Source organism: Ruminococcus sp. OA3 (genome assembly GCF_022440845.1).
In the GTDB taxonomy this organism is placed as follows: Bacteria; Bacillota; Clostridia; order Lachnospirales; family Lachnospiraceae; genus Ruminococcus_G.
Genome location: NZ_JAKNTO010000001.1, coordinates 2,304,981 through 2,420,323, shown reverse-complemented (window position 1 = coordinate 2,420,323; position 115,343 = coordinate 2,304,981). Strand labels below are relative to the sequence as shown.

76 protein-coding genes (2 of these 76 cut by a window edge) are annotated in these 115,343 nt (G+C 47.4%); 7 read left to right on the top strand and 69 right to left on the bottom strand.

Translation table 11 applies throughout. The features are described from left to right. From MCG98_RS10825 to MCG98_RS10755, 15 genes are all read right to left on the bottom strand, one after another. Nucleotides 1-30: the 5' portion of a hypothetical protein gene (locus tag MCG98_RS10825; protein WP_240301994.1), read on the bottom strand. 630 nt of this gene lie to the left of the window's left edge; the window shows 30 of its 660 coding nt (coding positions 1-30); its start codon is at nucleotides 28-30; its stop codon lies off the left edge, out of view. A gap of 40 nt (nucleotides 31-70) precedes the next feature. After that, nucleotides 71-11,053 (bottom strand): type II secretion system protein, encoded by a 10,983-nt coding sequence (locus MCG98_RS10820; protein WP_240301993.1) that lies wholly within the window; start codon nucleotides 11,051-11,053, stop codon nucleotides 71-73. Nucleotides 11,054-11,069: 16 nt separating this feature from the next. Further along, nucleotides 11,070-12,119, bottom strand: a complete 1,050-nt coding sequence (locus MCG98_RS10815; protein WP_240301992.1) for a PilT/PilU family type 4a pilus ATPase — start codon at nucleotides 12,117-12,119, stop codon at nucleotides 11,070-11,072. A 40-nt stretch (nucleotides 12,120-12,159) separates the two neighbouring features. Then, complete coding sequence (locus MCG98_RS10810) at nucleotides 12,160-13,842, bottom strand: GspE/PulE family protein (RefSeq protein WP_240301991.1); 1,683 nt, start codon at nucleotides 13,840-13,842, stop codon at nucleotides 12,160-12,162. 9 nt (nucleotides 13,843-13,851) lie between these two features. After that, nucleotides 13,852-14,583, bottom strand: a complete 732-nt coding sequence (locus tag MCG98_RS10805; RefSeq protein WP_240301990.1) for a hypothetical protein — start codon at nucleotides 14,581-14,583, stop codon at nucleotides 13,852-13,854. 4 nt (nucleotides 14,584-14,587) lie between these two features. After that, complete coding sequence (locus MCG98_RS10800) at nucleotides 14,588-16,060, bottom strand: hypothetical protein (RefSeq protein ID WP_240301989.1); 1,473 nt, start codon at nucleotides 16,058-16,060, stop codon at nucleotides 14,588-14,590. Between the two features lie 16 nt (nucleotides 16,061-16,076). Then, the gene (locus MCG98_RS10795; RefSeq protein ID WP_240301988.1) at nucleotides 16,077-17,273 is read right to left on the bottom strand and encodes a type II secretion system F family protein; all 1,197 of its coding nucleotides are present in this window, start codon (nucleotides 17,271-17,273) and stop codon (nucleotides 16,077-16,079) included. Between the two features lie 40 nt (nucleotides 17,274-17,313). Then, on the bottom strand, nucleotides 17,314-18,087 hold the full coding sequence (locus MCG98_RS10790) for an A24 family peptidase (RefSeq protein ID WP_240301987.1): 774 nt from the start codon (nucleotides 18,085-18,087) through the stop codon (nucleotides 17,314-17,316). Nucleotides 18,088-18,171: 84 nt separating this feature from the next. Continuing rightward, entirely contained in the window at nucleotides 18,172-18,624 is a 453-nt protein-coding gene (locus MCG98_RS10785) for a hypothetical protein (protein WP_240301986.1), read from the bottom strand. Nucleotides 18,625-18,662: 38 nt separating this feature from the next. Then, nucleotides 18,663-19,094, bottom strand: a complete 432-nt coding sequence (locus MCG98_RS10780) for a prepilin-type N-terminal cleavage/methylation domain-containing protein (RefSeq protein WP_240301985.1) — start codon at nucleotides 19,092-19,094, stop codon at nucleotides 18,663-18,665. A 259-nt stretch (nucleotides 19,095-19,353) separates the two neighbouring features. After that, entirely contained in the window at nucleotides 19,354-20,502 is a 1,149-nt protein-coding gene (locus MCG98_RS10775) for a glycerate kinase (protein ID WP_345891647.1), read from the bottom strand. Between the two features lie 137 nt (nucleotides 20,503-20,639). Next, nucleotides 20,640-21,794, bottom strand: coding sequence for a sugar diacid recognition domain-containing protein (locus MCG98_RS10770; RefSeq protein ID WP_240303419.1), 1,155 nt, complete (start codon nucleotides 21,792-21,794; stop codon nucleotides 20,640-20,642). Between the two features lie 24 nt (nucleotides 21,795-21,818). Next, nucleotides 21,819-22,778 carry a D-2-hydroxyacid dehydrogenase gene (locus MCG98_RS10765; RefSeq protein ID WP_240301984.1) on the bottom strand — a complete coding sequence of 320 codons (960 nt, stop codon included), beginning with the start codon at nucleotides 22,776-22,778 and terminating at the stop codon, nucleotides 21,819-21,821. 13 nt (nucleotides 22,779-22,791) lie between these two features. After that, nucleotides 22,792-23,613, bottom strand: coding sequence for an ABC transporter ATP-binding protein (locus MCG98_RS10760; RefSeq protein WP_240301983.1), 822 nt, complete (start codon nucleotides 23,611-23,613; stop codon nucleotides 22,792-22,794). Next, on the bottom strand, nucleotides 23,614-24,339 hold the full coding sequence (locus MCG98_RS10755; RefSeq protein ID WP_240301982.1) for a hypothetical protein: 726 nt from the start codon (nucleotides 24,337-24,339) through the stop codon (nucleotides 23,614-23,616). It abuts the gene before it with no gap. Nucleotides 24,340-24,525: 186 nt separating this feature from the next. Here MCG98_RS10755 and MCG98_RS10750 point away from each other — a divergent pair, with 186 nt between their 5' ends. After that, nucleotides 24,526-25,896, top strand: a complete 1,371-nt coding sequence (locus MCG98_RS10750) for an MATE family efflux transporter (protein WP_240301981.1) — start codon at nucleotides 24,526-24,528, stop codon at nucleotides 25,894-25,896. 79 nt (nucleotides 25,897-25,975) lie between these two features. Here MCG98_RS10750 and MCG98_RS10745 read toward each other — a convergent pair whose 3' ends face one another. The 4 genes from MCG98_RS10745 to MCG98_RS10730 all read right to left on the bottom strand — a co-directional run bounded on the left by MCG98_RS10745 (nucleotide 25,976) and on the right by MCG98_RS10730 (nucleotide 33,212). Next, the gene (locus MCG98_RS10745; RefSeq protein ID WP_240301980.1) at nucleotides 25,976-26,530 is read right to left on the bottom strand and encodes an inorganic diphosphatase; all 555 of its coding nucleotides are present in this window, start codon (nucleotides 26,528-26,530) and stop codon (nucleotides 25,976-25,978) included. A gap of 242 nt (nucleotides 26,531-26,772) precedes the next feature. Next, nucleotides 26,773-27,762 carry a GGDEF domain-containing protein gene (locus MCG98_RS10740; protein ID WP_240301979.1) on the bottom strand — a complete coding sequence of 330 codons (990 nt, stop codon included), beginning with the start codon at nucleotides 27,760-27,762 and terminating at the stop codon, nucleotides 26,773-26,775. A gap of 125 nt (nucleotides 27,763-27,887) precedes the next feature. Then, entirely contained in the window at nucleotides 27,888-29,111 is a 1,224-nt protein-coding gene (gene sstT / locus MCG98_RS10735; RefSeq protein ID WP_240301978.1) for a serine/threonine transporter SstT, read from the bottom strand. A gap of 327 nt (nucleotides 29,112-29,438) precedes the next feature. Continuing rightward, nucleotides 29,439-33,212 carry a diguanylate cyclase gene (locus tag MCG98_RS10730; RefSeq protein WP_240301977.1) on the bottom strand — a complete coding sequence of 1,258 codons (3,774 nt, stop codon included), beginning with the start codon at nucleotides 33,210-33,212 and terminating at the stop codon, nucleotides 29,439-29,441. A gap of 289 nt (nucleotides 33,213-33,501) precedes the next feature. Between MCG98_RS10730 and MCG98_RS10725 the strand changes: the two genes are divergently transcribed. Further along, complete coding sequence (locus MCG98_RS10725; RefSeq protein WP_240301976.1) at nucleotides 33,502-36,387, top strand: EAL domain-containing protein; 2,886 nt, start codon at nucleotides 33,502-33,504, stop codon at nucleotides 36,385-36,387. A 72-nt stretch (nucleotides 36,388-36,459) separates the two neighbouring features. On the opposite strand, the gene MCG98_RS10720 is transcribed toward MCG98_RS10725, so the two are convergent. From MCG98_RS10720 to MCG98_RS10705, 4 genes are all read right to left on the bottom strand, one after another. Further along, a complete protein-coding gene (locus MCG98_RS10720; RefSeq protein ID WP_240301975.1) occupies nucleotides 36,460-37,449 on the bottom strand; it encodes a helix-turn-helix transcriptional regulator in 990 nt (329 codons plus the stop codon). 122 nt (nucleotides 37,450-37,571) lie between these two features. Then, nucleotides 37,572-38,759: a MalY/PatB family protein gene (locus tag MCG98_RS10715; RefSeq protein ID WP_240301974.1), complete on the bottom strand. Its 1,188-nt coding sequence runs from the start codon at nucleotides 38,757-38,759 to the stop codon at nucleotides 37,572-37,574. Next, complete coding sequence (locus MCG98_RS10710) at nucleotides 38,740-39,918, bottom strand: PLP-dependent aspartate aminotransferase family protein (RefSeq protein WP_240301973.1); 1,179 nt, start codon at nucleotides 39,916-39,918, stop codon at nucleotides 38,740-38,742. Before MCG98_RS10710 ends, MCG98_RS10715 begins: the two co-directional genes overlap by 20 nt. Nucleotides 39,919-39,934: 16 nt before the next feature. After that, a complete protein-coding gene (locus MCG98_RS10705) occupies nucleotides 39,935-40,846 on the bottom strand; it encodes a LysR family transcriptional regulator (protein WP_240301972.1) in 912 nt (303 codons plus the stop codon). A 235-nt stretch (nucleotides 40,847-41,081) separates the two neighbouring features. Here MCG98_RS10705 and MCG98_RS10700 point away from each other — a divergent pair, with 235 nt between their 5' ends. Next, nucleotides 41,082-41,933: an RNA polymerase sigma factor gene (locus tag MCG98_RS10700; protein WP_240301971.1), complete on the top strand. Its 852-nt coding sequence runs from the start codon at nucleotides 41,082-41,084 to the stop codon at nucleotides 41,931-41,933. 11 nt (nucleotides 41,934-41,944) lie between these two features. Beyond that, the gene (locus MCG98_RS10695; RefSeq protein WP_240301970.1) at nucleotides 41,945-42,628 is read left to right on the top strand and encodes a DUF2461 domain-containing protein; all 684 of its coding nucleotides are present in this window, start codon (nucleotides 41,945-41,947) and stop codon (nucleotides 42,626-42,628) included. A 104-nt stretch (nucleotides 42,629-42,732) separates the two neighbouring features. On the opposite strand, the gene MCG98_RS10690 is transcribed toward MCG98_RS10695, so the two are convergent. The 3 genes from MCG98_RS10690 to MCG98_RS10680 are packed head-to-tail and all read right to left on the bottom strand — an operon-like array spanning nucleotide 42,733 to nucleotide 44,975. Continuing rightward, nucleotides 42,733-43,257, bottom strand: coding sequence for a TetR/AcrR family transcriptional regulator (locus MCG98_RS10690; RefSeq protein WP_240301969.1), 525 nt, complete (start codon nucleotides 43,255-43,257; stop codon nucleotides 42,733-42,735). A 1-nt stretch (nucleotide 43,258) separates the two neighbouring features. Next, entirely contained in the window at nucleotides 43,259-43,435 is a 177-nt protein-coding gene (locus tag MCG98_RS10685) for a carbon starvation CstA 5TM domain-containing protein (RefSeq protein ID WP_345891646.1), read from the bottom strand. A gap of 49 nt (nucleotides 43,436-43,484) precedes the next feature. Further along, nucleotides 43,485-44,975: a GntR family transcriptional regulator gene (locus MCG98_RS10680; protein WP_240301968.1), complete on the bottom strand. Its 1,491-nt coding sequence runs from the start codon at nucleotides 44,973-44,975 to the stop codon at nucleotides 43,485-43,487. Nucleotides 44,976-45,156: 181 nt separating this feature from the next. On the opposite strand from MCG98_RS10680, the gene MCG98_RS10675 reads away from it, so the two are divergent. Next, nucleotides 45,157-47,559 carry a response regulator gene (locus MCG98_RS10675; RefSeq protein ID WP_240301967.1) on the top strand — a complete coding sequence of 801 codons (2,403 nt, stop codon included), beginning with the start codon at nucleotides 45,157-45,159 and terminating at the stop codon, nucleotides 47,557-47,559. 97 nt (nucleotides 47,560-47,656) lie between these two features. On the opposite strand, the gene MCG98_RS10670 is transcribed toward MCG98_RS10675, so the two are convergent. The 40 genes from MCG98_RS10670 to MCG98_RS10470 all read right to left on the bottom strand — a co-directional run bounded on the left by MCG98_RS10670 (nucleotide 47,657) and on the right by MCG98_RS10470 (nucleotide 109,443). After that, nucleotides 47,657-48,712, bottom strand: a complete 1,056-nt coding sequence (locus tag MCG98_RS10670) for a serine hydrolase (protein ID WP_240301966.1) — start codon at nucleotides 48,710-48,712, stop codon at nucleotides 47,657-47,659. Further along, nucleotides 48,705-49,148, bottom strand: a complete 444-nt coding sequence (locus MCG98_RS10665; protein WP_240301965.1) for a DUF126 domain-containing protein — start codon at nucleotides 49,146-49,148, stop codon at nucleotides 48,705-48,707. Before MCG98_RS10665 ends, MCG98_RS10670 begins: the two co-directional genes overlap by 8 nt. Further along, the gene (locus MCG98_RS10660) at nucleotides 49,148-50,437 is read right to left on the bottom strand and encodes an aconitase X (RefSeq protein WP_240301964.1); all 1,290 of its coding nucleotides are present in this window, start codon (nucleotides 50,435-50,437) and stop codon (nucleotides 49,148-49,150) included. The genes MCG98_RS10665 and MCG98_RS10660 overlap by 1 nt, the downstream gene beginning before the upstream one ends. 16 nt (nucleotides 50,438-50,453) lie before the next feature. Continuing rightward, nucleotides 50,454-52,505 (bottom strand): FAD-dependent oxidoreductase, encoded by a 2,052-nt coding sequence (locus MCG98_RS10655; RefSeq protein WP_240301963.1) that lies wholly within the window; start codon nucleotides 52,503-52,505, stop codon nucleotides 50,454-50,456. Nucleotides 52,506-52,696: 191 nt separating this feature from the next. Beyond that, the gene (locus MCG98_RS10650) at nucleotides 52,697-53,140 is read right to left on the bottom strand and encodes a chemotaxis protein CheW (RefSeq protein WP_240301962.1); all 444 of its coding nucleotides are present in this window, start codon (nucleotides 53,138-53,140) and stop codon (nucleotides 52,697-52,699) included. Next, nucleotides 53,130-55,163 (bottom strand): ATP-binding protein, encoded by a 2,034-nt coding sequence (locus MCG98_RS10645; protein WP_240301961.1) that lies wholly within the window; start codon nucleotides 55,161-55,163, stop codon nucleotides 53,130-53,132. The genes MCG98_RS10650 and MCG98_RS10645 overlap by 11 nt, the downstream gene beginning before the upstream one ends. Nucleotides 55,164-55,175: 12 nt before the next feature. Continuing rightward, complete coding sequence (locus MCG98_RS10640; RefSeq protein ID WP_240301960.1) at nucleotides 55,176-56,114, bottom strand: diguanylate cyclase; 939 nt, start codon at nucleotides 56,112-56,114, stop codon at nucleotides 55,176-55,178. A gap of 24 nt (nucleotides 56,115-56,138) precedes the next feature. Then, nucleotides 56,139-56,615, bottom strand: coding sequence for a chemotaxis protein CheD (locus MCG98_RS10635; protein ID WP_240301959.1), 477 nt, complete (start codon nucleotides 56,613-56,615; stop codon nucleotides 56,139-56,141). 4 nt (nucleotides 56,616-56,619) lie between these two features. After that, entirely contained in the window at nucleotides 56,620-57,234 is a 615-nt protein-coding gene (locus MCG98_RS10630) for a chemotaxis protein CheC (RefSeq protein WP_240301958.1), read from the bottom strand. A 16-nt stretch (nucleotides 57,235-57,250) separates the two neighbouring features. After that, nucleotides 57,251-58,930, bottom strand: coding sequence for a methyl-accepting chemotaxis protein (locus MCG98_RS10625; RefSeq protein ID WP_240301957.1), 1,680 nt, complete (start codon nucleotides 58,928-58,930; stop codon nucleotides 57,251-57,253). Beyond that, a complete protein-coding gene (locus MCG98_RS10620; protein WP_240301956.1) occupies nucleotides 58,927-59,304 on the bottom strand; it encodes a response regulator in 378 nt (125 codons plus the stop codon). Before MCG98_RS10620 ends, MCG98_RS10625 begins: the two co-directional genes overlap by 4 nt. After that, entirely contained in the window at nucleotides 59,286-60,143 is an 858-nt protein-coding gene (locus tag MCG98_RS10615; RefSeq protein ID WP_345891645.1) for a protein-glutamate O-methyltransferase CheR, read from the bottom strand. The genes MCG98_RS10620 and MCG98_RS10615 overlap by 19 nt, the downstream gene beginning before the upstream one ends. A gap of 12 nt (nucleotides 60,144-60,155) precedes the next feature. Beyond that, a complete protein-coding gene (locus MCG98_RS10610) occupies nucleotides 60,156-60,563 on the bottom strand; it encodes a chemotaxis protein CheW (protein WP_240301955.1) in 408 nt (135 codons plus the stop codon). Nucleotides 60,564-60,753: 190 nt separating this feature from the next. Then, nucleotides 60,754-61,452 (bottom strand): 3'-5' exonuclease, encoded by a 699-nt coding sequence (locus MCG98_RS10605; RefSeq protein WP_240301954.1) that lies wholly within the window; start codon nucleotides 61,450-61,452, stop codon nucleotides 60,754-60,756. Between the two features lie 93 nt (nucleotides 61,453-61,545). Further along, nucleotides 61,546-63,288, bottom strand: coding sequence for an ABC transporter ATP-binding protein (locus MCG98_RS10600; protein WP_240301953.1), 1,743 nt, complete (start codon nucleotides 63,286-63,288; stop codon nucleotides 61,546-61,548). Continuing rightward, nucleotides 63,285-65,027 carry an ABC transporter ATP-binding protein gene (locus MCG98_RS10595; protein ID WP_240301952.1) on the bottom strand — a complete coding sequence of 581 codons (1,743 nt, stop codon included), beginning with the start codon at nucleotides 65,025-65,027 and terminating at the stop codon, nucleotides 63,285-63,287. The genes MCG98_RS10600 and MCG98_RS10595 overlap by 4 nt, the downstream gene beginning before the upstream one ends. 96 nt (nucleotides 65,028-65,123) lie before the next feature. Further along, entirely contained in the window at nucleotides 65,124-65,750 is a 627-nt protein-coding gene (locus MCG98_RS10590) for a TetR/AcrR family transcriptional regulator (RefSeq protein WP_240301951.1), read from the bottom strand. A 183-nt stretch (nucleotides 65,751-65,933) separates the two neighbouring features. Then, nucleotides 65,934-67,505 (bottom strand): ABC transporter substrate-binding protein, encoded by a 1,572-nt coding sequence (locus MCG98_RS10585; RefSeq protein ID WP_240301950.1) that lies wholly within the window; start codon nucleotides 67,503-67,505, stop codon nucleotides 65,934-65,936. Next, entirely contained in the window at nucleotides 67,502-70,060 is a 2,559-nt protein-coding gene (locus MCG98_RS10580) for a response regulator (RefSeq protein ID WP_240301949.1), read from the bottom strand. Before MCG98_RS10580 ends, MCG98_RS10585 begins: the two co-directional genes overlap by 4 nt. 51 nt (nucleotides 70,061-70,111) lie before the next feature. Then, on the bottom strand, nucleotides 70,112-74,938 hold the full coding sequence (locus tag MCG98_RS10575) for a CheR family methyltransferase (protein WP_240301948.1): 4,827 nt from the start codon (nucleotides 74,936-74,938) through the stop codon (nucleotides 70,112-70,114). A gap of 92 nt (nucleotides 74,939-75,030) precedes the next feature. Continuing rightward, nucleotides 75,031-77,607 carry a response regulator gene (locus MCG98_RS10570; protein WP_240301947.1) on the bottom strand — a complete coding sequence of 859 codons (2,577 nt, stop codon included), beginning with the start codon at nucleotides 77,605-77,607 and terminating at the stop codon, nucleotides 75,031-75,033. Between the two features lie 22 nt (nucleotides 77,608-77,629). Beyond that, nucleotides 77,630-79,003 (bottom strand): GGDEF domain-containing protein, encoded by a 1,374-nt coding sequence (locus tag MCG98_RS10565; protein WP_240301946.1) that lies wholly within the window; start codon nucleotides 79,001-79,003, stop codon nucleotides 77,630-77,632. Between the two features lie 52 nt (nucleotides 79,004-79,055). Beyond that, entirely contained in the window at nucleotides 79,056-80,504 is a 1,449-nt protein-coding gene (locus MCG98_RS10560) for a GntR family transcriptional regulator (protein WP_275891408.1), read from the bottom strand. Nucleotides 80,505-80,591: 87 nt separating this feature from the next. Continuing rightward, entirely contained in the window at nucleotides 80,592-82,649 is a 2,058-nt protein-coding gene (locus tag MCG98_RS10555) for a diguanylate cyclase (protein WP_240301945.1), read from the bottom strand. Beyond that, entirely contained in the window at nucleotides 82,646-83,017 is a 372-nt protein-coding gene (locus tag MCG98_RS10550) for an Hpt domain-containing protein (protein WP_240301944.1), read from the bottom strand. Before MCG98_RS10550 ends, MCG98_RS10555 begins: the two co-directional genes overlap by 4 nt. A 165-nt stretch (nucleotides 83,018-83,182) precedes the next feature. Next, nucleotides 83,183-86,086 (bottom strand): ATP-binding protein, encoded by a 2,904-nt coding sequence (locus MCG98_RS10545; protein WP_240301943.1) that lies wholly within the window; start codon nucleotides 86,084-86,086, stop codon nucleotides 83,183-83,185. A gap of 19 nt (nucleotides 86,087-86,105) precedes the next feature. Next, complete coding sequence (locus MCG98_RS10540) at nucleotides 86,106-87,413, bottom strand: extracellular solute-binding protein (protein ID WP_240301942.1); 1,308 nt, start codon at nucleotides 87,411-87,413, stop codon at nucleotides 86,106-86,108. A 498-nt stretch (nucleotides 87,414-87,911) separates the two neighbouring features. Further along, nucleotides 87,912-88,856, bottom strand: a complete 945-nt coding sequence (gene tsf / locus MCG98_RS10535) for a translation elongation factor Ts (RefSeq protein WP_345891719.1) — start codon at nucleotides 88,854-88,856, stop codon at nucleotides 87,912-87,914. A gap of 31 nt (nucleotides 88,857-88,887) precedes the next feature. Continuing rightward, complete coding sequence (rpsB, locus tag MCG98_RS10530; RefSeq protein ID WP_240301940.1) at nucleotides 88,888-89,619, bottom strand: 30S ribosomal protein S2; 732 nt, start codon at nucleotides 89,617-89,619, stop codon at nucleotides 88,888-88,890. Nucleotides 89,620-89,799: 180 nt separating this feature from the next. Further along, nucleotides 89,800-91,704, bottom strand: coding sequence for a tetratricopeptide repeat protein (locus tag MCG98_RS10525; protein WP_240301939.1), 1,905 nt, complete (start codon nucleotides 91,702-91,704; stop codon nucleotides 89,800-89,802). A 22-nt stretch (nucleotides 91,705-91,726) separates the two neighbouring features. After that, a complete protein-coding gene (locus MCG98_RS10520; protein ID WP_240301938.1) occupies nucleotides 91,727-92,458 on the bottom strand; it encodes a YARHG domain-containing protein in 732 nt (243 codons plus the stop codon). A gap of 20 nt (nucleotides 92,459-92,478) precedes the next feature. Beyond that, complete coding sequence (gene add, locus MCG98_RS10515; protein WP_240301937.1) at nucleotides 92,479-93,471, bottom strand: adenosine deaminase; 993 nt, start codon at nucleotides 93,469-93,471, stop codon at nucleotides 92,479-92,481. A gap of 110 nt (nucleotides 93,472-93,581) precedes the next feature. Then, complete coding sequence (locus MCG98_RS10510; protein WP_240301936.1) at nucleotides 93,582-95,075, bottom strand: glutamate synthase subunit beta; 1,494 nt, start codon at nucleotides 95,073-95,075, stop codon at nucleotides 93,582-93,584. A gap of 11 nt (nucleotides 95,076-95,086) precedes the next feature. Continuing rightward, entirely contained in the window at nucleotides 95,087-99,637 is a 4,551-nt protein-coding gene (gene gltB / locus MCG98_RS10505) for a glutamate synthase large subunit (protein WP_240301935.1), read from the bottom strand. A gap of 260 nt (nucleotides 99,638-99,897) precedes the next feature. After that, nucleotides 99,898-101,472 (bottom strand): HAD hydrolase-like protein, encoded by a 1,575-nt coding sequence (locus tag MCG98_RS18950; RefSeq protein WP_345891644.1) that lies wholly within the window; start codon nucleotides 101,470-101,472, stop codon nucleotides 99,898-99,900. A 20-nt stretch (nucleotides 101,473-101,492) separates the two neighbouring features. Further along, nucleotides 101,493-103,604, bottom strand: coding sequence for an N-acetylmuramoyl-L-alanine amidase (locus tag MCG98_RS10490; RefSeq protein WP_240301934.1), 2,112 nt, complete (start codon nucleotides 103,602-103,604; stop codon nucleotides 101,493-101,495). 136 nt (nucleotides 103,605-103,740) lie between these two features. Continuing rightward, on the bottom strand, nucleotides 103,741-105,045 hold the full coding sequence (locus MCG98_RS10485) for a hypothetical protein (protein WP_240301933.1): 1,305 nt from the start codon (nucleotides 105,043-105,045) through the stop codon (nucleotides 103,741-103,743). Then, entirely contained in the window at nucleotides 105,042-106,826 is a 1,785-nt protein-coding gene (locus MCG98_RS10480) for a serine/threonine-protein kinase (protein ID WP_240301932.1), read from the bottom strand. Before MCG98_RS10480 ends, MCG98_RS10485 begins: the two co-directional genes overlap by 4 nt. Before the next feature lie 196 nt (nucleotides 106,827-107,022). Then, entirely contained in the window at nucleotides 107,023-108,789 is a 1,767-nt protein-coding gene (gene argS, locus MCG98_RS10475) for an arginine--tRNA ligase (protein ID WP_240301931.1), read from the bottom strand. Between the two features lie 18 nt (nucleotides 108,790-108,807). After that, complete coding sequence (locus MCG98_RS10470) at nucleotides 108,808-109,443, bottom strand: lactate utilization protein (protein ID WP_240301930.1); 636 nt, start codon at nucleotides 109,441-109,443, stop codon at nucleotides 108,808-108,810. Nucleotides 109,444-109,887: 444 nt separating this feature from the next. Between MCG98_RS10470 and MCG98_RS10465 the strand changes: the two genes are divergently transcribed. Both MCG98_RS10465 and MCG98_RS10460 read left to right on the top strand, forming a co-directional pair. Next, nucleotides 109,888-110,346, top strand: a complete 459-nt coding sequence (locus tag MCG98_RS10465; RefSeq protein ID WP_240301929.1) for a CBS domain-containing protein — start codon at nucleotides 109,888-109,890, stop codon at nucleotides 110,344-110,346. Beyond that, nucleotides 110,343-111,503, top strand: coding sequence for a hypothetical protein (locus MCG98_RS10460; RefSeq protein WP_240301928.1), 1,161 nt, complete (start codon nucleotides 110,343-110,345; stop codon nucleotides 111,501-111,503). Before MCG98_RS10465 ends, MCG98_RS10460 begins: the two co-directional genes overlap by 4 nt. 79 nt (nucleotides 111,504-111,582) lie before the next feature. Here the strand turns inward: MCG98_RS10460 and aspS are convergent, their stop codons facing one another. The 3 genes from aspS to MCG98_RS10445 all read right to left on the bottom strand — a co-directional run. Then, nucleotides 111,583-113,388, bottom strand: a complete 1,806-nt coding sequence (gene aspS, locus MCG98_RS10455; RefSeq protein ID WP_240301927.1) for an aspartate--tRNA ligase — start codon at nucleotides 113,386-113,388, stop codon at nucleotides 111,583-111,585. Nucleotides 113,389-113,408: 20 nt separating this feature from the next. Next, the gene (hisS, locus tag MCG98_RS10450; protein WP_240301926.1) at nucleotides 113,409-114,665 is read right to left on the bottom strand and encodes a histidine--tRNA ligase; all 1,257 of its coding nucleotides are present in this window, start codon (nucleotides 114,663-114,665) and stop codon (nucleotides 113,409-113,411) included. A 198-nt stretch (nucleotides 114,666-114,863) separates the two neighbouring features. Further along, nucleotides 114,864-115,343 carry the 3' portion of an HD domain-containing phosphohydrolase gene (locus tag MCG98_RS10445; RefSeq protein WP_240301925.1) on the bottom strand. Its footprint extends 114 nt past the window's final position, so only the last 480 of its 594 coding nucleotides appear in the window; its start codon lies off the right edge, out of view — the gene reads right to left on this strand; its stop codon occupies nucleotides 114,864-114,866.

Genomic DNA, 115,343 nt, shown 5'->3' with positions numbered 1-115,343 from the left:
ATCTTTTTTTCCCTGAGTTTTTCTCTTCACTGCCCGCATCCTCCTTTCCGTACTAATCAGTGAGTGCATCTTATTCTGCAATGACAGGTTCGATTACATCCGTTTCTGTTGCCGGATCAGTTTCAGCCGATTTGTCATCCGCTTCGGCCTCCTCCGCCTGCACCTGCTTCTCGGCTGCAGGCGGAATGATAAAGTCCAGCCAATCCGTCCACTCACTGAGATTCCCCCCGGCACCATCGACAGATGCAATGCGGACCCTCAGTTTCATGCCTGCAAACTGTGCATATTCTTCCGGCAGCAGCAGTCGGGTGGTAATGTCACTCGTCCCCTCACCGTATGCGCTCAGATATCTCTTTCTGTACAGATTTTCTTCACCATCTTCCACTGCAAGCTGATAGACGAGCCAGCTTCTGGTTCGCGATGTGATCTCATATGCCGTATCCGGCAGTGCTGATGCTGTCATTTCAGCTGACAGCGAAGGTGCCTCACCATACGACTGCAGCTCTGTCACATCGGTAAACATCGCATTCTCCGTCGTCCTGCCGCGATACCAGTTTGAGATCGCCGAAGACTCTCTGTACTCCAGATTCTCTTCACAGAGATACGCCTGCACCGAAGTCTGACCAGTGAACAGAAAATCTTCGTCCGAATATGCATCATTTCCGGCATTAACCACCTCTGCATCCGGCAGCACCAGTTCAAATCCTGATTCTTTCATCATGATATAGGATGCTGTCTTCACAGCCGGTGCCGTATCCTCCGGGGATTCCTGTGCCTTCCCCGTATAGGGAATGACCACATACGGTTCATCCTGCGTAATCGTACCAAGATATGCCGCCGTCGGGTCTGCACTGCAGACGGGATTGTCTTTGTGCAGATATTCATCCGCATCGAATTCCGGTTCCGTTGACTGATAGAACACATGATATTCCTGTTCTCCGTATTTTTCGAGCCAGAGCCAATTCGTATCATAGATACTGTACAGCTTATCCGGGTCCAGTTTATCCCCGTCCTTTGCAGACTGTATCATCTGAATACGGTAACCATCGGCATAATCCTGCCTGTTAAATGTCAAACTGGTCTGTGTGACGGGGAGATCATCCGTCTCCCCTTCCGCCTGAGATGGATCTTTCTTCCATTCTCCGTCCAGGTAAAACAATGTTGTCTGGCTCTCCATCAGTTCAGGCAAGGTGATCCGTACTCTTGGTATCCGCAGCCACTGATAATTTACTGTAGCTTCCGTCACGTCATCTTCATCCGACCACAGAGAACTGACATTGCTGTCGGAGATGCTCCTCATTGCAATCTTCAGCCATTTCCCCGCATACTCTGCAGATATATTTTTCAACACGTAATTGGAGCTGTCAAAATTTCCGTTCATAGACGTCTCAGAGCTCTTGGACACCAGGGTCACAAGTGCACCGCTGTTCCAGTAACCTTCCTCATCTGCTCCTCCATCGCCGGCTTTCACCATCTGTGTATCCTGTTCATCTCCTTTTTCTCCGTAGACTGCTGCGGCAAATTCATATTTCCCCTGCAGTACCTGGCTTACATCAGTTGCATTCAGGATCAGGCTGATTCCGTTGCTGTTCAGTTCTTCCTGTGTGACGAAAGAGTTTTCTCCCTCCGGAAGATCTGGATCATTCTGTGTATAATAGCTCGGACTGCTCGTGAGTTCCGTGATATCCGGCACATCCAGACGGCTTGGCAATGTCATTTCCCGAACTACGCCTCTGATACCGCTGCGGTACTTCCGGGCATCCTCCGCTGCGATCGCTTTGACTGAGATATCGACTACTTCACCTCGCTCGTAATCGTTCAGATCAATCGTCCGTGTCACTCTGTCCCCCGCTTCTGCTGGAGCGGCAAATATCCATACGCCTGTCAGCTCTTTTGTGATCTCATAACGGGAGTTTTCCTCGTCCTCCTTCCAGCTGAGAACCATTGTTTTTGTGACATTTCCTGTTCCGTCCGCCTCCTTCCACGTATAGCGGATGCTGTTGTCCCCCTGCATTTCCTGCTCAGAAGCTTTTCCTGCATACAATGCTTTTGCGTCATCCAGTGCCTTCAAAAACGCTTCTTTTTCCGCATACCTGAAGGCAGCTGCCGTATCGCCCGCAGAACGCTCTGCCGTAATTTCATAACCGGCAAGTTCACTGAGTTCTTCCTGCGGTACACTGTCCCAGGTCACATCATAGATGAGTGTATTTTTTTCTACCTTACCGTCTTCCCTGCGGTGCAGAGAAGCCACCGGTTTCGAAATCTGTGTCATACGCAGTTTCAGGTTATACTCTTCTGTATTCACTGATGGAAATACGGTCGTCATGCCCTTTGCGTTCTCTTCACCGCGCCGGCTGATACTGACTGTCACGTTCTGATAATTCCAGGACGTCGTGTCATATGTCAGGCTGTTTTCTTCGTCCTTCTTCGTCGTATGCGATCCAGCTTCAATCTGTACAGCCGTACCATCCGGGGTATATCCGGTGATGACATAGTCATACACGGCACCCTCTTTATATTGAATCCTGTTGTCCTCACCCGCATATCCCTGATGATCCAGATCCCAGGTGATCACCATGGTGTCTTCATTCGGGTCTCCGTCCGTACCGTCTCTGCCGGCGTCATTCACACGGATCACCGGCTTCTCCGCCATCGTTTGCTCTTCTGTCAGACGATAGTAGAAGACCTGGGTCGCCTTGCTCTGACTGCCCGCCACAGAATAATCGTTACCTTTATAGACATTGTATTCCAGCAGCGCATTGTAGTATATCGTGTATGTCCCGTCTGCCGCCAGTTCAATCACGTATCCCCCGGCAAGCGTCTTCTCTCCCGCCGCATTTTCGCTGATCAGTTTCGTGTCTGTTACATCCGTTGTAACTCCGTGATCCTCTGTCACATACAACTCCTTAAGTTTTGTCTTTTCAACACCGAGCAAACCTTCCCCTTTTATCGCAGACAAATCCACGGCGTGTCCCGTGTAGACGACGTTGTTGGACATCAGTGCAGGATAGCTGCGCACCATCAGGTTGTCATAGCAGGATTCCTCCAGGATTTCTTTCGGAAGTGAACTCAGTGAAGTCGCCACTGTCTTATCCGTAGTGTCTGAAGTTCTCAGCTGTGATGTTGATAACACCACCGGAACACCCAGTTCCTCATCATCCGCCACCATCTCTGAGCGCATATAGACAATGAAGCCTGTATAGCCAATTTTCAGCTGATAACTCAGGGTATCCGGTGTGATACCCCTGAATCCAATCGTATCTGTATCCGGTTTCATCGATAACGATGCTATGTTTGTATCATCAGCAGTATACGTTGCTGAAACAGGCGCCTGCGATTCTCTCATAACTTTAGCGGAACCGGTGAAGGCCAGGTCTGTCGACGTCGCCTGTGCCGTGAACATTGTATTCGCATTGCTTCCGCCGTAACAGGTTGCGGACTTTGCAGCCTGTGCCGTAAAATTATAATTTGTACTTCCGCCGCAATTAACATTGATCTCGATATTTTTCAGATCATCTTCCGCCTTTCCCTGCTTTTCAAGAAATTTCAGATATTCGTCCCTGTTGTCCAGGAAGATCTGATACGTCAGCGTCTCCTCAGCCCGGACAAGTTCCAGATGATACTGCGGTGACGGCAGGATCGGTGAAATCTTCACAGTCTTTTTCCCAGGAACTGCAGACCAGACCTCAACAATGGTTCCATTTCCATCAAGAGTCTTTGCTCCCGCCCATACGCTGAATCTGATCTCTGACACAGCTGTTCCGTTGATATCGGAAACCGGAAGTAATGTATCACAGTCATATACGGTGTCCGTCCTTGTATCCAGTACCCTGCCGAGGGCATCACGATACTCCGCCTCATACCGGTAAAACGAAGCGTTCTTCACCTCTTTCCATACAGCTTTATAAGCTGCATTTCCGCTGTCCTCAATGCTCGTGACTTCAGGAGTACTCAAAGTCAGCTGACCGCTGGAGGCCTCAACATTAAAGTAATCGTTATCCTCCTCAAACACATGATACCGGATGTTATTTGCTCCGCTTCCCATCGCTGACAGTGAAGTGTCGCTGGTTACTTTGTTACTGTTTCTGAATTCCCTGAGCGGATTCAGCGAAAATCCCGGAATCCCCACGGTAATCTGATCTGCACCTTCACCGGCGGTCAGCTGATAACGGCCTGAGCTTAATTTTGTTACATTAAGGCCAGTCCCGCTGTCATAGTTACTCTCATTACTTGTATAAATGGCATACGTTTCAAATGGAAGCCCGGACAGCAACCAGTAGCTGTCACTATTTCCACGGTTTGCTTTCAGTTCCCCGCTGTCTTTATATGCACCGTACGTCAGACCGTCCTCCGATCTGACAGCATAGCCGTTTTCTCCTGAATAGTCAAAACCAAATACCCTGCCATTAAAATTAGCCGTGATCAGACAGATGTTTGCTGCTTTCCCCTGATTGTTGTAAGCTTTCGTCACCTCGATTTTAACTCTTCTGACCCTATCCGTTACTCCGGATACCACTTCTTTTCCGACACCGGCAACAGTGGACTCTCTCAGCGGTTTTTCTTCCGTGAATCTATTCCAGGTTTCACCGCCGGTCAATTCACTGGTATAGACTTCATATTCCATCATACGCTCGTCCTGGTCACGGTTCCAGTACAGATCAATGCTGCGCAGGTCAATTGCCGCGCTGAATGTAAATTCATACGTAAATGTTGCAGTATTATTCGAATTCCTGTAATATGCACGTCCGCTGCTTCCATTCAACTCCGGTTTCTGATAAAGAATCCGTATCGCACCCGCCGGTGTATCGATTCCCGGAGTGTCCAGTCTGGTGACATAAAAGGCATTCGGTGCGTCTCCCGTCACCTGACCGTTGGCATCGTAAAATGTCTGATTCAGGTACGTTCCTGACTCTGTCAGGTAATAATTAGCACTCAGTTTCCCATTTAGGGAAACGGGATATTTTGTTTCTCCAATGCCGAAGCATTGTGTCACCCTCAGATTCGAAAAATCCGAATATTTGGAGGCAATAATCCCTCCGATGCCGGTTCCGTTTATCGCATAACCGTAATTGTTGCACGCAGTAATATAGGAACCGGGTCTCACGCCTGAGAGTTCACCCACGATACCGCCGTTGGAATCTCCCGCCTGAATCAATCCGGTGTTGGCACAGTTGCGAAGCTGTACAAATGCTGCCGAATTCACACGTCCGGCAATCCCGCCCGCATAGTTTCCCCGGATTGTACCGTGGTTCTCACACCGCACGATCTGTGCCGCTGTTGTCCTTACCTGATAGAACATGCCGACCATGCCTCCGGCTCCCTCGTCACTGGCAATCTGTATCTCCCCGTAATTGACGCAGTCAGAGATCGTGCCTCCGTAGTATTTCCATACACCGATCATACCGCCCGCACGGTTCAGTGCACGGATTTTACCATAATTGATACAGTCTTTGATTCTCCATGTCGTACTGTCCGCACATTCCATACGGCCAACCATTCCCCCGACCGCATTTGATTTCGCAGCGGACTTTTCCACCGTCGCACGGTTGATGCACGCTACCATATCCTCTCTGGAGGCGCTGTAGCCTACGATACCCCCGCACCCGTTGTCCTGAGCGCTCTGAGGTGCATAGACTGCCCACGTGCTCCCGGTCGCGGCTCTGTGTACACTTCCCGTTTTTCGGTTGTATCCCACAATTCCGCCTGCATGTCCCCGGTAATTCTCCACGACAACGTGCATTCGGTCGACAGGTGCATCGCCGTACACATTGCCGGAACCATCATAACAGATATCCGCTATCCTGCCGCTGTTGAGACCAGCCACACCACCCGTATGGCCATAGGCAGTGGTGCTGCTACCGGTCCCCACATACACGCTGCCTTTTGCGTTCCTGACATCTGTTTCCTTCGCATCCTTGTCAAAATTGACACCGTATTTCTTTTCCGTTCCAAACGTCACGTCTGATATCTCAGCTCCCAGTCCATTCACTCCGGTTACACCGCCGATATTTGCAACATTATTCGGATCACCCATTCCCGTGATCTTTGCCACATTCACTTTACAGTGTTCGATGATTCCTCCACTTTCTTTGCCCGAATCACCATTTACTCCGGCGATCCCGCCGTAACCATAGACCACAGAGCCATTTGTCTCAAAGTCCGTGTTCGGATTGTATTCCGGCGCATTCTGCGGGTTATTCGCGGTGCCCTGTACGTCACCGTTAAACTCACAGTAACGGATCGTTCCCGTGTTGCTTCCCGCAATGCCGCCCAGATTTCCATAGTACGCCATATCTGTCTGCACGAATCCGAGCTGCGCATAGACTGTGCTGTACGCATTCTTTGTCCCTTCGATTGTGCCGCTGTTGCTGCCCGCGATTCCGCCGGCCAAAACATCGGATGCATTGGAATACAATACAAGCGCAGTTTTTTCGGTTCCTGCACTGCATCTGCTGACTGCCCCGGTATTTCTCCCCGTAATTCCACCGAGAGAACTGCCCTTGCTGGAGGCAAGGTTGGTGATCGTCAGATTTTCGGCTGTACATTCCAGAATCTTGCCTTTATCATTGCTGCCGCAGATTCCACCTGCATACTGTTTACCGATAAATGTCAGTCTGTCCGGTCCGTTAAACAATTCTCTTATCCAGCGGACGATCGCATTCCACCAACTGTCCAGGCTGCTTTTCGGCGTGACATCACACGATTCAATGGTACCGCTGTTTACACCCGTCACACCGCCGCAGATTCCGTTTGGCGCTGAAATGTTTCCGTTATTAGCGCAGTTTAACACACTGCCCGGGTTATTGCCGATAATACCCCCGGCATTTCCTCTTTTCGTCGCCGTTACAGTGCCCTGATTGATACATCCTTCAATCTGTCCTTCCCTGCTTTCTGCTTTGCCAACGATGCCCCCGGCGTCTCCCGCCGATGCTGTCACGGAAGCCTCATTATAGAAATCAGTGAGGCTGTCTGCCAACTGATATCCTGCAACCCCGCCGACACGCTGCTCCCCGGTAATGCTTCCCGCGATTTTTGCCGATGTGGCACTGTCAGAAACACTCATGCTTCCATCATTGACGCCGGTGATTCCTCCGACATTATTTCCCGCAGAACTGACGGATACTTCGATATCCCGCTCCAGAGAGATGGTACCGTTTTCGTAGTTGTAGCCGGTGATCCCTCCGACATTTCCTTCAGTACCATAAGCTGTCACATTTGCCGCATTCGCTGACGGATTAACAATGGAACCAAAGTTTTCCGCCGTAAATCCGCCGATGTAATTCCGACCGGTCACTGTCCGGTCCACAAACGAACAGTTCGTAATTTCACCGTCTGCTTTATTTACCCCGGCGATTCCGCCGACGTAATCTGCAGTTCCTCTTCCGATGCTTGAAACAGAACAGTTGATAATTGTTCCCTCGTTGACCTCACAAAGCCCCCCTACATATGTTCCCGCGGACGTCACATCACCGACATCGCGATTCCTGCAGTTATCGATCGTTACATTTATACCTGCTCGTCCAATAATACCGCCGGCATAGGAATAAGTAAACGCATCTCCTGTATAAGTTGTTCTGCCGGATTGTTCTTCATCATTCTCTATTGAAGATTCTGCCGTAACCGGGGTCATATTGGTGACATCTTTGATGTAGAGGCCGGTATCTTCATCGTTGTATCCGACAACACCGCCCACACAGATCTGTGCCGTAATGCCTCCGAATTTGCTCTGTGCGGCATTTTCCTCATCCAGTCCCTGAATCCATAAAATATATTTGCTTTGCCCCATCTCTGCTGTCTGAACAGCCAGAACTTTTGGCGCGTCTGCCACTGACTCCGTCCCTGCAAGTGTTTTTGCCAGGGAGTCTGCCAGGTTCTGTATTTCAACTTTATCTGCTTCTTCTGTCAGCAGCAGATTGTATCCGATAAAACCGCCTGCAAATGCATCTGCCTTCAGGACACCAAGGAAATTGTCGGTGCGGAAAGCCGCCTCGATATCATATCCTTTTTCCGCAACTATATTTCCGCCGATCGTACCCCCGATGCAGTAGGAACCTGTCACCTGATTCGGATTGGAGTTCAGAAAACGTCCTTCATTATCTTCATTCATCAGCAGGGAGACAGATGCGTTAAGCCCGGCGTAACCCCCGACAAAGCTTCCGCTTCCATTGATGTACCCGCCGGCGACTTCGTAATCTTCGACTACCGCGTCCTCATCGTTATATCCGACGATTCCACCCACATAGTTATTTCCGGAAATGTAACAGACCGTCTGAATCTTCCCGTTGCTTCCGGACGGATTCTCTCCATCCGCATCGCGTTTCGTATTACCGATAATCCCATTATTATATCCCGCGATCCCTCCGGCATAATCACCGCTCAGGGATGCCGCTTCCGTCAGATTCTCCGCGGTCTCTGTGCTGTCCACATCACTGTTGCAGTTGTAGATCCAGCCGGCGTTGTAGCCGGCAACTCCTCCGGCGTAACTGCTTCTCGCCACTACCACGCCTTTGTTAATCCAGTTTTCAATCTTATTGCTCAACTCACGCCTGGGATCGGGAACCACGATTCCGTCTTTATCCTTCTCTTCCTGTACCGCTGCATTGCACCCGGTGACGCCGCCGACATACGTATCGCCGATGACATTGACTTCGTTGATCCCGCTGGTGCCGGAGGACGTACTGCCGTCGATACCGCTCGCCGAACCCTCACTGTAGCCCACGATCCCGCCCACATAGCGAAGCCCGAAGACATAGCCTTCCCTGCCGTCCTCTTTTTCCGTACTGCAGTACTGTACGGAAGCGTTATCATTGTATCCGATGATTCCGCCGACGTAGACTCCCGTCAGTTTTTCATCCAGTTTTTCCTCGTCTTCCAGAATATCTTCCATCGAATCACTCAGGTAATGCGGCGAACTGATACATTTTCTGATCCGCAGTGTTTCATCTGTATCCGTACTGTTTTTACAGTAGCCGACGATTCCGCCGATATAAGATGCGTCCTGAGAAGTACCGCTTTTTTTATCTCCCTCAACCGCTCCATAATTGCGGCACTCTTCCACAAGCACCGTTTTTTCGGCATTCTCCGATTTGAGCATGCCGACGATTCCGCCGATATACGTGTGCCCTTTCACCTGTGCACGGTTCACAAGACCTTTATAATGAATCTGCTGTTCCTCTCCATCATATGCCTGTCCGCCTGTGATGCCCCCTACATGGCTGTCACCCGTGACCGTACTCGGATTATTTTTTGCATCTGAATTCCCCGTGGTGAGGCTTTCCAGTGTGCCCGCATTTACGCCGCAGAACGCCCCGACATTCTCACCGCCGCTCACCGTTATCTTATCCAGCGCAAAGTCTTTCAGGGTCCCGTAATTCGTCACAAATAAGCCCACAGGACCTTCTGCCGACTCCTCTTCACCATATATAAGCGCCTTCTGGTTTGCTTTCTGTGTCATTTGCAGTCCGCTGATCGTATACGTCCTGCGCTCATTCCCCTCAAAAACTGCATTCACCCGCAGTTGACGGATGGACGGAAATTCTGTCTGTTTTTCCGTCACTTCGTTGGAATCGTCTTTTGCACTGTCGGTCGCAAAAAGACATCCCTTCTCTATCAAGGACTGCCAGTCCATATTCTGAGTCAGCTGGTACGTCACGTGATCTGCCGTCTTCAGCCCTTCATACCCTGTTTTCTCCCTCTGCTCCTCCGTATAATCCTCCAGAAAACGGATATTTGACAGATGGCGGGCATTTAAGACCGTATAAACCGCAGATGCCTTATCTCCCGCTCCCGAATATCTGGCAGTTCCAAAATATGTATGCTCACTGTTGCTCTGTTTCTTTGCCGTTGTCTTATAATAAGTACCTCTTCCCTGAACCGTACAGTAAATATTATCCGTCTTTATGCCAAATCTGTGAAAGCTGTAAGTGCTGATAAATTTAGGCTTGAGCGTGTCCGGTCCGGTACTCTCTTCCGTTTTCACGATTTTCGGATAATCTTCATAGTACTGTGCACTGGTGGCGGTCAGGTCAACCGCATCCAGTACGATCCGTACCGTCTGTTCTTTTCCTTCCACCCATGCAAGTACAGGGAATTCTCCCAGTTTCTGAGATGTGGGATTCTTTCCGTCCGCATCGTAATTCAGCCGTGTCACGCTGCAGGGTATTTTATCACGAAATAATTTATTCTTCAGTTTACTTCCGTCAAGTGTGATGACCAGCAATTCCCTCTTTGAGCTCTTATCATGGATCTTGATCTCATACGTCAGTTCCTGAGTTGCCGTCTGCACTTTCGTCAATCGGAAGGAGAGGTTCAGAGTTTCCTCGTTGTTTAGATTTACTTCGCTGATGGATGGCTTCTGGGCTTTAGGACTCGTGGCCTTTGACAGGGTATCCACCCCGTAATACCCCACCATGCGGGCTTTTCTGTATTTACTCTCCCTGTTTGATATGGAAACAGTTCCCTTTCGTTCTTCTGTTTCGTCATAGGTAAAACCAGTTGCCCTGTCACTGTAGAGAACCGCAAATATCTGACCGTCTGCCGGTGTAAATTCTACGCAGACTGTGGCATTGAGAATTGCCGGATCGTAGAGATAAGGAATCAGCATATCGTACAGTGCTTTGATCTCCTCCGTCGCCTTCCCCTCCTGATATGCCTCGTAATCCTCTGCCGTCCCGGTCAGCGAATAGATATCTCCCTGATATATCGTTGATTTCCCGGCACTTTCCGGCCACACCTCGGCAAGAACATATTTTTCTCCATCTGCATCAAAATATTGAGTCACATCCATGGGATCCAGCTTAGACACAGCATCCTGCAGTGCCGGCAGCTGTCCGCTCTCACTGTACTCCGTCAGCTGATTCTGAGCAGCAGAAAACAGGGTCTGGGCGTACTCATTCTGTTGCTTAAAATTCGTCCACTCGATCCACTTCACCACTCCGACAGCCATAAATCCTGTGAAAATCAACAGAATCACAACCACGACGATCGCTTCGACCATCGTAAAGCCGCCATTATGTTTTTTGTTTTCCCTGTTCCCGCAATCGCTCATTTTCATTCATTTCTCACTTCACTTAAAAATATTGTTCGAGATCTCTTTTATCATTTGTATACCGGAAAGCCGTCTCTTTTGTAATCTTACCCTCAGACACCATGCGGACCAGATCCATATTCAGTGTATGCATGCCTGCGGCCGCATTGGACTGCATGACACTTGCCAGCTGATGGCTCTTATTCTCACGTATCATATTCCCCACTGCATCTGTCCCCAGCAGGATCTCTGTTCCGGCAAATCTTCCGCCGCCGTTCCTCGACGGCATCAGGCACTGGGTAATCACACCTTTCAGCACGCCTGCCAGCTGCGTACGCACCTGATTCTGGCTCCCGGACGGACAGGCATCGATCACTCGGTCGATCGTCTGCGCTGCACCGGTGGTATGAAGCGTAGACAGTACCAGATGTCCTGTCTCAGCTGCTGTCAGTGCGGCCGTGATCGTCTCGTAGTCACGCATCTCACCTACCATGATGATATCCGGGTCCTCCCGCAGTGCACTCCGCAGCGCCGATGCGAAATCTCCGACATCCCTTCCGGTTTCTCTCTGATGGATCAGCGCCATCTTCCCATCATAGTGATACTCCACCGGGTCCTCGATCGTCAGGATATGCACCGCACGCGTCTGATTCACATGTTCGATCATGGAAGCAAGCGTCGTTGACTTTCCGCTCCCCGTAGGTCCGGTCACAAGGATCAGCCCTCTCGGTTCTTCCGCCAGTTCATACAGTTTCTGCGACAGATGCAGCTTAGCAAGCGTCGGGATGCTGCTGTTCAGCAACCGGATCGTAGCAGCGAGCTTTCCCTGCTGCCGGAAAACATTGACCCTCTGGCGGTTTCCGTCCGACGTCTGCAGTGAGAAATCCAGATCACATCCGTTCTCCAGCACTTTTAACTGCCGGTCATTCAGCAGTCCGCGGATCATCGCGTCCGCGGCCTCTTCATCCGGCTGAGCCAGAGCCGGAACAAGATCTCCGTGTACCCGAAATACCAGCGGCAACCCCGCCGATATATGAACATCGGATGCCTCCTCCTGCCTGGCCATTAAAACAATCTGATCGATACTATACATAACACTGCCTGCCTCCTGTTTCTATAGATTTTCCTGCCCGTCAGGCATAATATGCTACCTTACGCAGTTCCTCAATTGTCGTTATCCCCTGCTTCACCAGACTGATGCCGCAGTCTTTGAGTGTCTTCATATTCTGCTCATGTACCGCATACTCCTGAATCGCTTCCACAGAAGCGCCGTTCATGATCATATTCCGCACCTCCCGGTCGATCACCAGTATCTCGTGTATCGCCGTTCTTCCCCGATATCCCGTATAATTGCACAGCGGACATCCGTTCACCTTCTTGATACATTCTGCATGCCCGCCCAGCATCATCGCCTCCTGTTCAGTAGGAGGCACATCCTCAGCACAGTCCGGACAGACCTTACGCATCAGCCTCTGCGCAACGATCCCGGTCAGCGAGCTTGACACCATATATGGCATCAGTCCCATATCTTTCAGGCGGACAATTGAGGATGCAGCATCATTCGTATGAAGTGTTGAAAATACAAGGTGGCCTGTGATCGCTGCACGAACGGAAATCGATGCCGTCTCCACATCACGCGTCTCACCGACCATGATGATATCAGGGTCCTGCCTCAGCAGCGCGCGAAGCCCCGCTTCAAACGTCAGACCAGCCTGATTGTTTACCTGCATCTGGTTAACCTTGGGCAGGTTTTTCTCCACCGGGTCCTCGATCGTTGAGATGTTTACCGCTCTTTTGGACAGCTCTTCCAGAATCATATAGAGCGTCGTTGTCTTACCGGAACCGGTCGGACCGGTAAAATAGATAATGCCGTTTGGAGACTGCAGCATTTTTTGTAATTTTAAATAGTCCGGTTCTTCCATGCCAAAAGTAGACGGACAGTCGATATGTGCATTGCTGCTTAAAAGACGCAGCACCGCCTTTTCTCCAAATACCGTAGGGATCACAGACACACGGATATTGATAAACTCACCTTCCACGCGCAGACGGAAATGACCGTCCTGCGGGACTCTGCGCTCTGCAATGTCCATCTCGCCCAGAATCTTGATACGGGCGATCAGTGATGCGTGAAGACTCTTCTGAAGCGTCACGTATTCCACAATGACGCCGTCGATGCGCATACGCACCAGAGTCTTCTGTTCGAACGGTTCAATATGGATATCGGATGCATTGGTGCTGTGCGCCCGGTTGATCAGACGGCTCAGAAGATTGATGACAGGCGTGTCGCTGTCCCCCTCCTCCTCGAACTCCAGCTCCTCCATGTCCTGGTCTTCAAAGCTCTTATTGGCAACCTGTGCAGCCTGCCTTGCTTCCACTTCTGTATAATAATACTGAATCGCCTTTAACAGACTGTCTCTCATACTGAGGCGGATGTCAAGCTGCATACCGGTCAGCTGATGAATATCTTCAATTCCGTAAAAATTCATGGGGTCATTCAGTACGACCGTCAGCACGCCATCTTTTCTCTGGACTGCCAGCATCTCATACTTTTCCGCCAGCGGACGCGGGATCATTTCCACGGCTTCCACTTCGACATCGATATTTGAGATTTCCACGCGGCGCATGGCAAGACGGGCGGCAAGCGCCTCCAGTACGTGCTCTTCCTTTACATAACCCAGTTCGATCAGGGCGCCGCCGAGCCGAAGGGCCCTGTGCTCTTTTTGATAAGCAAGTGCCTCGTCTATCTGCTCATCCGTCACATAACCGTATTCTTTTAAAACGTCGCCTATCCTTAAGTTTCTGATATTATTTTCCATAACTGCCTCTTACTGTTTTGCAGGGGTCTGTTCTTCCTCTGTATCCTCAGTATCTTCCTGTCTTTCTTGGCCGGTATCCTGCTCCATCAGATCCTGCATGTACTGTAATGTGTCCTCATACATATACAGTTCCATGGAGATCGCAAGGGTATAACCGCCGGTATCCCCTCTCGTATTCTTCTGCCACTGAAAATTTGAGATGCGCAGGCGCGGTTCCTGAATGGCACATGCATCCAGCATGGCCTGCAGGTTCACCCGTTCCCCCGTCATGATCATCGTTACAGAAGCCGTGCATACTCCATTGTAAGCCAAAAGCCCCTGCGAATTATTATCCTCGGTGCCGGATGCCTGCTGATTCAGCATCGCCGTATAATCCATCAATTCTGTATACTGACCCTCTATCGGAAGAGAGATATTCAGATCCTGTACCTGAAGTCCTCTGCCAAGTGCCAGGTCTGTGAGCATCTTATCAATCTCCATACTGGGCATAGCCTCATAAAATTCCTGCTGGAGCTGTGAAAGGCTTTCCTTCAACTTTTTCTCTTTCTCCCTCATGGATGTCAGCATCGCCACCTTCATTTCTTTTTCCTGCCGCTCCAGCCTGGCATCTGCAAGTTCACTTTTGAGATCCTGGCTTTTCTGAATCAGAGGCAGCAGCACGCCTGCACCGATCCCGACAACCACTGTGAACACGGCAAGAAAGATCAGCAGTTTTTTGTCCCGTTCTGTCAGCTTCTGCATTGTGTTATCCCTCCTGTCTGTCCGCCATGGTACAATTCACCTTTACCTGCCACTGCCCCCCGGCATCCTGCGCATATCCCGTATAATCCACAGACGCAAAGATATCCTGTTCACTCAGCAGCCGGATAAACTGATTGATCTGTTCCACATTTCCAGCTGACGTATCAAAACTTATGATTCCTGTCTTCGAGTCATAACTGCTGATCTCCGCCGATACCAGTCCGCCCGCACAGCCGGCGATTGTCTCCTCCACAGCACTGTTGACCATCGGATAAGCCAGAACACTCTGCCGAAGTCCGGTCAGGCTCTGACTCAACCCTGCAACTGCAGAGATTTCCCAGCTCAGCGCCTCATATTCACTGCATGCCGCAAGTACGTCCGGGCTGTTATTGTACTCCTGTACATCCTTCAGTTCCATTGAAAGCAGCAGTGTATAGACGCCGAACGCAGCAGTAATCACAAAGAGAATCGCGCCTGCGGCCACTGCCGGTATCAGACGCCGGTTCCGCCTGCGTCTTTCTTCCGTCTTCTTTGCATTCACTTTCATCTGGCTCATGATGTTTGTTCTGGCGTCAGTCTCAATCAGACCGCCCACAGCCAGCGAAAAGTAAGAAAATGTCTGATACCTGCCCGTCCCGGGAGTGATCGCCACATTAGTTCCCCCGCTCAGCTCTTCCACTTCCAGCGTATGATCAACCTGGCTGATATTCTGGATATAGAATTCCTGTTCTTCTTTCGAAATCCCGGCTATATACACAGTTGTGATCTTCTGCGGAATCTTCTGTGCTTTTGCAAACTGCAGGATATTTCCCACCGCCCGGGCTGCCTCCTCGCAGAACCCAGGCGTTCCGGGATCAGAGAAAAGACGGTTATGGCTGGAATACTCATACCGTCCTTCAATGAGCAGCACATTGACCAGGGTCATGTCATCCACAAACTGTACAATGGCGTTTGCATCATTCACCTGTGACAGGATTTCCAGCAGACGGATCATTGCCCCCGATGCACACTCAACACTGTCGATCGTGATACCAAGTCTGCCAAAAAGCTCCTGATAGCCGCTGATATACTCACGGCTTACCACGGTTGCAAATACCGTGTGTGCCTTTGCCTTATGCTCCCGCTGACGAGGCAGCGGAAAATAACCGTAAACCGGATTTGAGATCCTGCCTACGTCTGTAAATTCACGGCTTAAAAACTGCATGGTCTGTGCGGGCTTCTGCAGCGGAACATCCACAACACGGCTCGTAAACTGTGTGCTGTCAATGACCAGGTTAATACCCTTTCCGGGAAGCCCGTTGCTCTCCCACAGGTCTTTTATGATCCCCAGAAAGCCTTCCTCATCCATGACACTCCCATTCAGAATACATCCCTGCGTATCCACAGCGTAATAAAGCCCGGATGCACGCACCTTTCCGCCTGTCTTTTCTCCGACTACAACGCGGATATACCGATTTGATAAATATACAACTAACATGTCAGTTTCCTCCTTATCACATGCCCGAAACCGCATCGTAGGAACCGTACAGCGCGCTGAATACCGCCACCATCACGAAGGCAACAATGATTCCAAGGACGATCAGCATCACCGGCTCCACATAGGAGACCATCTTGGTAATTGCCATATCTGCATCGTATTCCATGGATTCCGCGGTGGACATCAGCATCGTATCCAGCTTGCCGGTCTCCTCCCCGACTCGAATGGAATCTGCCAGCTTGCGCACGAAACCGTCCACCATATCAAGTCCGTCACTTAAATTGTTTCCTGCACGAACCAGCGGAATCACATCATCGAACTGTGCATCTATGTAATCATTTCCTATCGTCTTTCGGGCAATCTGCAGCGACGGCACGATCGGAATTCCAGCCGTATACAAAAAGCTCAGCGTTCTCGCAAAGCGTGATGTGCAGATAACCTTCTGCAGCTTTCCGATCAGAGGCATATGAATCAGCATCCTATGCCATCTTCTGCGCATCCTGTCGCTCCGCAGCAGCGCTTTGAATCCGATCCACAGGCCGAGCAGCAGTACAATCACCAGCAGCCAGAATTTCTGCATGAAATCACTGATCGCCATCAGGATCATCGTCGCTGCAGGAAGCTGTTCCATCTGGTCAAACAGCTCCTGAAACTGCGGAAGTACAAATTTTGTCAGGATTAAAATAACCCCGATGATCAAAAACACCAGAATTCTGGGATATACGAGGGAACTGGAGATCTTTGTGTTCAGCCGGTGGTCTTTCTCATAATTGACCGCCATCTGCATTGCAACCTGATCCAGGTTGCCGCTGCTCTCCGCCGAACGGAACATATAGACCATCAGCGGAGGAAACGCACCATTCTGTGATTCCATCGCATCAGACAACGCAATGCCCTGCCGCAGCTGGCGCAGCATGTCTTCGTATATTGTCTTTTCCCTTGGCCTGACAGCCTCGCCGTTAGCTATAATATTCAAGGCCCGGACCAGCGTCACACCGGATGCCGTCAATGTTCCCAGCTGTCTGGAAAAATCCGCCAGTACCTTCGGTTTAAACGGCTGCATCCTTTTTCCGGACTCTACAGGTTTTGCGGAAAGTAAAAAGGCATCTTCCTCCCGCAGGCGCAGCTGAAGATCTGCTTCATCCGCCGCATTCATGATGCCCTTTTTCATCTTTCCGTCTATCGTCTGTGCCTGATAGCGATATTGTGCCATGAGGTACTACCTCCCATATTTTTATAAAAAGCTCTTCGAATCAGTATAACAGCATGCCCAGATACCAGTCAATAAGCGGTTGTCCGTACAGCAGCCCCAGCGCCATCCCCAGGCATAGAAACGGACCGAATGCAAAGTGATCCTTCCGCTCCTTCTTTTTGGCCGCCAGCAGGAAAATTCCATAGATACCCCCTGACAGCACGGCAATTGCCATGGATACCAGTGTCAGCTTCCATCCCAGAAACAACCCGGATGCCGCCATCAGCTTGATGTCCCCTCCGCCAAACGCTCCCGGTACCAGAAGCGTCAGAATCAGCATCGGCACGCTCACTGCAAGTGCACCAGTCAGACGGCTGATAATCGGCAGTCCCGGCATCGTGAAAACAGAGAGTATTGCCACAGCAACAATGGCGACAGAACATCCATCCTCAATCTCCATCGTATCCAGATCAAGAAACGCCACCACCGTCAGCACGCAGAAAAATGCAAAAACGGTGGCTGCAGTTCCGCAATTTTCATATTGATAAAAGCTGAGGATGGCTAATCCCCCGCCCAACAGTTCTGTCCAGGTATCTCTGGTCCCGATCGTTTCGCCGCAATATCTGCATTTACCTTTGAGAGACAGGCAGCTGAATATGGGAATCAGATCTTTAGCCCGCAGACGCTGACCGCATGCCGGACAGGCGGAATGCCCCCTGACAAACGACATTCCCCTCGGAACCCGGTAGATGATGACATTTAAAAATGAAAAAATGCAGGCTCCCAGAGTAAAGAGCAGCGCCCACAGAAAACCCTCACACAAAATCAACAGCATACACTTCCTCCCGCAGGGATTATTTGCCAGAGCAAAGAAAGAGGAACCCCATCCGGCGGTCCACCAAATGGAATTCCTTCCTTATCATCCCTGATTATCGTATTGATGAATGTTCCAGTAAAGGTCCCAGGTGGCAATATCTTCTGCTTCCTCATACCTGTACTGTACCAGAAATTTTCCTTTTTGATAATTCATGGTGGCAACACAATTTTTTTTTGTATTCCATGATATCAGCTGTATATCTCCGTCCGCTCCGGAAAAACTCCGTACCTCTTCTTCCGCTGCCTTCGACATTCCGCTCGCACGGGAATTGTCCGCAAGCGGCGCTCCGAGACCGTAATACTGAATCGACAGAAGCTGCAGATTCTCCACCACGTTCTTGGCTTCCCGCAACGTCTGGCGTTTCTGTATGGACTGATCCCAGCACCACAGTGCCGGTGCGATCACTGCAGCGCAGACCAGCAGTGTGATCAGCGCAATCGCACATGCCCGTTTGAATTTCACAGTACGAAAAAGGGATTCATAATGTTCTGTCATTTGGAATTATGAACCCCCCTTCCGATATTTCATATTATTTACGGTGTCGTCACCGCTTCATCTACGTCTAACCAGCCATTCGTCGTCCAGTTAACAAAATTTCTTGGATTTCTGTAAGCAAAAGAAACAATGTCACCATCGCCATTAAGCACATACGTGTACTCCGCAGCGCCAGCCGCGGTATAGCTGCCCGTCTGCGGATTTGCACACGGAACGCTGTTTATAGGACCAGTTGGGAGAGTCGGAGCTGCTGCATCTGCTAAATATGCATCTGCTACTTCTGCCTGCAGCTGAACCAGAATTGTAGCCGCATCTGCTTTACAATTAGCTTCATGTGCTCTGTTAACATATCGCAGTATACTCGGCACCATCACTGCTGCCAGAACTAAAATAATGACTATAACCACAATCAGTTCCACCAGAGTAAAGCCCTTTTTGTTCTTGCTTTTTTCCCTCAGTTTTTTAAGCATAAAACCTTTTCCTCCTATTTTCAAGACCGTTTTTCTTCCCGAATCCCACGCATCATTTCCTGCACCGTACGGTCAATCGGCGTATCGAATCCATACTAAAAGATCATGCCTTTCTTAATATCCAATATACCCTTCTTGCATATTTTTGTCAACATTTTGCAAGAGAATTATTTGAAAATTATTTACATTTTACCTATTGTCATCATTTTGTTTCCTGCGACATAGTTTTTACTTCACAAAGGCATGACTCATCCGCTGTTTAGCCTGAACGTGAGGCTGTGAGCAGCCGGAAAATCTGCTCGGCAGTTCTGTTCAGATTCCTGGCAGTCTCATCGGGACGCATGGCATCTTCCAGCCGAATCGCCCCCGGCATAATCGGGAAAAACGCGTCGATGCCCGCCCGGTTGCATAAGTATGCCTCCTCTTTCACACTGCCTGCCACAGCGATCACAACAGCGCCGTATTTTTTGGCAAGCCTCGCGACCCCTGCCGGTACTTTCCCCATAACGGTCTGCGCGTCGAGACATCCCTCACCGGTGATCACATAATCCGCATCCCTCACACATTCCTCCAGTCCAACCGCCCTCATCACCAGATCGATGCCCGGCTCCAGGCTGGCATTCAAAAAGGCGAGAAAGGCAAAGCCCAGGCCGCCCGCCGCCCCGGCCCCGGGGCAGGCGGCAACATCTTTTCCGATGGTCCTTTTTGTCAGATCGGCAAACTGCCGGTGCATGCGCTCCATGCGGCGTACCTGTTCCTTGGTGCCGCCTTTCTGAGGGCCAAAAATGCACGAAGCCCCATTTTCACCGTACAGCGGATTCGTCACATCACACGCAATGCAAAACCTGCATTCTTTCAGTTCGGGCATCATACCGTTCAGACGAATGGTCACTATCTGCCCGCAGTCTTCCCCCTTGTTTCCTACATGTTTCCCTTCCCGGTCCAGGAATTCGGCTCCCAGCGCGCAGAGCATGCCTGTGCCGCAGTCATTGGTTGCACTGCCTCCGATTCCGATCAGAAAATCCCGGCACCCTCTCTCAACCGCATCCCGGATCATCTCCCCGACGCCGCGGGTACCCGCCTTCATAATATCTCTCTCCCTTTCCTGAACCAGGGTAATACCAGCCGCTGACGCCATCTCGATCACAGCCTGTTTTTTGTCTTTTATATAACCGTATCTCGCCGTTACCGGATTTCCGAGCGGACCTGTCACAAGGACTTCCTCCCACTGTCCGCCCATTCCATCCACCAGCGCCTCTGCTGTTCCTTCCCCTCCATCCGCCATCGGCACAATTTTAACCTCAGCTTCAGCTGCTTTTTTAATTCCCGCTGCAAGCGCCCTGCCCGCTTCCACTGAGGATAAACTGCCTTTCAGGGAATCAGTCGCAATCACTACCTTCATCATCATCTGTCACCTCGTATCATGTTTTCATTCCTTTTTCTTCTATCTTACAGGATTTTGCCATTCATGCCTATATCACAAATGCCAATATAAAAGCAAAACTTTTATTCTCTGTACTAAAAAGGAATCCCGTGTGCATTCCTCTATAAAATCCTCCGGATTTCCCGGTAAAAATAAGCAGCTATATAAAACATGGAGGTATCTTTCAGTGAACGCGGATCATAACCTGTACGATCCCGGATTTTCAACAGTTTATACTGCAGGGTGTTTTTGTGTATGTGCATACGCTCAGAGGTCCTGCCAAGCGATCCCCGGCACTCATAAAATATTTCCAGCAGGCAGATCGCTTCGGAAAGCTCTTCTTTTTCATAATCTTTAAATATCCGTCTCACATATTCTGCTTTTGACAGATCTGAGACCTCATCCAGAAAGATTTCCAGTCCGAGATCATGATAAAAACAGATATCCTTCTTCTCATTTCTAAGACAGACCTGAAGTGCTTTGGATGCTTGCTTTTCTGCTGTTCGGATCTGCGGATACGGATAGCAGGCATCGTCGATTCCGGCCGCAACCCGGATTGCCCCATCCTTTGACACACTTTCTTTTAACCTCCGCACAAACTGCCTCATCTGCTCATCGCTGCGGTCAGGAACTGCGCATACCAGTCCGGAAGCTGTCTGCAGGTAAATGCTGTCAGGCTCACGCTCTTTTACTCTCTGCCTGAGCTGCTGCAGGGCTTTCTCTGCGCTCTCCAGACTGTCTATGTTGAACATCCCATTCCCTTCATGCAATACGGCAAATGCCACAACACGTCTCGGAAGTGTGATATCGATCCGAATGGCCCTCCCCCGCTCTACGAATTCCTGATTGATCAGAATATCATCCTGCTTCATCCATTCCTCAGCGTATCGGTTCCTGATGTTTTCATCCAGCAGCTTCTGTTCTTTTATCAGCATCTCCCGCAGCAGGATTCCTGTGATACGCTGAATGATCTGTCCGTACTTTACTGCCTCCCGGTGTGGGCCGGTGATTCCGATCACACCGATAGTCTGTCCCTGGATCACGATCGGATAATTTACACCTTCTTTGCACCCGTCATATTCACCATCCCTGTGGACGATCAGTTCCTTTTTTCCCAGCTTCAGGATCCGCCCTGCTCCTTCATGATATTCGCCGACGCGTTCCGGATCACTGCTCGCAACAATGATCCCTGCATCATCCATCATGTTGATCTTATGACTGATGACATCATTCAGTTCCTGTACGATTCTCTGTGCATTCTGTCTCGACAACAGCATAACTGCCACTTCTCCTCCTCTGGCCTACTGCACCATATTCACCGGATCACCCTCCATAAATGCTTTTAAGTTATGCCCGGCGGTATCGATCAGCCGCGTTCTGGCCTCTTTGGTAGCCCATGCGATATGCGGTGTGATGATGCAGTTCTTCGCATGAAACAACGGGTTGTCCGCCTGGGGTGGCTCTGTTGTGAGCACATCCAGCGCTGCGCCTGCAATCCTGCCGCTGTTCAGCGCCTCTGCGAGGGCATGCTCTTCCATCAGCGGCCCCCTTGCCGTATTGATGAGAAATGCTGAAGGCTTCATCAGCTGCAGTGTATCCGCGTTCATCATATATTTTGTCTCCTCAGATAACGGACAGTGGAGACTGACCACATCCGAACAGCCAAGCAGTTCTTCCAGAGAGTCCGCCCACAGAAACTCAATACCTTCCACCCGTTTCTTTCGTCTTCCGAACACTGTCACCCGCATCCCCAGGGCATTTGCCACACGTGCCGTCTGCTGTCCGATCATGCCGAATCCTATGATCCCCATCGTCTTTCCAGCCAGTTCGATCATCGGATAATTCCAATAGCAGAAATCTTTACAGTCCGACCATTTTCCTTCTTTTACACTGTCACTGTGTTCTTTTACATGACAGCACAGCTGCAGTAGCAATGCGAATACCATCTGCGCAACAGAAAGTGTGCTGTAGGCCGGGATATTTGTCACGGTGATTCCATGCTCTCTGGCCGCATCAACATCAACCACATTATATCCGGTGGCAAGCACGCCGATATATTTAAGTTTTGGCAGGCTCTCGATGATTCTCCTTGTAAACAGCACCTTGCTGGTCAAAACAATCCGGGCATCCCGACAGCGTTCCAGCACAAGATCTGCCGGTGTTCGCTGATAGACGGTACATTCACCCAGCCGCTGAATCACTTCCCAGGACAGATCTCCCGGATTAATAGTATGTCCATCTAAAATCACTATGTTACTCATACTGTGCTCTCCTTTATTGCTCATACATTTCCCGCATGGTAAAACCATTTTGCAGCATCTGGCCAATAACAGCACTGCTCTCCTGTCCCGTTACAGAAAAGATCAGCCTGCCGCCCTGCCGCCTCACTCTCTCGCCGAGCTTTGCCGGCAGCAAACAGTCCGGCGTATCTTCAAATACCAGAATATATCTGCACTCCTCAAATTCACCTGAACTTTCCCCAGGCGAGAGTCCTTTGTCCTGCACCAGATAAACAACATCCGATAAACGGTGCATCAGATATGGCTCATGGCAGGACATGATCAGCGTGGTCCCCTGATCTCTCAGGCGGTTCATTTTCTCGATAAAAACCATCTGGGACGGCCTGTCCTGCCCGGACAGCGGTTCGTCCAGCAGCATTATATCCGGAACTTTAAGCAGTGCCTGGATGACTCCGACTTTTTGGAGAGTGCCTTTTGACAGATGTTTCATCGGCACGTCCTTCATCTGCTCCATAAAGAAATCTTTCAGCAGCTGACCTGACAACTGATCTGCTTTATCCTTATCAATACCGTCAATTCTCCCCATAAACTGAAGATACTTCCATACCGTTAAATCAGTTTTCGGAAAATGCTCCGGTATATAGTGAAACAACGCTTTTTTTCTGACGTCCACATTTCCAGAGGTGGGTTTCACCAGTCCTGCCATTAGTTTCAGCAGAGTACTTTTTCCGCTGCCGTTGTGCCCGCAGAGTGCCAGTGACTGTCCTCGTGGCACAGAGAGATTTACATTCTGCAGGACAGTTTTCCCCTCATATATTTTTGTGACATTGCGCAATGTGATGATCGTATCTGACATTTAAAATCCCCTCCGCCTCAGCAGCCAGCCATTTAACAGAAAAATCACGGCTCCATATGCCAGCATTCCCAGCAGATAAATCAGGACGTACGGCATGAAAAAATGCCCCGCCCGTGAAAAAACAGCCGCACTCTCAGCGACTGGCGGAAAAATCCACATGATAAATGCCAGAACCGGAATCTGCTGCAGGATAACTGTCTTTCCAATGGCAACTGCTGCAGCCAGTGCTGTGAGGATCACAGCTGTTTTTCTGTCCCTCATAACCCTTGGGCAGAACATCGTTCCAATCGCACTGCCGTCGAAAGCTGATGCAGTCATGAGCAAAAAAGCCCAGAATATATCAGCCGGCTGAATCACCCTCGTAAACAGCCCGGGATTCAACATACTCTGTAGTAATGGAACTGCCAGACTGACAGCCGCAGCGGCAGCGCTGATCAGAAACAGAAATGTACTGTAGCAAAGACAGTATTTCCCGTTTCCCCGGATACGCAGTATCAGGATCTGTTCTGATTCACTGCTGTTCAGATCGTGGCAGGACAGCCCTGTCCAGACCATGATCAGAAACAAAAACATACAGGAAACAGAAAAACTGTCGGTTATATCGACAGGCGCTGAGGAATATATAATATACAGCAACGCCAGAAGTACAGCCAGCGGCATCACAAATTTATTGGATTTCAGATAAATATTCAGATGATATTTCGTCAGTTGAAAGAATGCTGTCAACGTTTTGATTTCCTTTCACTTTTGTTTTAATATAACACAAATCAATGAAAAAAGAAATCACATTGACTTCCCACACAGAATATGCTACACTACATTCGTTTAACGCCAGGTAACGCTTATTCCCATTCTGTCATGTCATTGCAGGAATGGAGATAAGCGTTTCATTTTGGCGACAGGGAGAAATGTATGAAACGAACAAATGATTTAGGCCGTGATCCTGTTTTTCATCTCGTATTGCGGCTGGCGGTACCCACCATGCTGGCGCAGCTGGTAAGTGTTCTCTACTCGATTGTGGACCGCATGTACATAGGCGCCGGAGTAGGAGACCTGGCTCTGGCAGGGGTCGGGGTATGTGGTCCGATCGTAACTTTACTGTCTTCCTTTGCTTCCCTCGTGGGACTGGGTGGTTCCCCCATCATGGCCATGCGCATGGGGGAAGGAAATAACAGGGAAGCAAAGCGGATCCTCAACAACAGTTTTCTCATGCTGCTGGCGCTCTCAGCTGTGTTGACCGTCCTGTTCCTGCTGGCAAAAGATCATCTGCTCATGTGGTTTGGCGCAAGTCCTGCAACTTTTGATTATGCGAACTCTTACATGACCATCTATACAGCGGGCACCTTTTTTGCCCTGATGTCCGTCGGGATGAACAGTTTCCTGATCGCACAGGGATTCTCCGGATTAGGCATGGTTACTGTTATGCTGGGGGCTTTGTTGAATATAGCGCTGGACCCTATTTTTATTTTCCTGTTTGATATGGGTGTAGCGGGAGCTGCTGTTGCCACCGTGATTTCGCAGATGGCATCCTGTGCTTTTGTACTTTTGTCTCTGCTGCGCAAGACGATGCCGATACGGCTTGGATGGGGAGATTTTCAGTGGCAGGCGGTGCACAGGATCGTCTCCTTCGGACTTTCACCGTTCCTCATCATTGCAAGTGACAGCGTACTGCTCATCGTACTGAACACCGTCCTCCAGCGCTACGGGGGACCAAAAGAAGGGGACATCCTGGTCACCTGTGCAACTATCGTACAGAGTTATATCCTTCTTATCACAATGCCGCTTGGCGGAATTACACTGGGCAGTCAGCCTGTGGTCAGTTTCAACTACGGCACAGGCGATGCAGTGCGCATGAAAAAAGCCATCCGCTGTATCGTGGGTCTGTGTGTCGCATTCTGTGTGCTTATGACTGTATTAACACATACAGCTTCACCGCTCTATGTGACCCTGTTCACGAAAGACCCGGAAGTTATGGCACGTTCCGTTCATTATATCAAAATATTTACGGCTATGATCATCCCCCTGGCAGTCCAGTATCCCCTGGTGGATGAGACCACAGCACTGGGACATGTACGGCTTGCATTGTTTTGTTCTGCTTTTAGAAAGACCATTTTTCTGGCGGGTCTTTTATTGCTGCCCCGACTGGTTACACCGGAAGCTACCTTTCTCTCAGAACCGATCGCAGACCTGACGGCGGCACTGGTGACCTCTGCTTTATTCTTTCGCTTCTTTCCCCGCATTGTTGCTGCGCGTTCTGAAGCCGTGGCACAGAAAAATACATAATGTTTTAACGTGATTCCCAGACAGCGAAAGGGCTGCAGCACTGACCCAAAATCAGTGCTGCAGCCCAGGTCTTTTAACCTCAGTTCTTCTGATCTTTCATTCTGTCAGCGTATTTTTTGTCATACGCCTTCATACTGGTCTCAATCAGCTGAACAGCTTTCATTGCCTCAATCCCTCCCCGGACTTCGATCGTATCTGCATCCGGACCGCGGTAAATACCAAAGAAATATTTCAGTTCTTCATATACCGTTTTTAAAAGATTTTCTGCCTCCACAACTCCCATGGCATTCGCAGAATCCATTATGGGAATCGCCAGAATCCGTTCTGTCCGGACTCCCTGTATCGATGTCTGCAAAACTCCAACCGGGCAGCATTCTACGAGTGTATTTCCATCCAGAATCTCCTGGCACAGGATCATAACCTCCAGCGGTTTTTGATCTGTCCCCATCGTTCTCGGAATAATACCACAGTTCACCGGATAACACGCCGCTGTATACAAAATCTTTACCAGCTGCAGCAGTCCGGTCTGGATATCAAACTCATATTTCTTATTACTCCCCTTTGGTATCGTGACATAGACAGAGAATTTTTCAGGCCTGATTCTCTCCGGTTTCATATCATGCCAAACATTCATTCTCAGCGCCTCCTTCAAAATGCACTTTACCATTTTTATGTAACATATCTATCATACCCGATAAAGTGTAGTTCAGGTCAAGACATAAACTGTGAAACTTCTGTGAAATAGAACATATTTATTTTGCTGAATTTTTTACATAAGGCTTGATAAATGGATTATTTTATGGTAGGATAAAAATATAAAATCATAAAAAAGTCGAAAAAATTGCTGCGGACAGATATCTGCAGCAATTTTTTCGTCTATTTATTCGTCTTTTCGGTTGATTTTAACGGATAACTGTGGTGAAGGACCAGATTTTCGGCGTCAACTCTGCGCTCCTCATAAAAAAATCTGCAGATACGCTGAGCGATCATTTCAACATTTTCTTCCGATACATCGGATACCATGACCAGGTACTGGCAGCTGGTATACTGTGTGTATAAATCCCCCATACGCAGGTTATTCTGAATCCCTTCTCCCAGTATATTCATCTGATAGTCACGGTGTTCGAGATTCGGAAACAGATTATCCTCATCCGTCAGCGTAAACAGAATAATATACGCCGTATTCTTGATTCTCTCCAGTCTGCGTTCCATAAAACGATAAATGCTCCTAAACGTATCATAATCCTGGCAGTACGCACCAGGCATCGGAGATTCTTCCTGCATTTCTCTGGCTATCAGGTCCATATCCAGTTCAATCCCGGCACTCCTGCGGTTTTCGGCTGCGCGCAGCCTGCCCTTTTTCAGCTTTCGCGCGCGTTTCTCCTCTGTCACCATCTGGTCAACACGGTCAAACATCTCACGATAGCTGTCCCCCTCCCGATAGCCGGTTCCAAAAATCGTCATGCCAAGTTTCAGAAGGAGTCCGCCCTGGATACGTACTTCGCGAAAACGCCCCCGCACCTGCGCACACCTGCTGCTGATCCAGCTGCCGTCCATGGTATGCTGCACAAATATGATGAACTCATCGCCGCCGATCCGTCCCACAAGGTTCGGCTCCGGAAACATTTTATGTAATGTGTCCCCTACGCTCTGCAGAAGACTGTCTCCCTTAATATGTCCATACCGGTCATTAATCTGTTTAAAGTGATCCAGATCCAAAAAGATCAGTGTTCCGGCTTTTTCAGCCGTGATCCAGTCATTCACCTTTTGCTCCATTGTTCCGCGGTTATAAAGACCTGTCAGCCAATCCCGCTCCGCAAGCCTCTGGTACGCTTCAACCGCTGACTCCAATTCTCTGTCTCTCATATTTCATACCCCTTTTTCCAGAAAAAATCAGATTTATCATAGCAAACAGAGACCCTCCCGTCAACTGCTGATGCATAAGTGGCAGATAAATATGCATAAAATGCATTCCAAAATAACAGAAGCCGCTATATTTCGATCTCCCTGCCCTCTTTTCTCCATTGTCTGAGTTCCGCAGAAATTGACAGCAGCAGATCGGAGGAGGAGTTCAGCGCCGTTTCCACAGAGTCCTGAACCACACCGATGATAAATCCAACTCCGACGACCTGCATGGAAATGTCATCCGGGATGCCGAACAGCGAACACGCCATGGGAATCAGCAGCAGGGATCCTCCGGCCACTCCGGAAGCGCCGCATGCCGATAATGCCGCAAGTACGCTTAAGATGACAGCTGTTGGAATATCTACTGCAACTCCCACGGTATGGGCAGCCGCCATAGTCATCACCGTGATGGTGATCGCCGCTCCGTCCATATTGATAGTGGCACCGAGGGGTATCGTCACCGAATACGTATCCTTATCCATCCCCATCTCCCTGCACACCTCCATATTGACCGGTATATTGGCAGCCGAACTCCGTGTAAAAAATGCCGTGACAGCACTCCTTTTAAGGCATTTGAAAATCAACGGGAACGGATTCTTTCGTATACACCAAAAGACGAGTATCGGATTTGTTATAAATGTGACAACCAGCATACAGCCTACAAGCAGTGCCAGCAGTAATCCGTACTGTGTAAAAATATCCAGGCCGCTTGTGGAGACCGTGCCAAACACCAGTCCCAGTATACCAAAAGGTGCCAGATTTATGATCCAGGTCACAAGTGTGGAAATTCCGGATGAAATATCCTGCAGTACCTGTTTTGTGTGTTCCCCTGCTGTACGTAACGCGATACCAAGCAGGACAGCCCATGCCAGTATGCCCAGATAATTGGCGTTTGCAAGGGACGCGACGGGATTCGCAACAATGTTCATGATCAGCGTCTGCAGTACTTCCAGTACACCCCCCGGTGCCGTCGCATCCTCCGCAGCCTCAGCCAGCGTCAGCTCGATCGGAAATGCCATGCTGGCAAACACAGCAATGACAGCTGCAAGCAGTGTGCTCAGCATGTACAGACTAATAACGGTTCGAATGACGCCTCCATGAGAATTCTGAGCATTGCTCAGTGAGCTCATGACAAGAAAGAAGACCAGGATCGGTGCCACCGCTTTTAATGCTCCTACGAACAGATCCCCCAGCACAGTGATTCCAGAGGCCTTAGGAACTGCAATCCCCAGGAGCGCTCCGATGATCAGACCGCCCAGGATCCTCTTGATCAGACTGATATCTGTCCATTTTTTAATTAAGTTATTCATTTTCCGTTTTCCTTTCTTTCTAATAGCCCACACCTATATATAGGATATCCCAAATAACTGCGGTGCATCCGGTTCTGAGCAAAGATACTGTGCCAATGTCCCGTACAAAGAAGACGGATCGATCGGTTTCGCAATATGTGCATTCATTCCTGCTGAAAGGGCCGTCCATCACAGGCATCTGAATATCCATCAGTACGGCATTATAATCTCTGCCGCAATTTCACGGTTAAGGACCTTGTCCTCGGCGGGCCGTATCTTTTTCCCTGTCAGATTACCTGTAACTCTTTCCGTTACCTTTCATCCAGAAACGTCTCACTGGGAATATCCTTATCCAGCAGTACTGTCCCAATCAGCAGGCGCATTCTCCTGTATCAGATTTTTGTAGGGTGTAATGTCATGGCAGGACAGCAGACACGCCTCCTGGCTGCCCCAGCGAATCAGTGAGGCATCTGCCAGAGACCATACCTTTAATAATGGATTATAGATCTCCATTGTTTTATTCGTGTTTTTTCGTATATCCTTCATCGGACAGGCGGCACATGGGATCATCCTGTCAAAAAAAGCTTTATGGCAGCTCATGCCGACCTTTGCCGCCGGCGCGATCTTGCTGGTTTTCGCATTGATGTAGCGCAGTTCATATGTATTCGGGTCAATGACATAGATCCAGGAATTCTGCGAGTCAAGCAGGGTATGCAGATTCTCCACGGCCTGGGCAAGGTTTTCCTGGGCACGCTTTTTAAGCAGATACGTAGAAAGCAGTTCTGCAATAAAGGACAGCGTCTTTATCTGGCTCTGTGTCCACATCCGCCTGGCTGTACAATCGTCAAACCCTACAAATCCAACGAATTCCCCTTCATTCTGGATCGCGCACTGCAGCATGGAACGGATCCTCTGGACAGCAAGATCATCACACTGTGGCTTTGGCAGTATCGAAATATCCGGACAATAGAAAACACCGTTTTCATCAAAATTTTCATGGTAATCTCCGATATCTGCATATGCGACGTGCTGTAGAAACTTTATCTGCGGTTCAATCCCCTCATTACACCATTCAAAGGTATTGCGGCAATAGCAGTGATCCTCTGATTCTTCAAAAATGTAAGCACGGCTGACATGATACCTGCACCCGATCAGCTCAAGTATCGACTGTACCGCTGCATCCATATCTTCGGCCCTGTACAGAAGCTGTGAAGCCTGCTGTATCACGGCGGCATTATCAAAGTCGAACGCCTCATCCGATTCAATCCGTGTATTGGCCGTCACAGCCTGCTGAGAATTTATATCAAAAGTCTTTGCCATTGTCAGTTTGTCATACATGGCAAACTGGTTCTTCCCCTGTGCCTTTGCATAATAAAGTGCCCTGTCGCAGCACTGAAACAATTCCTGGAAACCTATCGCGTCTTTCGGGAAACAGGCCACCCCTACACTGCATGACAGCGGGCAGAGATGCAGTTCGTCTGGCAGGACAGTCCGCATCGTCGCAATAAGATTCTCTGCCCGTCCTGCCAGCACATTCTGATCCGGCAGACTGTTGATATAAACCAGAAATTCATCCCCCCCGATACGGGAGACAACATCTTCGGAACGGAAGAGCTTCTGCAGCTGTCCTGCAACCTCCATAAGTACTGCATCGCCAAACATATGTCCAAAATTGTCATTGATCGTTTTAAAATTGTCCAGGTCGATGATCATCATGGCAGCTGTCCCGTTACGTTCCCAGTGTTTCATCGCACTCTGGATACGTGTACGTGCGGCATTTTTATTAAACAAATGAGTCAGATGGTCCCGCTCAGCCTTATCAATCAGATCCTGTGCATGTCGCTTCTCACTGTCGATATCCACTATGACACCGACCGCTTTTACCGGTTTGCCGTCATTATTAAACTGTGTGGTCGCACGGATACGGCACCAGATATATTGGCTGTCCGTATTTGCTATACGCAGTTCTGTTTCACCGTAAGGGGCACCGGTTTCCACATCTTTCATCAGCTTCAGAAAGTTTGGCATATCTTCAGGCAAAACATGCGATGCCTGGGGAATCCTTTTATCGATTTCTTCCGTGATCGGCTGATACCCAAATTTCTTTACCCAGTTTGAAGAATACAGAATTTTATTCTGATGAATATCCCATTCAAAGATAATATCATTCGTCTGATCCATGATAATCTGATGGCGCTCCATGGTCAGTCGAAGTTTCTCCTGTTCCTGCTTGGTATGTGTCACATCAATCAGTACACAGTTCATATATTCCACTCCGTCCTCACCTGTGAAGAGCTGACTTTTATCCAGTACCCATAAAACACGGCCGTCTTTGGTCAGTATTCGGTATTCATATTCAAACGTTTTTCTGACAGACTGTTCTTTTCGAAAATATTTCAGAACTTTTTCACGGTCATCCGGATAGATCATCTCTATAAAACGATTCTGAAAAACCCGCTCAATTTCTTCCCTGCTGTAGCCAAAAAGCGTAATAAATCCTTCATTAATATGCCGGATCGTAAACCATCCGTCATTGAAACACTGTTGAATACCAACCAAAGAATTATCGATAAACTGCCGGTCCTCTTTAGGTGACACCGCAGGGCCTCCGGCATAGTCTTTTAGTTTACGCCAGATCATCAGCAGCTTATGCTGCCTGGGATTTTCTATATTGATCCTCAGAATTGAAAGCCCATACCAGATATAGTTTCCGGATCCCTGGTGAAACACGCGATAGTTCAGCGATCTCTTCATCGCTCCGCTTGCGAGAAACACATCAATACTGTGATTCTTGAGCAGTCCCATCCTGTCATCCGGATGGACAGCCTTTTCTACAAACACCTGATAAGACTCTTCGAACAGATCTCCTGAACGCAGCAGATCAAAGTCGCTGTTTTGTGTGTAGACCAGATGATAAATACCGCTGTCTGCATCCACTTCCATCACGGTAGAATCTTCATAACGAAGCATGGCAAAATATTTCATCTGTCCAAGCTCCAGCGTATTCTCCGCTTCTGTTTTATAGTCATCCCGAGTTGATATCATCTCAAAATCAGTTCCCGGTGATTTGCCGTCAGCGTACTCCCGCGAAAGTTCTGCAAACGGCTCCTGGACATTTTTAAAGCACTCCAGAAGCTTCGGTGAAAACAGGCCGCACTCTCCATTCAGAATCATATTGCAGGCCTTTTCTGGTGTATAGGCTCTCTTGTATACACGGTTGGTTGTCAGTGCGTCGTACGCATCTGCAACCCCCGCCGCCTGTGCACAGATCGGAATATTTTCTCCGATCAGTCCGTCAGGGTATCCGTTGCCATCCCAGCGTTCGTGATGGTAGCGACAGATACTGTATGCATACTGCAGATATTCCTTGTCATGCATCCGGTCAAGCCCCGCCAGTATCTCACACCCCTTTTCGGCATGAGTTTTCATGATCTGGAATTCTTCTGCTGTCAATCGCCCCGGTTTATTCAGAATTGCATCAGGAATTGCTATTTTGCCGATATCGTGCAGTGCTGCGGCACTGGATATAATATCGATTTTCCGATCATCAAGTCCATATTCCGAATAATTGTCTTTTACATCTTCCAAAAGCAGCTTCGTGAACATCCGGATACGTAAAACGTGCTGTCCTGATTCAATGCTGCGGTGCTCTATCACAGATGACAGTGCATCCATCAGTACCGCTTTTGATTCGCGCAGATTGATCGCCTGTTCCTCCACGAGTTCTTCCAAATGCCGTTTGTGCCGGTTTAACTCAACGACATTTTCTACCCGTCTCCTGACCACATGCGGCTCAAATGGTTTCATCACAATATCGGAGGCCCCCAGATCAAATGCCCGGACTTCATTTTCCGTAGAATCCTGAGCAGTGATCACTATCACCGGAACGTCATCCAGCAGCCTGTTTCGTGACATTTCCGCCATAACCTCATAACCGTCCTTCACCGGCATGACAATGTCAAGAAGCACCGCAGCGATAGTGTCTTTATATTGATTGAGCAGCATCAATCCCTGTTCTCCGTTTTCTGCCTCCAGAAGATTATAATCCTGCTCAAATAAAGACCGAAGAATGGCACGGTTTACCTCCATGTCATCCACAATCAAAAGTGTATTCCGATTCATGCGTTTTCCCCCCTGAAAACGGCTCAATACAAACAAATTTTCTTACGCCGTTTAATCTGTTTCACAAGTCCACATTGCGACTTTTTCATCTTCTGAAGCTGTCGCTCTCTTTTTAGAGAAAGCCGGATTTTAGAGAAACTCAGCTATATGGTAGTTACAAATATTATACGATAAAGTTAAATTTCTGACAAGACAATCCAAACATGTTACTGAATTGACGAAGTATATTTGACTTATCTCCGAAAATAAAATACAATAGTTTTAAAATGATTGAAAGCGGGGCTCAGTCATGAATCATACCTTTAAGCGGATCCTTACCTTAATTACAATATTTCTCTTTTTTTATCTCTGGCTGACTCCTGTGGTATTTGCATCCGAACAGAATACAGAGACCGTTAAAGTCGGATATTATGAGGACGGAGACTATATGTCCCTGAATCAGCAGGGAGAATACGTCGGTTACAATATAGAATATATTCAGGAGCTTGCCAAGAATTCAGATCTTCAGTTTGAGATCGTAGATACGGGAAGCTGGAACGCGGCTTATGACATGCTCGTCCGTGGAGAGATCGATCTTCTGCCTTCTGTTTATCATACTGAAGAGCGTGCGGAAGAAGTCCTGTTTGTCACTCAGCCGATGTGTTCCATCTATACCACCCTCAATGTGCGAATGGACGATGAACGTTATGCCTATGATGATTTTACTGCTTTTGAGGGAATGAATGTCGGCATCATACGTGGAGGCATCGACGGAGAACGTTTTAAAGAATTCTGTAAAAATAATGGGGTTGTACTTAACATCATAGAGTACGATGAGACTGACAAATTACTGGGGGCACTGGAGGATGGAACCCTGGACGGTGTTGCGATCACACATCTGGGAAAAAACAGCTCTTTCCGCAGCGTCGCGCAGTTCTCTCCCAGTCCGCTTTTTTTAACCGTCACAGCAAAGAAACCAGATTTGCTGGACGACTTAAACCGTGCCGTGGACAATATACTTTTGAGTAATCCCAGCTATGGTGCAGACCTGTATGACAAATACCTGGCACCCAGTTCCAACCAGAAACCTGTATTCACTAAGGATGAGCGCCAGTATATCGAACATGCAGACCCTGTGATCGTTTCTTACGATCCGTCTTTCGCGCCGTTGGCATACCAGGAAGAAAAAACCGGGAATTTCAGGGGGGTTTCCGCTGATGTCTTCCAGTACATTGCAGAAAACAGCGGATTGGAATTCCGTTATGAGGCACACCCTCAGTCAGATGCTCTTAAGCTTCTGCAGCAGGGTAAGATTGACGCGCTGTGTCTGTCTGACGGAGATTACCTGTGGGACAGCCGAAATAGTATCAACTCCACACTCTACTATCTGCGCACCCCCACATCCATGATCACCCGTTATGACACCGGCGCTCCTGAGATTCTGGCACTCATAGAAGGGTACCAGCTTTCAGAAGTTATCAGCAATGATAATCCACACAGTAAGGTGCAATATTATTCTACTGCGGTCGAATGTCTGGAAGCCGTGCAAAAGGGTGAAGCCGATGCAACTTACATTAATACACAGGTTGCCGGATTTTTTCTCAACAACACAGATTATAACGGACTGCAGGAAGCTGCCCTGGGGCAATATATCAATAAGATGTGTGTCGGAGTATCTTCCGGTAAAGATTCAAGGCTTTACTCTGTTATCAATAAATGTATTCAGTACCTTCCGGTTGAACAGGTAGATACATTTATGGTAAACAATTCCATCAGCGCAAAAGAAGTCAGTCTTGCTGAATTCGTGCGGGAACATATGTGGGCTGTAGTCTTTGGCGTCAGCCTGGTCCTTTTCATCATTATCCTGCTTGTCAGCTATAATCTCAGAAATGCCCTGCACAGCAACCGGAGAATTCAGGAACTGCTCTACCAGGATGAACTGACTGGTCTTGACAGCATTAATGGTTTTTACCATAAATGGCCTCAGAACGTGAGCAATGAAGGAGAACAGAATCTGGCACTGCTCTACAGCGACATCTGCCAGTTTAAACTTATCAACGATAACTTCGGTTTCGCAGTCGGGGATGAGGTGCTGCGCGCCTGCAGCCGGGTGCTTGAGGACGAACTTGAAAGCAGTGAGCACTGTGCCCGTGTCTCAGCCGACAACTTTGTTCTTCTGATGCGGTACACAGACTGGGATCTGCTGATCGGACGTCTCAGGACCTGCGTAGAAAAATTGAACCGTTGGAGAACAGAAAACACAGACATTCCCTACCGGATAGAACTTATATTCGGTGTGTATTCTGTAACTTCTTCGGATAAAACCGATATCAAACAAATGCTGGACTTTGCAAATTACGCGAGACGCCATGCGAAATCCACACCAGGCAGTTTTGCTGTTCTCTACGATGAACAGATGCGCAGGCAGGCTCTCCAGGCGCGTCAGCTGGAGGGAGGACTGGATGACGCATTAGCCGCGGACGAGTTTGAAGTATACTATCAGCCCAAAGTCTCCATGTCAGACGGGGAGATCATCGGAAGCGAAGCACTGATCCGTTGGAATCATCCCAAAATGGGATTTTTAATGCCCGGAACGTTTATCCCACTGTTTGAAAAGAATGGAATGATAAAAAAGGTGGATTTCTGGCTGTTCGAGAACGTCTGCCGCACGATGCACGGCTGGAAGGAGCAGGGACACAGCCTTCTGCCGGTTTCCTGTAACTTCTCCAGGCTGCATTTCGAGCAGCAGGATTTCCCGGAACGCATCTGTGAGATAGCGGACAGGTGGAGGATTCCCCATGAGCTTCTGGAAATTGAGATCACAGAAAGCGCTCTGATCGATGACTCCGGCAAGATTGAGCGAATGCTGCCCCGTCTGAAAGCGCTCTGGTTTAAAATAGCAATCGACGACTTTGGCTCAGGCTATTCCTCACTCGGACAGCTCAGGCAATTACCTGCAGATGTGTTAAAACTGGACCGCAGCTTCGTGTGTCACGGTGTAGCCGGAAAGAGAGAACAGATTGTTGTAGAGAGTATCATCCGTATGGCAGGTGAATTGGGCATCACCGTGATCTGTGAAGGTGTGGAGGACAGGATACAGTCTGAGATACTTCAGGATATGGGCTGCCGCCTTGCTCAGGGATTTTATTTCTACCGCCCGATGGATATGAAAAGCTATGAAAAACTGATAATGTAAACAGAAAAGGCACTGATTTATGAACAGGTAAATCAGCGCCTTTTCTCAAATGTTGTTGCGGCAAAGTCTTCTCTACTCTGCCTTGTTCTTAAACGCTCCGCATATGGCACGCACCGCTACGAATAAAACAGCCGCGCATGGCCAGATGATCCATGTCCGGTCCCAGTCGTTTGTGTACAGGCTGACTCCCAGATACACCGTAACAATGATGCACCAATAGATACGGCTCACACGCTCGGTCTTTTTCCCTTCCATTTTTTTCTCTGCGGTATAGTCCCCCTCCTGGAGCAGCACTTCAAAACAATCCTTTTTCTCTCCCGCCAATACGAACAGAAAAACGGCACACGCTATCATGATCAGCAAAATTTCTGTGCAGATAATGTATACAAAGTCCGGACTGTCGATCGCTGCCGCTATCATGAGCGGTACAGCGCAGATGATGCAAAGGAAGACTCCCGCCATAATACAGATCCGGTAAGTCCCCTCGTATTCCGCCATTCTCTTTCTGACGATCCCTTCCACTCCGTATTCCAGCCGGAAACATTCTTTTTCCAGGTATTCATACTTCTCCAGTTTCATTCCGAGCATCACAAAATACGCCGTCGCAATCCCCACGATCAGAAGCAATACAACAACCCCCACACCGCCTGCCATGTTTTCACTGATCACATTCTGTCTGTATTCGGACAGTCCTGCCAGGAAGAGAAGTACAACCGGAGACAGCACATAGGATGCCGTCGCGATGGCCGACTTTTTCGCTGCCTGTATATTGAGTTCCATATACTCGTTGGCCTCCTCCACCGTAACTGTTTTGACCAGTTCATCACTGCCGGTATCTGATACAGCAGCTGCCGGCTCCTCCTCTATATCTTCTTTTAATAAATAGTCTGTGCTGACACCAAATATCTGGCTGAGTTTTAAAATACGTTCCAGGTCAGGAATGGAAGTTCCCGATTCCCACTTTGATACAGACTGTCTGGACACTCCCATCTGATATGCCATCTCCTCCTGCGACCATCCATTTTTCCTGCGAAGTGCAGCTATTTTTTCCGCTAAAATCATATTATCATCCTTTCAAATGTTAGATTTATTGTCTGTATCATAAGATTTTTTCCGGTTGACAACCACCAAGTGCGCTGTATAATCTGTCAACCAGTGGTTGCGGTTTGATTTTCTTCATGTTCTCAATCCTCGCAGTATACAGCCATTTTTATCCTGTCCAGTGCCTGCCTCAGTACACTTCTCGGACATGCCACGTTGATTCTCTGGAACCCTTTGCCGCTGTCCCCGAATATTTTTCCACTGTCCAGCCAGAGCCCCGCCTTATGAATGATCAAATCCTCCAGCTCATCCACACTCAATCCCAGGCCTCTGAAATCCAGCCATACCAGATAGGTCCCTTCATGTTCAGTCATGGTTACGCCTCGCAGATTTTCCGCCACATATTCTCTTGTATATTCAATATTATCTGCTACATATGCATGCATCGCTTCATACCATTCTTCCCCCCTGCTGTACGCCGCCTCACAGCCCACGAGCGCCATGACCCCCAGCTGGCTTATCCCTGCCGCACGTGTTTCTTTTCTGAATCTGCGCTTCAGCTCACGGTTCGGTATAAATACGTTCGATATGATAAGCCCCGCAAGGTTAAAAGTTTTGCTCGGGGACGTGCACGTAATACTGATGTCCTCGTATTCTTTTTTAAGATTGGCAAATACCAGGTGCCTGCCCTTAAATACGAAATCCTCATGTATTTCATCACTGACTACGATTACGTTATGTTTCACACAGATATCTCCCAGTCTTACCAGTTCATCCTCCGACCAGACTCTTCCAACCGGATTGTGAGGATTACACAGGAGAAACAGCCTGATCTTCTCATTTATAATTTTCTGTTCAAAATCTTCAAAGTCAATATGATACCGGTGATCCGTTCCGAGATATAACGTATTGCTTATCACTTCCCTCCCATTATCCTCAATCACTTCGGAAAATGGATAATATACAGGCTGTTGTATTAAGACACTGTCTCCCGGCTCAGTGTAAGCTTTTACCGCCATCGCCAGTGCAAATACAATGCCCGGTGTCTTAATCATCCATTCTTCCTTCACATCCCAGCCATGATGTCTCTTCATCCAGTCCCTTACACTTTCAAAATATGAAGACTGTACTTCACTATAGCCGAATATGCCATGTCTGACCCTGTCTGTCAGTGCGTCTGAGATATAGGAGGATGTCTCAAAATCCATATCCGCAACCCACAAAGGCAGTACGTCCTCCGGCATACCTCGCCTGTTTCCAAAGTCGTATTTCAGGCTCCCTGTGCCTTTTCTTTTTACAATTTTATCAAAATCAAGATTTCTTTCCGCCACCTTTTTCTCCTTCTATTTCATGAAATACGTTATCAAGCTCCTCCAGCAGATCTTTAGCATTTTCAATCCCTGCAGACAGCCTCAGTGTTGTATCTGTGATTCCATTCTTTTCCCTGATTTCCTCGGGCACATCTGCGTGTGTCTGTGTTATCGGATAGGTTATCAGTGTTTCTGCCCCTCCAAGACTTTCAGCGAATCTGATCATGCGGACTTTCTCCAAAACAGCCAGTGCGTACTCTCTGCTCTCCAGCTGAAATGTCAGCATCGCACCGAAACCACGCGACTGACTTTTCATGGTCCCGTATCCCGGATGCTCCGGGAGTCCCGGATATATCACACGTTTTACTGCCTTTTGCTTCTTCAGCCAGTTCGCGATTTCCATCGCATTTTCCTGGGCCTTCTGCATACGGATGCCGAGTGTTTTGATACCCCGCAGAATGAGCCAGCTGTCAAATGGTGAAAGCCCTGCTCCTGTAGTCTTAATCAAAAAGCGGAACTTTTCACTCATATCCCCCCTGTTCGTCACCAGAAAACCTGCCAGCGTATCGTTATGCCCGCCGAGATACTTTGTTCCGCTGTGCACTACGATATCGGCTCCCAGATCAAGCGGATTCTGAAAGTACGGTGACAGGAATGTATTATCCACAATCAATAAAAGATTGTATTTTCTCGCTGTTTCAGAAAGAACCCTTATATCCGCAACATTCATCATTGGGTTTGTGGGAGTTTCAAGAAAGATCGCCCTCGTATTTTGATTTATATGGTCCTCCACGTTGTCTTTACAGCAGTCGATAACCGAAAATGTTATTCCGTTTTTCACAGATACGTTATCGAACAGGCGAATGCTCCCGCCGTAAAGATCAGAATCCACAATCAGATGGTCCCCCGGCACAAACAACTCCATCATCAGCGTAATTGCCGCCATACCTGATGACAATGCAAGTGCATCGACGCCGTTTTCCAAAGCTGCCACGATCTTTTCCAGGCGTTCTCTTGTGGGATTCTGCAGTCTGCTGTAATCATATCCCGTACTTCGCCCAACCCCCATATGGGCATAGGTTGCAGTCTGATAGATCGGATAGCTGATCGCCCCATAGTGATCGGTCCCGCCTTCCTCCTTCTCCAGATGAATGCATTTTGTCTCAATTTCTCTTGCCATTTCAATTTCCTCCTGATCAGCTGAATGCATTTTCTTTATACTTTTCAATCTCCTCCAGATATTTCTGCCCGATCACACTTATATGAGCATCCTTCCGGGAGATATATCCAATTGTCATCTTCTCGTCTGATCTGAGTTTAACAGCACAATAGTCCTTTCCGTTCAGGTCTTCACATATAATCCCGGAACATAAAGTATAACCATTCAGTCCAACCATAAGATTCAGAAGGGTTGCCCTGTCATTAGCCCTGATGAATCTTTTATATTGATAAGTACTCAACACCTCTTCCGCAAAATAAAACGAATTGTGTTCTCCCTGTGCAAATCCCAGACATGGATACTCCTTCAGTTCCTCCAGTGCTATGTCCTTTTGCTCCGCCAGAGGATGCCCCTTCCACAGATATACGTAAATCCCGCATTCCAACAGGGGCTGAAACACAAGATCATATTCTGTAAATAATTTCATTAACACTTTCCTGTTAAAGTCATTCAGATATAAGATCCCAATTTCACTTTTGTGATTTTTAACATCTTCGATGACCTCATGTGTCTTTGTCTCATGAATTTCAAATTCGTACTCATCCATACCATACTGTCTGACAAGCTCCACAAAGGCATTCACCGCAAACGTGTAATGCTGCATTGACACACTGAATTTCTTCTTGACATTCGTCTGGGAAATGTATCTGGCATCCAGTAATTCGTACTGTTCCATAACAGATTTTGCATAACCGATGAATTCTGTCCCTTTCACAGTGAGGGTTATGCCCGTCCTGGATCGTGTGAAGATATCAAATCCTACTTCTTTTTCCAGTAAACGGATTGCCGATGAAAGTGTGGGCTGCGATATAAAAAGAACTCTGGCTGCATCATTCAATGATTGTTCACCCGCCACGGTAATTGCATATTTCAGCTGAATTAATGTCATGATATCATCTCCTGTCTTCCTGTTGCAATTGCTGCAAATATTGTTATCTCACAGTATAGCAAACTTTCCTGATTTTGAATAATTGATTATGCCTTTCGCCGTTAATAGATTTTACCAATCGCTTGGTTTGTAAGGTTGATTTAAAAGTGATATGATAAGATTCAATCGGTTTTTTTGATTTTATCTGTCACACAGCCATTCTCATGATGTCTAATCATATAAGGAGGCAAATTTCATGAATAAAAAAACGAACGAGGAATTATCCGCACTGATCGAAAAAGCAACTGCCGGGGACAAAGATGCCCTGGAAACCGTCATTCTCAATGTCCAGGACTTAATCTTCAATCTTTCCCTTCGAATGCTGGGAACCTTCGCTGACGCTGAGGATGCCACTCAGGACATCATACTGAAGATCATCACACACCTGTCTGCTTTCAGGAAGGAAAGTTCTTTTTCCACCTGGGTTTTCAGTATCGCTGCAAATCACCTGAAAAGCTATAAAAAGCATATGTTTGCACACTATCCCCTGAGCTTTGAGTATTACGGAGATGATATTGAAAACGGGCAGGTACAGGACGTTCCTGATCTGACACAGAACGTTGAGAGAGCCATTCTGGAAGAAGAGCTGAAGATGTCCTGTACCAATGTGATGCTGCAGTGCCTCGATACAGAAAGCCGGTGCATCTTCATCCTGGGAACGATGTTCAAACTGGACAGCCGGATAGCGGGCGAAGTGCTGGGACTGACACCGGAGTCTTACCGCCAGCGCCTTTCCAGGATACGCAAAAAAATGGGTGATTTTCTGGAGGCATACTGCGGTGAATATGGAAGCGGCAGATGCAGATGCAGAAACCGTATCAATTATGCCATACAGAACCGCCGGCTGAACCCAAAAAGCCTGGATTATACCAGCGCTGCAAGTATACCGGAAGATACCAGGGTTAATTTTAAAGACGCAATGGAGGACATTGACAATACGTCCTTAAAATTTTGTTTCTGCAAAACTTATGAGTCGCCGGAACGCACCAGGCAGTTTCTCATTGACTTTTTAGACTCGGCATCACTTTCCATCGTAAAAAATTCGTAAGGAGAACGATCATGAATACAGCAATCATATTAGACTACTTAGCGGAACTTGGCGAAAACAATAACCGTGAATGGTACCATACCCATAAGGCAGAACAAAAAGAGGCATCTGCACAGTTTGAGAACCTGCTTCAGGAACTGATTTTTCGAATCGGTGAGACAGACCCCTCCATTCTTCATAACATTCCCAAAAACCTGACTTTCAGGCTTGTGCGGGATACCCGTTTCAGCCATGACAAATCCCCGTACAATCCGGCTTTCCGAGCACACATTGCGGCAAAGGGAAAGCTCCCCGTTCCGGTCGGATATTACATGATGATCAAACCCGGCGATCAGACGTTTCTGGGCGGTGGATTATTTGCCGATATGTTTAAGGACGCCACTTCGATGGTACGGGATTACATATCCTCGCATCCCGGTGAATGGGAAGAGATCACCGGCGCTGAGGGTTTTTGCTCACTCTTTTCCGTGAAAGGTACTTCTCTGAAAAATGTACCGGCAGGCTATGACAGAGAAAATCCTCAGGCGGAATATCTGAAATACAAGAGCTGGTATGTGGAACATTTTATTCGGGATAAAGATCTGCTGAATGCGGACCTGTTCATTGAACATGCCGTCGATATATTTCAGAGAATGAAACCGTTCAATGATTATCTGAACAAAGCGCTTACCGGCTTTCAGATGCCGGCACGATAACCTTCTTTCCAGGGTTTTGGGTCAGGCGGCATAGCCTCATACAGGGCTATGCCGTCTTTTCCCTGCGTATGGGGCACCGGCGTTGCTGTTCTCGAATCGTCGGGTCAGGTCCGTTCACGGTACTCGCTTCTTATGATTTCAAACATTTCTTCGGGGCTCTCCCGGCAGCCATTTTGCAGCCACATTTTAATGATTTTTGTGATACCGCCTTTAAAAAATTCCATGTGATATTCTATAAATAAATTTTGAAAGTGCTGACGTGCAAGATTTATATCATAGCTGATAATTTTGTACTGGTCGTCATAACCAAGTTTAAAATAAGTTTTATAAAATATCTGATTTTCTTTTATGTGCCGGAACAATCTCAGATAATCATTACTGTTATATCCCTGCGTAATCTCGCTCTGGTAAAGTTCAGACAGACTGCTTTCCAGTTTATCCCGTATCGAATCGGCCAACGCGTAAATGTCAGCATAATTCGCATAGAAAGTGGTACGGTTCAGTCCGGCTTTTTTGCAGATATCGGACACGCTTATTTGATTTAATTCTTTGGATTGAAGCAAGTCAATAAAAACCTTTTCAATCCTCTCAATGGATTCTCTTTTCCGTTTGTTATTTGGCGTATTCACACTAAGCTCCTTTATTCCAGCATTTGTTGAGAAATTGAAGATTCGCTGAACCGAATAGCGGCCAGATTTCCGCATAACCGACTTTCGTCAGCAGGTATGCCAGTATCAGTGTCAATTCCGTCGCAGCGTATTTGTTGGTCACGATCTTCAGGAATGGGCTCATATGTTCCACGTCCACATCATCCTCCAGGAAGAATTTTATGTTTTACCATGATTTCAACATAAGTTCAGCTCCGTCTGACCGGTGTCCGTGTAAGGAAGACCGGAAGATTTTCCGCTCCATTCATCAGCCGGGCAACCAGGGAGTAGATTCCCTCGTAGCTCTGTGAAAAAAACCTTTCTGTGAGTTCCGGCAGAGCGGCCTGCTCCCTTGTCCTCAGAGCATCAGCAATATCGGCGGTTGTCCGCGATACACTGCTGGTATCGGGATATAACGTCTCATCTGCGAAGAGCAGATAATTTCCCCATAACAGCAGTTCATTCAGCTGCTGATATATATTCTGCAGAGAATGGCAGGGGGCTGAGTGTATCATATAATTCATCAGTATCTGAACTGCCTGAGGGCTTATTTGATCTTTGTCAGTCATATTTAGATTTTTTTCCATTTCGCAGATGACCTCTTCCGAAACCCGCGGAAACTCTGACACACAATTGCGTGTGGTCAGCGCTAAGATCTGAAGGGCATCCAGAAAAAGTATAAGCCTGTTCCGAATCACGGGTTCATTGAAATCAACACGTCCCTTGACGCTTCGAAAATCATCCGTGGCAATGACTGTTCCTTTTTTATCTATGGTCCGCGTAAAGCCAAGCGTGTTCAGCAGCTTGACTGCACGGCTGGCGGTCTCTTTCATGACACCGTATTCTTCCATCAGCCCGGGAATTGAAGGAAGGTATTTCTGACCCTCAAATTCACCATTTAAAATACGGCGCATTATTGTCATAGCCAGACGTGAATACAGTTCAGAATGCCCTTTTGTCCGGAACCAGAGCATATTTTTTTTCGACAATGAAACTTCAGCGGCATGTTTACTGAGAATGCTGAGATATCTGTCCACTCTTCGCCCTGTGTCATGGTAGGTACGCAGAATACTCGCGTAGAATTCATTAAATTGTTTTTGTTCAATTCTATTGTGAGCCGTCTGCAGCCAGTTTTTCATATGAAACGCGGACCGGTAGAAAGGGTCATCCGTGTCGTCAGCAGGGATATAAGGAATATGCAGATAATTCTCCTCATCAATCTCCAGGTCAGTAATCAGCTGATTTCGAAACGGCTGAAGCGTGATTGTTAGGAAGTCATTTGCCTGGCGATACAGCATGGAAACTTCCATATCGTCAGTAATCCCATCGACAATTTTTTGCATTGCCTTCAGCTCACTTTTTCCGCACAGTTTTGCGCCTTCACGGTACAATTGCGGAAGCAGCAGTTTCATCCCCTGGTAACAGTCTGCTATCTCGCTCCTGCGGCTGGCAAGAGTGGATATGAAGTCTTCATGTGCAGCCTGATAGATCACCGTCGCCGGAAGACCGGATGATGTTTGGATATAACCGCAGTCATTTAACATTTTCATCACCTTTCGAACCGTAGTGATTCCGACATTGTACTGTCTGCAGAGCTGCTGTTGTGACGGAAATGCCTGCCCTCCGGAAAAAGCGCCGCACTCAAACTGTAATACCAGCGATTGAAATAAGTATTCATATATATGAGGCTCCTGATACAACCACTACCCCTCCTTTTTTAAGCCTTATTATAACAATTTCAGTATATCAACTTAAATCAGAACATACAACTTGATTTTTCCGCATGGCTGATATACTATATACCTATAGCCCAAATAGGAAAGATGTTGTTAAATAGATTTAATTTATCTTTCATGCAGATTGTTAAAATGGAGGAAATATATGGATACACTTAACAAAAGTCATGGACAGACCGGATATGAATACGATACATTAATGAACCTGCTTCAGGTAAGTGTCAGCAAACATCTGCTGGATGATCACTTCACATTGGTTTGGGCAAATGATTATTATTATGATCTGATCGGTTACTCCCGTGAGGAATATGAGGCCGTCTATCATAATCTGTGTGATACTTATTATATGAATGAAGAACTGGGGATTCATGATGAAGTTCTCTGGAAACAGCTGGGCGAAGAAGTCGTCAAAATGGTAAATGCCGGCAGGAATCATTATACCATGATTACCCGAATGCGGCGGAGAAATGGGGAATATATCTGGGTGCGTATGACCGCCAGATTTACTGATGAATATATTAACGGTTATCAGGTCTCTTACACTGCAATGACCGATGTCAGCAATGTCATGCAGATGCAGCTGGAGCAGTCAGTCACCTACGATAACCTGCCGGGTTTTATCGCTAAATACCGTGTCGGAAAGGACCTTGGCTTTACTCTGCTGGATGGAAATGACCGCTTCTTTAAGTTTTTCGGTGAGGAAAGCTGGAAGAATATGGATTACGCTTTATATCGCTGCAATGTCATGCGGAACCTGACAGTATTTCAGTCACACAGAGAAGAGCTTCTCGCCGGCGCCCCCGTACATTTTACCGTACAGATGAATGATCAGTACGGTAGCACTGCGTGGCTTCAGATTAATGCCTCCTGCATCGGTCATCAGGATGGGGATCCCATCTATCTGGTCATATATATTGATATCACCAACGAAACTGAACTGCGGAAAATGCAGCACCAGCTTGAAAAACAGGCTGTGCAGCTGCGCTGCGCTCTGAAAGAGGCGGAGGATGCCAACCGGGCAAAATCAGATTTTCTCTCCCGGATGAGTCATGATATCCGGACTCCGTTAAACGCGATCATCGGTATGAAAGATATTGCAACTTCTCACCTCGATGACCGTGCAAAAATAAAGGACTGTCTCAAAAAAATCGGCCTTTCCGGTCAGCATTTGCTCGGTCTTATCAACGATGTCCTGGATATGTCGAAAATCGAAAACGGAGAGATGGTGCTGCGGGAGGATGTAACCTGTCTTCCGGATGTTTTGGAAAACATCGTAAGCATCATGCAGCCCCAGTTTAAGGAAAAAAAGCAGAACTTTTCCATCCGTCTGAAATGTGTGATCCACGAACATTTTTTAAGTGATTCTCTCCGGCTTAGACAGGTGTTCCTGAATATCCTCTCCAATGCCTGCAAATTCACCCCGGAGGGCGGACGCATTACCATGGATGTACAGGAAGTTCCCCCCTGCGGCAATATTGCCCGGCTTATCTTTAAAATCACAGATACCGGCATCGGTATGCGGCCGGAATTCCTGCCTCATCTGTTCACAGCATTCAGCCGGGAACAGGACAGCCGGGTAGATAAGACAGAAGGGACCGGACTGGGAATGGCAATCACGAAGAGAATTGTAGAACTTTTGAACGGCGAGATCAGCGTAGAGAGTTATCAGGGAAAAGGTTCCACATTCTGTGTCTCACTTCCGATGAAAATCGAAAAAGAACCGTCTGTCAGCAGCAGTTTTCCGGATTTAAAAATCATTGTCGCAGATGACGATGCCATCATGTGCGAATACACTGTGGAGATGCTGAGAAGGATTGGAATTTACGCCGATTGGGTAGACAGCGGGGAAGCGGCTGTTGAGAAAGTAAATGAAGCTCTGCAAAACGGCGACGTATATGACGCTGTTCTGCTCGACTGGAAAATGCCCGGGCAGGACGGCCTTGAGACTACCCGCCGGATCCGGGAACTTCTCGGCGAGAAACTCCCTGTATTGATCATCTCTGCTTATGACTGGAACGATATTGAACGGGAGGCACTGCGGGCCGGTGTCAACGGTTTTCTCCAGAAGCCAATTTTTATCTCCACGCTCATACGGGGGCTGCGCCATTACGTGCTGGGTGAACAGATTCCTTCAGATAAAACGGATTCCTCTCAGACTTCAGGTTTTCATGGACGGCATTTCCTCCTGGTGGAAGACAATGAACTCAACCGGGAAGTAGCCATGGAGCTTCTATCCGATATGGGTTCTGAAATCGAGATTGCCTGTAACGGTGAAGAGGGTGTCAGCGCATTTCGTAACTCTTCCGAAAATTATTATGATATCATCCTGATGGATATTCAGATGCCGGTGATGAATGGTTACACCGCAGCCAGAATAATACGCTCCTCAGACCGCAAAGATGCATCCACCATCCCGATTCTGGCGATGACTGCCGATGCATTTGCAGAGGATATTCAATCTGCCAAAGAAGCAGGTATGAATGGACACCTTGCGAAACCGCTTGATTCGGCTGCACTGAAACGGGAAATCAGCAGATATTTAAGCTGAAAACCATTCTGATATCATCAGAAACTACCGGCAGCCTGTTGGACCGGTCATTTTTGTCAAAAGGGAGGGTATGCCGCAAAGCATATCCTCCCTGAAATCATGCCGAAAACTTTCTGTACAGCGCAACGTGATCATCAATACACGCCCAGACGCCGGCGGCGTTTGCCGTCACACAGATATATTCTTTTCCATCGCTGCCCACACCGTAGCTGGCTGAACAGTTTCCTGCCTGTTCCACATATCCTGTCTTGGCACACATTACCCTGGCACCGGTATCCTTGTCCTCGATGCGGCGCAAAAACCAGTTGGAGATCAAAATTCCTTCCGGATGCAGCTCAGAAGCCGGAATCTGATAGGTACGGGCAGACAATACATCCCTGCACAGATCATTTGCAACAGCTGCCTGCAGGATCAAAGCCATATCATAGACTGTGCAATAATGGTCCTCATCGTACAGCCCGGCGCTGTTGGTAAAATGAGCGGTCTTAGACAGCCCCAGCTCTTTCAGTTTCTCATTCATCAAACCAACAAAGTCTTCCAGGGAACCTGCCACATATATTGCGAGGGCTGTCGCTGCATCTCCCCCGGACGGCAGGATGGTCCCGTAAAATAAATCCCGCACAGTCACTACATCGTTCGCCACAAATCCTGCACTGCTGCACTCATTGAGATAGCTGTAATCTACGATCTCCTGAGTGATCGTAAACGTGTCATCCAGGTTTTCAACATGTTCCGCCGCCACCAGAATTGTGAGTATTTTCGTCATCGATGCGGGGCTGATTCTGGCATTTGCATCTCTTTGGGCGACAATCTTTTCCGTACTCAGATCAACTAAAACTGCAGAACTGCTTGTAATCTCATCTGTCAGTTCCACCGTTTCGCCCGTTTCCGTTGCTTTCTCTGCTTTCGGTTCGGATCCACCATCCTGTCCTTTTGCATCATCAGCTTTTGCTGTATTGTCATTGCCCTGCGAATCAGAAGCGTCCTGCCTGCTGCCACTCTCCCCTGACTCTGCCCTCACATGATGTGTACGTTTACTCAGGTCCCCCGCCATCCAGAATGCTGTCAGAACAAAAACAATGCACGCGAAAAACAGCAAATACCTTAAGAATGGGTGACTTTTCTTTTTCTTGTTTTTTCTTTGGTTATTCAACTTCTACAACTCCGTTCGCTTTGATCGTAATGTTCATATCATCTTTTATATACGCCAGAAATTCTTCCCCCAGAGAATCTACCACCGGCATCGTGACATTATCGAGCCACACATCAGCCAGAATTGCCCCCGCTGCGGCGAGGGAATCGATCGGCTCCGAAAACAGCATACACGCTGGCTGCCGTTTCATGGAACAGGCGCAGTACAGCACAAGCCCGCCGGTCGTAGAACCGATCGTTCTCGGGAGACAGAGTGCTTTCCCCGCCATCTGTTTTCCATATAAGTCTGCGTTATTCTGATCCCCGCAGGTTGCCTTCTTATCCCCAAACTGCAGTGCTTTCTGGAACGAAGCCAGCGTATTTACTCCCTCATGAGAGACAAGAGCAGGTGCAGTAATATTTCCCGGAGTGACTATTCTTCCCTGAAAACTCTTCATCACACGTTCCCTCCTTTTGTAATCTGCTCCAAAATCTCATCATCCGTATAATATCTCGCACTCGTGTAGGTACGAAGCTTATTGCTGGAAGTGATGACGGGCATGCTGGTGCTCAAAGGATTATTCATATACATCAGAGGACAGATATAGGAAACGATCACCCCTGTCTTTTCAAGCCTGGCGGCATAGGGTGTTTCCCCAAATTTTCTGAGCACCGCCGGCGCAGCCGTAAATACGGTGGGAATCACAACTTTTTCATGTCCCGCGTCTTCTAATCCCTGCTCCACTTTTTTTGTCCAGCCGATCAGCTGAGTCAGGCTCATGTGCGGACACCCCATAAAACACAACTTAGGCCTGGCATTTTTGTCTTTCCAGATGACCGGATAGCTGTCATAGACACGCTGGAGCTCTGCATCGTCAATGACATATACTTCCGGGTTTTCTTTCAGCAGGGCTTTTCCCTGCTGTACCGCCTCCGGTGTGATTCCCTCTACATGGTACAGTCCGACCGCACCGTTTGACGCTGTTGCCGCTCCAAAGTCTTTCAGATACGTCCTGGTGTCATCATTCAGTGTACCGAGCCACCGGTCCAGTCCGACAATATACGGTACATCTTCCATCACTTTCATACCGACGGCAGATCCCAAAAGCTGCGCTTCCGGCTTCTTCGTGGTCCTGATCTCAACAATCCAGTCTGCTCTGCGCCCTTCATCGGTCAGCAGTCCGAAATGCGGCACATAGCCCACGACGGACCCCATCAGATCGACAATTCCCGAATTCCTGTTGCATCTGGCACCCAGCACGGAGTTGGCATATACAACCGCAGAGGATTCTGACCAGGATAGAACATCTCCCCGGGCAGGTGTATTTCCAACTTCGTCCATATAACAGGTACATGTAAATGCATCCTTTTCAAGTAACCCAAGTTTATCCAGCTGATTTTCGTAATAGTCCTGCCTGCTGTACATGAAATGCTGAAATACAAGATTCTGTATAAAAGAACCCGGTACCTTTTTGTCCAGCGGGCGGGGGTCTGCTGTAAATTTCTGTAGTGATGTGCATCCTGCACCGATCAGTTTCTCCATCAGGTCATAGACAGGTCCCAGAGCCTTCAGACCGAAAGAAGTGACCAGATGATTATATTTACCCGTGATTGGAACCATGCCGTCCGCCCCGAACAGTTCACCATAGCGGATCATGGTTTCCATCACTTTCGCCATCACGTCACCTTTGCTGCCGTTTAAGATGGCTTTCTGCTCATCCGACAGCTTCATCTTATAATCTGTCATTTTATCCCGCCTCCTATCAGATTTTCATTGCCGCCTCAAACGCACTCCAGACAACGGATCTGAGATTTCCAACTTTCAGACAGTCTCCCACAAGGTACGTTCCTTTTCCTTTTTCCCGCAGAGGACTGGCGATATATCCGGCGGAACTGATCACCGAATCACAGGGAATCTCCACGTCCCTGCCGCCCTTTGTGCAGATAATCGAGCCTTCCCTTACCTCCTTAAGCGTTGTCTCCAGGTATACAGGGACCCTGTGAAGTGCAAACCATTCGCGCAGATAGGAACTATTGGCAAGACAGACGCCCTTCTGGGAAACCAGATCATCTTTCATCTCAACGATGACCGGCTTTTTTCCGTTTAATGCCAGCTCATACGCGATCTCGCTTCCCGTCAGCCCCCCGCCGATCACAGCCACCACATCTCCGACTTTGGCACCGTTTAGATACTCACATGCCTCGATCATTCTTTCATAACCCGGCACATCCTGCAAAATCCTGGGAACTGCTCCGGTAGCAATGATGACCGCCTCATGACCAAACTTCGCCGTGTCCCTGACCTCCTCGTTCAGATGAACTTCTATATCAAGTACACCTATCTGTCGTCTGTACCAGGTAAGCAGATTCCGCAGTTTCTCTTTATATGATTCCGCGCTTGCCGGAATAAAGGTGCCGCCGAGGCAATCACTTTTTTCATAGATGACCGGCTTATGCCCTCGCAGTTTCAGTACTCTGGCTGCTTCCATTCCGCCTATGCCTCCCCCGACGATATGTACTCTCTGTGGCGACGATGTTTTTTTAATGTAATGCTGTTTCCACTGCATGGTCTGTGCATTGACCGCACACCGTGCCAGATGCAGGCTGTCCGTCAGGTCCTGATCATTCGGGACGCCTTTATAGTGGCACATATTAAAGCAACCGTTGTGGCATAGGATGCAGGGACGTATATCCTCCTCTCTGCCCTCCATCATCTTGGTCACCCATTCCTGATCAGCGAGAAACGGCCGGGCAAAACCTGCACCATCTATTTTACCGGCTGCAATGGAATCCGCTGCCGCACGCGGATCCATTCGCCCGGCACAGACAACGGGAATATCTGCGAACTGCCGGATGTGCTCCACATCTTCCAGGTTGCAGTTCTCAGGCATATAGATCGGCGGGTGCGCCCAATACCACGCATCATATGTCCCATTATCACAGTTCAGCATATCATAGCCCGCATCCTGGAGGTATTTCACAGCCTTTTCGGACTCTTCCATATCTCTCCCCGCTTCTGTAAAATCTTCTCCTGGCAGTGCACCTTCCCGGTATCCCTTTGTCATGGAACGGACACTGTATCTCAGGGATACGGGGAAATCTTTCCCGCACACCTTCTTGATTGCCTGCACGATCTCCACAGCAAAACGATAACGGTTTTCAAAAGAACCTCCATACTGATCGGTACGGCGGTTGACATATTTCAAGGTAAACTGATCAAGCAGATAGCCCTCATGAACCGCATGGATCTCAACGCCGTCCACCCCTGCGTCCTGAAGCAGTTTCGCACATTTGGCAAAGGCCTCCACAAACTCATGAATCTCTTCCACCGTCATCTCTCTGGACGGAACCTTATCGGACCAGCGGTTGGGTGAAGGACTCGCCGAGGCTGTGATCTTATCAAGATTCATAAAAGGTTTTGAAATCACTCTTAAAAATTTATTTGTGTACAGTGTCTCCATCAGCTCACTGATCGTAAAAGACCGTCCAAACCCCGCGGTCAGCTGAACAAATAATTTCGCCCCCGTCCTGTGAAACTCCGGCATCCAGGCCTTTAACTCTTCATACATCTTTTTATTCTTGTACAGCCACTGCCCGAACATCGGGTTATAGACAGGCTGGCACCCGGGAAGCACCAGACCCGCATGGTTCTTTGCCACTTCCATGATAAACTTTGCCCCATCTTCATCAAAATGATTCTTTTCCATCCACCCCAGAAGATTCGTTCCCCCCATTGAGGTTAAAACAATCCGGTTCTTAATGTCACAATTCCCGATTTTCCACGGTGTAAATAACGGTTTTAACTTTGCGTCCATCCTCTTTCCCCCTTGTGCGGTCCTGTATTGGTGAAATACCTATAGCTTTATACAATATATATTTTATCATATCCGGCACTGAGACGCCATTTATTACTGTAAAAGGCTTCCGGATAACAGATACAGCTAAAGTTCTGCAGTAAAAGCAGCCGTAAGGCTTATCGCCTCCGGCCATGTTAAGATCTCAGCCTTTAAATATTATGGTATATTATCAGGTGATCCATCAGTTGTTCAATATCTCCAAGAAAAAACAGGAGGTTCTGGTACTTATAAAATGCTTTTCCCGGCCATATATCAGTTCCCGCTTCGTCACGATCCGGCATATCAATCCAGGTCATGTCATCAGCATGTACCATGCGCGGCTCTCCGGAAAGCAGGATTCCGAGCTGATATTCCTGATATTCCAAAATCAAAATCACAGACCTGCCCCCTTCTTCTGATGTCTCTGGCTCTTCCTCCAGCCTGATAACCGGTATAATTGCTCCCTGATGCTGGAAGACTCCCATAAAATACTCCGGCAGGCACGGAACCCTAGACACCATTACATCTGAACAGATCTCTTTGATATATGTAAACTCCACTGCATAATTCTTCGCCTTGCCTGGAATGCAGAGAATCTCTTTGTTAACGTCCATTTCTGTGTCCTCCTTCACTCTCATACAAACTCAGAAGTAATTCTGCATCCAGCGCCGAACAGATTGTACCATCCCCCATCATACTGAGTCCGCAGATTCCCGTAAACCGACGGAATCCTGTACCAAATAACGGAGGCAGCGGTTTCACTACAATACGCTTCTGTTCATACATGGAATCCGCCACAATACAGAACTCTTTCTCATTTTTTCTCAAGCATATGATGATTGCGGTATCTTCTGTTGCCCCTTTCAGATTATAAAAATGGTAGAGGTCTATCAGCGGTATCATGTTATCCGAAACCATAATGTAAGAAGTCCCGCCACTTATCTCCTGTATCCGGCCCGTTCTTTCCCTGTACTCCATAAAACCTGACACATACCGGGCCGGCAGTGAAAATGTGTATTCTCCCACCTGGAAGCGGACACATTCAATCGTGGAGAGCGTCAGCGGAAGCATAACAGTAAACTTACTTCCTTTCCCTGTCTCACTGTCAATATACAGATGGCCTCCCGCCTCTGCCATAATATTGTTGACTACATCAAGCCCCACTCCACGTCCTGAATAATCTGTGACGTTCTCCTTCGTCGTAAAACCGGGAGAAAGAAGCAATTCCCACAGTTCCTGTGTATCATACTCATTTTCCGGTTTTTCCAGAATTCCCTTTTTCATCGCAGATGCTTTGATTTTTTCTGCATTTATGCCCCGTCCATCATCCTGAATCGAGAGGATCAGCTCTCCGACAGTACTCTCCGCAGTAAAAATAATCTTTCCAACCTTGTCCTTGCCGGAAGCCGCACGCTCTTCCGGTGTCTCAATTCCATGGTCTACTGCATTCCGTATAATGTGCATCAATGCGTCAAAGACATATTCCACGACACTTTTATCCGCTTCAATATCCCCGCAGTTAGCAATAAACTCTACATCCTTCTTCTGTACACGGCAGATGTCGCGAAAAATCCTGCGCAGTTTCGGAACGAGACTGTTGACGGGGACCATCCGCATCTTCATCACGGTTTTTTCCACATCACCGACCAAACGGTTAAGCTGATATGCGATACCCTCTCTGATCTCCTCCTGGCCTGCCTTATGTAACGCACTGTCCAGTGTCAGCATCTGTATCATCATCTCTCCGGCCAGATTCTGAAGAACATCCAGACGATCTGTCCTGACATTCAGAAATTCCGCCTCTTTCTTCTCCTCCGTTTCATTTTCATCTGTTATCTTCTGTTCCACTGAGGCAACCGGTCTCAGCGTCCGGTCTTCTACAACATCACAGGACGCCACAAACAAGCCTCTGCGGAGTATATCAAGTACTGTTTTCTTTTCCTGGCTTTCGAACCGGAGCAGCACTCCGTGTTTACTGATGTATTCTGCTTCCGACTGCGCCTTGTCAAGATGCTCCGGAATCGACTCTACGCAGCTGCAGCGGCTTTCAATCTGCCGGACAAGCATAAATGCACGAATATGTTCCAGTCTGCATCCCTCCTCCAGCTTAATTCTGACGATCACACCGCTTTTTCCATCAAACTTCTCTGATATCCGTTCCGGTTCCTCTGCAGCTTCCCCGCTGGTTTCCGGTGTTTCTTCCATTTGTTTTTCCCGGTCCTCCTGCTTTGCCCTCCGAAGATACGCTTCTGCCCGATCCTCAATATCACCCGCCGGATGAGGCTGATAAGATTCCAGTGACATCTCTTCCAGTTCTTTGGCTATATAGTCGGATGCCGTAAATAACAAATCAAACAACTCAGGCTCAGGGTCTTTTATTACACCATACGTTTCTCTGTAGTATGCAAAAAGATCCTCCAGTTTATGTGCTGTCCGTGATAAATCACTAAGCCTCATCATCGCCGAGGATCCTTTGATCGTATGCATAATCCGGAAAACCGCATGAATTTCACTTTCCGTAAATATATGGTTCTTTTCTGCTTCCAGCAAAAGCCCGTCCAGCTGCTCCAGCAGCTGTCGGGTTTCCAACATATATACCTCCAGCATTTCTTTTTCATCTGAATCAAAATATCCCATATTTATCTCCGTCTATTCGTTATCTTCGTACCAGATACTACAATTTTTTCCATGACGTTTTCCGTAATAAAGCGCTTTATCTGCATATTTAATATTCAGCTCAATTCCTTCCTCTTCACTGTAGCAGTGCAGACCCAGCGTAATTGTACAGAAAAATTCCACAGAATCATGAAAAAATGGATATTCCTCTACTTTCCTGCGGATCGTTTCACTCACCTCATAAGCCTCTTCCTCAGTAACATTCATGAGCGCGATCAGAAACTCTTCACCGCCCCAGCGGACCACTTTGTAATCCGCGCATACTTCCCCCATGATACCGGCTATACATACCAGAGCCACATCCCCCGCATCATGTCCATATGTATCATTTACTTTCTTAAAATCATCAATGTCTGCAAGGATCAGGACATTTTTCTTCTCATTATGAATCTGAATATCTTCTGCCAGATCTCCTACGACATACCGGCGGTTATACAGACCTGTCAGGCCGTCCCTGAAAGCCATGTTGTTCAGCTTCTGCATGTTGCTGCGCAGTTCTTCGTTGACTTTATTCAGTTCATCCTTCTGTTTCTTCATCTGGAGATGTATCTGTACCCGTGATTTTAACTCTCCATGCGCAAATGGTTTCTTGATATAATCGCAGGCGCCCATCGTCAGTCCCCGGACCACGTCCTCATCATTATCTCTGGATGTCAGAAAAATAATAGATGCGTTATTCTGATCAACTTTTTTCAGCTCTTCAAACAGATCATACCCATCTGTATCGGGAAGAACTACATCCAGCAGTATCAGGTCCGGCTGATACTGCTTAACCAGTTCAACTGCTTCTTCTCCATCGTGCGCCTCACAGAAAAAAATTCCTTCTGCCCCGTCAAGAGCTGTTTTTATCTGCCGGCAGATCAGCAGACTGTCATCGACCGCCAATACTATCCGTCTGTCACTTGCATTCATAACTTACCTCCATCTATCTATTCGTCAGATAACTCTCGTTTCACGCCTTACCGTACTGATTTCCAGACTGCCGTCCTCTCCCGAGAAAAGGAGTGTCCTTCCGTAATTTCTGCCAGTATCCTCTGCTATAACAGGAATCTTAGCCTCACTCAAAGCTTTCTTCACTGCATCGACGTTTTGTTTTCCAATCTCCCATTTTCCGCCTGCATTTTGGAACATATTGGCACCGCCTGCAATTTTGGCTGTCATCCGTACTCTCTTTGCACCAAGCGTTTCCATTTCCCGGATCAGTGTCTGCACCCCTGACCCGGCGTATTTATACGGATTCGTTTGATCGGTGCCATGTCCGGCATCAGGGAGAACAATATGAGCCATTCCTGCCACCTTTTTGCCCATATCATACAGGCAGATTCCCACACAGGACCCGAGTGCGTACGATATAAGCGTCTGACCAGCATACACAACTTTGCCCTCCGCAATCCCCACAATCACTTTTTTCATATCGCTACATTTCCTCCAGCCATTCGGAGACTTTTTGCATTGATTTCATCTCCGGGAAGAATAAAATCTGTCCGCACAGCAGCTCCTTATCCAGACGGATTTCATTGTCAATTATAAGAAGTGTATCACTTGCTTTCATCAGATGTGAAACAACTGTACTGAAAATCGCACCTCCCATGTCTAAACAGATATGAGGCACCGTGAGCTCGATTCTTCTGCTCAGCAGCTGCGCCAGTGCATTGACATAAGCCCCGCACATCACGTTTCCCAGTTCACAGAACACTGACTGTTCCATTTCATCCATTCTGGACAGATCTCTTTCCTTTTTTTCAAGCAGCCAGTCAAGCGCACGCACCGCAAAACCCATATCAGGCAGAAATAAAAATATTCCCGTTATTTCACCGTACGCCTCCAGCATAATTCCTATCTTCTCTTCCTCTGAGCTTCCCAGTTCTGTATACATCTCCTGATAGCTTACAAGCTTCAGCCTTGTAGAGTGAACTTCCAGTGGACGCGCCAGCATTGTGGAAAGTGCCGTCACCGCGTTGCCTGTGCCAATATTTCCAAGTTCTCTCAATATATCCTGTTCATCCTCATTCAGTTCCTGGATTTTATCCATTCTGGTCTCCCTTGTTTTATGCAAGCTCAAACTGTTCTACCAGTTCTTTTAATATCTGGGCCTGAGCTGACAGTTCTTCACTTGCTGCTGCACTTTCTTCCGTCGTAGCAGAATTTCTCTGTACAATGTCCGAAATCAATTCTACACTTTTTCGAATCTGTGTCACGGCTGTCGCCTGCTGTGATGATTCAACGGAGATCTTGTCCACCATCCTGTTGACCCCCTGGGCACCTTCTACCGACATTCTCAAAGCCTCAGCCGCCGAATTCACAGCTTCCATTCCCGCCTGTACAGCCTCAGTATTCTTATCGATTAATTCGGCTGTGAGCTTTGATGCTCCAGTCGTCTTAGATGCAAGTCTTCTCACTTCTCCTGCTACGACAGAGAATCCTTTTCCCGCATCACCTGCTCTCGCCGCCTCCACTGCGGCATTCAATGCAAGAATATTCGTCTGAAATGCAATGTCTTCTATCTCTTTTACAATTCCCGTAATTTCTTTTGAATTCTTCTGCACCTCCCTGACACTCTCTAACAGTATCTCCATCTGGGCATTGCTCTTTACAAGTCTTGTTCCCACATCATCTGCAAGCAGACTTGACTTATGTGCATTTTCTGCATTTTCCTTTACACTGTCTGTGATCTCATTGATGCTGACTGCCAGTTCTTCGATGGAGCTTGCCTGTTCCGATGCCCCCTGTGCCAGAACCTGTGCACTGCTTGAAACCTGCTCTGCACCACCGGACACCTGATCCGCACTGCGGCTGATCTGCTGTATGGACTCTCTTAACAGATGGGCAATCTCTTCCATCGACTCACCCAGAGCGATAAAGTCCCCTTTGAATTCAACATTTGGCCGATAACCAAGACATCCGCTGCCAAGCGATGACAGACCTGTTCTTATTTCTCTGACATAGCTGCTCAGAGCATCAGCAGTGCTTCGGATATCTTCTGCCAGCTGCCCCAGTTCATTCTCTGATCTATATGTAATTTCCAGATCCAGGTCACCATTTGCGATCTGGCTGGCCGCCTTTTTAACGGTATTGACTGGTACAATAATACTCCTGGTGATTACAAACCATAAAACTCCCGTGAACAGTATGATCGCACCTGCCAGAATCCAGATCAGAACAATAATTCTGCTGTTCACGCTCTGCCCTTCTTTCAGACTGTCCTGTGCATCTGCCGAGGCGGCATCTACAAGTTGTGAGAGCGTCTCTCTGACCTCCGTCGCTACCGAATCATACTCATCGAAATAGACTTTCAGGGCCTGATCATTTTCCCCAATCTCCAGCAGAGTCATCATCTTGTCTCTTGGAATCATCATACTGGCAAACTTTTCTTCCAGTTCAGCAGCTATTTTTCCTCCGCTGATATGGCCTGTTGTCAGTTTCTCCACATAAGTTCCCGCATTATCTATCAGTTCTTTAGTGTCTGCAAGATATGTTTCCCTGTCTTTTATCCCATCTGTTGCCGCCAGAAGAATCATATTCCGCTGTACATTATTGATATTTCCAAGCAGTTTCTGTGACGTCTCCACATTGGCAAATGCACCGTTATACAGCTGGTCCATCCTTTCTGACATACTCCTGATATTAACCACGGCAGTAAGCACTGTAACCACATACATCACCAGAATCAGAGCAAATGTAAGAATCAGTTTTTTTCCAATCTTCATATTATCAAATTTTTTTCTCATATCATCCCCTCCTCTGCGATACAATTATTTATTATTTTGATAAATTCATCATTTTTAAATGGTTTTACTATGAAATCAGCAGCTCCTTTTGAGAGCGCGTCCAAAATCATTGTTTCCTGACCAACAGCAGAGCACATGACAACTTTCGCCCACGGAGCCTTTGGCATTATTTCTTCTAACACCTTCATCCCCGACATCCCGGCCATTGTGATATCTAGAATCACCAGATCCGGTTGTTCCCTCCAGAATAATTCCAGTGCCGTTTCACCGTCCGATGCCTCCACGATCTTATGATACCCTTCCGCTTCCAGATTCCTGCGGATCAGTTTTCTCATAAACATTGCATCATCTACGATCATAATTTTTTTTTCCATAAACTCTCCTCAGCCTCATGGCTGTTTTCTTTCCTATTCTTTTTATAGACCGCCGGATATTCCGGCTGCAGGTTTGTCTCATACCCCGGCAAAAGTTCCGCATGTCCGATCAGCAGATAACCTCCTGGATTCAGAGTGTTTTCCAACTGTCTGAGAAGCTTTTTTCTTGATTCCCGGTCAAAATAAATCATCACATTCCGGCACAGAATCAAATCGTACTTCTCCGATACCGGTTTCATCAGATTCTGTTTTACAAAACGTATATTGTACATCAGTTCCCTGTCTATCGAAAACTGATGTTTATTTTCCATATGGCAGTATTTTTGCCTCCACTCGGAAGGAAGCTGCTCCAATTCCCTCGCCGGATATACTGCGGTTTCTGCCTTCCTCAATACTTCTTCAGAGATGTCGGAGGCCGTGATTCTGATATTCGGCATCTGCGCCCCCTGATCTCTGTAATCTCTCAGCAGCATCGCCAGTGTATAACACTCTTCCCCTGTGGAACATCCCGCACACCATATATTGTAGAATGCTCCATAATTCTTCTGAAACACTTCCGGAAAAATTTTTTCTTTTAACAGTCTGAAATGTTCCGGCTCTCTCATAAAATATGTATAATTGGTAGTCAGCCTCACAACAAGCTCTTCGACCATCTTCCCACTTGGATCCTCTTTCATTTTATCTAAATATGAGCCAAAAGAACTGAACCCCCTGCGTTCCAGTTCTCCGGACATTCTGCATTCGATCAATATTTGTTTCTTTTCAAGATTAATCCCATATGTCTCGCGCATAAACCGCACAATATCTGTAAATTCTTTCTCATTCAGCCTAATCATCATTTCTCATCCGCCTTATCCGGAATTTATAACGGCAAGATCCGCCAGAATTTCCATACACAGAACGAATGCAAGACCTTTTCCACGCTCCTCCAGATTCACTGCCGCACTGATAAACCGGTTTTTTTCGTTTTTCACCGGCCATTTAAGCTCAAGCATACACCCTGGATTCACTTTCCTGACTCCTGACACTTTCTCTGCCGTAATTCCCAGACGCTTACCTGCATGTTCAAGGACAATTTCGAATACCGGGCAGTTTTCCTCCGCCCGGCATCCAACAGCTTTCTCCCAGTCAAGTATCGGCACACCTTCTTCCCCTGCCCTGTTTTTCCTGATTTCTTTTACCCATGGCAGTGCGGCAAGAAAACAGAACCCGTCTGCAGTAAATTCCAGATATAAATTTTCCAGACTTTCCACGTCCATCCGCCTTTCCCTGTCATTTTTATTTAAACAGTCTGTTGCCCTGTGTACTATTAGCTCTGCAAACCGTCCGCTTGTTCATATTATATCATACTCCACAGGCAATATCCACGAAAACCCCTGCATATGGTACATTCATACCATATGCAGGGGTTATGTTTTCATACGTATCGGGGTTCCCCATCAAATCTGTTTACTGTCCCGAAAGGATACTGTCAATCAGCCTGGAAGCCTCACTTTTTGTCAGTGTATCCATATTCATCTCCTGCATGATTCCCTTTTGTTTCATCAGACGTTTCAGCAGGCTTAACTGTTTAGGCGTCGCAGCAGGGCATTCCCTTGACGCACATACAAGTGGTTTCGCCGTAAACAGTCCGGGGTTTTTTACCTCAAAAAAGTGAGACATGGTCTGATACAGCTTTGCAGTTGCCAGGGCATCATGATAAGCCCTGTGGGCGGCTTTGTTTTGTATGCAATAATGTTCACACAGAGCTCCCAGACTCTTTGACGGCAGATCTCTGTGTACTGACCTCGCAATATTCAAGGTATCAATGCCTCTTCGTTCAAACGTGTATCCCAGTGATCTGGCACCGTTTTCCACGAAACTATAATCAAAAATTATGTTGTGTCCGATCAGAATGTCATCCTCACAGAATTTCAGAAAATCAGGGATTACCTGCTCCCTGATCCTGGCGCCGGCAACCATATCATTGCTGATGCCTGTAATTTGGGTAATATTTGCCTGTATCGGCAATCTGGGCTTTATAAATTCAATAAAACGTTCCTGTACCTTTCCCCCACGGACTTTTAAAGCCCCGATCTCAATAATCTCGTGCTCCGCGGGGCTTAGTCCGGTCGTTTCAACATCAAAAGCTATGTATGAATTCAGCATATAGCTTATGTCATCCTCACTTTCTCTTCTGCAATTTTCTCCAATTATATACTGAAAACGATACGCTTTCAAGTCGAAACATAAAACTGGTGATCAATTCTGTGCATTGAGTTTCCAGCCGGTCGCTTCCCTTCGTTCTGATACGAAGTCCGCATAGATGCCTTTCTGCCCAATCAGCTCCTCATGATTTCCCCTCTGAACAATCCGACCCTCATCTACCACCAGAATCTGGTCTGCATTGCGCACGGTTTTCAGCCGGTGTGCGATCATAATAATGGTCTTATCCCTTGTCAGTGCTTCTATGGCTTTCTGCAGTCTGTCCTCATTCTCAGGGTCTACATTTGCTGTGGCCTCGTCAAGGATTACAATCGGTGCATCCTTTATCATTGCCCTCGCTATGGAGATTCTCTGTTTTTCCCCTCCCGACAGGGATGCTCCGCCCTCCCCGATCAGGGTATGATAACCGTCCGGCAGCGCTTCTATAAAGTCATCACAGCATGCTCGTTTTGCTGCAGCTACAACTTCCGCATGGGTGGCTTTTGGTTTCCCGAACTTAATGTTGTTCTCAATGGTATCGGCAAACAGGTACACATTCTGAAAGACCATGCTGATCTGATCCATCAGGGATTCCAGTGTATAATCACGCACATCGCGTCCTCCAATCCTCACTGAACCGCTGTCAACATCCCAGAACCGTGCTATCAGATTGCATAGCGTGGTCTTACCGGAACCACTGGGACCGATGACAGCGGTTGTTGTCTTATCCGGAATCGTAAATGATACATCATGCAGAATTTCCTTTTCCTCATAGGAGAATCTGATCCTATCAAAAACAATGTCGTGGGAGCCGGGAGCCATCTTCGTCCCTCTCTCATCCATCTGAGGAATATCATCCATTCGGTTTGCATGCTCGATGGAACTGCTGACCAGCCTGAGCAGCGACATTCCGCTGCCGGCAGTCTCAATCTGGGCAAAGACCAGAAAAGACATGATAACAACCATCAGCGCGTCGGCAAGAAGCATGCTTCCGGATAAAAACAGCTGCACGGCTCCCAGTATCATACCGATGCCGAATATCTGCAGTGTCAGTCCCTGGGCGATCACATACGGGGTAAACAGCTGCTCCATATCCAGATTACTTTTCCGGTTAAATTCCAGTGCATCCTGCACTTTTTTATCCCCTTTTCCGGTCAGATTAAAAGATTTGATAATGCTCATTCCCTGCACATACTCCAGTACGGTCTCTACCAGTACCGCTTCGGACTTTTGGCGTCTCGGCGCAACCAGGGCGGACTTTTTTTCCATCGACGATGTTATCAGCAGATATAGTATAGTCCCTGCTGCAACAATCAGCCCGATCCGCCAGTCGAAAGCAAGGATCATGACGGTAAACACCATAGAATTAACGAAACCGCCCAGCATACCCACCAGCACCATGGGGGCAATGGTCTCTACATTTTCAAGAACCGTTGTAGTAACACCGGTTATCTCACCAAGGCTGTTGTCGTTAAAGTATCCCATTGGCACGCTTTTCAGCTGATTGCCTATCCTGATACGCTTGTTCGCCACCATAAAATAACCGGCATGTGTCTGCTGAAGCTGTGAAAAGTTTTTCGTGACTGCATTTCCCAGGATGCTGACCAGTACAAGAAGAAGTGCCGTCCATGCAGGACGGGTTCCGTTGTCCCCATCGGTCAGTGCCAGCAGGACAAAGTATATGGCTCCAATCTGAAACATTTTAAAAACCGCTTCCAAAAAACACAAGGCTACTGATTTGTTGATATTTTTCCGTTCTTTCCCGGCAAACTGCCAGATTTTCTTCAACGCGTTAATCATGCCACATCACCATCCTTTACCCCCATATGTGCCTGCCACATAGATTCATACAGCAGGCTGTCTTTCCTGAGTCTTTCATGCGTACCCACATCTTTGATCCTGCCGTCCTTCACAACCACAATCTGATCCGCGTCCGTAATCGTAGACAGCCTGTGTGCGATCACGATGACTGTCTTTCCCTGAATCAGTTTGGCCACCGCTTTCTGAACAATGGCCTCATTCTCGGGGTCTATATATGCTGTGGCCTCGTCAAGGATAATAACAGGAGCATTTTTAAGCATTGCCCTCGCAATCGCGATGCGCTGCCTCTCCCCGCCGGAAAGATGCGCACCGCCGCCCCCCACTTTAGTATCATATCCGTTTTCGAGTCCAAGGATGAACGTATCGCAGCCCGCAGCTTTTGCCACTTCTTCCACTTCCGTATCTGATGCTGATATTCTTCCCATTCTTATATTCTCCCGTATGGTATCGTCAAACAGATAATTATCCTGGGAGACAAAAGCAATCTGCTCATACAGCTGTGTCAGCGGTATCTCCTTTTCCTCCACACCACCAAGAAGAATCTTTCCGCTGTCCACATCCCAGAAACCACCAATCAGCTTGGCAATGGTGGACTTTCCGCTCCCGGACGGACCCACGAGAGCCGTCATCGTCCCTGCCGGGATTGTGAGACTGACATCATGGAGAATCTCCTGCCCAGAATGATATCCAAAAGATACATGCTCAAGCTCGATGTCCATCCGCCCTAACTCTGCGGGTATTTCACGGTGTTTCTGCTCCTCACCCTTCAGAATCTCATCTACTGAACCGACGATTGTCCCGATTTTTGCGAGACTGTCTGTAAAGCTCATGGCCTTGATCAGCGGACCTACGATGCAGAGTGACAATACAATGGTGATCACAAAGGTTTCCGCAGGGAGGCTGCCTCCGCGGTACATAAGCCATCCTGCCGGGAGTACGGTAACCAGTGTAGCCGGGGCAATGGCATATGCGAGAGACATCTTAAACTGGCATTTTTTCATCCAATTATAATAATAAGCAGCATTTGCTTTTACACGGTCTGCAAATTTTCCATAAGACGTCTGTCCCTGATTAAATGCCTTGATAACTTCAATGCCACCGATATACTCCACAATTGTTTCATTCATTTCCCGGGTTGCCATGACTGCTCCCTCATAATCCTTCCCATATCCGCCCATGACCAGCATCATGAAAAACATTCCTGCAGGGATTGAAACCAGTGAGAGAAGCGCCATGCGCCAGTCTGATATAAGCAGATAGATAATGATGCAGACCGGTGCCAGCAGATTGGACGTCATTTCCGGCAGAAGGTGGGCAAGTGTTGTCTCCATACTGTCCACCTGATCCACGATGATCTGCTTCATCCTCCCGCTGGAAGTATCCACAATGGTTCCAAGGGGCATCCTCGGAAGTTTGGCAAGGATCTTCCTGCGGATTTCTTTCAAAATAGAGAAGGTCGCTTTGTGTGACACTGCCAGCGCCAGATTATACAGCAGCGTTTTCATCACAGAGCCTGTCAGTGCAAGCCCGCACCACATCAGGTAAATACTGATCCGGGTTTCTCCATGTACCAGGGCAATAATAATCTGTGCTGCTGCAAAAAACGGCACAAGGCCTCCCAGGACTCCGGCAGCCGGCAGCACAATGGCCAGTCTCAGCCTGCCATGTTCAGATTCTCCCAGCTCCCATATTCGGAGCAATGGACTTTGTTGTTTCATGCTTTGCCTCCTTTTTGGTTAGTTTTTACTAACCATTATTTTTATTTTAAGGCTGTTTCATCCCATAAATGGACACCACAGCCTCGCTGACTTGTTTTACTTATTATCCCGGATAAAAAAGGTATCGAACCCCGCCGCATGGTATCGCTCCAGCATACGCACGTATCTGCCGGCTGATCCCCGGTCCATCCCATGCCGGACGACTTCGAATACCCCCTCGAAATACGCGGTTGTCACCATGTGTAAAAACTCACCGGTCACCTCACCGTCCTCAGCACTCATATATCCGGCCACCTCCATGTATTTGTAGGTGTACTCCACTTCAACGCGTGTCAGTTCATCTACGAAATTCTGAAATCTCGTGCCATGGGACGCATCCAGCAGCAGGCGGAACTCATCCAGATTCCCATATATATAATCCAGAAACCGGTCCATTTCCTTAAAGCTGTATTCATTGACCCGCGCTTTCTGTATCTCCGGCTCAAATTCATGAAATGTCTCCTGAATCTCACAGAACAACTGAAGCACGCCCGATACGACAGGCTCAACGATGGCTTCAAACAGCCCTTCCTTATCCTGAAAACGGACGTAGATGGAATTGGTACTGGTGCCTGCGTTTGCTGCAATCGTCCGCAGTGAGGCATCCTTAAAGCCTTTTACCAAAAATTCATGCTTTGCGCATTCGAGCAGCTGCTCGTAGACTCCTTCTATCTGTTTTGCCATGAAATCGCCTCCTCTCCCGATAAATAACACTGTTTCATAACGCTGTTATAAATATATCAGTTTTCAGTTTATTTGTCAAGATAGAATTTCCGGTGTAAACATCTGATCGTGGACAACTCCCAGTCAGGCTGCAAAACCTCCGATCAGAAAAATAATCGAGGTTCTTACTGCAAACTCTAATTATCAGTTTGTCGTAATTTCATAATAATAAATGCAGGTTTGATAGGCCGGGTTCTCATAAACACCGCTGATTGTATTGCTTATAACATAATACTGCATTGTGTTATAAGCAAAAATCATATAACATTCGTCTAAGATTTTTTCCTGCATCTGAATATAGAGTTCTTCCGCGGCGCCCTTATCTGTGGCTGTCAGCCTGACGGCTTCTCGATTCTCCTCACCAAAAACATCATCATCCAGGTAGCAGAAATTGTATCCTGCCGAATCCTTGTTGTTCATCAGCAGGGGGGTAAACCACCCGGCAGGATCCGCATAATCCGGCCACCATTTCATCAGCATAATATCCTGGCAGTCATCCGGGTCAGAACTCTTTGCAAGAGCCATCTGGGCATCCCAGTCCATATTTAAAAGTTTTAAATTTACTCCAATTTGAGTAAGATTCTCCTTATATACCTGAAGCATCTCACTATATGCAACATCGCTTCCCATATAAGAAATAGTCACAGTCACATTTACGAAACCTGATTTCTCCAGATACTCTCCCGCCTTTTCCAAGTCGCAGCTATACTGCATCAAATCATCACTGTGTCCCCATAGCCCTGTTGGTACCATACCGCGGGATTGCGCGGCATTATCCTTCAAAACATCATGGACTGTTTCTTCATACGGGAAAGCATATGCCAATGCTTTTCGAAAGTCTGCATTGGAACAAGGTTCGCTTTTTGTATTCAGCATCAGGATTATATTTGTGAATGAATCTGCAGGCACAACAGTTAATCCATCCTCTTTGCTTAATGCAGACAAATCTTCCTGTGTCAGGTCAGACGCAAGCTGGGCTTCTCCCGTCTCCAGAAGTTCACGGCGGATGCTTGAGTCAGACACTTCCTGGATATAAATATTTTTATACTGCTGATCCTTCCAGCCGCCCCGGTAGTTCTCATACGCTGACAGAGTCACCGCTCGCGCTGAGATTGCAGAAATGGTATAAGGGCCACTCCCGCCGTCGTTTCCTTCATTAAACCATTCCAAATCCTTGTCAATCACATTTGGACTCATGATATAAGCACCGTATCCCGCCGATGCAATGAGCGGGACAGATGCACTATAACTAAGGTGAAAAGTGACTTCATATTCCCCAGTCACTTCAACAGACTCCACGCTGTCCCAGATATATGCAGCACCCTTGCCGAGGGCAATCGTCCGGTCGATTGATTTCTTCACCGCTTCCGCATTCATTTTTTCTCCGTCATGGAAAGAAACGTCATCCCTCAGCTTGAAAACCCATTCCGTAGCATCGGCATTGGATGACCACTCGGTGGCAAGCTCAGGCTTGACCTCGCCGGACTGGTCATCATAGTGTGTCAGGGTTTCATATACATTATAAAGAATTTTGACTCCGTTGGACTGCTCTGTACTTGGATCCAGTGTCACATATGGTTCAGAATAATAAGCATGGTACAGGACCTTGGCGTCCTTGCTGTCTGTCTGGGAGCTTTTACTGCATCCGGCAAATATGGAGACAGCCGCCATTAATACCAGCAGAATGGTTAATACCCGTTTCATACTCATCATCATCGCCTTCCCCTTTCGTTGGCAAGCCCAACGTTCCTTAGTTCCCTGAAAAGTCTCTTCATATCAATCGGCTTGGCTACATGACCGTTCATACCGGCTTCCAGACAGGCCCTTATGTCCTCTGCAAAAGCATCCGCAGTCATGGCGATAATCGGAATATTCTGCTTTTCCTTATCCTGAAGAGACCGAATCCCCATGGAAGCTTCACGGCCATTCATAACAGGCATCTGAATATCCATCAAAACAGCGTCATAAGTACCCGTTTCAGCCCGATTCAGAGTATCAACACAAACTTGTCCATTCTCTGCTCTGGTTGCGTCGATCTCATAAAATTTCAGTAATTCTTCTATGATCTCCCAATTAAGGTCATTATCTTCTGCAACCAGCAGATGTAACCCCTGTAAGTCATCCGCAGTGTCATCGGAAACCTCTATTTCTATTTCTCTAGGATGTAGAAACTGATTGAACTTTTTATAGATTACAGATCTAAACATCAGCTTGCTGATAAAACCATCTGCCCCCGCTGCCTTGGCTGTATCCTCCATTCCATCCCAATCATATGCGCTGATCAATAAAACCGTAGCCTCATCACCGGTCCCGGGCTGAAGCGCTCGTATTGTCTGGATATAATCTATTTCCAGCATATGAAAGCTCACGATTATAATCGGGTAATGTTTTGCCGCAGCCATTTTAATCGCTGTATGTCCTTGATTCGCCTTATCAACCGTCGCCCCCATAGAAACGAGTGTGGCCGCTGTGGTATCAAGGAATATATCATCTTCATCTACCAATAATATCCGTAACGGCGGCAGCATGTAATCATTTGTTTTTTCTGCAGTCTGAAGCGGCAACGTAACGGTAAATTTAGTTCCTTTCCCCAGTTCACTTTCACATTCGATAGTACCGTCCATCAAATCAACCATCTGTTTTGTGATCGCCAGCCCCAGGCCGGAGCCTATGACTTTATCAATACGAGAATCTGCCGCCCGGGTAAAGGTCTGATACATATTTTTCATAAATTCTCTTGACATACCGATTCCTGTATCCAAAACGGTATACGTCAGCATCACTTTCCCACAGTTGTCAGGCAGCTGTGTCTCCAAAAAATCTAAGACAACTTTTCCATCCGGATCCGTATACTTAACGGCATTGGTAAGAAGATTGATAAATATCTGGTTCATCCGCAGCTCATCTGCATACAAATATTCGTGTTCCAGATGGTGCAGATATACGTTAAATGCCAGTCTTTTATCCTTGATTTCGGATTTTACGATATTTAAAAGATTCATACTGCATTCAGAAAGAGAGAACACAACCGGGTGTAATATCAACTTACCACTCTCGACCTGAGAAATATCCAGTACATCGTTGACCAGCGTGAGCAGATGACTGCTGGACAATGCTATCTTTTTTAAACAGTCCAACACCCGGACGCTGTTATCCGTATCTTTCATTGCGATCTCGGTTATCCCGATGATCGCATTCATCGGTGTGCGGATATCATGGGACATCGCCGAAAGAAATTGTGTTTTTGCAAGATTTGCGTTTCGGGTTTCCTCCACACTTTTCCTGAGCTGCCTGTTAATGGACAGAATATAACTTCCATCTAATAGAAGCAGCAGGATAAAACCGATGGATGCATAAAAAAACACATGCCAGCCAGATTCCGCTGCAATCACCTTGTCAGCCGAAATATAGCCTACAAACGTACAATTCGGTGTGTTTTTTATCTGGGCACTGACATAATAAGCCGCTTTCCCAGCCTGATCCGCCAGTTCCACCAGGCAATGGTCCTTTTTCTGGAAGGAACTCTGGAAATCACCTATATCTATATAGGACAAATCATTGTACTTTTTGATAAAGCTCCAGAAAGTATCACTTCCCATTGAAGCCGATTGAATGATATACCGCCCATTGATATCAATTAAAGAAACCTCTGCCTCACGGTATGCTCCAGGAAATATCCACTGGGAACCCAACACCTCTACAGGGACCGTCTTTACAAGTATTGCTTTTGCAGGTTTTTCATTTTCATCTTTTATCGTAAGCAGACTGCAAAATCCCACACTCTTGACCCTGTCCAGTGGATTGACATATGTTGAAGAAATATAGATGGTTCCTTCTCCCCGGGTGCCGTTGACCATCTTGGGGAGAATATAGGAAAATGCCTCTGTGAGCTGGGAATAGTCGACTTTGTCACCTTCATTTTCCGGATTTGTAGACAATCCAGTCAATGTGTCATAATATAAGATATTTACAGAAAAATCCGCATTAATATTAACTTCATTCAGATACTCAATAGCTTCTTTCATTGAATAATCGTGGTTCTCCAAATAGGATGCCCAGCTGTCACATTCATTCTGCAGGCTGCTCATATATCCGTAAGATAACTGGGCAGTAGATTCCACAGCCGCTGTAAAGGATTCCCGTGCCGCCGCCGCATTATCGCCCCGCACATCTTTGGCGTAGCTGGCATAAAGGATCAATATACAGGCCACGATAACCATATTGCCGAGAGCAAGCACGATATATTTACCTTTTCCCCGTTTATTTTGCATTCGCACTTCCCCCTTTATTTGACTAACAAATGTGACCATGTGGAAGCATAATCAATCCATATAGTTTAAGATACTGTGAAACAGTTTTTCCATATCAATCGGTTTCGACAGATGCTCATTCATTCCGGAATCCAGGGAACGCGCTATATCCTCCTGAAATGCATTGGCACTCATCGCCAGAATAGGAATGGTTTTTGCGTCTGCATGTCCGCAGTCCCGTATCTGACGGGCAGCATCATATCCATTCATGACCGGCATCTGGATGTCCATAAGGACGATACTGTAAGTTTCTTCCGGTGATCCGGTAAACTTGTCGACAGCCTCTTTTCCATTCAGCACTAAATCCACCTCAAATCCAAAAGAACGCAGAAGCGTTTCTGCAATCTCTCCATTGATGAGATTATCCTCCGCTACCATAACACGCAGCCCCTTATAGCGGGCATCGCACATAGGCAGGATTTCCTGCTTTTTATCCTCATCCAGGATTTCCATCGTGAGTGTAAAGGAAAACTCCGTTCCAGCGCCTTCGATGCTTTCGACTTTCAGCTCACCGCCCAGCATCTCCACCAGGTTTTTACAGATGGTCAGGCCCAGCCCACTCCCTGAATTTCCGTATAACTTGTCATGTGAGCCCTGATCAAACGCCTCAAAGATGCGTTCCTGATCCTCTTCGCGGATGCCTTTCCCATTGTCCTGGACCTGGAACGTAAATTTAGCTTCCCCCGCTGTCATTGCAGCTTCCTCAATATTCAGCAGCACGATACCAGAACTGTCAACGAATTTAAGTGCATTTCCGGTAAGATTTGCCAGTATCTTATGCAGTTTCACTTTATCTGTCATCACATACCTGTGAAGCAATTTTCCCGCGTGGGTGAGACCGACCCCTTTTTCTTTGGCTAATGCATCGAATTCACCGATCACATCGGAAAGCAGCAGCCTTAAGTCCACCGGTTCCATATCAAGCTCCATCTTCCCGCTCTCGATTTTTGACAGATCCAATACATCACTGACCAGCTGCTGCAGGTGAAGGGAGGAGCGTTTTAGCTTATTTAAACAATCCTGCAGTTTTTCCCCGTCATGGCGACAAAGCAGTGCACTGTCGATCATGCCCACGATCCCGTTAAGAGGAGTCCGAATCTCATGGCTCATTTTGGAGAGAAAATACGATTTGGCCTTATTGGATTTTGTGGCAACTGCAAGCTTGGTCTCCGCCTCACGCAGCAGTTCCCTCTCTGTGCTGTCCAGAAACGTAAACTGTACCACCCTCGCGCCGTTGTCCTCCATTATAAGATCCACAGCACCCTCAATGGGCATATTCCTGTCCTTCAGTTTAAGAACCCCGGTCAGACGTCTGCGCTCCTCCATTTTTACGGACTGCATCAGTTTACCGATACTGCTTAAATTCAGGCCATCCTTCCCGCTGTCTTCTGTCTGCTGATCGAACAGTTCTCTTTCGAGTTCAGCTGTATCAGCGCCGAGAAGGTTGACTGCCTCCCTGTTAACAGCGAGTACTTTACCGCTTTCGATATCCGCCTGGATCACACCGCACACTGCCATGTTATACGAAGTTTCATACAAAAGGTCATAACGGTCCCTTTCGTCCTTGAGTTGCTTCAGTGTGGCTTTCTCCTCTGTTGTATCTATAAATGTGCTTTGTATCAGCAACTTGCCGTCGGGAGCCGCGATAAGTTTTGAAGCTCCCGTCACCCATCGGATTACCCCGTCTGCACGGACAATGCGGTGATCAAAGCTGGCGGAGTCCCCTCTCTTTTTAAGAGCCAGCATCATTCCCGCGATCTCTTCCCTGTCCTCCTCAAAAGTGATCTCCAGCATTGTTGGTCCGCCAAGGTTTTTAAACTCTTCCGTGGAAGAATAGCCCAGCATACGGATTGCCTCTGGATTCATGCTCACAAAGCGCATGGTCTTGTCACCATATTCGTACTGTGCGATTCCGCAGAGCATATTTTGATAAAGCGTGTCATAATTATCCCGTTCTTTTTTCAACTGCTGTTCATAGTCTTTTATCTTTGAGATATCCATGATGATGCCTTGAAGTTCGATCAGACCGTCTGCCCCAAATACCGCTGCCTGAATGGAATACCACCTGACAGGCAGTCCAGGTACACAGCCGCGGTATTCCTCTTTTAATATCCCGTCCCCGTCTGCGGCCGCTTCTATCTGCCGTTCCATTTTCTCCCAGTCCTCACGTAATATCATGCGGCTGAAGTGGTTGTTAAACTGCCTTTTTACCTCGGCAGGACTGTAACCGGTCAGTGCATAGAAGCTGTCGTTGGCATAGTCGATCACCAGCTCTCTGTCGTAGTGCATCCGCACTACGCCGCCAGGAACACTGTCCGTCAGCTGCTTTAGTTCAAATTTTGCCGCCTCCAGCCGTTTTGTGATATCAAACATGGTCACCAGCAAACCACCCACCTGTTCCGGCTTTTCGTGGTAGGGCCGGATCCGTACCAGCCATATGATGTTATTGGCATCCGTCACTTCTTTTTCAATGATCGCCCCTGTCTCAGATACCGTTTTCACATCGGAAATAAAGGCTTCGTATGTATCAATGAAATTAATATGGTATACCGGGCGCCCCAAATCAGTAGGGAGGAGATTGGTATTCTGCAGCATAATGGGTGTGATCTTGCGGATCTTCATATCACGGTCCACATAAAGAGCCCCTACCTCTGCATTGACCAGCAGATTGTCAAAGTCTGTGTATGCCGTGGTCAGTTCCACAATCTTACTCTGGTGCTCTGCGTTAATGGTATACAGTTCTTCATTGATTGACTGCATCTCTTCATTCGTGCTCTGCAGTTCCTCGTTGGAAGCCATCAGTTCCTCATTGGTTGCCTGAAGCTCTTCGTTACGGGATTCTGACTCCTCCATCGCCAGTGACAGCTTCCAGTTGCTTTCCCCCAGCTCCTTTTCAAGCTGACTGATACGGCTGTTTTTTAACTCACTGATATCCAGTGAAATTTCACCGACCGGTTCTTCCTTTATGATCTGCCCGATCCCAATCTGGATCAGATAGTAGTCTTCACCTTCAATGTTAAAGTAGCTTATTTTAATCTTCAGGCATTCGTTCGGATAATCGGCTACTCCGGCCACACTTCTCTCGATAACAGAACTCCCTTCTTCCTTTAGCTCCTCCATAATGTGGTTTAGAAGAATCGTAAGGCTCGGGGCAAAGCAGGAACTGATGGAATTATCAAACGTCCCATCCTGCAGGCTTAAATACTTGCCTCCGCCCTGGATAATCTGTACGATCTTTCCAAAACCGTCCACCAGGACTGACGGACCTGCAAACGCAAAAAGAATTTTCTCAAAAATATTGGCAGCCTGAACTTTTGAGCGCTGGCTGGCAGAAGGGGAATCCGTTGACTGCCGTGGGTGATACAGATTATCCCATAGATAGAAACCATTATTTTCTGTATGGTAACCTTTTATTTTAATATAGATTTTCCACTTCCGGTCCAACGATTCAAACGCCTTATCCATATCACCCAGAGATTCGCTGCTGCCAAGGAACAGATATCCGCCCTCATTGAGGAGATGGTAAAAATTTTCAATGGCACGCTGCTGCACCTCTGTTTTCACATAGATAAACATATTCCTGCAGACAATAAGATCCAATTTGGAGAACGGGGCATCCCTGAATATATTATGTTTGGCAAAAACGATCATCTTGCGGATCAGGTCCTTGACAACATACCTCCCCTCTTTCTTGTCAAAATATTTCTCTATAATGTCATCACTTACATCGCTTAGATTTCCCTCGTTGTAGAAGCCTTTCTGGGCCACTGCTATGGCATCCGGGTCCGTGTCTGTAGCAAAAATCTTCACATCCACATTGCACTTTAACCGCTCCATATATTCGCAGACCATGATCGCAATGGAATACGCCTCCTCACCGGTGGAACAGGCGATACTCCAGATGCGGACAGACCGTTTTGCGCGGAGCAGCACAGACAGCACCTGTTCACCAAGACTCCTGAAAGCTGCCTCATCCCGAAAGAAGGAAGTTACCCCAATAAGAAGGTCACTGCATAAAAGCCGCTTTTCTTCCTCTGAGGAGAGCAAATGGTCAATATATTCCTCAATTCCGGCAAATTTGTTGATGGCTATGCGGCGTTCGATCCGGCGAAATATGGTATTCGGTTTGTAGGCCGTGAAATCAATATCGGAATACCTCGTTACCGCGTCGATCACCTGGTCAAAATACCGGCCCATTTCTTCATCCTCAATGCCATCCTCATGATGGATGTATTGGATGTTGGGGTTTTTTAAATAATCCCGTATAGCCAATCCAATTTTAGATACTTTCTCTGTCAGATCCACCAATCCTGTAGAAAGCGCACTCTGGGGCATGGAGGCGTACTGTGCTTCCAAAGGCTTCTGTACAATAATGATCCCCCCGTTTTCCTTAACTGATCCTATGCCGATCGTACCGTCCGACCCACTTCCTGAGAGGATCACTGCAATAGTATGGATATCATTTTCCGCTGCAAGTGAATTGAACATCTGATTGATGGGGGTATAGCGCTGCAGCCGGTCCTGCACTGGTTTTAGATGCAGCCTTCCCGCTTCTACCTCCAATAACATCCCCGGCACGTTTAAGTAGATCTCGTTGGGCCTAAGTTCCATATTTTCCTCCGCCAGCCTTACCGGCATTTTAACTGACTTCTGAAGGATCTGATCCATCATGCTCACGGAGTCTGGGGACAGGTGCTGTACAACGATGAAGGAGGCACCTGTATCAACCGGCATATTCCGAAAAAGTTCCTGCAAAGCCTCCACACCTCCCGCGGAGGCTCCAATGCCAACACAATATTTTGACTGGCGTTTCAGCGTTTCATGGCCATTGTTTTCCATTGTATTTATATCTCCTTCTTTTAATCTTATATATGTCTGCTTCAGACTCTGCGGCATGACGCCAATTTTATATTTATAGGTAACTATAATTTTCAGATGAGATAACGATGCAGAACTTGATATAGACGCTCTAAATCAATAGGTTTCTCAAGATGGTCGTTCATACCGGCTTCTTTGGTCCTCTGCCGGTCATCGTAGAAAGCATTGGCCGTCATAGCAACAATGGGGAGTGTTTTTGTATCATTACGTTCTAAATTCCGAATCGCTGCTGCTGCGGTACAGCCATCCATAACGGGCATCTGAACATCCATAAAAATCAACTGGTAATAGTCCGGAGGCGAGGATTGTACCTTTGCAAGGGCGATTTTTCCATTTTCGGCCGTCTCTATCTCCGTACCGGTTGCGGCAAGCAGCTCCACTGCGATCTCCCGATTCAGTTCATTGTCCTCCACCAGTAACAGGCGCTGCCCGCAATAGTGACGTTCCTGCTCTGCTCTGACCGTTGGGGAACCATGTCTATTTCCCCGCAGGAACTGCTTCAGTTTATAGACAAGATGGGAACGGAACAGGGGCTTGGTGATAAAGCCATTTACCCCCGCCTCCTGTGCCTGGTCCATCTGCTCAGACAGATCGTAGGCGGAGATGATAATAACGGGCAGTTCATAACCGACCTTTTCACGTATCAGACGTATTGCCTGCATCCCATCCATCCAGGGCATTTTGAGATCCATAATGACGGAAAAATAATCCCTGCCTGACTGATGGGCTTGCAGAACCTTATCAACAGCATCCTTACCGTCCATGACCCACTCGGCTGTCATGCCCAGATCAGTCAGCCGCTTACAGGTATTGCTGCAGACGATCTCGTCATCATCTACGACAAGGACCGACAGCCCTGCCAACTCTGAGTCGTCAATGGGTTCTTCCTCAATCCGCAGATAAAGTGTGGCGGTGAACCGGCTCCCTTTTCCCCATTCGGACTCTACCAAAATCTGTCCGCCCATCATCTCCGTGACCGTCTTACAGATGGCCAGGCCCAACCCCGTACCCTGGACAGATTTAATCCGCTCGTCCTCCACCCGCTCAAACGGCTCAAATATCCGGCTTAAGAAATCGGATGATATCCCAATCCCGGTGTCTGCCACAATAAATTGATACCGGGCGTACCCCCCACGATCCGATGGTGTCTCGTTGATCTCCAGCAGCACCTCTCCCCCGTCAGGCGTGTACTTGACTGCGTTGGAAAGTAAATTGATGAGCAGCTGCTGTAACCGCTGCATGTCACTGATAATCTTTTCATGGGCAACATCGTTGTTCCGCGCCTTGAATTTCAAATGTTTGCCCGCAAGCAGAGGCTGTATCATGGTCACAACGCCCTGTACCATATCCGCCAGATCCACATTTTCTTCTGCAAGTACAATGTGTCCGCTCTCCATCTTCGACATATCCAGAACCTCATTGATAATGTTGAGCAGCAGTTTTGAGGAGGACGCTATTTTCTCCAGATAGTCTAAAACCCTGGCGGGATTATCTATGTATGATTTGGCAAGTGTTGTCATTCCCATGATAGCATTCATCGGCGTGCGGATATCATGGCTCATATGGGAAAGGAACTCTGCCTTGGCCTGATTGGCCTTTTCCAATTTCCCGGTGATCTCCTGCTCCCTGGCCAACATTTCCTCCAGGCCTGACTGCAGGTAATGTTCCTCAGACATATCCGTATAGGTGGCGTAATAAGTCCTGTATTCCGGAGTGCTCTCACGTAAATTTAAATCCGCATTCACCCAGACATAGGTTCCGTCGCCCCGGAGTAGGCGGTATTTTTTTACCGTAAAGTGGTCTTTGGAAAAACCCGCTTTATATTCTCTTCGTACCCTGCTGTAATCCGGCTCTGGGATATTTGCAAAGAAATCCTCGAAATACTCCCCCTCCAGAGGGGCGGCATTGAGATCGGGAACAACCGCGTCTTTTGCGGTGCGGGGTATGCGAAGCATACGGTACAGTCCCAGATTACCGTACTGTGGATTGGCACGGCCATCGGGATAAATGTTTACGACAATGACACCGGCAGAGATGCCGTCCAGCAGTGCATTGGCGGTATCGGTCCGTTGTTTGGAAGCATGGAGGGATTCCTCAAGGTTCTGCCGGGTCTGCTCACTCCGTTTTGTGTAGCGTGTTTTTAAGAGGAAGGTACCGATCACTTTAGATAGGGTGAGAAGCCCGGTCCGTATGATTTCATCATTTTCCCAATCTTTCCTGCACGAGGTAGAATCGGAAACACCCAAATAAGCGCAGCTGTTCTCCTGCCTGATCGGACACAGCAGGACTGTGCGTGTACCGCATTCCCGAAACACTTCCGTGATGCTTCCCTCCGTGTCATCCAGGCACAAACACAGTATCTCTTTGTCTCCAATAAGATGCCTTGTCTTGTCAAAGAAATCCTGGGTGATACGTTCCGTCTGTTCGATTGGCTCCCCAGTCGATCCCTCCGGTTTCCAAAAATAAATATTCATCACTTTGTTGTTGGAAATTTCGGTTAAGTAAACACTGCTCGCGGCAAACAATTCTCCAATCATGGCAAGCGCCTCATAGATTGCCGCTTCAAAATCAGACGATGCCCATAAGACACTGAGGACATCCTCTCTTAACTTTCCCAGTTTTTTATACATTTGATATCCCTCCATTCGCGCATTAATCTTCATAAAAAGAAAAACTGTTTTTTCCACCATGTTTGGAAAAATATAGCGCTGCATCTGCATCTTTATAAAAGTCAGCAAAGCTTTTCCCCTTTGAAAACGCAATTCCGACACTGAAGGAGACTTTACCTCTTGCATCCTCTTTAAACAGGTATCCGGATATACGGCCATATAATAGTTTCATATATATCTCCATCTGTTTACGGCCGTAATCCTCTGGAAGGAAGATACCAAACTCATCCCCTCCTAACCGCCCAATCACAGCATCTTCCGGAAAGGTGGTCCTCAATATATCTGCTATTATGATCAATACTTTATCACCAAAGGGGTGGCCGAGGGTATCATTTATGGTTTTGAAATCATCAATATCCAGTATCATGAAAACACCGCTGCTTTGTTTTGAAAGGCTGTCCACACGTAAATTAAATGTATTCTTGTTGTAGATACTCAGGATCGTGTCATACTCCGCACGCTTCTGCATAACGATCTGCTGGCGCTTTGAATCGTCGATATTTTTGACATACATGATTCCTTTTCTCTCACCAGTTACAATGTCAGTGATCAGCCGGATAACCGTCATCACCCAAATAAATGAGCCTTTTTTACCACTCCTCATCCTATATTCGTATTTGACTTCCTGTTCATCATTTTGATAGGCTCTATCAATATTTTTTAATAAAAAAAATTTTAGATATGACTCTCTGTCTTCCACTGCCACATAATCGGATATGTGCTCCCTGGCATACTGCTCATAAGGGGTTCCATCTTCAACATATGCACATATTTCACTGTTAAGCTGGCATTTTTCATAAATGTCTTTAGAGAAATTAACGATATAGAACGCTATGGTGTCTGAAAGCACGGCCATACGATACTGCTCCTCCACGGCGTATACTTCTTCACCGATTTTATCCCGTAGGCTTTGCAGTGTTTTCTCTGCGAATTTGAGGGGATACGCATCAATATTCTCCTCCGTAACTATCGGGGTTGAAGCGTGCAGGCAGCAGATCTTCCATTCGTTCTCCTCTTTTATAAGGGTCAGTGACTGCGAAAACCTGCTTTGAGTCACCATTTCCTGACATTTTGCCGTCACGATCACATCGGCACAAAGTACAGACATATCTTCTCTCAGGAGCCTTATCTCTGTACGTCCAAAATCGAGGAAATGGGACACTTCATTTTCCTCTTTAATCCCAGCTGTGAATACATTTATAATATCGTTTTTGGAAGTCACAAATCCTTGTTCACCGATCCCGATCCCTATGATAGTGTCTGAAAGACAGGACAAAATTTTATCCTGATCTTTTGATATGAGACCCCCGTCTTCAAATTTATAAAGCACCTCTTTGATTCTGTCTTCCTCAGTCATATCCATATCCCCCATATTTTATAAGTTATTCGGTCCGGGCATGGGGCATTGGCTATTTCCACAATGCGCTGCCATCGTAGACCTCCATTGCCGCCTCATAGTACCCCAGCCTCTTACATTCCTGAATAACAACGCGGTAGATGTATTGAAATATCCGGGATGACTTCCTGGAAAATGCCTCATGGTTCCCTTGGGAAAGAATGTCCAGTGCTTCTACACATTGTGTGTGGATCTGGATACTCTCTTCTGTTTTAACCGTGTCAACCATAGCCGGGATGCTTCGGCCAATCCGGAGATTTCTTTGGAGGAGTGTGTAGATCGTATTCAATCCTTCTATTTCTATATGCTCTGTTATAATCCCCAGGAGTATAGAGGGACTGCGGCCATACAGGTAATCAACATTCCAAAGATAATCTGTTTTGTCTTTTGCCGCCTCTATTTCTTCCGGTGTAATGTGGGGAGCTGCGCAGACGGCCGCCCCTTCTATGGTGAGTGCAAGTAATTCCATGCTATCAAGGTAACGGCGGACATGATGCGCGATCAAATGGGGAGGGATCTGTATTTTCTTCATCTCAGACAGGTCCATCTCCACATAAATACCACTTCCACGAATCGTTTTTACAACGCCCCATTCCTGCATGATCTTTATGGCCTTGCTGGTGGTGTCCACACTGACATTGTATAATTTCTGAAGTTCTCTGTGTGTGGGGAGCTTGTCACCCGGCTGGAAACGCCCTACCGCGATAAGGCCCAGAAGGTCCATATATACAGCCGAATATCTCATTTCAGCCCCTTCTAACAATTTTTCCAGTTGTTTTTTCCCAAGGATGAGCGTGGAATCAGGAGGAACATCAATTAAAAACTCTTTTCCATATGAAAATCCGTATAAACCAGAGAGGTCGTCAAAATAAGCGTTTTCAGGAGGCTGCCCAGATTCAAGAATACGCATGAAGTCATCCAGCTGTTCATATAGCACCGTCCTGATCTCCATGGTATCCACTGCTGGCTTCAATTCCTCAAGTCCCAGACTGTCCACTGCGCATAAACATAATTGGTTTTCATTCCGGGCAACGAAAAATCTCACAAACCGTTTGGTCTGCCTCCAAAATTCTACTGCGTTTTCTACTTTAACATTGTCCAAAATTTTGCGCGGTATTTTCAAGTCTTCCTGCCGGCACAGATTCAGCCCGCTTTTAATGATCGGATAAGATAAGAGCACACCTGTTTTCAACAGATCGTTGGTGATCTCGGCATTGATTTTCTTCACCGCAAGCCTTGTAGCAAAATGTCCCCAATCCTGATTTTGACTTACCACCGGCCGCTTCCTCTGTTGTGTCTGAATCAGTCCCGTTTTCTCCAACATTGCCAGTGCATGCCGGATTGTTTTCTCTGATGTATTAAATTCCCTTTGCAAATTGATCCGTGATGGGAGACTTGAACCTGCCGGTAATAATCCGCATTCAATTTTATTTTTGAGTATCTGGAAAACCCTCTCATACATTAAACAATCGTACTTCAATCTAATTTTCCCCTTTCTTCTGATAACGGTTTAGGAAGCCCAACAGGTAACCTGGCAGCAAAACAATGCTCACCGTTCCCCCGGGCTTGATTCTGTATGATGCTGCAATAGGATCGTTCTCATGGAACTATTATAAAAATGGTACTGGTTCCTTCCGGCTTGTTTACTTGCATACAATGCCTGGTCCGCATGGTGAAATAAATCTTCGTATGTAATACCGTTTTCAGGAGCTAAAGAAATGCCAACACTGATTGACACTTCAAGCCCTTCATAGGACCCTGAAACCGTATGAAAAACACGGTCAGCCAGTTCTGTAATATCTCCCTCATATTCCATATATACTAGAAATTCGTCACCGCCGATACGGGCAACGATATCCGAATTTCGCACACTGCTTTCCAAATGTGAAGCCACTGTTTTCAGCATCTTATCTCCATAAAGGTGTCCGTACCGGTCATTCACGTTTTTAAAGATATCCAGATCTACGATCATCATGGAGGCCTTTTTCTTTTTTAAATCCAGGAGTCTCTGTTCAATTTGTCTGCATGCATAATTCCTGCCAAGAAGTCCTGTCAGATCATCATGCTGGGCTTGTAAGGTCAGTTTATCCAGTGTGTTCTGTTCTTCCTCATTATCGGTAAACTTACCAATGACCTTTGTGGGAGAAGCATCTTCCTCCATTCCCCAGATAGGACGGGCCACTACTTTATACCATCGCTGTTCTCCTTTGAGCGTCAGATGGTATACCTTACTCACGACGGGATTTTCAGGTGTGGCTTGCATCAGATGGGTATGCAGATCCCAGAAGTCCTCTTCGGAAAACACCCGTAACAGATCAGGATCCTTTTGTGGATGCTGAATGCTTTCCCGTATGCCTGCCTGGGCGGCCCCCCATTCCGTAATGATCAGCGTATCCGATTCATAACTATGCTCAAAATGAATCTCCCTGGTCAGAGAGGCATAAAACTGATATTTCGTCCGCTCCTGTTCCAGTAAATCCAGTGTCCTGTCGGAAACATCATTATTATGCAGCCCCATATAGGTCAATTCGTGGATTTTATCTTGTGCTATCTTACCCGCCGAGCGAACCTTAACCTCACTTTTCAGATGAGCCTCCACCGCTTTTAATGCCTCCAGCAGTATGGGATTGAATACGCCGCATTCACCGCCAAAAATCATTTCTAAGGCCTGATTATGGGAGTAAGCCAGCTTATACACTCGTTCACTGGTCAAGGCATCATATACATCTGCCAAAGCGACAACCTGTGCGGCAATTGGGATCTCATCACCCTTTAATCCATCCGGATATCCCTGTCCATCGTACCGTTCATGGTGCCAGCGGCAGATGTCTCTTGCCACCCGTACCAGTTCTTCATCCTGATAATAAGTAAGGTCTTCAAGCATCCGCGCACCGATCAGGCTGTGGGGCTTTATGATCTCAAATTCTTCCGGTGTCAGTTTCCCTGGCTTATTTAGTATTTTTTCAGGGACTGAGATTTTCCCAATGTCATGCAGGGAAGACGCATTTATGATAACCGCAATTTTTGCCGGCGTCAATTGATATTGCCGGGATGTTTTTCGCAGATGTTTCAGCAATAGTTCTGTAATGGTCCTGATATGCAGCACATGAAGTCCGCTTTCACCGTTACGAAATTCCACGATATGGCTGAGGATCTCCACCATGACCACGTTGTTCTTCTCCTTTTCTAAAATCTGCTCTGTGACAATGTTTTCCAGATATTTCTGTTTGGTATAGAGTTTCACGATATTTTCAATACGGTGGCGCACGATCATTTTCTGGAACGGACGGCTGATATACTCCGCAGCCCCCAGGTTATAGGCATGATCAATATAAGACGCCGCAGTTTCTGAGGAGACGATGATCACCGGTATTTTTTTTAGAAACCCGTCACGGTTCATAAATGTCAGCACCTCGAAGCCATCCAGTTTAGGCATAATGATATCCAGCAGGACCAGAGCAATATCAGAGTGCTGTTTCAGACAGGCCATTGCTTCTTCACCATCAGAAGCTTCCAGCACCTCGTAGTCCGGCGCCAAAATATCCGATAGGATAGCCCGGTTGATCTCCGAATCATCCGCAATGAGGATCTTTGTATTCTTTTTCATCGTATACCGCCTCCTGAAGTAAGAATCAATTCAGAAAAAGTTGTATACATATCCTGGTATGCATGGCCTAATCCCACAAGGGATGGCTGAATATCATCATTCTGCTGTCTGCTGCGCAGGGCTTCCGCTAGTACGCTTGCACTTTTCGCCAAAGGTGGAAGGCACATATTCAGGGCAATACCCTTTAAAGTGTGTGCCCCGCGAAAAGCGGTATCGTAATCCTGCCGATCCAATGCTGTACAGATATCTGTATAACTTGAATCTTTCAGTAAAATACCAATCAGCCTTAAAAGCATACGCTCTCCAAACTGGTAAGTCATATCATCATAATTTCCACCCAGTCTTTCATAGGCTTCTTTAACTGTCATAAAATCCCCTTTCACACAGCACATTGAGCAATTTAGATCAACTTCATGTGTATAACAAAAATTACTCTCAATATTACTTGGTTCCTAATCCAAATTATTAAAAGATAATTCACCTATAAAATTCCCGGTTTATAGAGTCTCCCTAACCCATTCCCTATGTTATCATCACAATAATTCCCTGAGCACATGATATACTTCATCCATCATTATAGGTTTACCCAGATGCGCATTCATTCCCGCCAATTTGGAAGCGCGTTTATCTTCTGCAAAAACATTGGCAGACATGGCAATGATAGGAATATCTTTTGCCTGCCTGTGCTCTGATGCGCGGATTCTTCTTGTTGCCTCATAGCCATCCATGACCGGCATCTGAATATCCATAAAAACTGCATCATAATATCCAGCTTCTTTGGAGAGAAAAGCCTCAAGGCCAGCTTTCCCATCCTCTGCGTCTTCTACCACCGCCCCTGAAAGTCCAAAGAATTCCGTGGCGATCTCACGGTTCAGCTCGTTGTCTTCCACCAGTAAGAACCGTCGTCCTTTCATGATATCCTGAAGTGATCCATCCGCATCATCTGGAGCCGGTTCATCAAATAAAATGGACAGATTTTTACACAGAGTGCTTTTTAAGATCGGTTTCTGAAGGATAAGATCCACTTCCCGCTCTGCCATGTTGAATTTTTCTGCCGGATCATCCGAATTTAAAAGCATGACAAGCTTGCCACAGACTGTGCCATCCGATATAATCAAAAAACGATTCTCCCTGGCATATTCCGTCATCCCGCCAATGATGATCAAATCATAAGAATCTTTTTCAGAAACCATCGACAGCATATCCTCTTGGGTAGCTGCAATATCTACTGCCATTCCAAACTCTGTCAGATAGCTGTTAAGCAGTGTAAGATCCTCTTCAGAATCATCCGCCACCAATGCATGCAGTCTTTTAAGTACCCTGTCGTTCTCCCCTTCCTCCTTTTCATCTTTCTGAAGCTGAAGCTCCAGTTCTACCGTAAATGTCGTTCCTTTCCCTAACTCACTTTCCACGGCGATCTGCCCGCCCATAGCCTCTACGATATTTTTTGCGATGGCCAGCCCTAAACCTGATCCTTCCGTATGATGAACATTTCTTGTGTCTTCACGTTCAAAAGGCAGAAAGATACTGGAGAGAAATTCAGGTGCAATACCAGAACCGGTATCTGAAATCTGGAAACGGTATATGGCATAGCCTGAGCGCTTCTGGGAAAGTTCTTCAATGAAGACCGTAATCTTTCCTTTGGGGGGTGTGAATTTTACAGCATTAGAGATCAGGTTAAAGATGACCTGATTCATCCGAAGCATATCTCCAATCAGATACTCGTGCCGTATATTCTTAGTCTCTACTGCAAATATCTGCCCTTTGCTTTTGCATTGTGGCTGAACGATGGCGGCTGCACCCTCTATAAGCTCAGAGAGTGAGAAATCTTCAACTGTCATAGTCATTTTTCCACTTTCAATCTTGGACATATCCAATACATCATTGATCAGGTTCAGCAGATGCCGGGATGACAGCTCAATTTTGTGCAGACAGTTATAAACTTTTGACTTGTCCTCCATATGAATCTTAGCAAGCTTGGTCATTCCCACAATGGCATTCATTGGTGTACGGATATCATGAGACATATTTGAAAGGAACTGGCTCTTCCCTGCATTCGCCTGTTCAGCCGCGGCCACAGCAGCAGAAAGTTTCTCTCTGATCTGACGCTCCTGTGTATGGTCCGTCACCGCATAGATGCATTTCGGCTGCCCGCCCAATGTCACCGGATGGACCGTTATCTCTAACCACATCTGTCTTCCAAGCACATCATTGTACAAAGAGCGTTCCCATGTGAACTTTGATTTTGGTGGTTCCATCCAAAGAAAATCTGAGATCGCATGTTGAAACTCACCCATTGATGACTCTTCGGGTTCATTGAAGCTTTGTGCAGGAATACCCAGTATTTCCTGCGCATTATCAAATACATATTCTACCTTCTTGGTTTTGGGTTCCACAATAAAAATGACAGTATCGATGTTCTGTGATATTGCCTGGTAGGTGTTTTGTATGTATATTTCATAATCTCTCCGTTTCTTATTTCGATAGTAAATGGCTGTAACTGCCAGAACAAGCACTACAGCTACAGCGAGCAGTAAAATTACTGCCATTCTTATCGTCAACATAACAATTACCGTTCCATCCTGCTCTACCATATCCAGCGGGATCACTGTCACAAAGTACCAGCCTTCTTTTTCTTCCAGTGGAATAAAATATAAAAACTGCTCGTCACCTTCAAAGGTGAAAGTTGCATTTCCTTTTTCGCCGGTTTTGAGCGCTTCCATAAATGCAGAGATATCTTTCTGGTCATTTTCTCCATTATTGTTCAAAACATTCCGGAAGTTTTCGTATATCTGCAAATAGCTGAAACGCAAAGAAGACAATATAACTTCCCCCTCTTTCCCCAGCACATAGCTATAGCCTTCATCATTATAAGTCCCGCTTCCATAAGTATTCTGCAGCAGCTCCACAGGATAAGATTCATACAGGCCCCCTATCATCTTTCCCTCACGTTTAATAGGCGTATAAAAAAGGATCTGCTTTCTCCCCTTCTCCCCGATAAAAGGGTCTGACATACCTGATTCCCCCCGCAGGGCAGCCGCAAATAATTCTTCCGTCTGCCCTGGCGGAAGAAGGTCATTCCCCGGGCCCGAGCTCCACCCATTGCCTTGTAGATCGAAAATCCACATACAGGACGCCTGATGCGTCTCCTGGTATTCTGTTATGATATCACTTAATGAAAAAATATCCTCATACATCCCAATGCTGCCAGCCATAAATTCTAAAGCCACCTGCTCAGAGCGAAGACGCTCATCCAGATTCTGCGCTTTACTGGCTGTCAGTTCGCTGATATTATTTACCGTGGTACTCCTCACTAATTTTTTAATTGAACTCACATATGTTAAATTGATCAGAGTGGTTACCATGACTATTACGATGAGGATCAGGCTGACTGCAAGAGCCATCATTTTTGTGGCCCCTGCTTTTTTTTCCTTCATAAAAAGTCCTCCTTATCCCTCAATTATCATACTGTGCGATCTGCTCTATCTGTATCCTGTCATATTCCTCTGCTGCTTCCCCTGCGGTGTATCCGTCAAACATTTTAATGCTTAGTTCTCTCACGGTATCCCAATAAGTGAACTGCAGCTGCATATCCTCTATTGGTACCTGCCCGCCCTTGATAAATGTCTCATAGGCCGGACGCATCTTCTCGTTTTGTAATGTATATTCCGCATCAACATAAATAGGCAAGACCCCATTCCCACTGGAAGACACTTCTTTATATTTATTACTGGTAATATAATTCACAAAGTCCACGGTTTCGGCCAGGTTTTTACTGTCCGCATTAATAGACAGCCTTGTCAAAGCCGCGGGAAGGGTTACCGTTCCATCCGTGACTGGTACTCCCTGAACCACACAATTGATATCTGGATTTATTTCTTCCGCCGCAGAAAGCGAATCCAGATGTCCAAAATAGAAAGCAGTCTTTCCACTGACAAAATCGGGCAGATCCTGGTCCCCGGCTTTCATTGTTTCAACAGAAGCCGCATTCAAGCCGTCACCATACCATCCCTCCTGAATAAATTCCTCGACAACCTCGAATCCGTCCTGCATGTAATCACCGATCTTAAGCTCTCCGCTGTTCAGATTGCTTCTGATATCCTGCAGATTTTCTGCACCGTATATCTTTGACAGACCGTTTGCCAGCGCAGGCACTGTCAGAGCGTACCAACGGTTAAGGCTCAGGGGGGTTCCTCCTGCCGCCTTAATGGTGCTGCAACAGTTCCTGAATTCCTCTAAATTTTGCGGTGTCTGGAGATTGTACTGATTCAGTACGTCCAGATTAACGAACAGACAATAGGCTGTCATGCTCACCGGAAGACAATAGGCAGTATCTTTAATCATAGCCTGCTCTTTTGTAGATTCATTCAATTGCTGAAAAGCTGAAAACTCAGACATGTCATAAAAATAGCCTTTATGATACAGCGTCTTAACCATATCTGCATTTACGATAAAAACGTCATCACCCTCTCCCGCATCCAACCGCTGTTCCAGATATTCATTATAACCATCTCCCGTAGATATCCCTTCATAAACAACACGAACCCCTTTGTTTAATCTGTTGTATTGGTCAATCAATTCCCGATAGTACAGAGCACTAGAGCCTGCATCCATAGGAGCAAAAAAACGTAACACTTTTTCCTGTGCGGTATGACCGTCCTCTGCCAGGACAACATTTTCAGAGTCATTGCTGCAACCGCTCACTCCTGCAATACAAAGGCACACAGCTATGTAAATTGCAGGCAGACACCTGTTCCGGCTCATATTATACACCCCTTCATCTTTCGCAACTGGGTATCTTTAAAATCTTGGTACCTCATCAGTAAACTAATTTTAATTATACCATTTTAATTCGTATTATTCAATAAATTTAATCCTTGATTTTCTTATAACCTAATCAAACTGCTTCCTTGTTGACAGGCCCAATAACTTTGCTACACCACTTCCTTCGTCCATACCATTACTGATACCGACTTGTGGTTCGCTACACTTGGTGGTAAAAACCCATGGCTGGACTTTTAACCAACCAGATTAGTGCCATGCTCGGCACACACATAAAAGAGGGTGTCCCAAAACTATGAATCTATCATTCATAGTTTTGGAACACCCTCTTTTTGTATCTGTTAATGCGTAAATCTCTAAATTTCCGTTACACACTTTTATAGTGTAACAAATGTTTTGGTTCATTTAAACTATTTAAGACCATATTCACCTTGTGTAAATACAGGATTTTACGGACCCTTTCGGGGAGATTGCGGAAACCTAGTTGCTTCCCATCTGCTTAGCAACTTCAGCTGCGAAATCTTCTTCTTTTTTCTCGATTCCTTCGCCTGTCTCGAAACGTACAAAACCTTTGATGGTGATGTTGGCACCATTGGCCTTTGCAACTTCCTCAACATACTTGCCTACAGACTGTTTTCCGTCCTCAGCTTTTACATATACCTGATCAAGCAGGCAGATTTCTTTCATTTCTTTGTTGATACGTCCGTTTACCATTCCCTGGATAACTTTTTCCGGTTTCTGGGATTCTTTCGGATCGTTCATGATCTGAGCGAGCAGAATCTCTTTCTCGTGAGCAATATACTCCTCACTGATCTCAGAACTGTTAGTGTACTGCGGTTTCAGAGCCGCAACCTGCATGGCAATGTTTTTTGCCATCTCTTTCACTGCATCATTTACGACATCTGTCACAACATCAACCAGAACACCGATTTTTCCGCCCATATGTGTGTAAGCAGAAACCATACCATTTTCCTCGGTAACCTGTGCAAAACGGCGGATGTTCATGTTTTCGCCGATTGTTGCGATCTGATGAGCAAGCGCTTCTGAAACAGTCTGTGTTGTCTCGAATTTCCATGGCTCTGCCAGAAATGCTTCGATATCTGCTGCCGTTGTATCCATCGCCTGATCAGCAACCTGAGCTACGTATGCCTGGAATTTTTCATTCTTTGCAACGAAGTCCGTCTCTGCATTAACTTCTACAGCAACTGCTTTCTTGCTGTCATCAGAAACTTTTAACATAACGATACCTTCTGCCGCAATTCTTCCTGCTTTTTTCTGGGCAGTAGCAAGTCCTTTTTCTCTCAAGAACTCCATTGCTTTATCCATATCGCCTTCTGTTTCTGTAAGAGCTTTCTTACAGTCCATCATACCAGCGCCGCTGATCTCTCTTAATTCTTTAACCATTGCTGCTGTAATAGCCATTATGATTTCCCTCCTGATTGACTTATCGTATTGATTACTCTGCTGCTGCTTCAGTTTCTTCTGCGAATTCCTCTTCGCTGGCTTCACCCTGTTTGGCTTCGATAACAGCATCTGCCATTTTTGCAACAATCAGTTTTACTGCACGGATTGCATCATCATTGCCCGGAATTACGTAGTCCAGTTCTTCCGGATCACAGTTTGTATCACAGATACCAATCAGCGGAATACCCAGTGTATGTGCTTCCTGAACGCAGATTCTCTCTTTTTTCGGGTCTACGATGAAGATCGCATCCGGAACTTTTTTCATTTCTTTAATACCGCCCAGGTTTTTCTGAAGTTTGGACAGTTCTTTTTTCAGTTCGATTACTTCTTTCTTAGGAAGAACATCAAATGTCCCGTCTTCCTGCATTCCTTCGATTTCTTTCAGTCTTCTGATTCTGCTCTGGATCGTTTTGAAGTTAGTCAGCATACCACCCAGCCATCTCTCATTTACATAGAACATTCCACAGCGCTCTGATTCCGCTTTGATCGCATCCTGAGCCTGTTTTTTCGTTCCAACGAACAGAATTGTTCCGCCGTCAGCAACGATATCAGAAACTGCTTTATATGCATCGTCAACCATTCCGACTGATTTCTGAAGGTCAATGATATAGATACCGTTTCTTTCTGTGTAGATGTACTCCGCCATTTTCGGGTTCCATCTTCTTGTCTGATGTCCAAAGTGAACACCTGCTTCTAAAAGTTGTTTCATTGAAATTACGCCCATGATATTATCTCCTTTTTTCGGTTTTTCTTCCGCATGCTTCGACGTTTCCTTGAGACCCGAGGGCTTCGGGCACCTTCAAGATACCCACATGCGTGTTTTTTGCGACCTTTGCATTATAGCATGGATAAACCGGTTTTTTCAAGCACTAATTGCTTAAAAATCCCGTTATTTTACAATTTTTCAGGGATTTTCGGCAGGCGTAAGCACAACTTCCTGACTTCCGGCAGCAAAAGGTCCCAGCCAATAGAGCTGAGCGCGCAGTACAACCCCCTCCTCTGTCCGGTAATACCCGACCTCACTGAACTCGTCCGATACCTGGCACTGTGTCCCTTCAAAATAAAGTTCGGGGTGAACTTTCATATCCTCATTGAACGCATTGTTTACCATATTGACTGCCGAAGCATGGTCCGTGTTCAAAAGTTCTTCCAGCGTATATACATGATCACTGGCGAGATCGATCGTCATACCGTACTCATTATACATGCCGTGTGCTCCTCCCGAATAGTACCAGTCCGTAAAATGCATGGAAACATATGCTCCATTCTGAAATGTAACTTCCACATCACGGGACACGCTGGCATTTTCAATTCCCTCTTCCTGCATGTCTTTCAGATATGACTTCAATTCCGACGCGCTGTCCTGAAAATACGTATTCCACGCATCTGCCGACGGAGAGGAAGGTGAGAATACCGGATACCAGATATCCTGGCTGCCGTCAAGTGTTTTTACCTGCATGGAATACTCCTGCTCACTGTCTTCTTCCTGCCTTTTCCTATAATCTGTAAACTTCACCGTGGCGCCGCTGAGTTGTTCGCCCGTTTCTGCCGCGTACAGTGCCTCTGCCTGCTCGCCCGTAATGTTTGACGTCTTATCCGTTCTCAGTATCTTTCTCAGACTGATATCCTGATCCATCGCCGGATATTGGTATCCGATGCCGTCTATGTCAAGACCGGCTTCTTCCACCTCTGCGATAAAATTCAACACATACTGCCGGCCTTCTTCGGGACCGCTGTAGTTTTTGTCCAGTCTCAGACATGCATCAGCCACGTCGTCAGACCCGGCTATTTTCATATCCTCTCCAACCCGCTGAAAAGTCTGATCATGGTACTGCACCCTGCCCATACTCCAGAATGAACCATCTGCAAAATACGTCGCCCTCCCGCCGCTCTCATAGAATATCACTGTATCCTTTTCATATTCTTTTGAAAAAAAGTCGATGCGAATGGGAAAACAGATGCTGTCCAGAGAGTGATATTCCATATCGATCAGATACTCTGCCGCTTTCGTCCAGCTTCCGTCTGTCTCCTGTTCAAGCATATTCAACCAGTAGCCCTGGTTAGAATACTGTGAAGAATTTGTTCCTATTATAATAGCAAGGATTTCATCCTGTCCGTCCCTGTCGTAGTCAAACAGATCTGCACTCAGGATTCCAGCATCTGTAATATAAGAACATTCGATACCCTGTTCTGTTTTTTCATACCACATTTCATACGTGCGGTCTGCCAGGTAAGGAAGACTCAGAACCTGCTGCGCTGTTGCCACAGCATCTGCGGCGGCATCTTCTCCATTTTCAGTCTGCTCCCTGCCCGCATTTTCCCCGGAATCCTGTCTGATATACGCTTCTTCTATTACGGTCAGCTGTTCCTGAAGAATCTGTACATTTTCTTCTTTTACCGCCTCAATCCCCTGATTCAGCACTTCCACCGCCAGATTGTATTCTTCAGTCTCTATATAGACTGCAGCAAGCCGGATGTATGGCCTTGGATGCCCGGGACTGATCGTGATCGCCTTTCGGTAACTGCTTTCCGCCTTTTCGTAATTCTTCTCATCCAGATACTGATCCCCCAGAGTGATCTCCTCCTGATATTCTTTCTCATCAGAAATATGAACCCAGAAAATCCCACCCAGAACCATAATCAGCAAAATGATCCCTGTGATAATAAGTATAAGCAGCCTGTTTCTGCCGGCATCGCGCTCAGAGGGAACAGGGGTCTGCTGAACCGGTGCTCCCGCAAGCCTGTTGCCACAGTTTTCACAGAATGCATGGCTGTCATCGTTGTATGCACCGCATCTTCCACAATACATGGCTCACCCTCCGCCTCAGACATTAATTGTAGCCTTCGGAAGCCTCATAATCTGAAATCAGCTTCGCATTTTTCAACTCCGTCTTGCTCAAATATGTATTGTCATCAAAATTCTCCGCCGGTATACTCGGTACATACCAGCTTTTCCCCCGGAAATAAGAATCCAGTTCGGAATCGTTGAACATTCTTCCGTGTCTTGCATAGATTTCATTTCGGGCAACTCTCAGTTCCCACTCACTCAGCCCCGACAGATCAGAACTGCCAAGCTGCCGGCTGCTGCTGTCCGGAATCACATAGTCTCCGCCTGTTGAATAACCTGGTTCCTGTGCAGGTACGGGAGTTGGAGCCGGAGTCGCTGTCGGTACAGGCGCCGGGGTTACGACTGGTTCCTGTACAGCTGGCTGCTCTGTCGGATCAGGTGTTACAGTGACATCCGGCACTTCGGCAGGCTCCACTGTATCATCTTCATCATCTTGCTCAGGCGTCTGGCTCTGCTCTGTTTTTTTAGTCTCTGCGTATCGCTCTTCTTCTCTGTTGAGACTGACCAGCGTCGCGACACCCCAGATAATACCGATGACCAGCAGTACTGCGACAACTCCCAACAATATATAGAGCGCTTTTTCTTTCCCGTCAGTCTCCGGCTTTTTGCGCGGCGGCTGATACTGCTGCGTGTTATCGTCCGTCAGTTTTCTTCCGCATCCCGGACAGTATATATCTCCAGGCTCCAGCCTGCTTCCACATTTTTCACAAAACATTTGATTTCCCTCCTCATGTGTTATCGCCAGTCGAATGCTTCAATTCTCTGCCGCAGCTTCTCTTTGACTGTGTCTGAGGCAAATGCATAGGCAGCGCTGTTCAATAACAGCTGCTTTTCTTCTATGGCGGATAACCCACAATGTTCCCGCATAAGCAGCATTTCTTTCGTCAGCGTCGTGTCACTCACCGTACGGTTATCCGTATTTACTGTCAATGCAATGCCTGCATTCAGCAGCCTGCGAAATGGATACTGTTCGATACTCCCCGCCGCTTTTGTCTGAAGATTGCTGGTCGGGCAAAGCTCCAGGCAAACCTTTTTATTTACACATTCCTGCATAGCCCTGGCGTCTTTTGCAACTGCGAGCCCGTGCCCTATGCGCATCGCTCCCATGGCCAGCGCATCCAGTACATTCATGACACTCCCGCACTCACCGGCATGGATCGTAAATGGTATGCCATGCCTTCCCGCTTCATAATAAAAGCGGCTGTGTGCGCCGGTCGGATACTGTTTCTCATCACCCGCTATATCGAACCCGACAAGACCTTTCCCATGGAACTCCAGAAGATCGTGCAACATCTGTATGTTGTCTTCCACGTTATGGTGTCTCATCGCGCATACGATGACCCCAGCTTCAATCCCGGTCTCACGCCTTGCATCATTCATACCCGATATGACCGCATCGACCACCTGTCTGCTGCTCAGACCCTGCCGGGTATGCAGAAGCGGTGCAAAACGAATTTCCATATAGATAACATTTTCCTTCACAGCCTCACAGATTGTATCATTGGCGGCTTCTCTCAGGTTCTCCTGTGTCTGCAGGCAGGCGACCGGCAGATCAAAATACGTCAGATACTCTGCCAGGTCCTGACATTCAGCAGGTGCCCGCAGCACCTCTTTTATGTCATTCTTTCTCTTAGGTATTTTTAACCCGCTGCGGTTCGCCAGCTTTTGTACCGTTATAAGCGGAAGAGACCCATCCAGATGGCAGTGCAGATCGATCTTCGGTGTCATAATATCCCTCCCTCAAAGTTAAATATTCACGGATTTATTATAACATTTCCAGAAAACAAAAACAACGCCGGACAGGCCCAATCCGGACCTGCGGCGCTGTTTTTTTAGTTTTACTGAATGGGAAGATTTGTATAGCCCATCAGACTCTCATCCACTGCTCTGGCAGCTTCCCTTCCCTCGCGGATTGCCCAGACTACCAGAGACTGGCCTCTGTGCATATCACCTGCCGTAAACACATTTGGAATATTTGTCGCATACCCCTTCTCTTCAGTCGCAACATTGGTCCGTCCGTTTACAGCTACTTTAAATGCGTCTGTCACATATTTCTGTGATCCCAGAAACCCCGCGGCAATCAGCACGATGTCTGCATCAATCGTCTGTTCTGTTCCATCAACCGGTACCATCACCATACGTCCCGTTTTCTCATCCTTTTGACTTTCCAGTTTCACAATCTTTGCCTGACAGAGTTCTCCCTTTTTATTCTTAATAAACTCGGTCACCGTCGTCTGATAGACCCGGGGATCCCTGCCAAATACCGCGATAGCTTCCTCCTGACCGTAGTCTGTCTTGCAGACTCTCGGCCACTCGGGCCATGGATTATTCTCCGCTCTCTGGTCGGGAGCCTTGGGCATCATTTCGATCTGCACGACACTGGATGCTCCAAGTCGGATCGACGTACCGGTACAGTCATTCCCGGTGTCACCACCTCCGATAACCACTACTTTTTTCCCTTTTACATCAATAAATCGTTTATCCTGAAAATCGGAGTCAAGAAGACTCTTCGTCACGGATGTCAGAAAGTCCACTGCGAAATAGATTCCTTTGGCATCTCTGCCCGGAACGCTGATATCGCGCGGATTTGACGCACCGCAGCAAAGCACGGTGCGGTCAAATTCCCTCATCAGCTTCTCCGCCTTATAGTTTTTCCCAACATCCGTATTCGTCACAAATGTGATGCCTTCCTCTTCCATGATTTTAATCTTCCGGTCAATCACGTGTTTTTCCAGCTTCATATTCGGGATTCCGTAGCGGAGAAGTCCGCCGATACGGTCACTCCTCTCAAACACGGTCACCGAGTGTCCCCGCTTATTCAGCTGGTCAGCTGCCGCGAGACCTGAAGGACCGCTGCCGATCACTGCTACTTTTTTCCCTGTCCGGGTGCGGGGCGGTTCTGCCTTTGCATATCCCATCTCATAGGCATGCTCGATAACGGCAAATTCATTTTCTTTAGTGGATACTGGTTCCCCGTTCAGATTGCAAGTGCACGCCGCCTCGCAGAGTGCCGGACATACCCGTGATGTAAACTCCGGAAAGTTGCTCGTCTTTTTCAGGCGTCTGTACGCCTCTTCCCAGTTTCCGAGATATATCAGGTCATTCCATTCCGGGATCAGATTGTGCAGGGGACAGCCCGACGCCATCCCGCCTAGCATCATGCCGGACTGACAGAACGGCACACCGCAGGCCATGCATCTCGCCCCCTGCAGCTGCTGTTCTTTCAGAGGAAGATGGACTTTAAATTCCCGGAAATGCCTGATCCTGGATTTTGGCTTTTCAGAGACACTGACTTCTCTCTCATATTCTAAAAATCCTGTTGCTTTTCCCATTATTCTCCCTCCTATCCTCTCGTAGTCGCATAAAATGCTTCAATCTGCGCCTGGTTTGAGCTCAAACCTTTTTCTTCCATCTGTACCACCGCATTCAGCATCTTCTGATAATCGTGTGGGATGATTTTCTTAAACTTCGGAAGATAATCTTTGAAGTTCTCCAGAATCAGTTTTCCTTTGACGGAGTTCGTACTTGCCACATGCTCCTGAATCATTTCTTTGAGTTCCTGAACATCATATTTGGAACTGATACGTTCGATGGATACCATGGACTTGTTGATCTTTGTATACAGATCATTATTATCATCGAGGACATATGCCACGCCCCCGCTCATTCCGGCTGCAAAGTTCTTTCCGATCTGTCCCAGGACAACCACGCGGCCGCCCGTCATGTATTCGCATCCGTGATCACCGACGCCTTCCACCACCGCAACAGCTCCTGAATTGCGGACACAGAAACGTTCTCCTGCTACGCCGTTTATAAATGCCTTTCCGCTGGTTGCCCCGTAAAGTGCAACGTTTCCGATGATGATATTTTCGTCCTGCTTAAACTTTACTCCCGTCGGCGGATAGACGATCAGTTTTCCTCCGGAAAGTCCCTTTCCAAAATAATCATTGCTGTCCCCGACAAGCTCCAGCGTCAGTCCCTTTGGAATAAACGCTCCGAAGCTCTGTCCTCCGGCACCGCTGCATTTTACGATATACGTATCATCTTTCAGATTTTCTCCGAACTTCCTGGTGATCTCTGAGCCGAGGATCGTCCCGAATGTGCGGTTTGTATTGGTAACATCCACCTCGATACTCCTCGGCTGTCCGCTCTCGATCGCCGATCCAAGTTTTTTCAGAAGGATTCTCTCATCAGCCGTTTTCTCCAGTTCAAAATCATATATCTGCTTCGGATCAAACGTCACTTTATCCCCCGCCTTCGCATACGGATTATTTAATACACGCGACAGATCCACTTTGGATGCCTTGATTCCGTCATACTCCTGTTTCATTCGAAGGAAATCACTTCTTCCGATGAGTTCATCTACTGTTCTGACCCCGAATTCTGCCATGTATTCTCTCAGTTCCTCTGCAATGAAGCGCATAAAATTAATGACATATTCCGGTTTTCCCCTGAACCGTTTCCTGAGTTCCGGGTTCTGCGTCGCCACACCCACCGGACAGGTATCCAGATTACAGACACGCATCATGACACATCCCATAGTCACAAGCGGCGCCGTCGCAAAACCAAATTCTTCGGCACCCAGCATGGCTGCAATCGCCACGTCACGGCCGCTCATCAGTTTGCCGTCCGTTTCTATGCGCACTTTATTGCGCAGACCGTTCATGATCAGGGTCTGATGTGTTTCAGACAGTCCCAGTTCCCATGGAAGACCTGCATTGTGAATGGAACTTCGCGGAGCCGCACCGGTTCCTCCGTCATACCCAGAGATCAGTATGACCTGTGCACCGGCTTTTGCAACACCTGCCGCTACGGTTCCCACTCCCGCTTCTGACACCAACTTCACCGAAATCCTTGCATTCTTATTCGCATTTTTACAGTCATAGATCAACTGTGCAAGGTCCTCGATGGAATAGATATCATGATGGGGCGGCGGAGAGATCAGACTGACGCCCGGTGTTGAATGCCTTGTTTTTGCAATCCAGGGATATACTTTTCCGCCCGGCAGATGTCCGCCTTCTCCCGGCTTTGCGCCCTGTGCCATCTTTATCTGTATCTCCTGTGCACTTACCAGGTATCTGGAAGTAACACCGAATCGTCCGGATGCCACCTGTTTGATCGCTGAGCATTTGTTCAGTCCGTCCTTACCGACAGTCAGACGGTCATAGTCCTCTCCGCCCTCTCCGCTGTTGGATTTTCCATGCAGCGTATTCATGGCGATCGCCAATGTCTCATGTGCCTCCTTGGAAATAGAGCCATAAGACATCGCACCCGTCTTAAACCGTGTCACGATCGAATCCACGCTTTCGACTTCCGCGATCGGAACTCCCTGTTTTGGAAAATTAAATGTCAGCAGATCTCTCAGCGTCCCTTCCCGGTGCTCCGAATTTACAAGTGATGTATACTCTTTAAACATTCCATAATCACCGCGTTTCGTTGACTCCTGAAGCAGATGGATTGTCTGCGGATTGTACAGATGTTTTTCTCCCCCGCTTCTCATCTTATGGCGTCCGACACTGTTCAGTGTCAGATCTGTTTCCAGACCCAGTGGATCGAATGCAGCCGAATGCAATTCATCGTTCTCTCGCGCAATGTCCTCCAGCGTGATCCCGCCAATCCGGCTGACAGTATTCGTAAAGTATTCATCGATCACGCTCTTATCAATACCAATTGCCTCAAAGATCTGTGCTCCCTGATATGACTGAATGGTCGAGATTCCCATCTTGGACGCAATCTTTACGATCCCATGGAGAACCGCATCGTTGTAATCACTGACAGCTGCATAATAGTCTTTGTCGAGCATACCGCTGTCAATGAGCTGTCCGATCGTATCCTGTGCCAGATACGGGTTGACCGCACATGCACCGTATCCGAGCAGCGTGGCAAAATGATGTACTTCACGCGGCTCTGCGGATTCCAGTATCATTGCCAGCGAAGTTCTTTTCTTTGTTTTTACCAGATGCTGATGTACCGCAGACACCGCAAGCAGCGAAGGGATGGCAGCATGGTTTTCATCCACTCCGCGGTCAGACAGTATCAGGATGTTGGCGCCATCCCGGTGAGCACGGTCAACCTCTACAAACAGGCGGTCCAGCGCTTTTTTCAGATCGGTGTTTTTGTAATACAGGATCGGTACGATCTGAACCTTAAAATTCCCGGCGTTCATGTTCTTAATCTTCATCAGATCCGTATTCGTCAGGATCGGATTATTCACCTGAAGCACTTTGCAGTTATCCGGTTTTTCTTCCAGCAGATTACCGTCCTCGCCGACGTATACCGTCGTTGAGGTCACGATTTCTTCCCTTATCGCATCGATCGGCGGATTCGTCACCTGGGCAAACATCTGTTTAAAATAGTTGAACAGTGGCTGATGGCCCTGATCCAGAACCGGAATCGGGGAATCAATGCCCATGGCGCCGATACCTTCACTCCCATTTTTAGCCATATTTAAAATTGATGTCCGGTACTCTTCATACGTGTACCCGAAGGCCTTCAGAAGCCGTGCCCGTTCCTCCTCCTTGTAGCTCTCCACCCGTTTATTAGGAATTTTCAACTCCTTTAAAGTGATCAGGTTACTGTCCAGCCATTCTCCATAAGGCTGCCTGGAAGCATAGTATTCTTTCAACTCATCATCGGATACCACCTTCCCGTTTACCGTATCAACCATCAGCATTTTACCGGGGTGCAGACGCTCCTTTTGCACAACCTGGGATGCCGGGATATCCAGGACACCAACCTCGGATGACAGGATCATATATCCGTCATCTGTGATATAATACCTGGACGGACGCAATCCGTTGCGGTCAAGTACTGCCCCCATGATATCACCGTCTGTAAACAGTATCGATGCCGGACCGTCCCACGGCTCCATCATCGTCGCATAGTAATGATAAAAATCCTTTTTATCCTGTGTCATCGTCCGGTTATTCTGCCATGGCTCCGGAATCAGGATCATCACTGCCAGCGGAAGCGGCATACCGCTCATCACCAGAAATTCCAGTGTATTGTCCAGCATCGCGGAATCAGAGCCTTCCGAATTGATCACCGGAAGCACCTTGTGCAGTTCATGCTGCAGTGCCCCGTTATCCATTGTCTCCTCACGGGCAAGCATCTTATCTGCGTTACCGCGGATGGTATTGATTTCTCCGTTATGTACGATGACACGGTAGGGGTGCGCCCTCTCCCAGCTTGGATTTGTATTGGTACTGAAACGGGAATGTACCATGGCGATCGCTGATTCATAATCAGGATTCTGCAGATCCTCGAAGAACGTCCTCAGCTGTCCGACCAGAAACATACCCTTGTAGGCAATCGTGCGGCTCGACAGGGATGACACGTACGTATTATCATTGCTCTGTTCAAAAATTCTCCGTACGATATATAATTTGCGGTCGAACTCCAGGCCTTTCTCCACGTATTCCGGGCGTTCAACAAATCCCTGCATAATGCACGGCATGCATTCCAGCGCTTTATGCCCTAAAACTTTCGGCACTGTCGGTACCATTCTCCAGCCGAGAAACTTCATCCCCTCTTTTTCCACGATGATCTCAAACATCTTTTTCGCCTGGTTGCGTTTCAGTTCATCCTGCGGGAAGAAAAACATTCCGATTCCGTAATCTCTTTCTGAACGTAAAAAGATGCCGATGGAATGACAGGCTTTTGAGAAGAATCTGTGCGATATCTGCAGCAGAATTCCTACTCCGTCTCCTGTTTTTCCTTCGGCATCTTTGCCCGCTCTGTGTTCCAGATTTTCAACAATTTTTAATGCATTCTCCACGGTTTTATGCGTTTTCACACCGTGAATGTTCACCACCGCTCCGATTCCACAGTTGTCATGCTCGAATCTGGCATCATACAAACCATGGCCGGACTGATTTTCCATCATCCGTTGCATAGCCATCTCTCCTTTTCGTATTTGTTCTATGGAGTTATTACTAATGATGTATTAGGTTTTCACTGTAAGTACTATACTACATTTTTTTTCTCCTGTAAATAAAAACTTTCTATAAATTTTCAGTCTATTCATCAACTCTTTATCTTCTTTCCTTTTTTCTGATTTTTCATGCCGATAACATTGTATTTTGATTTATTCAGATACAATTAAAGCTCAAACCCCAGATTTTCCATAAGGTTTGAGCTTTATATTCTTTGCCGTCACGCCCTCTTTTTGTTATTGCTGATTTTTTTCCCTCCCAACAGACAGACACCGGAGAACAGTGCAAGGATTACGAATATCCCCAGTAAAATACTGTATGCCATCACATTAGTCGCCGCCAGCGCATTCACCAGACTTTTTCCGAGCAGGGACCAAAGATTTGCCGCCGCGTGTGCGGTTATGACTACTTTTAAGGAATTTGTTCTGACCATCAGCATCGCAAATGCAAAGCCCAGCAGTCCTGCATAGACAAACTGTATCATATTTTCATGGTAGATGCCAAACAACAGTCCGGATATCAGTACTGCCCATCCATTCCCAGTATAATCCTGCAGTCGTTTGAACACAAGTCCACGGAACAGTATCTCTTCCACAACAGGTGCCAGAAACCCGACTGTTATACAAAGTACTATGATGCTCTGTCCATCAAAGATAGCTGACTGCAGTTGGGGATACGCCGGAAACAGGTCCGCAAGCCCGCTGTAATTGATCAGATCGTTTAAAACCTGGCTTGCAGTGACCGCAAACAGAACCGTCATCGCATACGTACCGCTGTGAACCTGCCTGTGATTATTTTCTTTTTTCCCTATGATTCCCCGAATCCTGAACCTCTTGTCTTTCTGATACAACAGCATCATCGGAAAAATCGCCAGAAGTGCAGCAATTCCATTCAGCAGCACAGTGTGCTGCATGAGAAGCGCCTGCATCTCCTCGACTGTGGAGGCTGCATTTTTCATGGTATACCAGCTGTAAAGAATAACAGCTCCCGCCTGTGCGACTACAAAGGTAATCAGATAATAAAGCCCCATGGGATAGACGACCTGCCATATCTTTTTCAGCAGACTGTCATTGCGCGGTACCGCAGTATATTGATGTGTCTCCCCCTGTGTATCAGGTAATGTTTCCTCTTTCCCTGCATTCCTGTACCGTTCTGACAGAATCTTCAGATCTTCCACTGTATCCGCCACGTATACTGCCCCTGCAAGTTCCAGCTCATGTGGGCTTCCATATCCGTATCCGGCACCGATGCACTGCACGCCGCATTTGAGCGCACCTTCGACATCGTAAAAACGGTCGCCTACCATCAGCACGTCCTCCCGTTTGTCGGTCATGCCCAGCCTCAGCAGTGCCTCCTCGATCACCTCATCCTTTTCCGTTCTGGTACCATCCATATTGGCACCTGCCACCACATCAAAATACGTGTCGATGTGAAAATGCTCCAATATCTTGTTTACATAGATTTCTGGTTTTGAGGATGCCACACCCAATATTTTTTTCTCCTCCCGGAGCATCTTCAGGACTTCCTCGATCCCTTCATACGGTTTGTTTTCATACATTCCGATCTTGGCATACCTCTCCCGGTAAACTGCCACCGCGATTTCTGCCTGCCTCTCCGGCATATGATACGCCTTCATGAACTGTTCCTGAAGCGGGGGACCTACAAAATGTTTCAGTTTTTCCAGGTCGGGTTCATCGATTCCAAAGTGCCGGAGTGCATACTGTACGCACTTCGTGATCCCCTCTGCCGAGTCTGTCAAAGTTCCATCCAGGTCAAACAATATTATCTGTGACATACACTAACCTTCCTTTACTCCTACGAAAAATAACGGTCAATACCGTTTGCCATTCCCTTAACCATCTTATCCTGATAAGAGCTCTTGGCCATATTCAGATCCTCAGACCGGTTGCTCATGAATCCCATCTCAACGATAGTGACCGGAATCGTACTCCAGTTGATGCCACTCATATTATCAACATACAGAACACCTCTGTTCTTCGCACCGGTCTCTTCACAGAAGCTGTCAATGACTTTTTGGGAAAGATTCTGAGAAGCCTTGATATTGCTGCCGGTCAGATAGCGGTTTGAACCGGAAGGTGCCATCGTCAGAGCACCGTATACACTGCTGTTTTCATCACCATTTGCATGGACTCTTACAAGAATATCAGCTCCCGCATTTGCCGCCATTTTCGCCCGCTCTGAATTACTGATATTGACATCATGGGTTGTCCTCACCATATAAACATCATAACCGCGTTTTTCTAATTCTGTCTGCAGTTTCTTTGCCACAGTCAGATTCAGCTCATATTCATTCAGTCCCGACCAGTTACCATATGTTCCCGATGAAACTTTCGCTTTTCTCTCAGCAGCTCCCGGTCCGATGGGCTCCGTCTCAGAATTCCCTCTTCTCTGGTGACCGGCATCGATCGCCACTTTGAACCGCTTCATGTCTGGAATATATGCTCCGCTCGAATTAAAATAACAATATGTTCCATCAATCTCATGCCACCCTGTCAGCATTTCACCTTTGACTCCATAAGCTCCTGTACGCTTCAGAAAATACCGTTTGCCTCCGATCGTCCGCCAGCCCGTATACAGCTTTCCACGCTCTCCGGCCCCTCCGCCTGCCTGGAAATAATACCATTTACCATTCATAAGCATCCAGCCGGTATTCAGCTTTCCGATATTTCCATTGCCATTTCCTTTCTGGAAATAATAAACTTTGTCGTTCATCGTTCGCCAGCCCGTGTACATCTGGCCTTTTTGACCGGCTATCCCCCCTATTTGAAAATAATAGGTGTTTTCTCCGATCGTCCGCCAGCCCGTATACAGCTTTCCGCGTTCTCCGCTCCCTCCGCCTGCCTGGAAATAATATCTTTTGCCGTTCAGCAGCTTCCAGCCAGTATTCAGCTTTCCTATGTTTCCATCACCATTTCCCATCTGAAAGTAATAGACATTGCCATTCATTGTCCGCCAGCCCGTATACAGCTGACCTTTTTGACCGGCTTCCCCTCCCATTTGGAAATAATAGGTGTTTTCTCTGAGTGTTTTCCAGCCTGTATACAGCTTTCCACGCTCTCCGTTCCCTCCGCCTATCTGGAAATAGTACCGTCTGCCGTTCATCAGTCTCCAGCCCGTATTCAGCTTTCCTATGTTTCCATCGCCATTTCCCATCTGGAAGTAATAGACTCTGTTGTTCATCGTCCGCCAGCCCGTATACAGTCTGCCTCGCTCTCCGAGATTTCCACCCATCTGAAGGTAATATGTATTTTTTCCAATTGTTTGCCAGCCGGTCAGCATCTTTCCGATATCAGATCCTGACTCCTCAAAATAATATCTCCTGTAGGACATATTCATCCAGCCTGTATGCATCTTGCCCTCAGCCGGTCCTGACTCCTCAAAATAGTATATATCGCCGGCTATGTCCTGCCACCCGGTCAGCATCGCACCTCTCACGCCCGGCTCCCCCGTCTCCGTCAGGTAATAGGTACCGCTCGTGAGTGTAATCCAGCCTGTTTCAAGCCATCCATCCGCACCAAAATAATACCAGTTTTCACCGATTTCTTTCCATCCCTCAGGGTAACTGCCATCTGCATTCTGATATCTGATCTTTCCGTCAGTATCTTTTTGCCAGCCTGCTTTCGCCTTTGCAGACATTATATCCTGCGTCTCACCGGATATCCCTGAATCCTCTGCAGGTTCGGCCTCTTCATATTCGGGAACCTCTTCCGGCTCCGCTGCCGTCTCCGCCGACAGCGGCTCCTTATTATCCTCAGTCTCCGGAAGCACTGGTTCTTCCTGTGACCGTTCATCATTCTCACCCTGCTCCCACACTGTCTGAGTATCATCTTGCGCACCGTATACCTGTTCCAAAACGGTAAAAAATGCCATCCACAAAACCAGGACAGTTGCCAGAAATCGTCTCATAATTCCCTCCTTTATTTTATATCCCTGAACATGTCAACTACTTTTTATTCCGGATTTTCAACAAATTTTAATATAATTATACCGTCATTACTTATCTTTTACAATATTACTTTTAAGTATTTTGGAAATGGCCATGTTATAACAGCCTTACCGATGATATAAATTTCAACATGTGCAGCAGCAGTTCAGACATTTCTTTGAGCCAGTTTCCCCTTCCATTCGCGGTTTTCTTCAGCATTTTTGCCTCCTTCTCACCTGTATCGTCTGCCTGGGCATAAAACTCCCATGGTTCCATGGAACTGACATTTCCTGCCCCATCCTTCGTCTCCAGCGTAACCGTATTCTTTCCCGGCATAACCTCTCCGCGGTCTATCCTGAGTAATTCACCATCCCAGGCATAGTCCACTTCTCTTCCATTCAGCATACAGGACACAATGCGGATATGGTCGGGATTCTGCATCCTTACTGACGGTATGAATCCGGCAGTTTTTATCTCATTTCCATCACTGCAGACAACAAATGTAGTTCCTTTTTTATTTACCGTAAATGTACATTTTTTCTCAGTCACCGTACCGTATTCATTTTCACCTCTCACTAGCAGAGTGTATCTTCCATCCTTACTGACTTCATGCATTCTGCAAATCAGACTGCTGCCCTTCTGTGCCAGTTCCGCTGCAGCAGGTATCTGCCTGCCGTATTCATCCGTCAGCAGCACCTGTACTTTCCCCTGTGTCAGCGCCATCTCTGTGAACATGATCTCCGGTGACAGTGCTCCCCGGCTTGCCGTAGCCGGACCCAGATTCAGGAACCGGATCTTCGGCGTTTTCGGAATGATTTCTACAGGATTAATTTCTTCAGATGTTTCCTCATGCTGATGTCCATCCATCTCCGGATATCTTATCCTTTCAGGCTGCCGTTCTTCTTCCTGCCCTGTGTATTCAGCCACAGCCGTTATCTCTTTCTGCTGAATGTGCTCATCTATCGTCTGTTCCTTTTCCGGCGGTGTCGTACTGTCCGGTACTTCTTTACCAGCCTTCCCCGGCAGTTCCTGCCCGTCAGGTACCGGCTCCGGATCTTGCCCCTCCTGCACATCCGGTACCTGTTCCGGATCTGCTTCTTCCTGTTCATCCGGTACCTGTTCCGGATCTGCTTCTTCCTGTTCATCCGGTACCTGTTCCGGATCTGAGTCCTCACCCTCATCCGGTACGTGTTCCTCTTCCGGCTGTTCCTGCTCCGGCTGTACCGGATCACCTGGTACCTGTTCCGGCGGTAGCGTTTTATCGGCTGTCGGCTCCGTTTCTTCCGCAATTCTGCAAGATTCGCTCTGCTCCAAATGGCTCTGATCTGGAACTCCCGTTTCGGCATATGCATTCAGCGGAGCTGCCGTTATCTGAAGGCAGCACATCGCTGTCACCACGAACCATAATTCTCTTCTTCTCATTCAATTCCCTCCAGTCTCTCTTTTAATATCTGATAATTTTTATGTTTCTCTGCCCCAGGCAGCCCACCGGCCGCACGATACAGCTGCAGAGCTTTCTGAACATTCTGCCGTTTCAGCAGCTCCATCAGTGCATATTCACAGTAATATCCCGTATTTTCAGGATAATGCTCGATCAGCTGTCGATAATAACCGGCTGCAACGTCGTAAGCCTTCAGTTCTTCATACACATAAGCCGCACGCTGCCAGTTCTCCCGCCGCAGCTTTTCCGGCAACAAATGTTCCGGCAGGATCTGGTACAGTTCTGTCCACTTTTTCAGGAGTGTCACATCACTGTTCAGCATCCCGTCCAGATAATATACCTGTGTCAATGCAGCCTGGATTCTCACATACACTTCCCTCTCGTATACTCCGACAGAAAGTTTCATTGCCTCCTCCAGAAGCGCCTCCGCCTTGCCAAATGAATCTGCACCGGTTTTCTGCAGATAACTGCGGTTTGTCACCCAGACAGAAGCAAGCAGTTCCAGCTGAATGATCTTCTGTGCATCAGCAAGATCAGCTGTCTGTCGTTCCATGGTCTCAAGAGCTTTTGCCGCCTGTTCCCAGTCCACGTTTTCCCGGGACTCCTGCAGTACTCTCAGGAGTTCTATTCCGCTGTCCGCCTCCGGATACCGGCCCGATGGCAGCTGCGACAAATATTCAAAAGCTTTCTCATAGTCTGCAGCAAATTCAGCATCCATTGGATTCCCCAGAAACCAGATCATACCCATCTCGAACAGTGTGTGCTGGTGTGGTGCAGTCTCTTCCTGATAAAGTGAGCGCAGTGCAGACACCTGCTCCAATGCATGCAGTGTTCTCCCGCTGTTTATTCCTTCTCTTAATATTTTTTCGTATACTTCCTCCCGCTCAGGATACAGTTCTGCCGCTGTCACATACTCACCTTTTTGCAATTTCTCATGGTACAGTGCCTCACTGCCGATATGGATCACATTCTGCAGCAGGGCGAGAGTTACCAGCACAACCGCCGCTGCCGCCGTGAGTCTGCGTATCGAAGAACCGGAAGTACCGGCTGCCCGCAGCCGCTCCAGCCGCTTTCTGACTGCAACCGCACTCCCATAACGTCTGCCGGGTTTCTCTTTCCTGCATTTTCGCAAAACTGCGCGAAATCCGAAATTCTTCCCACGGTACAGAAGATCAAATGTCACTCCTAACGCATACAGATCTGTACGGGCATCACTCTTTCCTCCAAACTGTTCCGGGGCAGCGTATCCCTTTGTCCCTGCCTGTACTGCATCTCTTACTCTTACTGTTTCCAAAAAACAGGAGCTTCCAAAGTCAACCAGCTTCAGCATTCCATTTTTTTGGAGCAGAAGGTTATGCGGTTTCAGATCCCGGTAAATAACAGGGGGCTGCCGGCTGTGAAGGTATTCCAGGACTTCACAGACCTCGATGGCAAAACGCAGCACCTCATCTTTTGAAAATGTACGGCCATTCCGCATCAGCGCAGCCAAATCTGCACCTTCCAGATAATCCATAACCAGACAGACGTTTCCTTTTTCCTCTATATACTCCACAATACGCGGAATCATGGGATGCTCAAGTTCCCTGAGAATTTGAATCTCCTGCCTGTGCAGGCCGATATCGGTAAATACCTTGATTGCCCAGCGTTTTTTCAGCAGAATGTCCATTGCAAGATAAACATGACCGCCGCTTCCGCAGCCAATCTCCTCCAGCAGACAGTATTTTCCCCGGAGCACAGTACCTTTTTTAATGATACGGATCACCCCGCTTTATAATATTGATTTAATATTTTGAAAAATATGGGCGAACTGCCCGGATATGCCGTATGGCACAGGAATCTGATTTCAGGATATCACATCAGCTCACTTACTGCAAGTGCAATTTTTCAATTTGCACTTTATTCAAAAAAATGAGCCCGGAAGATCTCCAGGCTCAGAAACAAACCATTTATTTACTTTTTTACATCCGCTCAGGAGCCTCAAATCCAAGCATGTCAATGCTGGCTTCCAGCACATCCCGTGTCAGCTTCAGCAGCTGGATCCAGGATGCTTTCTGCGCAGCATTTTCCTCAGTCAGAATTTTTGTCTCGTGATAAAAACGGTTAAAATCATTTGCCAGTTCGTAGATATATGCACACAGTTTATGAGGTGCTTTCTCATCGAATGCATTCTCCACAACACCATTGAACCGTGCAAGCTGCAGCATCAGTTCTTTTTCACTGCCGCTGTTTGCCTCGAGTATCCCGCCCTGATCCAATGAGCCGCCTTCTTCCTGGAAACGTGTCAGTATTGACTTGATCCGAACCGTTGTATATAAGATATACGGTCCTGTATCCCCTTCAAAAGAAGTAAAACGCTCAACATCAAAAATATAATCTTTCGATGCCTGATTGGAAAGATCTCCATATTTCACAGCTGAAAGCCCTACGATTTCAGCAGTTTTTCCTGCATCCTCTTCTTTCACATTCCGGTTTTCGGAAATCTTCCGGTACATTTCATCTGTGATCTCCCGAAGCAGTGTTTCAAGACGCATGACACCGCCTTCTCTCGTCTTAAATGGCTTTCCGTCTTTTCCGTTCATCGTTCCAAAACCCAGGAAAAACAGTCCCGTGTCTTCCTTCACCAGCCTGGTTTTCCTTGCGCATCGGAATACCTGTGTAAAATACAGTTCCTGGCGTTTATCCACAATATAAATAATCTCATCAGGATCAAACAGCTTCATGCGCTCAACAATCGTAGCCAGATCCGTCGTATTATACAGAGATGCCCCGTCTGATTTCAGGATCATACACGGAGGTATTTCTTTCGTGTCACTTTCCTCTTTTACATCCACGACGAGTGCACCGTCATCCAGGTGCGCATATCCTTCACGTTTCATATAATCAACCATTTCCGGAATATACGGCTGTGCATCCGACTCTTTTTTCCAGAGATCAAATGTAACATTTAACTTCTCATAGTTCTTTTTCAGGTCATTGACAGAAACCTGCATGATATGATTCCAGAGCGCACGGTAACCAGGATTCCCCTGCTGCAGAAGATGTGTCGCCTCCATCGCGCGTTCTTTATACTCTGCATCCTCCTTGGATCTTGCACTGGCGGCCGGATAAATTTCTTCCAGTTCCCCGATCGTAAAAGGAGCCTCGTCAGGATATTCCCCTGTATAATCCCCCTGAAAATACACGAGATCCGGTTTTCTCTCTTTCAGTTCAGTGATGATCAGCCCCATCTGGAGTCCCCAGTCACCCAGATGTACATCCCCTATCATGTTATGCCCCACAAATCGTCCCATACGCTTAATGCTCTCGCCTATGATAGCGGAACGCAGATGCCCTACATGCAGCGGTTTCGCAACATTTGGTCCGCCGTAATCCAGAACGATCGTCCTGGGCTCTCTGACCTTCTCCACAGACAGATGACTGTCGGCCTGCATTTGGCGAAGGTAGCCGGCAAGAAATTCCCGCTTCACTTTCAGGTTGATGAATCCCGGCTTTACAGCTTCCGCCATCTCAAATACGCCGCTGTCCTGAAGCTCTGCAACAACACCCTCCGCGATCACCAGGGGAGCTTTTTTATAAGCTTTGGCTGCTGCCATGGCTCCGTTACACTGGTATTCACAGAGGTCCGGACGATTGGAGATCGTCACCCTCGCATATGTCTCATCGTATCCCGCATTTTTAAAAGCGGAAACCATTTCATTTGTGATCAAATCAATAATCTTATTCATTGTCCCTCCTGCGCCGGTTTAAAATCCCAGCTCTTCTCCCACTAATATAATTTTTATGCGTCCTCTCTCTCTGGAAACACGCGTGATAACTTCCTGACAGCAAATACATTCGCTGCCTGTACAGTCTGCACAGACCCCTGTTATTGAACACGGTGTGCCGGCGCCCACACGAATCGCATTGGGGGGTGTAGCCAGTGTCCTGACACGGTCGATACCCTCCTGTACGTTTTTTACAAGTTTATTCATGCCTGTCACGACGATCACCTGGCGCGGGCCGGTGATGAGACACGCCACCCTGTTTCCGTTTCCGTCAATATTGATCAGTTCGCCATCCAGTGTGAACGCGTTTGTGCTCATCAAAAATGAGTCGGAACAGACAATCTCTCCGTACAGTCTGCGGGCCTCCTCGGGAGTCCCGGCAGATTTTCTGTCGATAGCTTTATATGGACCGTTTTTAACGGCATCGATAATGCCTGTCTCCTCCAGCGTCACGGAACCGCCCCAGGTTACGCTGCTGTTTTCATCCAGAAGACTGAGCACCTGTTCTTTTGCTGATGTTTTATCCGGACAGTAGAAGGCTGTCATGCCGCGTTTCTCGAATTTTTTTATGATGGTTTTGGCAGTGTTTTCATAACTTTGTGATTTATAATTCATATGTGTTCCCTCCGTTTGGTTGTGACGGTATCCCTGCGGGCGCTTCGCTCGCAGGGAGAGTTTAATTGTGCTGGTATGGGGTTCCCGCAGACGCTTCGCTCGCGGGATGGTAGTTCCGGGCGGTTGGGGACCCTGCGGGCGCTTCGCTCGCAGGGGAAGTTTGTTTGTTTCTATACGGTATCCCGCCGTGCTAAACTCGCTGGCGCTCGTTCGCGGGCTTCGCCCTATAAAATACTGCCTCACCGCAGGGGGATGTGCAAGCACAGCCCCCTGTGCTTCGTTGTATTTTGCACGGCTCATTGGGGTCGCGTACATTATACCACACCATTGGCTGGTTATGGTTGTTACGTAAGAAAAAATTAATAAATTTTTGGCACGCTTTTCCACACTTTTTCATGCAAATAGTATATAATAGAGACAACGTTACTATAAGGAGTATACATAATGAATATTTTATTTTTTCTAACACCCAAAAGTGAAGTGGAATATATTTATGATGATTTTTCACTCAGACAGACGCTTGAAAAAATGGAACACCATAAATATACCGCAATCCCCATTCTGAACCGGAGCGGTGCGTACATTGGGACGATTACGGAAGGTGACCTCCTTCGTGTTATCAAAGATAAATACTCACTGACACTGCATGAGGCGGAGGATCTGCCTATTCGTCAGGTATCGAGGCGATGGCATAATAATCCTGTCAATATCAACTGTAATATTGAAGACCTCGTGATGACTGCCATGCGGCAGAACTTCGTACCTGTAGTGGATGATGAAGGTAAATTCATCGGCATCATCACTCGTAAAGATATCCTGGAATATTGCTTCCAGAAGCTGAAAGGACCCGGACAAGGTGGCGATAAAACTGCTTCCGGTGGCGGTGTAGGTGGTCCGTCATGAGCAGGACCTTCCACCCCCTACGTTATCTCACTCTGTGCGCGGCAGCTGTTTTATCCGCCTGGCTCCTGACCGGATGTGTCTCTGAGGAACAGAAAGCGGTCACAGACTGTATCAGGAGTGAACTCGACCTGCTGAAGACTGACGACCAGGCAGGCATCGCAGAACACCTTTCCAACTCCAGTCTTTTTGAAGATATGTCTGCAGAGAAGCTTCCGGCGGAGGTCATTGATGTCTTTTCACTGTTTTTCAAAAACTTTGATTATGATATTAAAAACATCCAGATTGATGAGGACTCGCAGAAAGCATCGGCGACCCTGAAGCTGAAAACGATCGATGCCAGAAAGCTCGCAAAGGATTACACCTCCCGGTCCATCGTCAAACAGCTGCAGAATCTAGCCAACCCAAGCCGGGTCGAATATTCTCTGGAGGATTATTATCTGACGCTGCATGATCTTCTGACTGTCAACGATTACGAGACTGTAACCAGTGATTATCCTGTCACGCTCACCCGTACAGGAGAAACGTGGAAACTGGAGCGGGACTCTGATTTGGAAAATGCCCTGGTTGGCGGTTTTGTCACCTATGCGGCTGACCCGGAGCTCTTCACACCTGAAGAGATTGTGGCTCTGCACTTTGACACGATCAAGAATTTTGACACAGAGCAGATGAATCAGTTTTTGTCGCTGGACGAGCTGTTTTCTGCAGATGATGAATACAAACGTACGATTGCCAAAGCACTCGCTGCTCAGATTCTGCAATATCTCGACTACGAGATCACAGCTTCCGAAAATGACGGCATTACGGCAAACGTCACCATGGATATTACGAGCTGTGACAGCCACAGCATCATACATGATTATCAGGAGAGTGTGGCAGCTTACACAAATACAGCGCAGGCTCTGGCCGACGGCTTTTCCGTCAGGCTTTCCAAAGCCAACCAGATACTGCTGGACAGCATCACGCACAATACGTCTTCGTCAACCACTTCCATAACTCTTGTTCTCGTCAACGACGGGACCAACTGGAAGCTGAAGATGGACGATGCAGTCGCAGAAGCTATCCTTGGCAATATCGATGAGGCAGTCGCCGGTATATCAACCGACCCGGATGAGGGCGGCAGCGCAGAACCGGCTGACGCCACCGCATCAGCCGAATGACCATAAACAAAAAGGACACTTATCGGTGTCCTTTTTGTTTATTTACATGAGGATTCCTGCAAAACACAGTCAGAATCTGTTATTCGCTCTGTGTTTCCTTCTTGGGCAGCTCCACTTCCAGACACAGTTCTTCCAGCTGTTTATCGTCCACTGTTCCCGGTGCTTCTGACATCAGACAGGAAGCATCTTTGACTTTCGGAAATGCGATAACATCACGGATACTGTCCTCTTTCGCCATCAGCATCACCAGACGGTCCAGTCCATACGCAAGTCCCGCATGAGGAGGCACCCCGTATTTAAATGCTGTCAGCAAAAAGCCAAAGCGCTCAGCTGCTTCTTCCTTTGTGAAGCCCAGCATCTCAAACATCTTTACCTGTATATCATTTTGATGGATTCTGACGCTTCCTCCGCCGATCTCCGTACCGTTCAGAACAATATCATAGGCTTTGGCACGCACGGCACCCGGATCACTGTCCAGCAAATGCAGATCTTCATCCATCGGCATGGTAAACGGGTGATGCATCGCAGTATAACGGTTTTGTTCCTCAGACCACTCAAGCAGCGGGAATTCTGTGATCCACACGAAACGATATTCATCTTTATCCAGCAGCTCCATCTGTTTTGTGAGCTCCAGACGCAATGCTCCAAGCACATCCCAGACTACCTTATTCCTGTCGGCGGCAAATAGTAACAGATCTCCCGGTTCTGCCTGCATGGCATCAGCCAGGGCTTTCAGCTCTTCCTCCTTCATAAATTTCGCAAAGGAAGATTTATAGGTTCCGTCATCGCCTACCGCCAGATATGCCAGGCCCTTAGCCCCGTAATCTTTTGCAAAATCGACCAGCTTGTCGATTTTCTTTCTCGGCATCGAGCCCTGGCCTTTTGCATTGATGCCGCGCACACTTCCACCGGCTTCCAGCGCATTTTTGAATACCACGAACTCACAGTCTTTGACAATCCCTGAAACGTCAGTTAATTCCATGCCGAAACGCAGATCCGGTTTATCAGAACCAAATCGGTCCATGGCTTCCTGCCATGTCATTCTCTGGATCGGCAGCTGTACCTCGACTCCCAGTACTTCCCGGAACAGATGGGCAAGCAGTCGTTCATTGACGTCAATGACTTCATCCACATCTACAAATGCAAGCTCCATATCGATCTGCGTAAACTCCGGCTGACGGTCAGCACGCAGATCCTCATCGCGAAAACATTTGGCAATCTGAAGATAACGGTCATAACCTGAACACATCAGCAGCTGTTTGAACAGCTGGGGAGACTGCGGAAGTGCATAGAAGCTGCCAGGATGCACACGGCTCGGCACGAGATAATCACGTGCCCCCTCCGGGGTGCTCTTTGTGAGCATCGGTGTCTCGATCTCCAGAAATCCTTCCTTTTCCAGGAACATTCTGGTCAGCATCGCAACTTTGGAACGCATGATCAGATTCTTTTGAATATCAGGTCTGCGTAGATCCAGAGAACGGTATTTCAGACGAAGTTCTTCCTTCGTTTTGCTGTTTTCCTCAATTGGAAACGGAGGTGTCTCTGATTCTGAGAGAATTCTGAGCGTATTTACACGAATCTCAATGTCGCCCGTCTTCAGGTTTTCATTGACGGCTCCGGAACGTGCCTCCACTTTACCCACAACCGCTATGACAAATTCACTTCGCAGCCGCCCCGCTTTCTCAAATCCCTCTTCATCAATACTTCCATTTTCAAAAATCAGCTGAATCATGCCGCTTCTGTCGCGCAGATCGACAAATACGATACCACCTTTATTTCTTCCCTTTTGTACCCATCCCATCAGAGTGACTGTCTCTCCGATGTTGGCGCTTGTTAACTCCGTACAGCGATGGGAACGTTTCAGTCCCTTCATTGACTCTGCCATTTCATAATCCTCCGTCTGCTCTACATTTTATCGATAAAAAATTCCTGGAATGTCTCATACCCTTCTTCTGTCAGCTGTTCTTTCTGGAACTTTTTATTTTTCTTCATCACCGCAATCGTCACCTGTGTACCGGCGCTCCTCAGCTTATCGGCTTCGTTCAGGACAACCAGCAGCTTGTCGGCCGGCATCCCTTTTTCAATCAGCAGTGCTGTCTTCCCGGCAGTCCCGGGAACCTGGTATCCACGTTCCAGAAGCAGCATGACAATCCGTTCAAACCCGATGGAAAATCCGCAGGCACTGGTGTCATTTCCCGTAAACTTTCCGATCATTTCATCGTAACGCCCGCCGCCGCCGACAGACCCTCCGAACTCATCCATGGAAATCTCAAAAATAGGACCGGTATAATAAGACATACCTCGCACCAATGTCGGGTCAAATGCGATCTTAAAATCCGCATTTTTTACTGCATCCACACTCTTCATAATCATCTCGAGGTCATCCGCATACTGCGCATCCAGCACGCCATCCAGTTTTTCCTTAAGATAGCGCACGCCTTCGATGCCCTCTGTGACCTCGCGGAACATTGAAAGATATTTATCGATGGATTCCTGCGCAAAACCTTCCTTTGCAAGCTCTTTTGCGACACCCTCCATACCGATCTTGTCCATCTTATCCAGAATGATAAACACCGTGTCAAATGACTCGGGTGCAAATCCACTGTACGCCGCCATAGCTTTCAGTATCCTGCGGTCATTGATGCGGATCGTAAAGTTTTTGAAATCCAGTTTTCCGAGCAATGTGGTCGTTGCGAGAATCAGCTCGATCTCCGCCAGAATCGTCGGCTCTCCCAGAATATCAATATCACACTGCATAAACTGGCGGAAACGTCCGCGCTGCGGGCGGTCAGCTCTCCACACATTTCCCATCTGAAGCGCCTTGAACGGACTGGGAAGCTCATTTGCATGGTTTGCATAATATCGGGACAGGGGAACTGTCAGATCATAACGCAGACCGCCGTCCACAAGATCATTTTCTGATTCCGCCTCATTAATCTTAAGTTTCTCTCCCCTTTTTAAAATCTTGAAGATCAGCTTTTCATTTTCTCCGCCCTGTTTGCTGCAGAGATTCTCAATATGTTCCACGCACGGCGTCTCCATTGAGGAAAACCCAAATGTCGCATATGTCTCCTTGATCAGGCGGATCACATAATCGCGGATCGCCATCTCTGCCGGCAGGATATCCTTCATCCCTGTAACCGGTTTCTTCTTCAATGCCATAATGTTTCTCTCCTTTTATTCTGAAATGTCGGTGGCGAAGATAATTTGCCACCATGATACCTACGAATTGCTCCGCACAACGTGCTCCCACAATTCTAAAACATCAGAAATCCGCTCTGATCGGGCTACTTTCTGACAGGGTCCAGAGTCATGTTTTTTTCATACGAACATGAAACGCATAACCTTCTGGCCCTGGTATCACTCTATCAATACCAGATCCTGGTAGTTTTTACGATGAATGACACGCTGGAACGCCAGGAAGACCTTGATGTCAAAATTTTTCACTTCTTCAATCATAAGTTCCATGGCCGTATCCTGGTCAAATGATTTTCGATATGGACGGTCTGAGATCAATGCTGCAAATACATCACAGACCCGTATGATACGTGCACCGTAAGGAATCTCCTCGCCCCGGAGGTTATCCGGGTAACCGCTCCCGTCCATATTCTCATGGTGATGGAGCACTGACTGCAGAATGATATCCGGATACCCGCGCTCTTTCAGTATCTCATACCCAAGCGTTGAATGCATGCGCACGTATTTCATCTCTTCTACAATCAGCGGGTTGCTCTCTTCCTCATAAATGTAAGCTCCCAGTTTTTCCTTTCCGATATCGTGCAGGATGCCTGCATCAAAGAGGTACTGGCAGGTCTCCTCCGCAAGTCCCAGTTCCTCAGC

Coding starts and splice junctions, on each gene's coding strand:
- MCG98_RS10820 (WP_240301993.1), bottom strand. CDS start 11,053: ATGAAAATGAGCGATTGCGGGAACAGGGAAAACAAAAAACATAATGGC.
- MCG98_RS10815 (WP_240301992.1), bottom strand. CDS start 12,119: ATGTATAGTATCGATCAGATTGTTTTAATGGCCAGGCAGGAGGAGGCA.
- MCG98_RS10810 (WP_240301991.1), bottom strand. CDS start 13,842: ATGGAAAATAATATCAGAAACTTAAGGATAGGCGACGTTTTAAAAGAA.
- MCG98_RS10805 (WP_240301990.1), bottom strand. CDS start 14,583: ATGCAGAAGCTGACAGAACGGGACAAAAAACTGCTGATCTTTCTTGCC.
- MCG98_RS10800 (WP_240301989.1), bottom strand. CDS start 16,060: ATGTTAGTTGTATATTTATCAAATCGGTATATCCGCGTTGTAGTCGGA.
- MCG98_RS10795 (WP_240301988.1), bottom strand. CDS start 17,273: ATGGCACAATATCGCTATCAGGCACAGACGATAGACGGAAAGATGAAA.
- MCG98_RS10790 (WP_240301987.1), bottom strand. CDS start 18,087: ATGCTGTTGATTTTGTGTGAGGGTTTTCTGTGGGCGCTGCTCTTTACT.
- MCG98_RS10785 (WP_240301986.1), bottom strand. CDS start 18,624: ATGACAGAACATTATGAATCCCTTTTTCGTACTGTGAAATTCAAACGG.
- MCG98_RS10780 (WP_240301985.1), bottom strand. CDS start 19,094: ATGCTTAAAAAACTGAGGGAAAAAAGCAAGAACAAAAAGGGCTTTACT.
- MCG98_RS10775 (WP_345891647.1), bottom strand. CDS start 20,502: ATGATGATGAAGGTAGTGATTGCGACTGATTCCCTGAAAGGCAGTTTA.
- MCG98_RS10770 (WP_240303419.1), bottom strand. CDS start 21,794: ATGCTGTTGTCGAGACAGAATGCACAGAGAATCGTACAGGAACTGAAT.
- MCG98_RS10765 (WP_240301984.1), bottom strand. CDS start 22,778: ATGAGTAACATAGTGATTTTAGATGGACATACTATTAATCCGGGAGAT.
- MCG98_RS10760 (WP_240301983.1), bottom strand. CDS start 23,613: ATGTCAGATACGATCATCACATTGCGCAATGTCACAAAAATATATGAG.
- MCG98_RS10750 (WP_240301981.1), top strand. CDS start 24,526: ATGAAACGAACAAATGATTTAGGCCGTGATCCTGTTTTTCATCTCGTA.
- MCG98_RS10745 (WP_240301980.1), bottom strand. CDS start 26,530: ATGAATGTTTGGCATGATATGAAACCGGAGAGAATCAGGCCTGAAAAA.
- MCG98_RS10740 (WP_240301979.1), bottom strand. CDS start 27,762: ATGAGAGACAGAGAATTGGAGTCAGCGGTTGAAGCGTACCAGAGGCTT.
- sstT (WP_240301978.1), bottom strand. CDS start 29,111: ATGAATAACTTAATTAAAAAATGGACAGATATCAGTCTGATCAAGAGG.
- MCG98_RS10730 (WP_240301977.1), bottom strand. CDS start 33,212: ATGAATCGGAATACACTTTTGATTGTGGATGACATGGAGGTAAACCGT.
- MCG98_RS10725 (WP_240301976.1), top strand. CDS start 33,502: ATGAATCATACCTTTAAGCGGATCCTTACCTTAATTACAATATTTCTC.
- MCG98_RS10720 (WP_240301975.1), bottom strand. CDS start 37,449: ATGATTTTAGCGGAAAAAATAGCTGCACTTCGCAGGAAAAATGGATGG.
- MCG98_RS10710 (WP_240301973.1), bottom strand. CDS start 39,918: ATGGCAAGAGAAATTGAGACAAAATGCATTCATCTGGAGAAGGAGGAA.
- MCG98_RS10705 (WP_240301972.1), bottom strand. CDS start 40,846: ATGACATTAATTCAGCTGAAATATGCAATTACCGTGGCGGGTGAACAA.
- MCG98_RS10700 (WP_240301971.1), top strand. CDS start 41,082: ATGAATAAAAAAACGAACGAGGAATTATCCGCACTGATCGAAAAAGCA.
- MCG98_RS10695 (WP_240301970.1), top strand. CDS start 41,945: ATGAATACAGCAATCATATTAGACTACTTAGCGGAACTTGGCGAAAAC.
- MCG98_RS10675 (WP_240301967.1), top strand. CDS start 45,157: ATGGATACACTTAACAAAAGTCATGGACAGACCGGATATGAATACGAT.
- MCG98_RS10665 (WP_240301965.1), bottom strand. CDS start 49,148: ATGAAGAGTTTTCAGGGAAGAATAGTCACTCCGGGAAATATTACTGCA.
- MCG98_RS10660 (WP_240301964.1), bottom strand. CDS start 50,437: ATGACAGATTATAAGATGAAGCTGTCGGATGAGCAGAAAGCCATCTTA.
- MCG98_RS10655 (WP_240301963.1), bottom strand. CDS start 52,505: ATGGACGCAAAGTTAAAACCGTTATTTACACCGTGGAAAATCGGGAAT.
- MCG98_RS10650 (WP_240301962.1), bottom strand. CDS start 53,140: ATGGACGTTAACAAAGAGATTCTCTGCATTCCAGGCAAGGCGAAGAAT.
- MCG98_RS10645 (WP_240301961.1), bottom strand. CDS start 55,163: ATGGGATATTTTGATTCAGATGAAAAAGAAATGCTGGAGGTATATATG.
- MCG98_RS10640 (WP_240301960.1), bottom strand. CDS start 56,114: ATGAATGCAAGTGACAGACGGATAGTATTGGCGGTCGATGACAGTCTG.
- MCG98_RS10635 (WP_240301959.1), bottom strand. CDS start 56,615: ATGAAAAAAGTGATTGTGGGGATTGCGGAGGGCAAAGTTGTGTATGCT.
- MCG98_RS10630 (WP_240301958.1), bottom strand. CDS start 57,234: ATGGATAAAATCCAGGAACTGAATGAGGATGAACAGGATATATTGAGA.
- MCG98_RS10625 (WP_240301957.1), bottom strand. CDS start 58,930: ATGAGAAAAAAATTTGATAATATGAAGATTGGAAAAAAACTGATTCTT.
- MCG98_RS10620 (WP_240301956.1), bottom strand. CDS start 59,304: ATGGAAAAAAAAATTATGATCGTAGATGATGCAATGTTTATGAGAAAA.
- MCG98_RS10615 (WP_345891645.1), bottom strand. CDS start 60,143: ATGATGATTAGGCTGAATGAGAAAGAATTTACAGATATTGTGCGGTTT.
- MCG98_RS10610 (WP_240301955.1), bottom strand. CDS start 60,563: ATGGACGTGGAAAGTCTGGAAAATTTATATCTGGAATTTACTGCAGAC.
- MCG98_RS10605 (WP_240301954.1), bottom strand. CDS start 61,452: ATGCTGAATTCATACATAGCTTTTGATGTTGAAACGACCGGACTAAGC.
- MCG98_RS10600 (WP_240301953.1), bottom strand. CDS start 63,288: ATGATTAACGCGTTGAAGAAAATCTGGCAGTTTGCCGGGAAAGAACGG.
- MCG98_RS10595 (WP_240301952.1), bottom strand. CDS start 65,027: ATGAAACAACAAAGTCCATTGCTCCGAATATGGGAGCTGGGAGAATCT.
- MCG98_RS10590 (WP_240301951.1), bottom strand. CDS start 65,750: ATGGCAAAACAGATAGAAGGAGTCTACGAGCAGCTGCTCGAATGCGCA.
- MCG98_RS10585 (WP_240301950.1), bottom strand. CDS start 67,505: ATGATGATGAGTATGAAACGGGTATTAACCATTCTGCTGGTATTAATG.
- MCG98_RS10580 (WP_240301949.1), bottom strand. CDS start 70,060: ATGCAAAATAAACGGGGAAAAGGTAAATATATCGTGCTTGCTCTCGGC.
- MCG98_RS10575 (WP_240301948.1), bottom strand. CDS start 74,938: ATGGAAAACAATGGCCATGAAACGCTGAAACGCCAGTCAAAATATTGT.
- MCG98_RS10570 (WP_240301947.1), bottom strand. CDS start 77,607: ATGTATAAAAAACTGGGAAAGTTAAGAGAGGATGTCCTCAGTGTCTTA.
- MCG98_RS10565 (WP_240301946.1), bottom strand. CDS start 79,003: ATGACTGAGGAAGACAGAATCAAAGAGGTGCTTTATAAATTTGAAGAC.
- MCG98_RS10560 (WP_275891408.1), bottom strand. CDS start 80,504: ATGTATGAGAGGGTTTTCCAGATACTCAAAAATAAAATTGAATGCGGA.
- MCG98_RS10555 (WP_240301945.1), bottom strand. CDS start 82,649: ATGAAAAAGAATACAAAGATCCTCATTGCGGATGATTCGGAGATCAAC.
- MCG98_RS10550 (WP_240301944.1), bottom strand. CDS start 83,017: ATGACAGTTAAAGAAGCCTATGAAAGACTGGGTGGAAATTATGATGAT.
- MCG98_RS10545 (WP_240301943.1), bottom strand. CDS start 86,086: ATGAAGGAAAAAAAAGCAGGGGCCACAAAAATGATGGCTCTTGCAGTC.
- MCG98_RS10540 (WP_240301942.1), bottom strand. CDS start 87,413: ATGAGCCGGAACAGGTGTCTGCCTGCAATTTACATAGCTGTGTGCCTT.
- rpsB (WP_240301940.1), bottom strand. CDS start 89,619: ATGGGCGTAATTTCAATGAAACAACTTTTAGAAGCAGGTGTTCACTTT.
- MCG98_RS10525 (WP_240301939.1), bottom strand. CDS start 91,704: ATGTATTGTGGAAGATGCGGTGCATACAACGATGACAGCCATGCATTC.
- MCG98_RS10520 (WP_240301938.1), bottom strand. CDS start 92,458: ATGTTTTGTGAAAAATGTGGAAGCAGGCTGGAGCCTGGAGATATATAC.
- add (WP_240301937.1), bottom strand. CDS start 93,471: ATGACACCGAAGATCGATCTGCACTGCCATCTGGATGGGTCTCTTCCG.
- MCG98_RS10510 (WP_240301936.1), bottom strand. CDS start 95,075: ATGGGAAAAGCAACAGGATTTTTAGAATATGAGAGAGAAGTCAGTGTC.
- gltB (WP_240301935.1), bottom strand. CDS start 99,637: ATGCAACGGATGATGGAAAATCAGTCCGGCCATGGTTTGTATGATGCC.
- MCG98_RS18950 (WP_345891644.1), bottom strand. CDS start 101,472: ATGTCACAGATAATATTGTTTGACCTGGATGGAACTTTGACAGACTCG.
- MCG98_RS10490 (WP_240301934.1), bottom strand. CDS start 103,604: ATGAGACGATTTCTGGCAACTGTCCTGGTTTTGTGGATGGCATTTTTT.
- MCG98_RS10485 (WP_240301933.1), bottom strand. CDS start 105,045: ATGAGAAGAAGAGAATTATGGTTCGTGGTGACAGCGATGTGCTGCCTT.
- argS (WP_240301931.1), bottom strand. CDS start 108,789: ATGAATAAGATTATTGATTTGATCACAAATGAAATGGTTTCCGCTTTT.
- MCG98_RS10470 (WP_240301930.1), bottom strand. CDS start 109,443: ATGAATTATAAATCACAAAGTTATGAAAACACTGCCAAAACCATCATA.
- MCG98_RS10465 (WP_240301929.1), top strand. CDS start 109,888: ATGAATATTTTATTTTTTCTAACACCCAAAAGTGAAGTGGAATATATT.
- MCG98_RS10460 (WP_240301928.1), top strand. CDS start 110,343: ATGAGCAGGACCTTCCACCCCCTACGTTATCTCACTCTGTGCGCGGCA.
- aspS (WP_240301927.1), bottom strand. CDS start 113,388: ATGGCAGAGTCAATGAAGGGACTGAAACGTTCCCATCGCTGTACGGAG.
- hisS (WP_240301926.1), bottom strand. CDS start 114,665: ATGGCATTGAAGAAGAAACCGGTTACAGGGATGAAGGATATCCTGCCG.